At 68.1% G+C, this 111,501-nt stretch carries 102 protein-coding genes and 1 pseudogene (1 of these 103 only partly in view); 44 read left to right on the forward strand and 59 right to left on the reverse strand.

The features are described 5' to 3' along the window. Window positions 1–799: 799 nt before the first annotated feature. Window positions 800–2,113, forward strand: a complete 1,314-nt coding sequence (locus tag AZL_RS27325; RefSeq protein WP_247894521.1) for a replication initiation protein — start codon at window positions 800–802, stop codon at window positions 2,111–2,113. Between the two features lie 33 nt (window positions 2,114–2,146). On the opposite strand, the gene AZL_RS27330 is transcribed toward AZL_RS27325, so the two are convergent. Further along, window positions 2,147–3,097 carry a DMT family transporter gene (locus AZL_RS27330; protein ID WP_148219686.1) on the reverse strand — a complete coding sequence of 317 codons (951 nt, stop codon included), beginning with the start codon at window positions 3,095–3,097 and terminating at the stop codon, window positions 2,147–2,149. 62 nt (window positions 3,098–3,159) lie between these two features. On the opposite strand from AZL_RS27330, the gene AZL_RS27335 reads away from it, so the two are divergent. Beyond that, on the forward strand, window positions 3,160–3,684 hold the full coding sequence (locus AZL_RS27335; RefSeq protein WP_012977638.1) for a MarR family winged helix-turn-helix transcriptional regulator: 525 nt from the start codon (window positions 3,160–3,162) through the stop codon (window positions 3,682–3,684). Window positions 3,685–3,877: 193 nt separating this feature from the next. Here the strand turns inward: AZL_RS27335 and AZL_RS37450 are convergent, their stop codons facing one another. The 4 genes from AZL_RS37450 to AZL_RS27355 form a co-directional block, all read right to left on the reverse strand. Next, window positions 3,878–4,648: a hypothetical protein gene (locus AZL_RS37450; RefSeq protein WP_012977639.1), complete on the reverse strand. Its 771-nt coding sequence runs from the start codon at window positions 4,646–4,648 to the stop codon at window positions 3,878–3,880. A gap of 156 nt (window positions 4,649–4,804) precedes the next feature. Then, a complete protein-coding gene (locus tag AZL_RS27345; protein WP_012977640.1) occupies window positions 4,805–5,230 on the reverse strand; it encodes a DUF350 domain-containing protein in 426 nt (141 codons plus the stop codon). A 25-nt stretch (window positions 5,231–5,255) separates the two neighbouring features. Then, window positions 5,256–7,037 carry a DUF2491 family protein gene (locus tag AZL_RS27350; protein WP_148219688.1) on the reverse strand — a complete coding sequence of 594 codons (1,782 nt, stop codon included), beginning with the start codon at window positions 7,035–7,037 and terminating at the stop codon, window positions 5,256–5,258. A 127-nt stretch (window positions 7,038–7,164) separates the two neighbouring features. Continuing rightward, a complete protein-coding gene (locus AZL_RS27355) occupies window positions 7,165–7,950 on the reverse strand; it encodes a lysophospholipid acyltransferase family protein (protein WP_012977642.1) in 786 nt (261 codons plus the stop codon). Window positions 7,951–8,097: 147 nt separating this feature from the next. Between AZL_RS27355 and ftsE the strand changes: the two genes are divergently transcribed. From ftsE to hemP, 4 genes are all read left to right on the forward strand, one after another. Beyond that, on the forward strand, window positions 8,098–8,838 hold the full coding sequence (gene ftsE, locus AZL_RS27360; protein WP_012977643.1) for a cell division ATP-binding protein FtsE: 741 nt from the start codon (window positions 8,098–8,100) through the stop codon (window positions 8,836–8,838). 4 nt (window positions 8,839–8,842) lie between these two features. Beyond that, window positions 8,843–9,736, forward strand: a complete 894-nt coding sequence (locus tag AZL_RS27365; RefSeq protein ID WP_012977644.1) for a cell division protein FtsX — start codon at window positions 8,843–8,845, stop codon at window positions 9,734–9,736. Between the two features lie 13 nt (window positions 9,737–9,749). Beyond that, window positions 9,750–10,391, forward strand: coding sequence for a YdcF family protein (locus AZL_RS27370; RefSeq protein WP_012977645.1), 642 nt, complete (start codon window positions 9,750–9,752; stop codon window positions 10,389–10,391). A 146-nt stretch (window positions 10,392–10,537) separates the two neighbouring features. Beyond that, window positions 10,538–10,705, forward strand: a complete 168-nt coding sequence (gene hemP / locus AZL_RS34875; protein ID WP_085091948.1) for a hemin uptake protein HemP — start codon at window positions 10,538–10,540, stop codon at window positions 10,703–10,705. Window positions 10,706–10,797: 92 nt separating this feature from the next. Here hemP and AZL_RS27375 read toward each other — a convergent pair whose 3' ends face one another. Then, complete coding sequence (locus tag AZL_RS27375) at window positions 10,798–10,998, reverse strand: heavy-metal-associated domain-containing protein (protein WP_012977646.1); 201 nt, start codon at window positions 10,996–10,998, stop codon at window positions 10,798–10,800. 92 nt (window positions 10,999–11,090) lie between these two features. Continuing rightward, on the reverse strand, window positions 11,091–11,378 hold the full coding sequence (locus AZL_RS35890) for a hypothetical protein (RefSeq protein WP_148219689.1): 288 nt from the start codon (window positions 11,376–11,378) through the stop codon (window positions 11,091–11,093). Window positions 11,379–11,426: 48 nt separating this feature from the next. Here AZL_RS35890 and AZL_RS27380 point away from each other — a divergent pair, with 48 nt between their 5' ends. Genes AZL_RS27380 through AZL_RS27395 form a run of 4 tightly spaced genes read left to right on the forward strand, consistent with a single transcriptional unit; the run spans window position 11,427 to window position 14,943 of the window. After that, the gene (locus tag AZL_RS27380; RefSeq protein WP_012977647.1) at window positions 11,427–12,818 is read left to right on the forward strand and encodes a GntP family permease; all 1,392 of its coding nucleotides are present in this window, start codon (window positions 11,427–11,429) and stop codon (window positions 12,816–12,818) included. Window positions 12,819–12,820: 2 nt separating this feature from the next. Further along, on the forward strand, window positions 12,821–13,477 hold the full coding sequence (locus AZL_RS27385) for a CoA transferase subunit A (RefSeq protein ID WP_012977648.1): 657 nt from the start codon (window positions 12,821–12,823) through the stop codon (window positions 13,475–13,477). A 17-nt stretch (window positions 13,478–13,494) separates the two neighbouring features. After that, the gene (locus AZL_RS27390) at window positions 13,495–14,148 is read left to right on the forward strand and encodes a 3-oxoacid CoA-transferase subunit B (RefSeq protein ID WP_012977649.1); all 654 of its coding nucleotides are present in this window, start codon (window positions 13,495–13,497) and stop codon (window positions 14,146–14,148) included. Between the two features lie 6 nt (window positions 14,149–14,154). Beyond that, window positions 14,155–14,943: a 3-hydroxybutyrate dehydrogenase gene (locus tag AZL_RS27395; protein ID WP_012977650.1), complete on the forward strand. Its 789-nt coding sequence runs from the start codon at window positions 14,155–14,157 to the stop codon at window positions 14,941–14,943. A gap of 58 nt (window positions 14,944–15,001) precedes the next feature. On the opposite strand, the gene AZL_RS34880 is transcribed toward AZL_RS27395, so the two are convergent. From AZL_RS34880 to AZL_RS27420, 5 genes are all read right to left on the reverse strand, one after another. Further along, complete coding sequence (locus tag AZL_RS34880) at window positions 15,002–15,382, reverse strand: ribbon-helix-helix domain-containing protein (protein ID WP_204367243.1); 381 nt, start codon at window positions 15,380–15,382, stop codon at window positions 15,002–15,004. Window positions 15,383–15,489: 107 nt separating this feature from the next. Next, on the reverse strand, window positions 15,490–16,200 hold the full coding sequence (locus AZL_RS27405; RefSeq protein ID WP_012977651.1) for a Crp/Fnr family transcriptional regulator: 711 nt from the start codon (window positions 16,198–16,200) through the stop codon (window positions 15,490–15,492). Window positions 16,201–16,277: 77 nt separating this feature from the next. After that, window positions 16,278–17,030 (reverse strand): TfuA-like protein, encoded by a 753-nt coding sequence (locus AZL_RS27410; RefSeq protein WP_012977652.1) that lies wholly within the window; start codon window positions 17,028–17,030, stop codon window positions 16,278–16,280. Then, window positions 17,027–18,298, reverse strand: a complete 1,272-nt coding sequence (locus AZL_RS27415) for a YcaO-like family protein (protein WP_012977653.1) — start codon at window positions 18,296–18,298, stop codon at window positions 17,027–17,029. The genes AZL_RS27410 and AZL_RS27415 overlap by 4 nt, the downstream gene beginning before the upstream one ends. 108 nt (window positions 18,299–18,406) lie before the next feature. Next, window positions 18,407–18,604: a hypothetical protein gene (locus AZL_RS27420; protein ID WP_042445974.1), complete on the reverse strand. Its 198-nt coding sequence runs from the start codon at window positions 18,602–18,604 to the stop codon at window positions 18,407–18,409. Window positions 18,605–18,773: 169 nt separating this feature from the next. Between AZL_RS27420 and AZL_RS34885 the strand changes: the two genes are divergently transcribed. Next, the gene (locus tag AZL_RS34885) at window positions 18,774–19,076 is read left to right on the forward strand and encodes a ribbon-helix-helix domain-containing protein (protein ID WP_086935492.1); all 303 of its coding nucleotides are present in this window, start codon (window positions 18,774–18,776) and stop codon (window positions 19,074–19,076) included. A gap of 58 nt (window positions 19,077–19,134) precedes the next feature. On the opposite strand, the gene AZL_RS27425 is transcribed toward AZL_RS34885, so the two are convergent. Together AZL_RS27425 and ilvD are read right to left on the reverse strand one after the other, a co-directional pair. Beyond that, window positions 19,135–22,194, reverse strand: coding sequence for an AAA family ATPase (locus AZL_RS27425; RefSeq protein WP_256373244.1), 3,060 nt, complete (start codon window positions 22,192–22,194; stop codon window positions 19,135–19,137). Window positions 22,195–22,444: 250 nt separating this feature from the next. Then, window positions 22,445–24,310 carry a dihydroxy-acid dehydratase gene (gene ilvD / locus AZL_RS27430; protein WP_012977655.1) on the reverse strand — a complete coding sequence of 622 codons (1,866 nt, stop codon included), beginning with the start codon at window positions 24,308–24,310 and terminating at the stop codon, window positions 22,445–22,447. A 224-nt stretch (window positions 24,311–24,534) separates the two neighbouring features. Here ilvD and AZL_RS27435 point away from each other — a divergent pair, with 224 nt between their 5' ends. The 3 genes from AZL_RS27435 to AZL_RS27445 are packed head-to-tail and all read left to right on the forward strand — an operon-like array spanning window position 24,535 to window position 27,773. Next, on the forward strand, window positions 24,535–25,026 hold the full coding sequence (locus AZL_RS27435; protein ID WP_247894522.1) for a MarR family winged helix-turn-helix transcriptional regulator: 492 nt from the start codon (window positions 24,535–24,537) through the stop codon (window positions 25,024–25,026). A gap of 34 nt (window positions 25,027–25,060) precedes the next feature. Beyond that, complete coding sequence (locus AZL_RS27440; protein ID WP_012977657.1) at window positions 25,061–26,185, forward strand: HlyD family secretion protein; 1,125 nt, start codon at window positions 25,061–25,063, stop codon at window positions 26,183–26,185. A gap of 43 nt (window positions 26,186–26,228) precedes the next feature. After that, complete coding sequence (locus AZL_RS27445) at window positions 26,229–27,773, forward strand: DHA2 family efflux MFS transporter permease subunit (RefSeq protein ID WP_012977658.1); 1,545 nt, start codon at window positions 26,229–26,231, stop codon at window positions 27,771–27,773. 2 nt (window positions 27,774–27,775) lie between these two features. Here the strand turns inward: AZL_RS27445 and AZL_RS27450 are convergent, their stop codons facing one another. Then, window positions 27,776–28,120 carry a DUF2934 domain-containing protein gene (locus AZL_RS27450; protein WP_012977659.1) on the reverse strand — a complete coding sequence of 115 codons (345 nt, stop codon included), beginning with the start codon at window positions 28,118–28,120 and terminating at the stop codon, window positions 27,776–27,778. Between the two features lie 178 nt (window positions 28,121–28,298). On the opposite strand from AZL_RS27450, the gene AZL_RS27455 reads away from it, so the two are divergent. Next, on the forward strand, window positions 28,299–29,936 hold the full coding sequence (locus AZL_RS27455; protein WP_012977660.1) for a phospholipid carrier-dependent glycosyltransferase: 1,638 nt from the start codon (window positions 28,299–28,301) through the stop codon (window positions 29,934–29,936). On the opposite strand, the gene AZL_RS27460 is transcribed toward AZL_RS27455, so the two are convergent. After that, window positions 29,933–30,871, reverse strand: coding sequence for a glycosyltransferase family 9 protein (locus tag AZL_RS27460; RefSeq protein ID WP_012977661.1), 939 nt, complete (start codon window positions 30,869–30,871; stop codon window positions 29,933–29,935). The two genes, AZL_RS27455 and AZL_RS27460, sit on opposite strands and share 4 nt — an antisense overlap. Then, window positions 30,868–32,169 (reverse strand): O-antigen ligase family protein, encoded by a 1,302-nt coding sequence (locus AZL_RS27465; RefSeq protein ID WP_148219690.1) that lies wholly within the window; start codon window positions 32,167–32,169, stop codon window positions 30,868–30,870. Before AZL_RS27465 ends, AZL_RS27460 begins: the two co-directional genes overlap by 4 nt. A gap of 425 nt (window positions 32,170–32,594) precedes the next feature. Here AZL_RS27465 and AZL_RS27470 point away from each other — a divergent pair, with 425 nt between their 5' ends. Next, complete coding sequence (locus AZL_RS27470; protein WP_042445977.1) at window positions 32,595–32,816, forward strand: hypothetical protein; 222 nt, start codon at window positions 32,595–32,597, stop codon at window positions 32,814–32,816. Between the two features lie 24 nt (window positions 32,817–32,840). Here the strand turns inward: AZL_RS27470 and AZL_RS27475 are convergent, their stop codons facing one another. The 3 genes from AZL_RS27475 to AZL_RS27485 all read right to left on the reverse strand — a co-directional run bounded on the left by AZL_RS27475 (window position 32,841) and on the right by AZL_RS27485 (window position 34,535). Continuing rightward, complete coding sequence (locus AZL_RS27475; protein ID WP_012977663.1) at window positions 32,841–33,368, reverse strand: GNAT family N-acetyltransferase; 528 nt, start codon at window positions 33,366–33,368, stop codon at window positions 32,841–32,843. 74 nt (window positions 33,369–33,442) lie between these two features. Beyond that, on the reverse strand, window positions 33,443–33,715 hold the full coding sequence (locus AZL_RS27480) for a GNAT family N-acetyltransferase (RefSeq protein WP_012977664.1): 273 nt from the start codon (window positions 33,713–33,715) through the stop codon (window positions 33,443–33,445). A gap of 34 nt (window positions 33,716–33,749) precedes the next feature. Continuing rightward, window positions 33,750–34,535 (reverse strand): RluA family pseudouridine synthase, encoded by a 786-nt coding sequence (locus AZL_RS27485; protein ID WP_371304261.1) that lies wholly within the window; start codon window positions 34,533–34,535, stop codon window positions 33,750–33,752. Between the two features lie 402 nt (window positions 34,536–34,937). Here AZL_RS27485 and galU point away from each other — a divergent pair, with 402 nt between their 5' ends. From galU to pgmG, 3 genes are all read left to right on the forward strand, one after another. Continuing rightward, complete coding sequence (galU, locus tag AZL_RS27490; RefSeq protein ID WP_012977666.1) at window positions 34,938–35,807, forward strand: UTP--glucose-1-phosphate uridylyltransferase GalU; 870 nt, start codon at window positions 34,938–34,940, stop codon at window positions 35,805–35,807. A gap of 138 nt (window positions 35,808–35,945) precedes the next feature. Then, window positions 35,946–37,277, forward strand: a complete 1,332-nt coding sequence (locus AZL_RS27495) for a UDP-glucose dehydrogenase family protein (protein ID WP_012977667.1) — start codon at window positions 35,946–35,948, stop codon at window positions 37,275–37,277. A 39-nt stretch (window positions 37,278–37,316) separates the two neighbouring features. Continuing rightward, entirely contained in the window at window positions 37,317–38,717 is a 1,401-nt protein-coding gene (gene pgmG, locus AZL_RS27500; protein WP_012977668.1) for a phosphoglucomutase/phosphomannomutase PgmG, read from the forward strand. A 30-nt stretch (window positions 38,718–38,747) separates the two neighbouring features. Here the strand turns inward: pgmG and AZL_RS27505 are convergent, their stop codons facing one another. From AZL_RS27505 to AZL_RS27520, 4 genes are all read right to left on the reverse strand, one after another. Next, window positions 38,748–39,875: an ABC transporter permease gene (locus tag AZL_RS27505; RefSeq protein ID WP_012977669.1), complete on the reverse strand. Its 1,128-nt coding sequence runs from the start codon at window positions 39,873–39,875 to the stop codon at window positions 38,748–38,750. Window positions 39,876–39,878: 3 nt separating this feature from the next. Beyond that, a complete protein-coding gene (gene rbbA, locus AZL_RS27510; protein ID WP_012977670.1) occupies window positions 39,879–42,662 on the reverse strand; it encodes a ribosome-associated ATPase/putative transporter RbbA in 2,784 nt (927 codons plus the stop codon). Continuing rightward, a complete protein-coding gene (locus AZL_RS27515; RefSeq protein ID WP_012977671.1) occupies window positions 42,659–43,828 on the reverse strand; it encodes an HlyD family secretion protein in 1,170 nt (389 codons plus the stop codon). The genes rbbA and AZL_RS27515 overlap by 4 nt, the downstream gene beginning before the upstream one ends. Window positions 43,829–44,002: 174 nt before the next feature. Next, window positions 44,003–45,028: a LacI family DNA-binding transcriptional regulator gene (locus AZL_RS27520; protein WP_012977672.1), complete on the reverse strand. Its 1,026-nt coding sequence runs from the start codon at window positions 45,026–45,028 to the stop codon at window positions 44,003–44,005. A gap of 295 nt (window positions 45,029–45,323) precedes the next feature. Here AZL_RS27520 and AZL_RS27525 point away from each other — a divergent pair, with 295 nt between their 5' ends. Genes AZL_RS27525 through AZL_RS27540 form a run of 4 tightly spaced genes read left to right on the forward strand, consistent with a single transcriptional unit; the run spans window position 45,324 to window position 48,906 of the window. Beyond that, a complete protein-coding gene (locus tag AZL_RS27525; RefSeq protein ID WP_012977673.1) occupies window positions 45,324–45,935 on the forward strand; it encodes a gluconokinase in 612 nt (203 codons plus the stop codon). Next, window positions 45,932–46,513 carry a TRAP transporter small permease gene (locus AZL_RS27530; RefSeq protein ID WP_012977674.1) on the forward strand — a complete coding sequence of 194 codons (582 nt, stop codon included), beginning with the start codon at window positions 45,932–45,934 and terminating at the stop codon, window positions 46,511–46,513. Before AZL_RS27525 ends, AZL_RS27530 begins: the two co-directional genes overlap by 4 nt. A gap of 39 nt (window positions 46,514–46,552) precedes the next feature. Beyond that, a complete protein-coding gene (locus AZL_RS27535; protein ID WP_012977675.1) occupies window positions 46,553–47,830 on the forward strand; it encodes a TRAP transporter large permease in 1,278 nt (425 codons plus the stop codon). A gap of 56 nt (window positions 47,831–47,886) precedes the next feature. Then, window positions 47,887–48,906 carry a TRAP transporter substrate-binding protein gene (locus AZL_RS27540; protein ID WP_012977676.1) on the forward strand — a complete coding sequence of 340 codons (1,020 nt, stop codon included), beginning with the start codon at window positions 47,887–47,889 and terminating at the stop codon, window positions 48,904–48,906. 99 nt (window positions 48,907–49,005) lie between these two features. Here AZL_RS27540 and AZL_RS27545 read toward each other — a convergent pair whose 3' ends face one another. Then, entirely contained in the window at window positions 49,006–49,779 is a 774-nt protein-coding gene (locus AZL_RS27545; protein WP_148219691.1) for a hypothetical protein, read from the reverse strand. Between the two features lie 71 nt (window positions 49,780–49,850). Beyond that, window positions 49,851–50,633 carry a hypothetical protein gene (locus AZL_RS27550; protein WP_012977678.1) on the reverse strand — a complete coding sequence of 261 codons (783 nt, stop codon included), beginning with the start codon at window positions 50,631–50,633 and terminating at the stop codon, window positions 49,851–49,853. Between the two features lie 451 nt (window positions 50,634–51,084). On the opposite strand from AZL_RS27550, the gene AZL_RS36760 reads away from it, so the two are divergent. Together AZL_RS36760 and AZL_RS27560 are read left to right on the forward strand one after the other, a co-directional pair. After that, the gene (locus AZL_RS36760; RefSeq protein WP_042445986.1) at window positions 51,085–51,399 is read left to right on the forward strand and encodes a hypothetical protein; all 315 of its coding nucleotides are present in this window, start codon (window positions 51,085–51,087) and stop codon (window positions 51,397–51,399) included. 415 nt (window positions 51,400–51,814) lie between these two features. Beyond that, complete coding sequence (locus AZL_RS27560; RefSeq protein WP_012977680.1) at window positions 51,815–53,899, forward strand: methyl-accepting chemotaxis protein; 2,085 nt, start codon at window positions 51,815–51,817, stop codon at window positions 53,897–53,899. A gap of 36 nt (window positions 53,900–53,935) precedes the next feature. Here AZL_RS27560 and pcaG read toward each other — a convergent pair whose 3' ends face one another. The 8 genes from pcaG to AZL_RS27600 all read right to left on the reverse strand — a co-directional run bounded on the left by pcaG (window position 53,936) and on the right by AZL_RS27600 (window position 61,012). Then, window positions 53,936–54,493, reverse strand: coding sequence for a protocatechuate 3,4-dioxygenase subunit alpha (gene pcaG, locus AZL_RS27565; protein ID WP_012977681.1), 558 nt, complete (start codon window positions 54,491–54,493; stop codon window positions 53,936–53,938). Between the two features lie 5 nt (window positions 54,494–54,498). After that, entirely contained in the window at window positions 54,499–55,221 is a 723-nt protein-coding gene (gene pcaH, locus AZL_RS27570) for a protocatechuate 3,4-dioxygenase subunit beta (protein WP_012977682.1), read from the reverse strand. Between the two features lie 168 nt (window positions 55,222–55,389). Beyond that, window positions 55,390–56,796, reverse strand: coding sequence for a 3-carboxy-cis,cis-muconate cycloisomerase (locus AZL_RS27575; RefSeq protein WP_012977683.1), 1,407 nt, complete (start codon window positions 56,794–56,796; stop codon window positions 55,390–55,392). Between the two features lie 5 nt (window positions 56,797–56,801). Then, a complete protein-coding gene (gene pcaC / locus AZL_RS27580) occupies window positions 56,802–57,215 on the reverse strand; it encodes a 4-carboxymuconolactone decarboxylase (protein ID WP_012977684.1) in 414 nt (137 codons plus the stop codon). A 14-nt stretch (window positions 57,216–57,229) separates the two neighbouring features. Then, on the reverse strand, window positions 57,230–58,027 hold the full coding sequence (gene pcaD / locus AZL_RS27585) for a 3-oxoadipate enol-lactonase (protein WP_012977685.1): 798 nt from the start codon (window positions 58,025–58,027) through the stop codon (window positions 57,230–57,232). 106 nt (window positions 58,028–58,133) lie between these two features. Then, a complete protein-coding gene (gene pcaF / locus AZL_RS27590; RefSeq protein ID WP_012977686.1) occupies window positions 58,134–59,333 on the reverse strand; it encodes a 3-oxoadipyl-CoA thiolase in 1,200 nt (399 codons plus the stop codon). Between the two features lie 6 nt (window positions 59,334–59,339). Then, window positions 59,340–60,152, reverse strand: a complete 813-nt coding sequence (locus AZL_RS27595; RefSeq protein WP_012977687.1) for a CoA-transferase subunit beta — start codon at window positions 60,150–60,152, stop codon at window positions 59,340–59,342. Next, on the reverse strand, window positions 60,152–61,012 hold the full coding sequence (locus AZL_RS27600) for a CoA transferase subunit A (RefSeq protein WP_012977688.1): 861 nt from the start codon (window positions 61,010–61,012) through the stop codon (window positions 60,152–60,154). The genes AZL_RS27595 and AZL_RS27600 overlap by 1 nt, the downstream gene beginning before the upstream one ends. 341 nt (window positions 61,013–61,353) lie before the next feature. Between AZL_RS27600 and AZL_RS27605 the strand changes: the two genes are divergently transcribed. The 5 genes from AZL_RS27605 (at window position 61,354) to AZL_RS27625 (ending at window position 65,977) form a co-directional block, all read left to right on the forward strand. After that, on the forward strand, window positions 61,354–62,538 hold the full coding sequence (locus AZL_RS27605; protein ID WP_012977689.1) for an ABC transporter substrate-binding protein: 1,185 nt from the start codon (window positions 61,354–61,356) through the stop codon (window positions 62,536–62,538). Between the two features lie 86 nt (window positions 62,539–62,624). After that, complete coding sequence (locus AZL_RS27610) at window positions 62,625–63,494, forward strand: branched-chain amino acid ABC transporter permease (RefSeq protein ID WP_012977690.1); 870 nt, start codon at window positions 62,625–62,627, stop codon at window positions 63,492–63,494. After that, window positions 63,491–64,519: a branched-chain amino acid ABC transporter permease gene (locus AZL_RS27615; RefSeq protein ID WP_012977691.1), complete on the forward strand. Its 1,029-nt coding sequence runs from the start codon at window positions 63,491–63,493 to the stop codon at window positions 64,517–64,519. Before AZL_RS27610 ends, AZL_RS27615 begins: the two co-directional genes overlap by 4 nt. Then, window positions 64,516–65,274, forward strand: a complete 759-nt coding sequence (locus AZL_RS27620) for an ABC transporter ATP-binding protein (RefSeq protein WP_012977692.1) — start codon at window positions 64,516–64,518, stop codon at window positions 65,272–65,274. Before AZL_RS27615 ends, AZL_RS27620 begins: the two co-directional genes overlap by 4 nt. Next, window positions 65,261–65,977 (forward strand): ABC transporter ATP-binding protein, encoded by a 717-nt coding sequence (locus AZL_RS27625; RefSeq protein WP_012977693.1) that lies wholly within the window; start codon window positions 65,261–65,263, stop codon window positions 65,975–65,977. The genes AZL_RS27620 and AZL_RS27625 overlap by 14 nt, the downstream gene beginning before the upstream one ends. A gap of 21 nt (window positions 65,978–65,998) precedes the next feature. On the opposite strand, the gene AZL_RS27630 is transcribed toward AZL_RS27625, so the two are convergent. The 7 genes from AZL_RS27630 to AZL_RS27660 form a co-directional block, all read right to left on the reverse strand. Continuing rightward, window positions 65,999–67,045, reverse strand: coding sequence for an amino acid ABC transporter substrate-binding protein (locus tag AZL_RS27630; protein ID WP_247894523.1), 1,047 nt, complete (start codon window positions 67,043–67,045; stop codon window positions 65,999–66,001). A 55-nt stretch (window positions 67,046–67,100) separates the two neighbouring features. After that, entirely contained in the window at window positions 67,101–69,368 is a 2,268-nt protein-coding gene (locus AZL_RS27635; protein ID WP_042445990.1) for a methyl-accepting chemotaxis protein, read from the reverse strand. Between the two features lie 448 nt (window positions 69,369–69,816). Next, window positions 69,817–70,524, reverse strand: coding sequence for a response regulator (locus AZL_RS27640; RefSeq protein ID WP_012977696.1), 708 nt, complete (start codon window positions 70,522–70,524; stop codon window positions 69,817–69,819). A gap of 34 nt (window positions 70,525–70,558) precedes the next feature. After that, window positions 70,559–71,302, reverse strand: a complete 744-nt coding sequence (locus AZL_RS27645) for an amino acid ABC transporter ATP-binding protein (protein ID WP_012977697.1) — start codon at window positions 71,300–71,302, stop codon at window positions 70,559–70,561. Window positions 71,303–71,322: 20 nt separating this feature from the next. Continuing rightward, entirely contained in the window at window positions 71,323–72,540 is a 1,218-nt protein-coding gene (locus AZL_RS27650; protein WP_012977698.1) for an amino acid ABC transporter permease, read from the reverse strand. After that, window positions 72,537–73,694: an amino acid ABC transporter permease gene (locus AZL_RS27655; RefSeq protein ID WP_012977699.1), complete on the reverse strand. Its 1,158-nt coding sequence runs from the start codon at window positions 73,692–73,694 to the stop codon at window positions 72,537–72,539. The genes AZL_RS27650 and AZL_RS27655 overlap by 4 nt, the downstream gene beginning before the upstream one ends. Window positions 73,695–73,762: 68 nt before the next feature. Continuing rightward, a complete protein-coding gene (locus AZL_RS27660) occupies window positions 73,763–74,824 on the reverse strand; it encodes an amino acid ABC transporter substrate-binding protein (RefSeq protein ID WP_012977700.1) in 1,062 nt (353 codons plus the stop codon). Between the two features lie 284 nt (window positions 74,825–75,108). Between AZL_RS27660 and AZL_RS37215 the strand changes: the two are divergent. Both AZL_RS37215 and AZL_RS27670 read left to right on the forward strand, forming a co-directional pair. Beyond that, window positions 75,109–75,516 (forward strand): annotated as a pseudogene (locus AZL_RS37215) (hypothetical protein); the annotation flags it as partial. A 448-nt stretch (window positions 75,517–75,964) separates the two neighbouring features. Then, window positions 75,965–76,321: a Lin0512 family protein gene (locus AZL_RS27670; RefSeq protein ID WP_012977702.1), complete on the forward strand. Its 357-nt coding sequence runs from the start codon at window positions 75,965–75,967 to the stop codon at window positions 76,319–76,321. 32 nt (window positions 76,322–76,353) lie between these two features. Here the strand turns inward: AZL_RS27670 and AZL_RS27675 are convergent, their stop codons facing one another. The 4 genes from AZL_RS27675 to AZL_RS27690 form a co-directional block, all read right to left on the reverse strand. Next, window positions 76,354–78,039, reverse strand: a complete 1,686-nt coding sequence (locus AZL_RS27675; protein ID WP_042445993.1) for a methyl-accepting chemotaxis protein — start codon at window positions 78,037–78,039, stop codon at window positions 76,354–76,356. Between the two features lie 198 nt (window positions 78,040–78,237). Beyond that, complete coding sequence (locus tag AZL_RS27680; protein WP_012977704.1) at window positions 78,238–79,287, reverse strand: AraC-like transcriptional regulator QhpR; 1,050 nt, start codon at window positions 79,285–79,287, stop codon at window positions 78,238–78,240. Between the two features lie 122 nt (window positions 79,288–79,409). Beyond that, window positions 79,410–80,078: a LolA family protein gene (locus AZL_RS27685; RefSeq protein ID WP_012977705.1), complete on the reverse strand. Its 669-nt coding sequence runs from the start codon at window positions 80,076–80,078 to the stop codon at window positions 79,410–79,412. Window positions 80,079–80,210: 132 nt separating this feature from the next. Next, the gene (locus AZL_RS27690; RefSeq protein ID WP_012977706.1) at window positions 80,211–81,485 is read right to left on the reverse strand and encodes a UbiH/UbiF/VisC/COQ6 family ubiquinone biosynthesis hydroxylase; all 1,275 of its coding nucleotides are present in this window, start codon (window positions 81,483–81,485) and stop codon (window positions 80,211–80,213) included. A 422-nt stretch (window positions 81,486–81,907) separates the two neighbouring features. Between AZL_RS27690 and glnK the strand changes: the two genes are divergently transcribed. From glnK to AZL_RS27705, 3 genes are all read left to right on the forward strand, one after another. Beyond that, window positions 81,908–82,246, forward strand: coding sequence for a P-II family nitrogen regulator (gene glnK / locus AZL_RS27695; protein WP_012977707.1), 339 nt, complete (start codon window positions 81,908–81,910; stop codon window positions 82,244–82,246). A 293-nt stretch (window positions 82,247–82,539) separates the two neighbouring features. Continuing rightward, window positions 82,540–83,796, forward strand: coding sequence for an aminotransferase class I/II-fold pyridoxal phosphate-dependent enzyme (locus AZL_RS27700; protein WP_012977708.1), 1,257 nt, complete (start codon window positions 82,540–82,542; stop codon window positions 83,794–83,796). 74 nt (window positions 83,797–83,870) lie between these two features. Continuing rightward, a complete protein-coding gene (locus tag AZL_RS27705) occupies window positions 83,871–86,471 on the forward strand; it encodes a DNA translocase FtsK (RefSeq protein WP_148219694.1) in 2,601 nt (866 codons plus the stop codon). A gap of 302 nt (window positions 86,472–86,773) precedes the next feature. Here AZL_RS27705 and znuB read toward each other — a convergent pair whose 3' ends face one another. Continuing rightward, on the reverse strand, window positions 86,774–87,559 hold the full coding sequence (znuB, locus tag AZL_RS27710; protein ID WP_012977710.1) for a zinc ABC transporter permease subunit ZnuB: 786 nt from the start codon (window positions 87,557–87,559) through the stop codon (window positions 86,774–86,776). Then, window positions 87,552–88,367, reverse strand: a complete 816-nt coding sequence (gene znuC, locus AZL_RS27715; protein ID WP_247894525.1) for a zinc ABC transporter ATP-binding protein ZnuC — start codon at window positions 88,365–88,367, stop codon at window positions 87,552–87,554. The genes znuB and znuC overlap by 8 nt, the downstream gene beginning before the upstream one ends. A gap of 89 nt (window positions 88,368–88,456) precedes the next feature. Between znuC and znuA the strand changes: the two genes are divergently transcribed. Together znuA and dapB are read left to right on the forward strand one after the other, a co-directional pair. Next, a complete protein-coding gene (gene znuA, locus AZL_RS27720) occupies window positions 88,457–89,434 on the forward strand; it encodes a zinc ABC transporter substrate-binding protein ZnuA (RefSeq protein WP_012977712.1) in 978 nt (325 codons plus the stop codon). Between the two features lie 75 nt (window positions 89,435–89,509). Continuing rightward, window positions 89,510–90,307: a 4-hydroxy-tetrahydrodipicolinate reductase gene (gene dapB, locus AZL_RS27725; RefSeq protein WP_012977713.1), complete on the forward strand. Its 798-nt coding sequence runs from the start codon at window positions 89,510–89,512 to the stop codon at window positions 90,305–90,307. A gap of 25 nt (window positions 90,308–90,332) precedes the next feature. Here the strand turns inward: dapB and AZL_RS27730 are convergent, their stop codons facing one another. The 5 genes from AZL_RS27730 to AZL_RS27750 all read right to left on the reverse strand — a co-directional run bounded on the left by AZL_RS27730 (window position 90,333) and on the right by AZL_RS27750 (window position 97,263). Further along, window positions 90,333–91,844, reverse strand: a complete 1,512-nt coding sequence (locus tag AZL_RS27730) for a response regulator (RefSeq protein ID WP_247894526.1) — start codon at window positions 91,842–91,844, stop codon at window positions 90,333–90,335. Window positions 91,845–92,068: 224 nt separating this feature from the next. Then, a complete protein-coding gene (locus tag AZL_RS27735) occupies window positions 92,069–92,695 on the reverse strand; it encodes a LysE family translocator (protein ID WP_012977715.1) in 627 nt (208 codons plus the stop codon). A 75-nt stretch (window positions 92,696–92,770) separates the two neighbouring features. Beyond that, entirely contained in the window at window positions 92,771–94,552 is a 1,782-nt protein-coding gene (locus tag AZL_RS27740; RefSeq protein ID WP_012977716.1) for a glycosyl hydrolase family 17 protein, read from the reverse strand. Between the two features lie 254 nt (window positions 94,553–94,806). Next, window positions 94,807–95,580 carry a ferredoxin--NADP reductase gene (locus AZL_RS27745; RefSeq protein WP_012977717.1) on the reverse strand — a complete coding sequence of 258 codons (774 nt, stop codon included), beginning with the start codon at window positions 95,578–95,580 and terminating at the stop codon, window positions 94,807–94,809. Window positions 95,581–95,820: 240 nt separating this feature from the next. Continuing rightward, complete coding sequence (locus tag AZL_RS27750; RefSeq protein ID WP_042445995.1) at window positions 95,821–97,263, reverse strand: helix-turn-helix domain-containing protein; 1,443 nt, start codon at window positions 97,261–97,263, stop codon at window positions 95,821–95,823. Between the two features lie 302 nt (window positions 97,264–97,565). Between AZL_RS27750 and aceA the strand changes: the two genes are divergently transcribed. The 3 genes from aceA to AZL_RS27765 all read left to right on the forward strand — a co-directional run bounded on the left by aceA (window position 97,566) and on the right by AZL_RS27765 (window position 101,898). Further along, window positions 97,566–98,843 carry an isocitrate lyase gene (aceA, locus tag AZL_RS27755; RefSeq protein ID WP_012977719.1) on the forward strand — a complete coding sequence of 426 codons (1,278 nt, stop codon included), beginning with the start codon at window positions 97,566–97,568 and terminating at the stop codon, window positions 98,841–98,843. Window positions 98,844–99,417: 574 nt separating this feature from the next. Then, window positions 99,418–99,981 carry a DJ-1/PfpI family protein gene (locus AZL_RS27760; RefSeq protein WP_012977720.1) on the forward strand — a complete coding sequence of 188 codons (564 nt, stop codon included), beginning with the start codon at window positions 99,418–99,420 and terminating at the stop codon, window positions 99,979–99,981. A 219-nt stretch (window positions 99,982–100,200) separates the two neighbouring features. Next, window positions 100,201–101,898, forward strand: coding sequence for a methyl-accepting chemotaxis protein (locus AZL_RS27765; RefSeq protein WP_012977721.1), 1,698 nt, complete (start codon window positions 100,201–100,203; stop codon window positions 101,896–101,898). A 17-nt stretch (window positions 101,899–101,915) separates the two neighbouring features. Here the strand turns inward: AZL_RS27765 and AZL_RS27770 are convergent, their stop codons facing one another. Then, on the reverse strand, window positions 101,916–102,818 hold the full coding sequence (locus AZL_RS27770; protein WP_012977722.1) for a prephenate/arogenate dehydrogenase family protein: 903 nt from the start codon (window positions 102,816–102,818) through the stop codon (window positions 101,916–101,918). Window positions 102,819–102,956: 138 nt separating this feature from the next. Further along, the gene (locus tag AZL_RS27775) at window positions 102,957–103,868 is read right to left on the reverse strand and encodes a hydrogen peroxide-inducible genes activator (RefSeq protein ID WP_012977723.1); all 912 of its coding nucleotides are present in this window, start codon (window positions 103,866–103,868) and stop codon (window positions 102,957–102,959) included. 232 nt (window positions 103,869–104,100) lie between these two features. Here AZL_RS27775 and ahpC point away from each other — a divergent pair, with 232 nt between their 5' ends. Both ahpC and ahpF read left to right on the forward strand, forming a co-directional pair. Next, on the forward strand, window positions 104,101–104,664 hold the full coding sequence (ahpC, locus tag AZL_RS27780) for an alkyl hydroperoxide reductase subunit C (protein ID WP_012977724.1): 564 nt from the start codon (window positions 104,101–104,103) through the stop codon (window positions 104,662–104,664). Window positions 104,665–105,065: 401 nt separating this feature from the next. Continuing rightward, entirely contained in the window at window positions 105,066–106,661 is a 1,596-nt protein-coding gene (gene ahpF / locus AZL_RS27785; protein ID WP_012977725.1) for an alkyl hydroperoxide reductase subunit F, read from the forward strand. Window positions 106,662–106,719: 58 nt separating this feature from the next. On the opposite strand, the gene AZL_RS27790 is transcribed toward ahpF, so the two are convergent. Then, complete coding sequence (locus AZL_RS27790; RefSeq protein ID WP_247894527.1) at window positions 106,720–107,190, reverse strand: hypothetical protein; 471 nt, start codon at window positions 107,188–107,190, stop codon at window positions 106,720–106,722. Window positions 107,191–107,270: 80 nt separating this feature from the next. Further along, window positions 107,271–108,176, reverse strand: coding sequence for a LysR family transcriptional regulator (locus AZL_RS27795; RefSeq protein ID WP_012977727.1), 906 nt, complete (start codon window positions 108,174–108,176; stop codon window positions 107,271–107,273). A gap of 110 nt (window positions 108,177–108,286) precedes the next feature. Here AZL_RS27795 and AZL_RS27800 point away from each other — a divergent pair, with 110 nt between their 5' ends. Together AZL_RS27800 and AZL_RS27805 are read left to right on the forward strand one after the other, a co-directional pair. Then, window positions 108,287–108,610 (forward strand): nuclear transport factor 2 family protein, encoded by a 324-nt coding sequence (locus AZL_RS27800; RefSeq protein ID WP_012977728.1) that lies wholly within the window; start codon window positions 108,287–108,289, stop codon window positions 108,608–108,610. Beyond that, window positions 108,607–109,386, forward strand: a complete 780-nt coding sequence (locus AZL_RS27805; RefSeq protein ID WP_012977729.1) for an SDR family oxidoreductase — start codon at window positions 108,607–108,609, stop codon at window positions 109,384–109,386. The genes AZL_RS27800 and AZL_RS27805 overlap by 4 nt, the downstream gene beginning before the upstream one ends. A gap of 20 nt (window positions 109,387–109,406) precedes the next feature. Here AZL_RS27805 and AZL_RS27810 read toward each other — a convergent pair whose 3' ends face one another. The 3 genes from AZL_RS27810 to AZL_RS27820 form a co-directional block, all read right to left on the reverse strand. Next, entirely contained in the window at window positions 109,407–110,408 is a 1,002-nt protein-coding gene (locus AZL_RS27810) for an endonuclease/exonuclease/phosphatase family protein (protein ID WP_012977730.1), read from the reverse strand. Between the two features lie 58 nt (window positions 110,409–110,466). Continuing rightward, entirely contained in the window at window positions 110,467–111,117 is a 651-nt protein-coding gene (locus tag AZL_RS27815) for a chemotaxis protein (RefSeq protein ID WP_012977731.1), read from the reverse strand. A gap of 180 nt (window positions 111,118–111,297) precedes the next feature. Continuing rightward, window positions 111,298–111,501, reverse strand: the 3' end of a protein-coding gene (locus AZL_RS27820) for a D-alanyl-D-alanine carboxypeptidase/D-alanyl-D-alanine-endopeptidase (protein WP_305729358.1). The gene runs 1,239 nt beyond the window's last position; only the last 204 of its 1,443 coding nucleotides appear in the window; the start codon falls outside the window, past its right edge — the gene reads right to left on this strand; it ends in the stop codon at window positions 111,298–111,300.

The following is a 111,501-nucleotide window of genomic DNA, read 5'->3' on the forward strand; positions in this document are numbered from 1 at the left end:
AAACAAAAATATTTTAAATCAATTACTTACCCTGTTCCCCTTTCATATCCTTACTTCCTGGGGGCCGGATCCCGATCCAATGCCGCCGAAAAGCCCGCTCTGCGATCCTTACGGCTTGGGGGCGGGCTTCCTTACCGCTTGGGGGCCTGCAAGCCTTTGTGACTCCTTACATGATCTTGGACATAACCCCGCGGATCCGCTGAATCGCCTGTATCCTTACCGCCTGGGGGCCTTTGGATGTCTGGATCCGGTCTTGTCTGCCCCCAAGAGGTAAGGATGTAGCTTTCCCATAAAGCCCTGGAGAGCGGAGATCACCATTCTCCCCCAGGCAGTAAGGATAGGGGATGGAACGTGATGGCTTTCGTCCGAATCGAGTCGTGCCGATTTGGGGTGTGCAAGGCCGCGTCGAGGGGACTTCGCTTGGGATTCGCACTTTGAAAGTGCTGGCGGATCCGGCACTTCGCCGGTCTTTCCGACTCCCTTTCCCTTTTAAGAGGATTCGTCGGCGTCGAAACCCAGGGGAGTCCGCGAGTCGCAGCGAATCTTCCTTACAGCATGGGGGAAACGGCCTTACCGGGTGGGGGCGAGTCGCACACCCCCCGGGGCGTAAGGGTTCCGCCCCCAGGATGTAAGGATGAAAAGGAATCCGCGGCGCGACCCTTTCCTTACTTGTTTTTCCGGTAAGGATTGATTTAGCCTCCCACGGTTTCGGCGGAGGATGGTGATGGCGGGGACGGGGCGCGGAAAGGCGCGTGGCGCGGTGGCGGAGGAGTCCGTCCCGTTGGACGCGGCTGCGCCCATGGCGTCCGAAGTGACCAAGACCGGATCCGGCCTGGTGGTGTTGGGTCCGGAGGATTTGGCCGGCGGCGCCGTGATCGACGGCGATGGCGCGGCGGCCACCCTGCCGGTCGCGGGCCCGGAAGCGGCGGCCCCGGCCGCAGGCCTGACCGCCCGCGTCGCCAGCGCCACCTTCGAGCGCGACGGCTACAAGCATCTGATCAAGGCGGCGGAGGCGGTCTACAGCTATCCGGCCAATGGCACCCGCCTGTCGCTGCCGGCGCAGAAGATGCTGAACTTCATGATCCATCTCGCCGGCAGCCAGAATTTCGCCAACAAGCTCTACCGGCTGCCCAAGCGGGTGGTGCGCGGCAACCACAAGGGCAACGAGCGCATCTTCGACGCGCTGAAGGAGATCTTCGATTCCAGCCTGGTGGTCATCGGCCCGTTCCGTGGCCGCCGGTCGCGCGCCGAGCTGCGCATCCTCTCCAGCTATGTCCGGCCGGAGGAGGAGGAGGACAGCGACGCCGCCGACATCCATTTCCAGTTCACCGACGCCTTCCTGGAAATCCAGCGCTCGTCCCAGCTCTGGGCCAAGCTGTCCGGCCCGGCGATGGTCAAGGTCACCAGCACCTACGCGCTGAAGCTCTACGAGATCGGCATGCAGCGCTACCAGATGGATTATCCGTCGCTGGAACTGGACATCGACACGCTGCGCAAGCTGATGAATGTGCCGGAGGGCGCCTATAAGGATTTCGGCATCCTGCGCACCCGCACCATCGACCGCGCCATGGCCGAGGTGAACCAGCTCGCCCCCTTCCGCGTCAGCATGCCGGAAGACAAGATGAAGCGGAAAGGCCGCAAGATCGAGGCGGTCACCCTGGATTTCCTCGCCAAGGACGAGGAGGAGGCGGCCGAGACCTATCTGGAGCGCGAACGCCACAGCGCCGGCAGGCGGGCGCGGCGCATCGGCAAGGTCGACACCGTGGCTCCTGCCGACCCGGTGGAGGCCGGCCTCGCCGATCTCGGCCCGCTGCCCGACGCCGACGACGTGACGGCGCTGTGGGCCGCCGTCCTGCACGCCCTGAAGGGCAAGGTTCCCGCCCCGCTGCTGGCCGAACTGGAGCCGGACCGGGTGGAGGAGGCTCCCCAGGGCGGCCGCCGCCTCGTGCTGAAGGCCAAGAACGCCGCCGTCGCCGACACCGCCCGCATGAACCACTGGCCGAGCCTGAAATCAGCCCTGTCCTCGTTGACCGCCGGGATGATCGAGGATGTCGCCTTCGAGGTGGCGGCCCGCAAGGCGAAGGCTGCGAAGGTGGGCTCCCCCGAGGCGTAAGGATCGGGGCCTTCCGCTTCCCATCGGATAGCGTCATGCGCCTTTCCTAACCGTCATCCCCGCGACGCTCGCCAGCACTCCGCCACCGCTGATCGCCGCAAGTCCGATCAGCGACGGAGCGGTCAGCACATCGTCGAACAGCAAGGCGGCAAGCAGAACGCCGAAGCCGGCTCCCCAATAGCCGATCTGGCTGAACGTGACTGATCCGGCAACCTTCTGCAGGCTGAAATTCAGGACATAGGACAGCGCCGAAACCAGGACGAATCCGACAAGCCAAGGCCCGAGGACAGGATCAGTGAAGTGCCACCGGCTGGTGGGACCGAACAGCGGCGCGAGAATCGCCATCACCACGCTCGATGTGAACAGGGTTGCGCAGGCGAAGGCCGGGGCCGAGGCACCTTTCGGCCAGAAGGCCGAACGGATGATGTTGCCGGTCGCCGTACAGGCTGGAATCAGCAAACCGATCAACACCCAGATCGGCTCGGCGAAGTCGATCGCAGCCAGTTGCTGCTGCACAATCGCCATCATGCCGAACAGTCCGATCATGACACCGGCCGATCTCCGGATGGTCATCCGTTCCAGCCCGATTCCGGCGGCGAAGCCCATGGTCAGGATGGGCGACAGCGAATAGACCGTCGCCGTATAGGCGGGGCCGACCCGATCCACGACATGGAAGGACAGAATGGTCGGAAGCGCGACCGACACGATGCCGAGGACCAGATAGAGAAGGGGAGTACGACAGGCCGACGACAAAGACTCTCCTCGCGCCGCCAGCCACCCGGAGAGCAGAAGGCCGGCGCCCAGATTGCCGACGATGCCGAGCTGGAACGGATCGGCTCCGGCGGAGAGCGCCGCCTTGGAAACCATGATCTTCGACGCGAACAGGAAGCCGCACAGGCACAGCAGCGTCAGCGGCACGAAGGCGGGCGTACGTGCCGCTTTGCTCTGGGTTTCCGCCTGCGCCTCGGTCTGGAAATGCGCCATGGCCTTGATCGATCCCTCCACACAGGTATCTTTGCGAGAAGATAATCCGCGGAGTTATCTTTGTGTCAAGACAACTATATCAACCATCGGACGAGCGCGACGGTGTGGACGACCGTCGGGAGCAATGGGCGCGCGAGCTTCCGGACGTGGACACGCGTGGCATGGCGATTCTCGGCCGTGCGCGGCGGCTGGCGCTTCTGGTCCGGCCGCGGATCGATGCCGTTCTTGCGTCGCATGGCCTGGACGCCGGCGAGGCGGATGTTTTGTTCACCCTTCTTCGCGCTGGGCCGCCTTATCGGCTCCGCCCCACGGAACTGTTCAAATCGATGATGGTCTCCTCCGGCGGCATGACCCACCGTCTCAACAAGCTGTCGCAGGCGGGACTGATCGAACGCCGGCCTGCCGAGGAGGATGGCCGGAGCCTTCTGGTTCAACTGAGCGAGGAGGGCCGGCGGAAAGCCGAAGCCGCCTTCCGGGACGATATGGCTTTGGAGGCGGGGTTTCTGGCCGGCTTGTCGGATGCCGAGCAGGAGCAGCTTGCCGCCCTGCTGCGCCGTCTTGAAGGAACACTGGCCATCGACTCCTGATGATTGAGGCCGGTGATCGGGGGGGGCCGCAACGCGCCACCATCCGCAAACCCTGCAATCCTCGGGCTGCCGGTGAGGCGGGGGGAGCGGCCGGGGTGGCGAATGGAACAGCCGCCGGAATCCGTTCCACGCTGTTCCATCCCCCAAGCGGTAAGGATCGGCGGAGTCCTCCCCCGCCGATCCCCTCAAACCCTCAGCCCTGCTTGGCCTTCAGCGCCGCCAGACGGTCGGACAGGCTGGTCGGCGCGGTCTTGCCCGACGCGGCGGCGAGGGCGGCGGCGATGTTCGGGTCTTCCTTCTCGGGGGCCGACGGGCGCAGCAGCTTGGCCTTGGCGTTGGCGGCCTCGGCGGCGGCCAGATCCTTGGCGGCGGTGTCCTGCATCGCCTTCAGCGCGACGGTCAGGCCGCTGGTGGCGCCGGCGAGGCCGGCGGCCTGGCGGGCGGCTTCGGCCTGGCGCTCGGCCATGGCGCGCTGCTGGTCGGCGCGGCCCATGTCGCGCTGGGCGCGGGTCAGGTCGGCGCGGGCGGACTTCAGCTTGGCGCCGGCATCGGCATAGTTCTTTTCCAGCATTTCCAGGAACTCTTGCGCCTCGACCGCGTCGCGGACCTCGCGCTCGATGTCGGGGGCCATCTCCTCCAGCATGGCGACGATGGTCTCCAGGCTCTTTTCCAGCCCGGCCTTGCGGGCGGGATCGGTCTCGGCGTCGATCTGCTGCTGGAGATGCTCGGCGGCGGCCATGCGCTGGGCCGACAGCGCCTTGATCTCGTCGGCCTCGCGCTGCTCGCGGTCATGGATGGCGCGGGCTTCCGCCACCTGCCGGCCCAGCTGGTCGAGATGCTGCTCCATGGTCCGCAGCTCCGCCTCGGTCGCGGACTTCGGATCCCAGCGCACCAGCGTCTCCATGGCGCCCTGAACGGCCTGGTCGGTCTTGACACCCAGAAGGTTGCGGATGAAGGCAAGCATGGCTCATTCCTGTCGAAGAAGGGTTGTTGGAGGCGCCGGCGCGGCAGACCGCGCGAAACGCGTCGCTTGCACAGATGGGGAGGCGGCGATCCGGGAACCAGACCCCCATCCTTACCTCTCGGGGGCGTTTTTTTGGCCGCCCTTATCCCGCCATCTTTATCCGGCCATGGCGGCGGCGTTGATCAGCGCCACCCCCAGCTGGATCCCGACCAGCGTCGCCGCCGACGCGATGTTGCCGGATTCGATCTGGCCGCGCAGGTCGCGGATCAGCAGCGTGGCCACGGCGAAGGCGACCAGTTGCAGGATCACCGCCACCACGCCCCACAGGACGATGTCCAGCACGACGCTGCTGGTCGCCAGCGTCGCCGCCAACGGGATGGCGAGCGCCACGATGGAGCCGCCCAGCGTCAGGCCGCCGGCGGCATTCCCCTCCGCCACCAGCCGGCCCTCGTCGAAGGGGGTGATGCGGGTGTAGACGAAGACGCCGGCCGCCAGCAGCGCCAGCGTGACGGCAAGCTGGACCAGCAGCACCGGCAGGCCGGTGCCGAGCGCGGTCAGGATGGAACCGAAGGTGCTTTCCATGGGGCCGGCACTCTTGTCGTGTGGGTTAGGACAGGGAGAGGGAGGCGGGATTGACGTCGATGCCGGCGGCGATCTCGACCGACGCCCGGCCGGACCGTTCCACCGCCTCCACCAGGATATATTCGGTGGCGGGCGCCGGGGATGCCGCCCCGGTTGAGGCGCCATACAGCATCGACCGGCTGGTCACCGTCTCGGTCCCGCGCAGGGTCTGCCGCGCCTCGCCGAGGGTGAAGGGCTGGATGCGGCTGGCGCCCGGCTGCCAGACGCGGGGATAGAGCTTGCCGTCCTTGGTCTGGAATTCCGGCCAGCCGATCATCCCCTCCGCATCGTCCAGCCAGAATCCCCACTCGCCCTCGTCGGCCGGGGTGACGCTGTCGATGGGCGTGAAATAGCGGCATTCGTCCGGTTGCCCGTCCGGGCCGAGATGGATCTGGAAGAATCCTCCCCCCGGCAGATGCAGGCGGTAGACGGTGGCCGGGCCGGAGGTGACGGTGCCGACCGCCTCGATCGACACCAGCCGGTCGGTGCCGGTGTCCGGCGCCTTGACCTTGGTCGTGCCCTCCGCCAGCAGGAAGGGGGTGGGGTCGACGGTGACCGTCATGCCCAGCCGGAACAGCGACGGGCTGTAGGCCTTGCCGCTGAGCTTCTGGTTCACGTAATTGCCGAGCGTTCCGAACAGGGGCACGTTCGATCCTCCGTTGGAGACAGCGTTGGAAACAGGGGCCTCGGAGACCGGGGTGGATTTGGCGGGAGCGTCCATCCGCCGCCGCGCCCGCCACAGCAGGAACAGTACGGCACCCCCCAGCAGCAGCAGGCCCCACCACCAGAAGCCGTGTCCGGACCTGCGGGGCGCCTGGGATGCCTGGGCGGCGCTGGCGCTGTCCACCGAGCTTGCCGAATCGGCGCGGGCCAGGGTCGCCGGCACGTCGGGCGGCAGCTTGCCGGCCTCGCGCGGGGCGCCGGACTGGGCGGCGACCGACTGGTCGAGCTGATCCAGCTTGGCGCGCAGATCCGCATTGTCGCGGGCCAGCCGGTCGGCCTCCTGCCGCCATTCGCGATAGCCGGGGTCGTCGGCGTTGTTGTGGAAGAAGGCGGCATGGCCCGGCCGGGTCAGCGTGTCGAGCATGAACCACAGGAACAGCCCGTCCCAGATGCCGAAGCGGCGTGGGGCGCTGACGGTGTAGGGCGGCGGGGCCCAGCCATAGCCACCGTAAGGATTGGCGGGCGCCGGCCGGGTGGACGGGGTGCGGTAGGACGATCCGCCCCAGCCCCAGCTCCATCCGGAACCGCCGGTGCCGCTCCCTTGGGAGGAGGTTTGGGAGGATGCGGCCGGCTGGGTCGGGGGCGTGCGGTCGGCCTCCTGCTTGGCGCGGTAGCGGTTCAGCGCGTCGGCCGAGCCCTGCTGGCTGAAAGCCTTGTCACCGGCCGAACTGGGAGCGGAGCCGGATGGCGCGGCGACCGACGGGCTGCCGCTGCTGTCCGTCGAGGGGGTGCGTGATGCGGAGGGGCGGGAGTAGCCGCCACTGCCGCCGCTTCCGCCGCTGACGGAGGGGGTGCGCGACGGCCGTGAATAGCCGCCCGACGACCGGCTGCTGGAACCGGCGCGGGCCTCGGCCTGCTGCGGCGCCAGGGCGACGGCCGCCGCCGTGGCGGCGATGGCGAGCGGAGCGGGAGCGGCAAGGACGGCGCCGACGGGGGCGGCCAATGGCTGCACCGTCATCAGAAGGGCGACGGCGGCGGCGCGCCATCGCGCTGTCCAGCGGTCCTGACACCGTGCGGGCCTGACGGGCTTCGCGGTTTGCGTCATCTTCCTCTCGCGCGTCATCCGGAGCCGGCTCAACCGGCCCTTCCGGCGATTCGTCGCGCGAGCGTAGGCAGATACGCGGCGGCGCTCAAGGGATTAACCTTTGGGCGCCGGATCTTGACAGAGCCGGTTACGACACCATGGACGCCGTCCGGCTGCCCTGCCCCGTTGGTTCGGGTTGCGACGGACGCGGAGTCGCCGGCCCGCCGGCGGCGGTGACGAGACGGTCGCTCGCCGCCTCCAGCCGCTCCTCCAGATCGCGCATCGCCTCGGCGCGCGGACGGCCGGGCATGATCGGCGGCAGGAACTCCACCACCACCGTGCCGGGACGCTTCAGGAAGCTGTGGCGCGGCCAATAGAGGCCGGCGTTCAGCGCCATCGGCACGATGGGAAGGTCCAGGCTTTCATAGAGCACGCCGACGCCGATCCGGTAGGGCCGGTAGGCGCCCGGCGCCACGCGGGTGCCCTGGGGAAAGATCACGATCGGGCGCCCCTCGTCCCGCACCGGGCGGGAGTTGCGGATCAGCGACTTGATCGCCGCCCCTCCGGCGCCGCGGTCGACCGGGATCATCCGCGCCTTGGCGGCGTACCAGCCCCAGATCGGGATCCACATCAGCTCGCGCTTCAGGATGATCGCCGGATCCGTCACCAGCAGGTGGAGCTTCATCGTCTCCCAGGCCGACTGATGCTTGGCGGCCAGCAGGAACGGACCATCCGGCAGATTCTCGCGCCCCCGCACCTCGTAACGGATGCCGACCAGCGTACGCTCCAGCCAGCCGACCGTGCGCAGGTACCAGACCACGACCGCCACCATCCGCGGGCGCGGCAGCAGCAGCATCCACAGCAGGGCGAAACACATCAGCGCGGTCCAGAGATGGAACGCGATGTTGAAGGCGAGGGACCGGATCCAGATCATGGCCGGCAACTTGTCAGGTCTTCGCCGACTTCTCAAGTATTCCGCGCGGGTGGGAGAGGGCGGCCGGGAGATGGGGCGGGGTGGACTCCGCTCCGCGCCGGGTGCATTGTCCCCGGCGCGGAGGGTTGACGACGCTGTGGTGGGACCGTGATTCGTTTCGAGAATGTCGGCTTGCGCTACGGCACCGAGGCGGAGGTGCTGCGCGACATCAGCTTCACCCTGCGGCCGGGATCCTTCCATTTCCTGACCGGCGCCAGCGGGGCGGGCAAATCGTCGCTGCTGAAGCTGATGTATCTGGCCCACCGGCCCTCGCGCGGGCTGGTCACCCTGTTCGGCCGCGACATGGCGCTGGCGACCCGGCGCGACCTGCCGGAGCTGCGCCGCCAGATCGGCGTGGTGTTCCAGGATTTCGCGCTGCTCGACCATCTGTCGGCTCTGGACAATGTGGCGCTGCCGCTGCGCATGGCCGGCACCCGGGAAGCCGACGTCGTCGCCCATTGCAGCGAGATCCTGCGCTGGGTCGGGCTGGGCGGCCATCTGCATGCCAAGCCGTCCACCCTGTCGGGCGGGCAGAAGCAGCGGGTCGCCATCGCGCGGTCGGTGATCAACCGGCCGCGGCTGCTGCTGGCCGACGAGCCGACCGGCAATGTCGATGACGGCATCGGCATGCGGCTGCTCTATCTGTTCGAGGAACTCTACAAGCTGGGAACCACCGTGGTGATCGCCACCCACAACGAGGCGCTGATCCGCCGCTTCGACCATCCGCGCCTGCATCTCGACAATGGCCGGCTGCTGGTTCTGCCCCCGCGCGGCAACCGGGGGCAAGATGGCCGGGGGCAAGATGGCCGGTTACAGGATGCGCGGCCAAACGATCAGCAGTGGGAGTAGCGGCATGGCGTTGCGTCCCGTGCGGCCCCGCTCCGACCTGCCGCTGGCGGTCGATCCCTCCTCGCGCTTTCTCGGCTGGATCACCGCGCTGATGGCATTCCTGGCGGTGCTGGCGCTGGCCGGCGCCATGCTGGTGTCGGACATGGCCCAGCGCTGGGACAGCGGGCTGGCCGGCGGGCTGACCGTGCAGGTGGCGCCGATGCCGGGCGCCCCCGTCGCTCCGCTGGACGAGCGGGCGGAGGCGGCGCTGACCGTCCTGCGCTCCTCCCCCGGTATCCGCTCGGCGACCCTGCTGAGCGGCGGCGAGATCGCCCGCTTGCTGGAGCCGTGGCTGGGGGCCGGCGCCTCCGACCCGTTGTTGCCGATGCCGCGCCTGATCGACGTCGTCGTCGATGGGCCGGTCGATGTCGCGGCCTTGCGTCTGCGCCTGACCTCCGCCGCGCCGGGGGCGACGTTGGACGACCATGCGGTGTGGTTGGCCGATTTGCGCTCCTTCGCCGGGGCGATCCGGTTGACGGCCCTGGGCGTGGTGGTCCTGATCGGAGCGGCGGCGGTGATGACCGTGGTCTTCGCCGTGCGCACCGGTCTCGCCATCCACCGTCCGGTGGTCGAACTGCTGCATCTGATGGGCGCCACCGACCGCTATGTCTCCCGCCAGTTCGAGCGGCATGTGGTGGGGTTGAGCCTGCGCGGCGGTGGGGTCGGGCTGCTGCTGGCCTGCGGCGCGCTGTATGGGCTGCATCGCGCCTCCCAGGGGCTGCGGGCCAGCCTGCTGCCCGACCTGACGCTCGATCCCTGGCAATGGGCGGTCCTGCTGCTGGTGCCGGGAATCCTGGCCCTGCTGGCGCTGGTGACCGCGCGCTGGACGGTGCTCCGTACGCTGGAGTCGATGCCATGACGCAGGCTGCGAGATGAGCGCGATCGACCGCCGCCGCCGCGGCGGGATGATGGCTCGGGCGATCACGCATCTGATGGCCGGGCTGCTGGCGCTGGCGGCCGCCTGGCTGGCCGGGCTGTTCTGGTATGCCGCCGACATTCCGCGCTCGTCCCCCACCGGTGCCGAGGCGGAACGGCTGACCGACGCCATCGTCGTGCTGACCGGGGGCAGGAACCGGCTGAGCACCGGGCTGGAACTGCTGGCCGCCGGACGGGCGAAGAAACTGTTCGTGTCGGGCGTCTATGACGGGGTGGAGGTGCAGGAACTGCTGAAGCTTTCCCGCCATTCGCCCACCGAAATGGAATGCTGCATCACGCTGGGCTATTCCGCCGACAGCACCATTGGCAATGCCTATGAGACGGCGGACTGGATGCATGACCAGGGATTCCACTCGCTGCGGCTGGTGACGGCCAACTACCACATGCGCCGCAGCCTGCTGGAATTGTCGATGGCGATGCCGGATGTGGACCTGCTCCCCCATCCCGTCGTCGCTCCCACCGTCCATCTGGATGATTGGTGGATGTGGCCCGGCACCGCCAACCTGCTGGTCACCGAATACAACAAGCTGCTGGTGGTCGGGCTGCGCTGGATGGTCCGCCGCCTGATCCGGGATTGATCCGGAATCGGTTCGGGCGATCGAGGGCGCACACAAAAGCGAATGAGAATGACTTGCAATTGATGGCGGGCGGGCGTATGGTCCGGTTCAGGGTTCACGCCCGGACATCGCCGACCGCAACGTCCGTCCAGCAAGAAAGACTCGCCATGCACGACAGCGCCGTCTCCGCTCCCGCCTCCTTCATCGCCGCATCCCTGCCGGTGGTCGAATCCGCCCGTCTGATGTCGGGCAGTCGCGAGATCGTGATCCAGCACGCCGGGCAGAGCTATCGCCTGCGCGTGACCCGTGCCAACAAGCTGATCCTCACCAAATAAAAGAGCTTCAAAAGAACCTTCCGGGAAAAACGCCATCGGGAATGGGCGTCGGCCATGCTGGTCCGGCGCCCATTTTCGTTGCGGATCGACAACTATGCCCGGCCTTGCACCTCATAGCCGGCATCCTCGATGGCCTGACGGATGGCGGATTCGTCCGCGCCGCCTTCAATGGCGACCTGGCCGGCCGCCAGATCGACCGAAGCCCGGTCCACGGCGGGCAACGCCTCCACGGCCCTGGTCACCGTTTGGGCGCAGTGGCCGCAGGTCATGCCGGAAACCTTCAGCGTCAGCATGGGCTTTCTCCCTTGGTGGTATGGTCATGAACACCGATGCGGCAGGCTGCGCCTTCGAGCGGTTGGAAGGTCAAGCGGTATCCGCGGTTCCGCTACCGGCGTACCGGCGGAAACAGGCCCCCCTTCACCATTATCTCTGTTTCGAGATGATATCTTGAATAAGAGATATGTGATTGGCCATTTATCTCATTATAGAGAAATTTTTCCCGCCACGGGTTTTGTGTGCGGTGCAAAAAGTCAGCAAGGTCAAAGATTTCGCCTGCGACAACTGGCGACTCCCCATTGGCACGAGCTTTGCTATCTTTGGCGGTGCAGACCTGTAACGGGTCCATCATAAGAGCCGCGTCGGCTGTTTCAGCCGCAAAGCCAACGAACGGCATCCTTGACGTCGACCGTCCGAAAAAATCAATCGAGGGAGCACCGTCCAAATGAGTTTCCTGATCTGCTTGGGGGCGCTCGCGTTCCTGATGCTGGTCGCCTATCGGGGCTTCAGCGTCATCCTTTTCGCTCCGGTGGCGGCGCTGGGGGCCGTGCTGCTGACCGATCCGTCCGCCGTGCCGCCGGTCTTCACCGGCCTGTTCATGGACAAGATGGTCGGCTTCGTGAAGCTGTATTTCCCGGTCTTCCTGCTGGGTGCCGTGTTCGGCAAGGTGATCGAGCTGTCCGGCTTTTCCAAGTCGATCGTCTCGGCCGTGATCAAGCTGGTCGGGCGCGAGCGTGCGGTGACCTCCATCGTGCTGGTCTGCCTGCTGCTGACCTATGGTGGCGTGTCGCTGTTTGTCGTGGTCTTCGCGGTCTATCCCTTCGCGGCCGAGATGTTCCGGCAGGGCGACATCCCCAAGCGCCTGATTCCCGGCGTGGTGGCGCTCGGCGCCTTCACCGTCACCATGGACGCGCTGCCGGGCACGCCGCAGATCCAGAACATCATCCCCACAACCTTCTTCAAGACCGACGCCTATGCCGCTCCCTGGCTGGGCCTGATCGGCTCGGTCTTCATCCTGGTGGTCGGGCTGCTCTATCTGGAATGGCGTGTCCGTTCGGCCATCGCGCGTGGCGAGGGCTATGGCGGCGGCCACAGCAACGAACCGGAGCCGGTCGCCTCGGAGGTCTTGCCGAATCCGATCCTGGCCCTGTCGCCGCTGGTCGCCGTCGGCGTGCTGAACAAGCTGTTCACCATGGCGATCCCCGGCGTGTACGGCGCCACCAACGAGGTGGCGCTGACCCCCGGCGCCAAGCCGCTGGTGACCCAGGTTACCGCCGTCGCCGGGATCTGGGCGGTGGAAGGGGCGTTGCTTTGCGGCATCCTGATCGTGCTGGCCTTCGCCTGGACGCCGGTGTCCCGCCGTTTCGCCGAAGGCACCAAGGCCGCCATCGGCGGCTCGCTGCTGGCCTCGATGAATACGGCGTCGGAATATGGCTTCGGTGCGGTGATCGCGGCGCTGCCGGGCTTCCTGGTCATCCGCGACGCGCTGTCCGCCATCCCCAATCCGCTGGTGAACGAGGCGGTGACCGTCACCGCACTGGCCGGCATCACCGGGTCGGCGTCCGGCGGCATGAGCATCGCGCTGGCGGCGATGGCCGACCAGTTCATCGCCGCCGCCAACGCCGCCGGCATTCCGATGGAGGTGCTGCACCGCGTCGCCTCCATGGCCAGCGGCGGCATGGACACCCTGCCGCACAATGGCGCCGTCATCACCCTGCTGGGCGTCACCGGCTTGACGCACCGGCAATCCTACGGCGACATCTTCGCCGTCACCTGCATCAAGACGCTGGCGGTCTTTTTCGTGATCGCCGTCTACTACCTGACTGGGATCGTCTGATGATGAACAAACTCGTAACCCTCGAAGAGGCCGTCGCGCGCATTCCCGACGGCGCTTCCCTGCTGATCGGCGGCTTCATGGCCGTCGGCGGCCCCAACCGGTTGGTGGACGAACTGATCCGCCAGGGCAAGCGCGACCTCACCCTCATCGCCAACGACACCGCCCGGCCCAACAACGGCCTGGGCAAGCTGGTGGTGGCGAAGCTGGCGCGCCGCGTCGTCACCAGCCACATCGGCCTGAACCCCGAGACGCAGAAGCAGATGATCGCCGGTGACATCGAGGTGGAACTGGTGCCGCAGGGCACGCTGGCCGAGCGCATCCGTGCCGGCGGCGTCGGGCTGGGCGGTGTGCTGACCCCGACCGGCGTCGGCACCACCGTGGAGGAGGGCAAGCGCAAGGTCGAGATCGACGGCGTCTACTATCTGCTGGAGATGCCGATCAAGGCCGACTTCGCCCTGATCGCCGCCAAACAGGCCGACCTGTACGGCAACCTGACCTACGCGCTGACCGCCCGCAACTTCAACCCGCTGATGGCGATGGCCGGCGCGACCGTGATCGCCGAGGCCGAGGACATCCTGCCCGTCGGCTGCATCCCGCCCGACGCGGTGATGACGCCGTCGGTGCTGGTCGACCATATCGTCACCGCCACGCCGCGCTGATCGGGGAGTATCGAGCCATGGATGAAAAGACCCTGATCGCCAAGCGCGTCGCGCTGGAACTGATGGACGGCGACCTCGTCAATCTGGGCATCGGCCTGCCGACCCTGGTCGCCCGCTACGTCCCCGCCGGACGCCATGTGTTCTTCCAGTCGGAGAACGGCATCGTCGGCATGTCCGGCCCGATCACCGGGGCGGAGAACCACGACCTGACCGATGCCGGCGGCTCGCCCATCTCGGCCCTGCCGGGGGCGGCGTCCTTCGACAGCGCCCTGTCCTTCGGGCTGATCCGCGGCGGCCATCTGGACGTCACCGTGCTGGGCGGCCTCCAGGTCGACCGCGAGGGGCGGCTCGCCAATTGGATGGTGCCGGGCAAGATGGTGCCGGGCATGGGCGGGGCGATGGATCTGGTCACCGGCGCCCGCCGCGTGATCGTCGCCATGCAGCACAGCGCCAAGGGCGAGGCGAAGATCGTCGAGCGCTGCACCCTGCCGCTGACCTCGGTCCGCCGGGTCGATCTGGTGGTGACCGACCTCGCCGTCATCGAGCCGACCGATGCCGGCCTCGTCTTGAAGGAAACCGCTCCCGGTGTGACCGTGGAGCAGGTGATCGCCAACACCGGGTGCGAGCTGATCATCGCCCCCGAACTCCGTTCCATGCCGATCGAAGGATAAGAAGGAATGACCACTCTGAAGGGGAACGCGGCGCTCGTCACCGGGTCCACCAGCGGCATCGGTCTCGGGATCGCGCGGCAACTGGCGGGGCAGGGCGCCGACCTGATGCTGAACGGCTTCGGCGATGCCGCCTATATCACGGATCTGTGCCAGTCGCTGTCGGCGGAGTTCGGCGTGCGCGTCGCCCACAACGGCGCCGACATGTCCAAGCCCGAGGAGATCGAGGCGATGGTCGCCGCCACCCAGGCCGCCTATGGCCGGCTCGACGTGCTGGTCAACAATGCCGGCATCCAGCATGTGGCGCCGGTCGATGCCTTTCCGGTGGAGCGCTGGGACGCGGTCATCGCCATCAACCTGTCGGCCGTCTTCCATGGCACGCGTGCCGCCCTGCCGGGGATGAAGGCGCGTGGCTGGGGGCGCATCATCAACATCGCCTCGGTCCATGGGCTGGTGGCCTCGGTCAACAAGTCGGCCTATGTCGCCGCCAAGCATGGCGTGATCGGCCTGACCAAGGTGACGGCGCTGGAACTGGCGGAGACCAGCATCACCTGCAACGCCATCTGCCCGGGTTGGGTTTTGACACCGCTGGTGCAAAAGCAGATCGATGCGCTGGCCGCGTCGCGGGGATTGTCGGTGGAGGAGGCCGGCCGCGAGCTGCTGAGCGAAAAGCAACCGTCCAAGTCCTTCGTCACGCCTGAACAGCTGGGGGAACTGGCGGTATTCCTATGCTCCGACGCGGCCGGCAACATGCGCGGTGCGGCGTTGACCATGGATGGCGGCTGGACCGCCCAGTAAGGAGCGGCATCCTGGTATCAGGGGCGGGCGGAACGGCCTGCCCCGATCTTCGATGTGATCAATTTTCGCTGACGACCGAAGTGGTGTCGAAGGGGGTTGCGATGAAGGGACGGCCCTGACCATGACCGGCACGGGCGTGCCCCCGCTCCGTTGCCGCCTGTCGGAAATACCCGACGACGAACACGCGCAAGGCATTGGCGAGAGATACGGTTGGCTGAGCGGCGCGTCGGGCCTGCTGTTCCATGCGATCACGGACATCATCGCACAGTTCGTCGACCGTCAGGTCTTCGCGCCGGCAAATCTCCTCAAGTCCTTCCCAATAGGACGGCTCCAGTCGGAGACCAATATCCCCTGTGGACAGCTTGAGCGTGCGGGGCGCTAGGGCGGCAATGCCTATGGATTGATCGATGTGAGATTTTCCGTTCCCATCCCTCGACATGCTTATCAGTCCTCGTGCTACCCGTGCGATTGCCTCCGACGCATACACATTATAACGCGACCACAACCGGTTTTGGGAACAAAACTTTAGGCAGGTAAGGATTCCCCCTAGGGAACGCGCTCGGGATCACCAGCCATGTCCTTGAGCAAAGCCAGATCATTGATGACGATAAAACCTTTGGCATATGTCACTACGCCGGTCTTGCGCAGGCTTCCCAGGCATTTGTTGACCATTTCACGGGTTACACCCAGCATGTTGGCGAGCGCTTCCTGTGACAGCGGCAAGGTCAACCGTAGACCGGCCGTGGTCTGCTGGCCGTAGCTGTCGGACAGCAGCAGCAGCCGGCGGGCCAAGCGGCGTGGGACATCGTGGAAGACGGCATCTTCGATGTTTTCCGACACCCAGCGCAGCCGGTCGCACAGCACGATCATCATCCGGGTGCACAGGCGTGGATGGCGTTCCAGAAAGGGGATGAAATCGCTGCGATCGACCCGGTAAAGCTCCACCGGCCGCAGGGCTATGGCGGCGGCGGTGCGTTCCCGGCCATCGATCAGCCCGATCTCGCCCAGGACATCGCCGACTTCCAGAATGTTCAGCAGCATGGTCTTGCCGTCCGCCGACGAGGTGCGGATGGCGATCTGCCCCTTCAGGACCGCGAACAGGCTGTCGCCGGGATCGCCCTTGTCGAAGATGACCTGATCGGCATCGAAGCGGGTGATGCGGCCCAGCGTCAGCATCTCGGCCATCTGACCCGCATCCAGCTCTCCAAGCAGCCGGTTGCGCCTCAGCATTGCCGCAATATCCATCGGCACGCTCATCGGTCCGTCCAGACACAGTTTCGCGCCGGTCCGGCAATCAACGCCACTCCAGCGCGATCAGTCTAGCCGAAACGCCCTTAGATCGCGAGCGGTGCCGCTTCCCGCAGGGCGCGCTCCCAGAGGACGGTGCGCTCGAAATGGAAACGGGCTTCGGGAGCCACGCCATCCTCCGTCCTCTGGCCCAGCCGCCGCGCCATGGTCCGCAGCATCGCCTTGGCGTCCTCCCGCTTCTGGTCGAAACGGCCCTGCGGCAACCAGCCGCGGAAGGCCGACAGTTCGGCCGCCGGCAGCTCGATGTCGCCACCCAGCCGCAGCATCCGGCCATAGCCGCGTTCGCGGTAAGGCAGTTCCTTGGCGATGGATTCCAGCCGCAGGGCCGTCCCGGCGGTCAGCACCCGTTCGGCCACCGCGTCCGACAGGGTGCGGCGGATGTTGACCATGGCCTCCGATAGCGAGGTATAGCCCAGTTCGGCCGGGCCATGGATCACGGCCACCTCATCGTCATCCTCAAGCCGGCCGTCGCGGAAAGCCTCGAAGATGGCGCCGACACCGATCATGCCGAAGGGATACAACTCCGCCGCGCGCAGTGCCCCCATGCTGGAGGCGCCGAACACCGGGATGCCGGCATGGATGGCGTAAAGGATTTCCTTGTGCCAGACCGATGGCACGCTTTCAAAGAAGCCGTCGATGATGCCGATGGCCGCCGGCCTTTCCGCGCACAGCCGCAGCACATCGCCCTGGGCGACCGGCGGCAGGTAGGTGGCATCCAGTTCCAATACCGCGTCTTCGCGCGGCAGGGTGGGGCCAAGGAAGACATAGACGCCGCTCATGCCGCCTTCTCCGTGGATTGGATATCGAGTGCGCGCAGGCCGCGTTCCCCCAGCAGATAGTCCGGGGATTCGTCGGCGCCTTCCAGCCCCGGCACGACCACGCGCACGACAGGAATGCCGAATTCGGGTTTGGTCAGGTCGACCACCACCGCCTCCTCGATACCGACGGCGCGCAGCCTGTCCAACTGGTGGGCGAGATCGCCTTCGATGGTGGCGGCGGCGCTGGTCGGACAATGATGGAAGGAGCGTCGGCCGGCGCCGTCCACGATCATTGCCCTCCAGCGGGCGTGGTGGGCCGGGTCGAGATGCCGCTCATACTCGGCGCGGGGCATGTCGTCGCGGGCGCCGGCGATGAAGGTCAGGCGGCTTTGCGCCGCCTCGGTCAGGGCGCGGGACAGGGCGATCTCGCGCGCCACATGGCACCCCATGCCGGTGGCCGGACGGATCGAATGCTGGGGCAGGTCCTCGCTTTCGACGATGCGGCAGAGGAAGGCGGGCAGTCCGACATCGCTGGTGGTCTCCCACACGCCGACGGCGACACCGACGGCCTCGAAGCGGTCGATCAGGGAACGGCAGACCGGATCGGAGATGCTGTCCAGATCGATCCGGGTCGCCGCCTGGCTTGCCGGGCCCTTCAGACGCCACAATGTGGTGGCGTCACGCTCCACCAACTCGGTGAGGGCATGGCTGATCGCCTCGACCCTATGGTTTCCCGACGCCAGGCCGTTGGAGCCGGCCAGGAAGGCGCCGTGGCCGGGGGCCATCGGTACGGTGAAATTCAGGTGGACCATTTCGAACGGAACCCATTTCGGGCCGCCGCTCAGCAAATCCTGTCCTTCGATCCACAGGATGGGGCGGTTGGGATCGAAGCTGCCGGTCGACAACCGGGGCAGGCGGTCGACATTCACCACCGGATGGGTCCAGCGCAACTCCTCGAAGCTGGCGAACTTCAGCGGCAGGGTGATGCGTTCGGCGTGGTAGCTTTCGATCGACTCCATGACACCCGACGCCTTCGCGGCGGCGAGTGTCACCCCCTTGCCCTGCGACACCGAGATGGAGCGCGAATTCGGCCGTGTCACCATCACCACCGGAATGCCGACGGCATCCAGACCGGTGACATTGGCCACCCGGGTGATTCCCATGATCGGCAGGAACGGGGCGACCCGCGCCAGGGTCTGTTCGGGTGCCATAACCCGGTGGGTGCCGACCGTGTGGGCCTTCACCGCATCCGAAACCGAAGCTTTGACATCGAGCAGATCGAAGGGCATCGCAGTTTACCGGGACGGAGGATGGTCGGGGAGAAGTCCCGGTGGCCGATCGGCACCGCAATGCGGTGCCTTTGGCCATGGTCCGAAGAACAGGGACGCGGGAGCCGATCAGGCGCCCGGGGTAATGATGACGCGAGCAGCTTCATGGTCGGAAGACTGGAAGCCGGCTCGGTCGCCCGAACGGATGTGGGTGCGGGCGGTGGCGATGGCGCTGTCAGCGACTTCTGACACGCCGTGGGCGGTCACGGCATAGAGACGGCCGTCGGCGCCACGGATCATTGATGCCTGGGAGATCGAAACGTTCATGGAGTTTCTCCTTCGAGCGGGTGATGATGACCCGAATCTTCACACTCGAAGGGATATTACGATGTGAAAAATTTCACAGTCTCGGCCTTGGGGCGCGGCGTAGGAAAGGAGCGCTGCGGAGTATCCGCCCCGTTGCCAAATATTTCAGTGATGTGCAGAGGGAAAGCTGATGCTCATTCAGAAGAAAATCTTCAGAGAGAGGTCCGATGCTGTCGACCTAAATTCCTTTATGGTCTGGCCGGAGGTTTCAACGCGCACCATACCGCTTGTGGATGGTCGTACCAAACTGCGATTGGAAGCGGTCATCTGGAGCGGCTTGGATGATATTGCCCGTGAACAGCGCCGTCCTGTGCAGGAATTATGTCGTGACGTGGATGCATCCCGAACCCCAGAAGTGTCACTGACGAGCGCAATCCGTAATTTTGTTCTGGATTACTATCGTTATTCAGGTCACGATAATCCGTTAATTTAATTTATATATAAAATACTAATCAAAATATTGGATTGAAGTTATTTATTGTTTGCATTTTCTATTTTATTACTATCTTGTTTTTGGAAAATCTATTTAGGCTCACAGATAGATTGGCCTCAGCCTCAAGAGTTATAGCTTTTTTGACGTAGCCAATGCGGCCGGTTTTCTTGGCCTCTGCTTGAACTATTGAGGCTTGTTCCTTAGCCTCATCTGTATTTCCTATTTGGAGGCATGCATTTCCCAACCAAAGATGGATTTGGTTCAAGTAAGCTGTGCCTTTTTGTTGCCGAGCGAGAAGAAGTGCTTCTTCGAAAAGCCAAAAGCTTTCCTTGATACTCCCAGTCCGCATCTTTGAAACTGCGGCTGCACCCAATAGAAATGGCTTGTGTAATCTGGAACAGATTGCATCGCAAAGCTCCAAAGCCATATCCAAGTAAGGCAATGCTTTCTCGTGCTCATCCAAAAGAATGTGCGTCCAACCAATGTGTTCGTAAGCGAACAATCTCGAAAAATTATGTGAACTGTTCTCTGCTGCGTCTACGGCGGTCTCCGCGGCCTTGACTGCTTCTTGCGCAAACCCAATTTCGGCGCAGTTCCGAGCCAAATTGGCGCAAACGCCGACTTCGCCGACTACAGCGAGACCAAAGCGTTCACGGGTGTGGCGGCCTGCCAACAAGTCCCATGCTGACTTCAATACCTTCCGACCTTCAGCATACTGTCCCTTCTCTGCCAATATCCCGCCCAATCGAACAAGCAATTGAATTCGCGTGTTGAGGTCGAAGCTTCCATCGTCTGCTTGCAGTCCTTGACGGCTGTGATCGACCGCATCATCGATATTGCCATGAGCCCACTCATTGGCAGCCAGCATTGACGATGCCCTAGCATAGCGCCTTACGTCGGGAATGGACAGGGACAGTTGGCGAGCTTGACCCATCAGGTCGTTGGTGTCGGTGAGACCGCGGGGAAGATTGGCGCGTGCCAGGGCAATGGAGCCGTCGATCCGCCGCAGGCGGTCGCGCGGTGTGTCCGGGCAGCGGTCCAACGCGGCCAGAGCGTTCCGGTAATGCCGGCTCGCATCCTCCAGACGGGAACGCAGTTCCGCCCGCACGCCCGCACGGCGGCCAAACAGATAGGCGGCGGACCAGTTCTCTGCCATGAAGGCATGGTGAGCCAACAGATCCAACCGGTTCGGCAGGTCGTGGTCACGACGGTGGTGCAGCGCTTCCAGCACGCGGGCATGCAGAATCCGACGGTCGGATTTGGTCAGGGTGGCGTAGGCCACCTCCTGGATCAGCGCATGCTTGAAGGAATATTCCAGGTTGGGCAGCAAACGAGTGCGCAGCACGAAGCCGGCGCGCTCCAGATAGGCCAGGGAGTCCGACAGGATCGGCGTCGACAGGCCGGTCAGCGCCTGTAGCAGTCCGACGTCGAAGGTGGTGCCGATCACGGCGGCGTTCATCAGAAGCCGACGCCGTTCCAAGGACATAAGATCCATGCGTTCGGCCAACAGGGCATGCAGCGTGCGTGGCAGCTTGTGGACCACCTGCGGGTCGATCAGCCGGTAGGCGCCCGGTGTCCCTTCGATGGCGTTCGACGCCTCAAGCGTGCGCAGAACCTCCTCAAGATAGAGTGGAACGCCCTGGCAGCGTGTGGCGACCTGCGCCTTCAGTTCGACCAGCGACCAGTCCGGGCCAAGCCAATGCTCCAGGAAACTCTGCACCTGATCCGGTGACAGCATGCCCAGTTCGATGCGCCGACCGCCCGGCTGCCCGCTCCATCCACGTTCCTGCGATTCCGGCCCCAGAGGGGGGGGGCGCCGGGTTGCGAGCAGCAGCAGACGCGGCATTGAGGCCGGCAGGGCTTCCGCCAGCCGGTCCAGCAACCGCACCATCACCGGGCGGGCCCAATGGGCGTCCTCCACCAGCACCAGTAAAGGCCGGCCAACGGCACCACTGGACTCTCCGATCGCCGAGTCGCCCGATGTGGCGGCATTGCTGGTGGTCGAGGTGGCCGGCGCCGCCAATTCCAATGTCGCTCCCACCAAACCTTCGATCCCCAGCGACAGGCGCTGCGCCGCATCCAGGCCGTTCCACAGCGGATCGAGTCCCGGCCGGCCGAACAGGGCGCGCACGGCGTCACCCGCCAGCGCGCCGAACCGGCGGTGTGCGGCATCGCAGACCCAGCCGATGCCTTCCTCATTGGCGCAGCCGGCCACTTGCTCGGCAAGGCTCAGCGCCACCGCCTCCAGGTCGTCGGGGTCGGCCAGCCGGCGGATCGGCATCTGCGGCCATTGCAGCAGCGTCCAGCGCCGGCTGCGCGGGTCGCGCAGGAACTCGCCGACAAGGCGCGACTTGCCGATTCCGGCCTCCCCCTGCAGCAGGAGTTGGGCCGGTGTGCCGGCCTCCACCGAGTCGGCGATGGCGAACAGGGTCGCCACCTCCTCCTTCCGGCCGACATAGGGAGCGTCGGTGGCGGACAGCAGGTCGGTGGCGGTGCGTCGGACGGCGCGCGCGCCGTCGAGCAGGAAGGCCGGCATCGGCTCCACCTCGTCGGACAGGCGCAGGCTTCCCATCGGGCGTACCGCCACGCCGACGGGGATCAGATCCAACGTGTCGCGGCTGAGCTGGGCGGTATCCGAGGCGGCGCGCTGCTGCAGCTTGGCCGCCATATGGACGCATTCGCCAACGGCACGGTAATCGGTCCACAGGCCGTTGGTCATCACATGGGCCACGGCGTCGCCCGAACTGATCCCGATGCGGATGTGGAAGATCGGCCGTCCCTGTTCGTCGCGGGTGGAACTCAGGATGTCTTGCGCGGCGAGACAGGCACGCAACGCGTGATCCTCCTTTGCCCCAGGGGCGCCAAAGGTCGCCAGGAAACCGTCGCCCAGCATCTGGGTCACCGTGCCTTCGAAGCGCGGCACCGCCTCTGTCACGCGGTTCAGAATGGAAAGAAGCAGATCGTCCGCATCCTCCGGATCGCGGCCGGCCACCATGGCTGAGGAACGGACGATGTCGACGAACATCGCCGTCACCACCTTGCGCTCACGCGGCTTGTCGCCTGGCAGTCGCGATGCGTCTTGCCAAGGACGGCCAACGTCCCTTGCTGTGCCCAACATGGTGTCCGCCACGTCCGCCCCCTCTGCGGAATTCGCGTTGACATATTAGAGCATGCATTTCGAATTTTGCGAACATCTGAGCGATACATCGCCCTAAGATTTGCGCTCAGGCGAACATCGGCATATATATGTATGCAATTTGAGCCAAAAAGAAAGCGCCGCGACTTGCGTGGCGCTTTTATTGTTATTTGTGGCAAATGCTGGTTGAGCCTGACTCGGGAGTGTTTCGCGCTTTCCGGCTCAGGGTGGATCAGCGTTGGATGGCGATGTTCTCCAACTGGGATACGTCGCGCACGGCGCCGCGGTCGGCGCTGGTCGTCATGGCGGCATAGGCACGCAGAGCCGGGGAAACCACGCGGTCGCGGGCAACCGGCTTCCAGCCATCGACGCCCTTGGCGTTCATCGCGTCGCGGCGGCGCTGCAACTCCTGGTCATCTATGGCGAGGCGGATGATGCGGTTGGGGATGTCGATCTCGATGCGGTCGCCATTCTCCACCAGGCCGATGGCTCCGCCCTGCGCCGCTTCGGGCGAGACGTGACCGATCGACAGACCGGAGGTGCCGCCGGAGAAGCGCCCGTCGGTGATCAGCGCGCAGGCCTTGCCCAACCCCTTCGACTTCAGGTAGCTGGTCGGGTACAGCATCTCCTGCATGCCGGGGCCGCCGCGCGGGCCCTCATAACGGATGACCACCACCTCGCCGGCCTTGACGACATCGCCCAGGATGCCGGCGACGGCGTCGTCCTGGCTCTCGAACACGCGGGCCGGGCCGGCGAAGACCAGGTTGGAGGCGTCGACGCCCGCCGTCTTCACGATGCAACCGCTCTCCGCGATGTTGCCATACAGGACGGCCAGCCCGCCATCCTGGCTGAAGGCGCTTTCCGTCTTGCGGATGACGCCCTTCTCGCGGTCGAGGTCCAGCTCCGGCCAGCGGCGCTCCTGGCTGAAGGGCACGACGGTCGGGATGCCGCCGGGCGCGGCGCGGTACAGGGTGTGGACAGCCTGATCCTGGGTGCGCATCACGTCCCAACGGTCCAGGGCCTCGCCCAGCGACGGGGCGTGGACGGTCGGGGTGTCGCGGTTCAGCAGGCCGGCGCGGTCGAGTTCGCCCAGGATGCCGAAGATGCCGCCGGCACGGTGCACATCCTCGATATGGACGTCGGACACCGCCGGGGCGACCTTGCAAACATTGGGGACGCGGCGCGACAGCCGGTCGATGTCGGCCATGGTGAAGTCGATGCCGCCTTCCTGCGCCGCGGCCAGAATGTGCAGGACGGTGTTGGTCGAACCGCCCATGGCGATGTCGAGCGTCATCGCGTTCTCGAAGGCCGCCTTGGTGGCGATGCCGCGCGGCAGGGCGGAGGCGTCCTCCTCCTGGTACCAGCGGCGGCAGAGGTCGACGGCGAGGCGGCCGGCGGCCAGGAACAGATCCTTGCGGTCGGCATGGGTGGCCAGGATGGTGCCGTTGCCGGGCAGCGACAGGCCGAGCGCCTCGGTCAGGCAGTTCATCGAGTTGGCGGTGAACATGCCGGAGCAGGAGCCGCAGGTCGGGCAGGAGCCGCGCTCCATCTCCGCCGCCTCCTCGTCGGAGACGGTCGGGTCGGCGGCGGCGACCATGGCGTCGATCAGGTCGACCGCCTTGGTCTTGCCGCGCCACTTGACCTTGCCGGCCTCCATCGGGCCGCCGGAGACGAAGACCGCCGGGATGTTCAGGCGCATCGCGGCCATCAGCATGCCGGGTGTGATCTTGTCGCAATTGGAGATGCAGACGAGCGCGTCGGCGCAATGGGCGTTCGCCATGTACTCCACCGCGTCGGCGATCAATTCGCGCGAGGGCAGGCTGTACAGCATGCCGCCATGTCCCATGGCGATGCCGTCATCCACCGCGATGGTGTTGAACTCCTTGGCGACGCCGCCGGCCTTCTCGATCTCGCGAGCGACCAACTGGCCCAGATCCTTCAGGTGGACGTGGCCGGGAACGAACTGGGTGAAGGAATTGGCGATGGCGATGATCGGTTTGCCGAAATCGCCGTCCTTCATGCCGGTCGCCCGCCACAGGCCGCGCGCGCCCGCCATGTTGCGGCCGTGGGTGGAGGTGCGGGAACGGTAATGCGGCATGGATCGGTCCTCGGCTGGTCGATTCGGGCGAGTTGGCGAAAGGAATGGAACGAAACGGGTGGGAACCTTAGCAATCTCCTGTCGCGCGCGCCAGAGGCGCGATCCTGTCGCGGAGGCCGGAGGCGCGACATTGGCGTTGCCCTGCCATGCATGCCGCGACGATTGTCAATGATAAGCAAGCTTATTAGTTTTGAGAAACTGATAAGCAAGCTTATGATATGCCGATGTCCTCCACAGCCGACAGCCGCTCCGCATCCCCCCATTTCATGAGCCTGGGCGTCGTCCTGGCCGATACGGCGCGCATGATGCGCGTCCGTTTCGACCAGCGTGCCCGCCATCTCGGGCTGACCCGCGCGCAATGGTCGGTGATCGTCACGCTGGCACGGCACGAGGGGATCAAGCAGGCGGCGCTGGCCGACCTGCTGGAGATCGAGCCGATCACCCTCTGCCGACAGATCGACCGGATGGAGGAGGGCGGCTGGATCGAGCGTCATGCCGATCCGACCGACCGCCGCGCCCGGTTGCCGCACCTGACGCCGAAGGCGCATGCGGTTCTGGAGCAGGGCCGGACGCTCGCCGCCGGGATTTATGCGGAGGCGTTGGTCGGCCTGCCGCCCGATGCCGAAGCCAAGCTGATCGAAATGCTGGCGCACATGCGCGCCAACCTGTCCGACCGCCGGGCCGAGCCGGCCGAGAAGATCACCACCAGAGCCTGAGCCATTCCATCTTTCCCTTCGGGACCCGACCGCGATGACCACCGTGACCGACCGCGATACCGAAACCACCCCCGCCGCTCCGCAACCGGTTGCCAAGCCCGTCCGCCGGTCACGCTGGCGCCGCTGGCTGCTGATGGCCGCCCTGCCGCTGGCGGTGGCGGTGGGGGGCGGTTACGAATATGTCGTGGGAGGACGCTACGTCTCGACCGACAACGCCTATGTCCAGCAGGACAAGGTGACGATCAGCCCCGACGTTTCCGGGCGCATCGTCGAAGTGGCGGTGCGGGAGAATCAGGCTGTCCATCGTGGCGACCTTCTGTTCCGCATCGATGACGAGCCCTACAGGCTCGCCTTGCGGCAGGCGGACGCGGCGCTGGCCTCGGCCCGGCTGAAGGTGGAGCAGCTGCGCGCCGATCTGGGCGAGGCTCTGGCCAAGCAGGCGGCGGCCGAGGAGAAGGTCTCCTTCCAGCAGCGCGAGTTCCAGCGCCAGCAGGATCTGCTGAAGACCGGCGTCGCCGCGCGGGCCACCTACGATTCCGTGCGCCATGACCTGATGGCGGCGCAACAGGATCTGAACACCGAGAAGCAGTCGGTGGTCAGCGCCCGCGCGGCGCTGGGCGGCGACCCCGACATTCCCACCGACCGTCATCCGACGGTGCTGGAGGCGCTGGCGAAGAAGGCGTCGGCCCAGCGCGATCTCGACCACACGGTGGTGGCGGCCCCGGCCGACGGCGTGGTCAGCCAGACCGGCCGGCTGCTGGTCGGGCAATATGCCGCGACCGGTTTGTCGATGGTCAGCCTGGTGATGAGCGGGTCGAGCTGGGTCGAGGCCAATTTCAAGGAAACCGATCTGACCCATATGGCGGTCGGCCAGACCGCGACCGTGGTGCTGGACGCCTATTCCGGCCGCACCCTGACCGCCCGTGTCGAGAGCATCGGCGCCGGCACCGGATCGGAATTCTCGGTCCTGCCCGCCCAGAACGCCACCGGCAACTGGGTGAAGGTGGTGCAGCGCGTGCCGGTTCGCCTGCGCATCGAGGCAGCGGACGGCAATGCCGTGCCGCTTCGCACCGGCCTCAGCGCCGACGTGGAGGTCGACACCGGATACAGCCGGCCGTTGCCGGGAGTCATCGGCGACGCGGTCGCGGCGATCCGGTAAAGCCCCCGCCCTCCATCATCCGATACGCATCCGCAGGCACGCCATGGCCGCCAGCCAATCCCCATCCGCTCCGCAAGAGGTGAAGCATCGCGGCATGATCACCGTGTCGATCATGCTCGCCACCGTCATGCAGGTGCTGGACACCACCATCGCCAACGTCGCCCTGCCCAGCATGCAGGGCAGCCTGGGGGCGGCGCAGGACAGCATCACCTGGGTGTTGACCTCCTACATCGTCGCCGCGGCCATCGCGACGCCGGCCACCGGCTGGATGGCCGACCGTTTCGGACGCAAGCGGCTGTTCCTGATTGCCGTGGCCGGCTTCACCGTGGCCTCGGTGCTGTGCGGGCTGGCCGGCAGCCTGACCGAGATGGTGGCCTTCCGGCTGGTGCAGGGCATCTTCGGCGCGGCGCTGGTGCCGCTGTCGCAGTCGGTGCTGCTGGACATCAACCCGAAGGAGCGGCACGGCCAGGCCATGGCGCTGTGGGGCGCCGGCATCATGGTCGGTCCCATCGCCGGGCCGACGCTGGGCGGCTGGCTGACCGACAGCTTCAGTTGGCGCTGGGTCTTCTACATCAACCTGCCGGTCGGGCTGCTGGCCTTCTTCGGCATGCTGATCTTCCTGCACGAGACCAAGGGCCGCCTGCGCGGTTTCGATTTCTTCGGCTTCGCCATGCTGGGGCTGGCGGTCGGCGCCTTTCAGATGCTGCTGGATCGGGGCGAGCAACTGGACTGGTTCGGTGCGACCGAGATCTGGATCGAGACGGCGCTGGCCGCCTGCGCCTTCTGGGTCTTCGCCATCCACATCGCCACGGCGCATGGCAATACGAGGACGGAACCCTTCCTCGACCCGGCCCTGCTGCGCGACCGCAACTTCGTCACCGGGCTGGTCCTGATCTTCGTGATCGGCGTGATCCTGTTGGCGACCATGGCCCTGCTGCCGCCGATGTTGCAGAACCTGCTGGGCTACCCGACGGTCACCACCGGGCTGGTGCTGGCCCCGCGCGGCGTCGGCACGATGATCTCGATGCTGGTGGTCGGGCGGCTGGTGCGCAGGGTGGACGCGCGGCTGCTGATCCTGGCCGGCGTGCTGCTGACCAGCTGGTCGCTTTGGTACATGACCGGCTTCACCATCGTGATGGACCGAGAGCCCATCATCATCAGCGGCGTGGTGCAGGGGCTGGGGCTGGGGCTGGTCTTCGTGCCGCTCAGCACCATCGCCTTCGCCACGCTGGAGCCGCGGCTGCGCACCGACGCCGCCAGCCTGTTCAGCCTGACCCGCAATCTGGGCAGCAGCGTCGGCATCTCGGTGGTGATGACCCTGCTGTCGCAGAACACCCAGGTCAACCACGCCAGCCTCGCCGCGCACCTGACCCCCTTTTCACAGGGAATGACCGAGCAGGTGACCGAAGTGCCGGCGGCGCTTGCGATGCTGAATGCCCAGGTCACCCAACAGGCGGTGATGATCGCCTACATCGACGATTTCAAGCTGATGATGTATGTGGCGCTGCTGGTCGTTCCGATGCTGCTGCTGCTCCGTCGGCCGAAGGCGGGAGCCCCGGCGCCGGAGGAGGCGGCGGTGATGGAGTAGCGTCAGCCGGCTGACGCGCTCTTGCCGCCATCCTTCTTCGGACCGCGCGGCGATTTGACGGTTCCGGCGGCTTTCTTTGCCGGCTGGTCGCGATGGGGTTTGGTGCCGTCCGCCGGACTCCGTGCGACCTCCGACAGGGATTCGGCGGCGGCGCGGGTGCTCTTGTCGGCGGCCTTCCGGCGTGAGCCGGCGACCTTTCCGGTCGGCTCCACCGCGCCGGAGCCACGGATTTCCGCTTCGGCCTGGGTCCAATGGTCGGCGTCGCGGCCTTGCGGGCGGCCCTCCTTTTCCCACAGCTCATGGGCGCGGCGCCGGATGCGCTCCTGGATGTCGTCTGTATCGGCCATCTTCAGTCCCCCAATCCTCCGTGCGGCGGGTCCACCGCTTCCCGAGCGGCAACAGCGCGGATCGCGACTGGTTCCCGGCGGAAGTCGGCGGACGGTTCCCAACCGGCCCATTCCGTGCCACAAGGCGCCGGCCGACCCGACCCGACCCGACCCGACCCGATCAGCGAGCGCACCCATCATGACGCCTGCCCCCTCCGTCGCCCGTCCCTCCCCGCTCGACCGTATCGCGGCGGCACCCTGGTGGCTGCTGTGCGCCGGGCTCGCCGCGGCGATGGCGCTGTCGGTGCTGCTGGTCGGCTTCCGGCTGCCCTACTGGGCGCATGCCGATCAGGATCTGGTGCTGGCTTATCACGGGCTGCTGTTCGGCGACGGTCTGCCGCAGGAATATTTCGACCATCCCGGTTACGGCTATTTCCTGGTGATCGATGTCTGGTTCCGGTTGCTGCATGCGGTCGGGTTGCTGCCGGCCGCCACCCTGTCGACCCTGCCGCCGGGCGGCGACGTCGCGGCGACCGAAGCCGTTTGGCAGTCGCTGATCCAGGCCGGGCGGGCGCTGTCGGTCCTGCTGACCGCGGCCTTCGCCGTCAGCTATGCCACGCTGCTGCGCGGGCTTCTGGGGGACCGGCGGGTGGCGCTGCTGGCGGGCATCCTTCTGGCGTTCGGCGTCGGGCTGACGGCGCAGGGGCGGCAGATGCGCACCGACCTGCTGTCGGCCGGCTTCGTCGTGCTGGGGCTGCTGCTGGTCCTGCGGGCGGTGCGGCCGGCGGAGGGCCGGCCGTGCGGCGGCGCCTCGCTCCTGCAACTGGCGCTGGGCGGGCTGCTGGTCGGGCTGGCCATGGTGACCAAGGTGCAGGCGGTGTTCCTGGCGATGGGGCTGCCGGTGGCGGCGGTCCTGTTCGGGCGGCGGGCGGAGCCGGAGCGGGCGGCCGGTTCCGGCTGGGGGGTCGCCGCGCTGGTCGGCGTGCTGGCGGCGGCGGCGGCGGTGCCGGCCTTCGGGCTGATCCAGGCCGGGCTGGCGGGATGGGGCCGGGCGGTCTACCCCTATACCCCTGTCGGAAGTTGGCCGGGTGGCGGGCTGTCCGGTGGCGGCTATCAGAGCATCGTCGCCGGCTGGGTGCTGGTCGGCATCCTCGTCCATGCGGCGGTGCACCGGGTGCCGCCGGCCCGCGTGGCGTCGTCGGCGGCGGCGGTGCTGCTGGGGCTGGCGGTCGGGCTTCTGGCGCTCGACATCCGCTGGAACGAGCAGAACGCCATCGCCGTGGCCAACTTCGTCGAGCATATGTTCGTCTTCTCCTCCTGGCGCCACGGGGCGGAGTTGCAGGCACAGGGCAGCGTGGTGGGGCAGGGGACTCTGGGCCTGCTGCTGGCGGGCATCGGCCGGACGCTGGCGATCCGCACCATCGTCCTGCACCCCGACAACATCCCGCAGACCATCATCGTCGAGTGGTTCGCCATCGCCGGGGCGGTTGTGTTGTGGCGGCGGGGCGAGCGGCTGGCCGCCGCGCAGGCGCTGTTCCTGCTGCTGGTCGCCTGGGGGCTGGAGGCGCTGTTTTCGCTGCGCGGCTTCCAGCGCGCCTATGCCGCCTACACCGACCCGCTGGCGATCCTGTCGGCCGCCTGGGTGCTGGCGCGGATGCCGGAGCTGCTGGACCGGGCGAAATCGCGGCGCCGGATCCTGGGCGGCGTGGCGCTGGTGGTGGTCGCCGCCCATATCTGGCCGGTCATCGAGACCCGCAAGCCGCCGAGCCCGGTCACCCATTGCGCGTGGATTCCGATCTACATGCCCAAGGCGCCGCCGTTCCCCTTCTGCCGTTAGGCGACTCCCATTTCCCGCGCGCGGTCGAGCGCCGCGACCACGCCGGCGCTGTCGATGTCGTTGAAGTCGGGGCGGTGGTGGATCAGCACGCGCGGGCCGGTGCTGTGGATCGGGTTGGAGGCGTCGGAGAACACCACCACGGTCGGGCAGCCGACGGCGGCGATCAGATGGGTCGGGCCGGTGTCGTTGCCGACCGCGCCCCAGGCCCGGCGGGCCAGCCCGCCCAGCTCCGGCACGCTGGTGCGGTCGGTCAGGTCGACCGCCTGCGGGCAATAGTCGGCGATGCCGCGGGCGAGGTCGCGCTCGATGCCGGTGCCGATCACCGCCGGCACGATGCCGCGCTCCACCAGCGCCGCCGCCACCTCGGCATAGCGGCGGACCGGCCAGCGCTTGTCCGGCCGTCCGGGGGAGGAGCCGGGGACCAGCAGGGCGAAGCGTTCGCCCAAGCCGAATCTGGCGATGTCGGCGTCGAGCCAGGACAGGTCCGGCGTCTCGTCCGGCACGATGCCGAAGGGGGCGAGCTGACGGACATAGCGGTCGCGCACCGGCACCTTGCGCCGCCCCTCATAACGGTCGGGGTGCGAGGCGCCACGGGCGGTGCCCGACCATTCCGGCCAGGGGCCGGGGAACAGCAGCCGGTGATAGATGTCGGTGCGCGTCTGCGCCTGGAGATCATAGACCCGGTCGAAGCGGTGGGCGCGCAAGCCCCGGCGGATCGCCAGATAGGCCGACAGCGAGCGCTCGCGCGGGTCCTCCAGCACCTCGTCGAACAGGCCGCTCATCCGGGCGAGCGGGGCCAGCGAGGGCAGGGTGAGCAGCGCCACCCGGTCGCCGGCATGGTGGCGGCGGATGGCGGCGAAGGCGGTCTGGGCCAGGAAGAAATCGCCGAAGGCGCCCAGCTTGATGACCAGGATGCGGAGCGGGCGCTTGCTCATGGAGTCTTGTCCCCGATGCGGGCCCCGATGCGGGTCGCCAGCCGCAGCATCAGCGCCGCGGAGAGGAAGCCGGCCATCCACCAGGGCTGCCAGATGCCGTAGGCGGTGCTGCCCATCGCCATCGCCGTGGCGAACAGGGCGAGCGCGAAGGGCTGGTCGCGGCGCTCCAGCCGGGCGGTGGCGGCCAGCAGCAGCAGCAGCACCGCCAGCGCCAGCGCCGCCCCCACCGCCCCGGTCTCCAGCCAGACCTGGAGGAAGGCGTTGTGGGGATGCAGCGGCAGCAGGCTGTCGCCGATCGGCGAGAATTCCGACACCACCCCTTCCGGCGGCAGCGAGCGCGAGGCGTCGATGCCCTGGCCGAAGACCGGCGCGCGCAGCGCCCGCTCCGCCGCATGGCCCCAGATCTCGACCCGGTGCTGGGCGGAGCGGAACAGCAGCCGGGAATGGGTGAGGTCGAGCGGGCCGGAGAACAGCAGGCCGGCGGGCAGCACCAGCAGGAAGGCGGCGGTCACCAGGGCGGCGAACGCCCGCCGCGTCCATTTGGCCGACGCGCGGGCGGCGGCCAGCGTGACCAGCCCGGCGGCGATGCCGAGCATGGCCGAGCGGCTGGTCAGCGGCAGGCAGGCCAGCGCATAACCGAGCGGCACCAGCAGGGCCGGCGCCCGGCGCCCGAAGCGGTCCACCGCCAGCGCCGCCGGCCAGACCAGCAAACAGAGCAGCGCCGCCGTCCGCTTCGGCACATTGCCGTTCAGCAGGTTGGGCAGCTGGTCGTCGGGGACGGCGTTCCACCAGCGGTTCAGCGGAAAGTCCAGCGCCGCTTCCGCCGCGAACAGCAGACCCCCGGCCAGCCCGCCGGCCAGGAACAGCCCGGCCAGCCGCCGCGCCGCCGCCGCCGGCAGCCCGGCGACCCAGGCGCCGCCGGCCAGCGCGCCGAGCGCGATGTAGCCGATCTCCAGCACCGTCGCCAGCGCGCGGTCCGACGGACTCCACAGGCTGGAGACCAGGGCCAGCAGCAGGAAGGCCGCCACCATGGCGACCGGCGGCGTCAGCCGCAGGATGCGGCCGATGGCGTGGCGTCGCGCCAGCCCCGCCAGCGACAGCAGCAGAACGAGGATGGCCCAGACCGGCAGCCCGCGCGGGGCCAGCGCCGCCAACGGCCCCAGCGCCAGGGCGAGCGCCCCGGCAAGCCCACACAACGCGGCATCGGTCGCGCCGCCGGCGGAAGCCGGGGCTGGTCCTGAGGCGGAAGGCGGGGAGGCGGGGCGCGACGCGGAGGCGTTCAGGGACTTGACGGGCATGGGGGCGACGCGGATCAGCGGAAACCGGCGGCGACTTAACCGCACTCCCGCCGCGAAAGCAACGGCGCGCCCTGCGGCGGACAGCTATCGGATGGAACATTTGAAACGCGGTGAAACGGAAATCCGGGTGATGTTCCAGTGTTTCATCCCGTGACGGGAGCCGCCCGAAGCACGCCGCCGGACGGGCGCGAGGCCATTGGAGTGGAAGGCATATCCGGCAAGCGGCGTCCGGCGGGGCATGACGGTCCCTTCCTGATCGTTGGCGGGATCATCTTCCTATCATGGATGGGCGCTATCGGGGAGCGGCCGGTGAAAATCGGAGAACCCGCCGGTTCCATGGCTTCCATTGCGTTACGGCGAGACCGGCGGTTACGCTCCGTTTCATAGGGCGGCCGGTTCGGGAAAGCTGAACAGGAGGATGAGCAATGGACATCCCGGACATGGGGCGTACGAAGTTCATTTCGCTGTCCCAATGCGATGAAGCTCTGGCCTACTCATTCGATGCCAAGCGTGCCGCGTTGGGACCTTACGTCGCTGAGCGGTGGGGTTGGAATGACGACCACCAGTTTCGGGAGCACCGTCGTCGCTTTGAGGAAACCGACATTCACTGGTTGATGGAACGAATGCCTGCTCGCAGCGATATATAGGCCGGAATGCTCTTAATGGAAAAATCAGTCTGAGCCATCTTCAGACTTTTGTTCGGGTCCGCGGCTGTTGAACTTCACCATTAGAAGCTCGTCGATATAGGTCCCGTCCAGTTTCAGGGCCCGCGGCTCCGTTCCGAACGGCTCGAAGCCCAGGCGCCGGTAGAAGCCGATGGCCCGGTCGTTCGACGCCGCGACGGAGAGATGGACCTGCTCGACATGCTCCATCGCGTGGGCGAGCAGGGCGGTCATGACGGCATCGGCAAGACCGCTGCCCCGCCGGGTCTCGCGGACATAGACGCCCCACAGCATGCCCTTGTGTCGCGTTTTAATCCGCTTGGGAATCAGCAGCCCGGCCATGGCGTCCAGCCGCCCGTCGACAAAGCCGCCGGTGATGGTGCCGCCCGCGATCCGGTCCGCGAAGTGGGAGAGGGGCAGGGCGCACTCCTCGGCATGGCTCGACCCGAACGCCTCCGGATGCCGGTCCAGGGCTTCGAGGCGGAGCGCGCGGAACGCCTCCGCATCCTCAGGCACCAGCCGTCTGACCACCATCATGCGGACATCCTTTCACAGGAACTCGGTTCCTCAATGCGATGACCCTGCCGGATTGCCGCCCGAGCCCGCCCGCCTCACGTCAACAGGTCGTCATGCCGGTTGCGCCTGATCCACAGCGCGGCGTAGCCGCAGAGCGGGACGATCCTCAGCCCCTCGGCGCGGGCCAGCGCCACCACGCCCTCCATCAGGCGGCCGGCGGCGCCGGTGCCGCGCAGCGCGGGTGGGGCCTCGACATGGGAAATCACCAGGGTCCGGCCGTCGCGGCGATAGTCGGCGAAGACCGTCTGGCCGCCGACCTTCAGTTCGAACCGGTTCATCGCGCGGTTGTCGGTGACCGCCTGTCCCATCCTGTGCGCTCCGTCGATCGTGCTGTTCCGCGCCTTACAGGTGGGGCGTGGCGGACGGGATGGCAGCCCCCTCCCGCTCCCGCCAGCCGCAGGCGGCCAGCGCGTCCCGCATATGCTCCGGCGCCGGGGCGACGGCGCTCACGGCCGCGTGTTCGAAGGCCATGCGGAAGGCGACCGAGCGGGCCAGCAGATGCAGGGCGCCGGGCGGGCGGCGTTCGGGGCCGTAAAAGGGCTCCCCCACCAGCGGGCAGCCGATGGCGGCGCAATGGACGCGGATCTGGTGGGTGCGGCCGGTGCGCGGGCGAAGCTCCAGCCAGCAGCGTCCGTCGGCGGCGGTGCCCAGCACGCGATACTCGGTGACCGCCGGCTGGCCCGCCGGATCGGGCAGGATGGTCCAGGAGGAGCGGCCGGCGCCCGATGGGGATTTCGGCTCGATCCGCTTCAGCAGGGGCAGGTCGATGACGCCGGACCCGGCCTCCGGGACGCCGTCTGCCACCGCCCAATAGGTCTTCTCGACATGGCCGGCGGCGAACATCTGGCCGAAGCGCTTCAGCGCCCAGGGCGTGCGGCCCAGGATCAGGCACCCGGCGGTGTCGCGGTCGAGCCGGTGGGCGAGCTTCGGCGGCTCGCCATCCGCTTCGGCGAGATGGGGCAGGTAAAGCTCCAGATGGTCGGTGATGCGGCCCGCCTTGTGGACGGCCAGACCGGCCGGCTTGTCGATGACGAAGCACAGCTCGTCCCGGTGCAGCACGCGGGCGCGCAACTGGCCGGCGGAGAGGGAAGCGGAGGGGGGCGAGTCGGGGATCATGGCCGGCAGCATGGCGGCCGGCGGGCCGTCCATGCAAGCCCCGGCAACGGGCGTCATACGGACAGTCTGCATGGGGAGCAATGGCGGCTGGTGGGCGGCGGGCGTGCAGCGGCACGGTGTCGCGCCCATGGTTTCTTCCGCTTTTTCAAGCCTCGCCGCCTATGAGAAAGGTTTGGGCCGGCTTTGGACCTAACGGATAAAGATCGGCTTGAATGAGGATATTCGGCCGGTTTTCATTTGATTTCGGCCGCCGGGACTAGCCTTTTGCCCGGTCTCGGAAGGTTTGTTGCGCCATCGCGGCAGGCGTGGCAGAAAGCGCGGGTCCATAGGTCGCGCTTCCGCCGGCTTCGCTTGCGGTCGGGCGGTTCCATGGCACCGATGATTTGACTTCGCCTCAACCACAAGAGACGTCCAATGCGGAAACCCGTGCGCAAGGTGGTGTTCCCGGTCGCCGGTCTCGGCACGCGCTTCCTGCCGGCCACCAAGGCCATCCCGAAAGAGATGCTGCCCCTGGTCGACCGCCCCCTGCTGCAGCACGCCGTCGAAGAGGCGCGCGCCGCCGGCATCGAGGATTTCGTTTTCGTCACCGGCCGTTCCAAGCGCGCCATCGAAGACCATTTCGACGCCGACACCGAACTGAACCGCACCCTTGAGGAGCGCGGCAAGATGGACGCGCTGGAGGAGGTCCGTCACAGCGAGATCGCCCCCGGCCGCTGCTTCTACACCCGCCAGCAGGTTCCGCTCGGCCTCGGCCACGCCGTGTGGTGCGCCCGCGCCCTGATCGGCAACGACCCCTTCGCCATCGTGCTGCCCGACGACTATGTCCAGGGCAAGACCCCCTGCCTGAAGCAGATGGTCGAGGCGTATGAGGAGGTCGGCGGCAACATCGTCGCGGTGGTCGACGTCCCGCGCGAGCGCACCAGCAGCTACGGCATCCTCGATGTCGAGAAGGACGACGGCCGTCTCGCCACCGTCCGCGGCCTGGTCGAGAAGCCCAAGCCGGCCGAGGCGCCGTCGACCCTGTCGATCATCGGCCGCTACATCCTGCAACCGGAAATCTTCGACCATCTGGAAAAGCAGCAGCGCGGCGCCGGCAACGAGATCCAGCTGACCGACGCCATGGCCAAGCTGATCGGCAGCCAGCCCTTCCACGGCCTGCGCTTCGAGGGCACCCGCTATGACTGCGGCGACAAGGTCGGCTTCATCGAGGCGACGCTGGCCCACGCGCTGAACCGGCCGGACATGGCCGACAAGGTGCGCGAGATGCTGCGCAAATATTGCTGACCGACGGGTGGCATTCCCGACGCCGTGCCCGCCCCGTCCCCTGACCCGGACGGCGGCGGGTGTGCGCGTTTGGGCATTCCGCCACTACGGCTTTCCTGCTTTTGAGTTTCCCGTTTTCAAGGACATGAGGGGGACGCGATGCGCATTGCGATGATCGGCACGGGCTATGTCGGCCTGGTCTCCGGCGCCTGCTTTTCCGAATTCGGCGTTCACGTCACCTGCGTCGACAAGGACGCCGGCAAGATCGAGCGGCTGAAGAACGGCGAGATTCCGATCTACGAGCCGGGCCTGGACGATCTCGTCGCCCGCAACGTCGCCGCCGGCCGCCTCTCCTTCACCCTGGATTTGAAGGAGGCGATGCAGGGGGTCGACGCCGTGTTCATCGCGGTCGGCACCCCGTCGCGCCGCGGCGACGGCCATGCCGACCTGTCCTACGTCTATGGCGCCGCCGAGGAGATCGCCCGGAACCTCGACCACTACACGGTGGTGGTGACCAAATCGACCGTTCCGGTCGGCACCGGCCGAGAGGTCGAGGCGATCATCCGCCGCGTGCGGCCCGACGCCGAGTTCGACGTCGCCTCCAACCCGGAATTCCTGCGCGAAGGCTCGGCCATCGGCGACTTCATGCGGCCGGACCGCGTCGTCATCGGCGCCACCTCCGACCGCGCCGGCGAGGTGATGCGCCGGCTCTACCGGCCGCTCTACCTGATCGAGACGCCGATCGTCGTGACCTCGCTGGAGACGGCGGAGCTGACCAAATACGCCGCCAACACCTTCCTGGCCGCCAAGATCACCTTCATCAACGAGATCGCCGACCTGTGCGAGAAGGTCGGCGCCAACGTCCATGACGTCGCCCGCGGCATCGGGCTGGACGGCCGCATCGGCAAGAAGTTCCTGCATCCCGGTCCGGGCTATGGCGGGTCCTGCTTCCCGAAGGACACGCTGGCGCTGGTCCGCACCGCCCAGCAGGTCGGCAGCCCGCTGCGCATCATCGAGACGGTGGTGGACATCAACGACAAGCGCAAGAAGCAGATGGCCGAGCGCATCATCGCCGCCTGCGGCGGGTCGGTGGACGGCAAGACCGTCGCGGTGCTGGGCGTCGCCTTCAAGCCGAACACCGACGACATGCGCGACAGCCCGTCGCTCGACATCGTCCCGGCGTTGCAGGCGGCCGGCGCGCATGTGCGCGCCTTCGACCCGGCGGCGATGCGCGAGGCCGAAAAGCTCCTGCCCGGCGTGGAATGGGCCAGGGACGCCTACGGCACCTTGGAAGGGGCCGATTGCGTCGCTATTCTCACCGAGTGGAACGAATTCCGCGCGCTCGACCTGCGCCGGGTCAAGTCGATGCTGAAGCGGCCGGTGATGATCGACCTGCGCAACATCTACAACCCCGACGACATGGCGAAGGCCGGCTTCACCTACAGCTCCATCGGCCGGCCGACGCCGGCGGGTGGAATGGACCGCGGCTGACGGTCCAAAGACGGCGTCCAACAGAGGACTAACGAGACGATGAGCGAAGCCCATATCTTCCACCCCACGGTGCTGCGCGAGTACGACATCCGCGGCATCGTCGGCAAGACGCTGACCCCCGCCGACGCCCGCGCGGTCGGCCGTTCCTTCGGCACCGTGGTGGTGCGCAAGGGCGGCAAGACGGTCTGCGTCGGCTATGACGGCCGTCTGTCCTCGCCGGAGCTGGAGGAGGCGCTGGTCGAGGGGCTGGTCTCCACCGGCCTGCATGTCCTGCGCATCGGGCTCGGCCCCACGCCGATGCTGTATTTCGCCACCCGCGACCGCGAGGCGGCGGCCGGCATCATGATCACCGGCTCGCACAACCCGCCGGACTACAACGGCATCAAGATGATGCTGGGCAAGGGCCCGGTCTATGGCCAGCAGATCCTGGAACTCGGCACCATGGCGGCCAAGGCCGACTGGGAGCGGGGCGAAGGCTCGTCGGAGAAGATCGACGTCCAGGACGAGTATGTCGCCCGCCTGCTGAAGGATTATGACGGCACCCGCGACCTGAAGATCGCCTGGGACGCCGGCAACGGCGCGTCGGGCGAGATCCTGCGCCGCCTGACCGCCAAGCTGCCGGGCACGCATGTCCTGCTGTTCGACGAGATCGACGGCAATTTCCCCAACCACCATCCCGATCCGACGGTCGAGGCCAATCTGGTCGACCTGAAGAAGGCGGTGGCGGAGCATGGCTGCGACATCGGCATCGGCTTCGACGGCGACGGCGACCGCATCGGCGCCATCGACCACAAGGGCCGCGTGGTGTGGGGCGACCAGCTGGTGGCGCTCTATGCCGCCGACGTGCTGAAGAGCCATCCGGGCGCCACCATCATCGCCGACGTCAAGGCCAGCCAGGCCCTGTTCGACGAGATCGCCAAGCATGGCGGCAACCCGCTGATGTGGAAGACCGGCCACTCGTTGTTGAAGGCCAAGATGGCCGAGACCGGCTCGCCGCTGGCCGGCGAGATGTCGGGCCACATCTTCTTCGCCGACAAATGGTATGGCTTCGACGACGCGCTCTATTGCGGCGTGCGGCTGGTCGGGCTGGTCAGCAAGCTGGACACCACGCTGGCGGACCTGCGCGACGGCCTGCCGGACATGGTCAACACGCCGGAGACCCGCTTCCAGATCGACGAGGAGCGCAAGTTCGCCGTGGTCGAGGAGGTCAAGGGCCGGGTCAAGGCGTCGGGCGCCAAGGTCAACGACATCGACGGCGTCCGCGTGACGACCGACGACGGCTGGTGGCTGCTGCGCGCGTCCAACACCCAGGACGTTCTGGTGGCGCGCGCCGAGTCCTACAGCACGGACGGGCTGGAGCGGCTGAAGGGCGCGCTGATCGAGCAGCTGGTGGCCTCCGGGCTGAGCGCGCCGTCCTTCGAGGGCGGCGGGTCGCACTGAGGCAAAGTGACGGTGAGGGGGCTTTCCCCCTCACCGGAAACTCGCCAGATGGCGCCGGAACCGCGCCAGGCTCCAGGCGAAGAACAGCGCGCCGATCCCGGCGGTGGCGGCGAAGCGCGGCCACACCACGTCGAACCCCGCCCCGCGGAACAGGATCGCCTGGGCGAAGGCGACGAAATGGGTCGAGGGTGACAGCTGCATCGCCAGTTGCAGCCATTGCGGCTCGCTTTCCAGCGGGGTGAAGCCGCCCGACAGCATGTTCATCGGCAGCACGATCAGGATGAACAGCAGGCCCAATTGCGGCATCGAGCGCGCCACCGTGCCGAGGAAGATGCCGAGCGCCGTGGCGAAGAACAGATAGAGCGCCGTCCCCGCCAGGAACAGCGGGACCGAGCCGGCCAGCGGCACCGACAGCAACCCGCGCAGCACCGCGTAAAGCGCCACCAGCGTCAACACCAGGATTACCGCCCCGTTCGCCAGCACCTTGGCGGCCATGATCTCGGCCGGGCGGACCGGCATCACCAGCAGATGTTCGAGCGTGCCGTGCTCGCGCTCGCGGATCAGGGCGGCGCCGGCCAGCAGAACCGCCAGCATGGTGACGTTGCTGACCACCGACATGGTGCCGGTGAACCATTTCGTATCCAGCGCCTCGTTGTAGGCGACGCGGAGCTGGAGCGACACCGGGGCGGCGCTGCCGTCGGCCTCGCGGCGGACGAAGCGGCCGACCTCGTCGTCGACGATGCCCTGGATGGTGCCGGCGCCGATGCCGGCCTGCATCATCGCGGTGGCGTCGATCAGCAGTTGCATCGTCGGGCCGCGTCCCGCCAGCACGTCGGCCTGGAAATCGGGCGGGATGTCGAGGACGAAGGTGTAGCGGGCGGCATCCATCGCCGGGTCGATGTCGGCATGGCCGATCTGGACCGGCGCCTGGAACTCCGGCCCGTGGAAGCTGGAGGCCAGACGCTGCGACAGGGGCGAGCGGTCCTCGTCGACGACGGCGATGGCGGCGTTGCGCAGCTCGTGCGAGATGCCGGTGGCCTGGGAATAGACCGACAGGGTGAAGGAATAGACGACGAAACCCAGCATGAAGACGTCGCGCAGCAGGCTGATCCACTCCTTGCGCGCGAGCGTCAGGCTGTTGCGGAGGAAGCGCCGCATCGCTCAGCGCTCCTGTTTCGGCAGGAAGGCGACGCCCAGCGCCAGGAAAACCGGGATGAAGGCGGCGGTCGCCAGGATGAAGGGCAGAAGCTCCGGCAGGGCGAGACCCTTGGTGAAGGCGCCGACCGACAGTTTCAGGAAATGGGTGGTGGGGAACAGCGTGCCGAGCAGCCACGCCCCGCCTTCCAGGGTGGAGACCGGTTGCAGCATGCCGGAGAATTGGGTGGCCGGCAGCATGGTGAGGATGGCGGTGCCGAACACCGCCGCCGTCTGGGTCGCGGTGAAGACCGAGATCAGCAGGCCCAGCGCCGTGGTCGCCACCACATAGACCAGCCCGCCGAGCAGAAGCCCCAACAGGCTGCCCTTCACCGGCACGCCGAACAGGGTGACCGCCATCACCACCATCAGCAGCAGGTTGAAGCTGGCGAGCCCGATATAGGGCAACTGCTTGCCGAGCAGGAATTCCAGCCGCGTCACCGGGGTGACATAGAGGTTGGTGATGGATCCCAGCTCCTTCTCCCGCACCACGCCGAGTGCCGCGAGGATGGCGGGAATGAAGACCAGCAGCAGGCCGATGGTGCTGGGCACCATGGCGTCCAGGCTGCGGAAGGCCTGGTTGTAGCGATACCGCATCTCCAGGGTGGCGGGCGACGCGGGCAGGGTGACGCCGGACGCGGTGGCGGCATCCTGGATGAAGCGCTGGTGCAGGCCGGCGACATAGCCCTGGATGGTCTCAGCCCGGAAGGGCATGGCGCCGTCGATGCGCACCGCCACCTCGGGAGGTCTGCCACGGCGCAGCTCGCGGCCGAAGCCCTCGGGGATCTCGATGGTCAGCGACGCCTCGCCGCGTTGCAGGCGCAGCGCCAGATCGCGGGCGTCGATGGCCGGCGGGGTGGCGCGGAAGCTGCGCGAGCCGTCGAACTGCTCGATGTAGGCGCGGCTTTCCGGCGAGCGGTCATGGTCGAGCACGGCGAAGGCGAGGTTTTCGACATCCATGGTGATGCCGAAGCCGAACACCAGCATCAGCAGCACCGTGCCGAGCAGGGCGACGGTCAGGCGGACCGGATCGCGGCGGAGTTCGAGCGTCTCGCGCCAGGCATAGGCGAGCAGACGGCGGCGGGAGAGGGGAGAGGAGTGAGGTCCCCTCTCCCCCCCGGGGAGAGGGTTAGGGTGAGGGGGATGCGCTGCGGCACTTTCCCTAGAATCCTCGCTGTGCGTCCCCCTCACCCCGGCCCTCTCCCCGGGGGGGAGAGGGAGATTCTCCGCCTGCTCCATAAATCCGATGAAGGCGTCGTCCAGGCTGTCGGCCCGCTGTTGGCGGCGCAGCTCGTCGGGCGGGCCGGCGGCGATGACGCGGCCGGCGTTCATGAAGGCCACCCGGTCGCAGCGCGCCGCCTCGTTCATGAAATGGGTCGAGACGAAGATCGTCACCCCCTGTTCGCGCGACAGCGCGATCAGGTCGCGCCAGAACTGGTCGCGCGCCACCGGATCGACGCCGGAGGTCGGCTCGTCGAGGATCAGCAGCTCCGGCCCGTGCAGGATGGCGACGGCCAGCGACAGCCGCTGCCGCACGCCCAAGGGCAGCCGGTCGGCCACCGCGTCGATGTAGGGCGACAGGCCGAAACGCTCGACCAGCGCCGCCAGCCGGGAGTCGGCATCGGCGAGGTCGAACAGCCGGGCGTGCAGGTCGAGATTCTGCCGCACCGTCAGCTCGCCATAGAGCGAGAAGGCCTGCGCCATGTAGCCGACGCGGCGGCGGCTCTCCTGGTCCGTCGCATCGATGGGTTTGCCGAACAGCCGCGCCTCCCCCGCCGTGGCGGGCAACAGGCCGGTCAGCATCTTCATCGTGGTGGTCTTGCCGCAGCCGTTGGAGCCGAGGAAACCGAAGATCTCGCCACGGCCGATGCGGAAGCCGATGTCCGACACCGCGGTGAAATCGCCGAAGCGGCGGGTCAGGCCGATGGCCTCGATGGCGGGCCCGGCGCCCTCCGGCTCGGCCGGGCGGGGCGGCACGGTCAGGCGCTGGTGGCCGCGCCGGGCCTCCTCCGGCAGCAGGGCGACGAAGGCGTCTTCGAGGTCGGCGGCGCCGGTCTGCGCCTTCACCGCCGCCGGGGTGTCGTGGGCCAGCAGGCGGCCGGCATTCATCATGACGACCCGGTCGAAGCGCTCCGCCTCGTCCATGTAGGAGGTGGCGACCAGCACGGTCATGCCGGGGCGGCCGGTGCGGATGCGGGCGATCAGGTCCCAGAACTGCCGGCGCGACAGCGGATCGACGCCGGTCGTCGGCTCGTCGAGGATCAGCAGGTCGGGGTCGTGCAGCAGGGCGCAGCACAGGCCGAGCTTCTGCTTCATGCCGCCCGACAGCTTGCCGGCCGGGCGGTCGGGGAAGGGGGCCAGCCCGGTGGAGTCCAGCAGGTCGGCGATGCGGCGCCGGCGCTCGGCGGCGTCGAGGCCGAACAGGCGGCCGAAGAACTGGAGATTCTCGGCGACGCTCAATTCGGCATAGAGGTTGCGGCCGAGGCCCTGCGGCATGTAGGCGATGCGCGGTTGAAGCGCGGCGCGGCCCCGGCGGTCGGCGACGTCGGTGCCGAGCACGCGGATGCTGCCCTGCTGGACCGTCTTGGCGGTGGCGATCAGGCCGAGCAGGGTCGATTTTCCGACGCCGTCCGGGCCGATGATGGCGACGCTGGCGCCGGTGGGGATGTCGAGCGCCGCGTCCTCCAGCGCCACCGTCCCGCCATAGCGGTGCCGCAAGCCGGACAGCGAGACGGCGGGGGCGGGAGTCATGAGTTTTCACCCGCGGGGGTGTCCCCTCTCCCCCCCGGGGAGAGGGTTAGGGTGAGGGGGAGGCGTGGGGTGGATTGGTCGGCGGAGGGTAACCGATTCTCCGCGAAGTCACGCTGTGCCTCCCCCTCACCCCGCCCCTCTCCCCGGGGGGGAGAGGGGGATAGGGAAGGGGGAGGGGCGGCTTCGCGCGTCAACACCGAGTCCAGCCAGTCGGGCCAACCCGCCCCGGCGTCCAGCCTCACATAGGCCATGCCGGTCAGGCCGGTCTTCACCCGCTCGATGTAGCGGCTGACCAGCGCTTCCGGGACGCGGGCCTTGACGCGGAACATCATGCGGTCGCGCTCCGATTTGGTCTCCACCTGCTTGGGCGTGAACTGGGCGCGCGGCGCGACGAAGGTGACGGTGGCGGGAATCGCGGTGTCGGGAACCGCGTCGAGCAGGATGCGGGCCTCGGCGCCGAGCGCGAGCGTTCCGGCGGTGTCGGTCGGCAGGAAGAAGGTCATGTAGACGTTCGACAGGTCGAGCAGCGTCGCCGCCTTGCCGCCGGCCGCCAGCACCTCGCCGGGTTCGGACAGGCGGTAGAGCACGCGCGATTTGCGCGGCGCCTTCAGCACGCCGTCGGCGACCAGATCGGTCAGCCGGTCGACGTCGCCGGCCGCCGCGGCGATGGCCTCGTCGGCGCTGGCGAGGTGGCTCTTGGCGGCGTCCAGCGCGGCGTCGGCGGTGCGCCGGCTGTTGCGGGCCTGATCGACCCGCTGTTCGGCGACATGGCCCTTGCCGAACAGGATCAGCGCCCGTTCCAGTTCCTTGGCGGCGAAATCCGCCTCGCTGGCGCGCTGGGCGACCAGGGCGGTGGCCTCGTCGCGGCCACGGCGGGCCCGGCGCAGCTGGGCCTCGGCGGAGCGGAGCTGGGCTTCCAGGTCGCGGGTGTCGAGCGTGGCGATGACGGCGCCGGCCTCCACCAGATCGCCCTCCTCGACCGGGATGGTCAGGACGCGGGCGGCGTATTTGGTGGCGATGTCGATCTCGTTCGCCTCGATCCGGCCATTGCCGGAGGCGAAGCCGGCGGGCAGGCGGTTGCCCTGCGTCGCCCGCCAGCCATAGGCGGCCCCGGCGCCGAGCAGCGCCAGCAGGGCCACGGCGATGAGAACGCGCTTGACGGTCATGGCCGGGTTCCTTTCGCGTGCGTCGCCGGTGAGGGCGACGACCCGGCCCAGTCTACGCCCCGTCCCCCGGGGCGGCGACGCCGTCCCCGTCCCGTGGCCCGCGCGGCTGCCATGCCCGTCCGTACGCCCCCTGGTTGATCCGCATCATTGGCAGGGCGGAGGGGGTGTGCTCCCTCACGTGCTCTCGCGCGCGATGAAGGTCAGGCCGAGGTCGAGCCGGTGCCGCGGCGGTTCCTTGCCGTCCATCAGGTCGAGCAGCATGGCGGCGGCATGGCGGCCGATGGCGTAGCGCGGGGTGGCGACGGTGGTCAGGGTCGGCGTGGTCCAGGCCGATGCCGGCAAATCGTTGAAGCCGGCGATGGCGAGCTGGTCGGGGACGCGGATGCCCCGGCGCTGGCACTGGAACAGGGCGCCCTGCGCCAGATCGTCGTTGCAGAAGAACACCGCGTCGCAGTCGCTGTTCTCCGCCATCAGCCGGTCGATCATCGCCGCCCCCAGCTGGATGGAGGAGGGATCGGGCAGGCGCCAGACGCGGGTCTCGTCATAGAGCCCGGCCTCCTCCAGCGTGCGGCGGTAGCCGTCGAGGCGCGACAGGGTGCGGGGGTCGAGCTGCACGGCCACGAAGCCGATGCGGCGGTAGCCGCGCGCCAGCAGATGGCTGGTCATCAGCCGGCCGCCCTCCTCCTGCGAACAGCCGACGCTGAGGCTGCCGGGCTCGTCCAGCAGCTCCATCATGTGGACCATCGGGCTGGACAGCGCCGACAGGTAGTTGCGGGTCGCCTGGGTGTGGTCGGTGCCGGTCAGGAGGATGCCCTCGGGCTGGAACTGGAGATAGGTGCGGACCAGCCGCTCCTCCTCCTCCGGCGAATAATGGGTGACGCCGATCAGGGCGCGGTAGCCGCGCGGCAACAGCATGTCGTGGATGCCGGCCAGCGTCTCGACGAAGACCATGTTGGTCATCGACGGGATCAGCACCGCCACCGTCATCGACCGCGCCGAGGCGAGCGCGCTCGCCGCCTGGTTCGGCACATAGCCCATCGACTGGGCGGTGTCGAGGATGCGCTGGCGCAGCTCCGGCGCCACCAGCTCCGGCCGCTTGAAGGCGCGCGACACGGTGATGGCGCTGACGCCCACCCGCTCCGCCACATCCGCCATCGTCGCCCGCCCGGTGCGCGAGGAGCGCGGCTTGCGCGGCTTCACCGCCGCCTTGGCCGCCATGGATGCGGCCCGATCACCGCCACTGGTCGTCACGGAACGCCGTCCTTCCATCCTGTCCGTCCGGCGCGACGGATCATCGCGCCGGCCCACACTTAGAAACCTGTTCGTCCGCAACTCAAACAAAACTCTTTACGGCCGTCAAGGTTAGCGCTAACAGTAGCGCCATCGCATCCCGGCGTCATCCGTGCCGTTGCGGTCCCCCCAGGGCCGAATTGTCGCGTCGGGTTTATCATGATAGCGCTAACATAACCAGTTGGCGCGAGGGAACATACGGCTCATGAACGGTTCCTCCTCAGCGCCGGTCCCCGGCATGCCCCCCGGATCCCCGGCGTCTCCGTCCGCCCCATCGTCTGGCGATGCCGGACCGCCGATCGTCGTGGTGATGGGGGTGGCGGGCTGCGGCAAGTCCAGCGTCGGCCAGACCCTGGCGCTGGCGCTCGGCCTTGGCTTCGTCGAGGGCGACGTCCATCACCCGCCCGCCAACATCGCCAAGATGTCGTCCGGCATCCCGCTGACCGACGCCGACCGCGACGGCTGGCTGGGCACGCTGGCCGGCTTCATCGCCGAGGCCGACCGTGAGGGCCGGGGGCTGGTGGTCGCCTGTTCGGCGCTGAAGCGGCGCTACCGCGACCGGCTGCGCGGCGGGGCCAAGCGGGTGGTCTTCCTGCATCTGCATGGCGACAAGGCGCTGATCGCGTCGCGCATGGGGGCGCGGTCCTCGCATTTCATGCCGATGGCCCTGGTCGACAGCCAGTTCGCCGATCTGGAGATGCCCGGACCCGACGAGGCGGTGTTGTCCTACGAGGTGACGCTGGCGGTCGAATCCATCGTCGCCGATGCCCACGCCCGCCTGACCGGCGGCGACAAGAAATCCGGGGGGACCCCATGACGCGTATCGCCGATCTGCTGGAGCGGATCACCGAATGGATCATGGCGCTGATGCTGGCGGTCATGGTCGGCCTCGTCTTCGGCAACGTCGTCCTGCGCTATGTCTTCAACAGCGGCATCGTCGCGGCGGAGGAGATCGCGCGGCTGATGTTCGTCTGGCTGGTGTTCCTGGGCGCCACCGTGGCGCTGCGCCACCAGCGCCATCTCGGGCTGGAGATCCTGCAAAGCCGCCTGCCGTTCAAGGTCCGGCGCGCCTGCGCGGTCGTCGCCCATCTGCTGATGCTCTACGCCCTTTGGCTGTTCGTCGAGGGCAGCTGGATGCAGCTGCTGATCGGGATGGAGACCTTCTCCACCGTGCTGCGCTTCCCCATGGCCTTCTACGCGGCGGCGGGCTTCTTCCCGGCCATCGCCATGGCGCTGACCGTGCTGACCAACCTGTGGCGGATCGTCACCAGCCAGCTCGGCGCCCGCATCCCCGGCGACCCCGACACGATGCTGGACCATCCCGACGCGCATGGGCCCGCCGTGGCGCCGCCCGCCCCGGCCTCCGGCCCTGGCGCCGCCGTCGCCAAGCACTGAGCCCAGCCCAGACGACCCTTTGCGGACGGAGACGCCGCCATGACCCTCACCATCTTCCTGGGCTCGCTGTTCGGCTTCATGCTGCTCGGCATGCCCATCGCCTTCGCGCTGATGCTGACCGGCGTCGCGCTGATGGTCCATCTGGATTTCTTCGACGCCCAGCTGGTCGCCCAGAACATGCTGAGCGGCGCCGACAACTACCCGCTGATGGCGGTGCCCTTCTTCATCCTGGCCGGCGAGCTGATGAATGCCGGCGGCATCTCGCAGCGCATCATCAACCTGGCGGTCAGCCTGGTCGGCCACATCAAGGGCGGCCTGGGCTTCGTCACCATCGGCGCCTCGGTGATGCTGGCCAGCCTGTCCGGCTCGGCCATCGCCGACACCGCGGCGCTGGCCACCCTGCTGATCCCGATGATGCGCGACCATGGCTATCCGGTGCCGCGCTCGGCCGGTCTGATCGCGTCGGGCGGCATCATCGCCCCGATCATCCCGCCCAGCATGCCCTTCATCATCTTCGGCGTGACCACCAACACCTCGATCAGCTCGCTGTTCATGGCCGGCATCGTGCCGGGCCTGCTGATGGGGCTGGGGCTGATCGGCGCCTGGGTCTTCGTCGTCCGCGACATGACGGTGAAGCTGCAACCGAAGGCGAGCGGGCGCGAGCGGCTGAAGGCGCTGGGCGACGGCGTCTGGGCGCTGGCCCTGCCGGTCATCATCATCGGCGGCCTGCGCGGCGGCATCTTCACCCCGACCGAGGCCGCGGTGGTCGCCGCCGTCTATTCGCTGTTCGTGGCGCTGTTCATCTACCGGCAGGTGACGCTGCCGCAGCTGGTGCCGCTGCTGGTCCAGGCGGCGCGCACCACCAGCACCGTCATGTTCCTGTGCGCCGCCGCCCTGGTGTCGTCCTACATGGTGACGCTGGCCGACCTGCCGCAGCAGATGACGGAGCTGCTGGCCCCGCTGATGGGCCACCCGAAGATGCTGATGCTGGCCATCGCCGTCCTGCTGCTGGCCGTCGGCACGGTGATGGACCTGACCCCGACCATCCTGGTGCTGGGCCCGGTCCTGACCCCGCTGGCGATCAAGGCCGGCATCGACCCGACCTATTTCGGCGTGATGTTCGTGCTGATCGGCACGCTGGGCCTGATCCATCCGCCGGTCTGCACGGTGCTGAACGTGGTGTGCGGCGTCGCCCGCATCTCGCTGGAAAGCGCCACCAAGGGCATCTGGCCCTTCCTTCTGACCTACATCGTGCTGGTCGGGCTGCTGATCGCCGTGCCGGAGATCGTCACCGCCCCGCTGCGCATGGTCCATTGAAGCCCGCCCAAGACCAACCACAACCAAACACCAGACGGTAAAGGGAGATCGACCCCATGTTCCGCAAACTGCTGCTCGCCACCGGCATCGCCGCCGCCCTGCTCGCCCCGATGGCCGCCGCGACGACCGCCGCCGCGCAGGATGTGAAGACCCGCATCATCCGCTTCGGCTACGGCCTGTCGGAAAGCAGCAACCAGGGCCGCGCGGTGAAGTATTTCGCCGAGGAGCTGTCCAAGCGCAGCGGCGGCAAGTTCAAGATGAAGGGCTTCGGCGACGCCAGCCTGGGCAGCGACATCCAGATGCAGAACGCCCTGATCGGCGGCGCGCAGGAGATGATGGTGGGCTCCACCGCCACCCTGGTCGGCATCGTCAAGGATTTCGGCGTCTATGACCTGCCCTTCCTGTTCAACAACGAGACGGAGGCCGACGCCGTCCTCGACGGGCCCTTCGGCGAGACGCTGCTGAAGGCGTTGAGCGACAAGGGGCTGGTCGGTCTGGTCTATTGGGAGAACGGCTTCCGCAACCTGACCAACAGCAAGCGGCCGATCACCAGGATCGAGGACATGGGCGGCATCAAGCTGCGCGTGATGCAGAACCCGGTCTACATCGACATGTTCAACCGCTTCGGCGCCAACGCGGTGCCGCTGGCCTTCTCCGAACTGTTCACCGCGCTGGAGACCGGCACGGTCGACGGCCAGGAGAACCCGGTCACCACCATCCAGTCGTCGAAATTCTACGAGGTCCAGAAGTACCTGACCATTTCCCGCCACGTCTACAGCCCGTGGATCGTGCTGGCGAGCAAGCGCTGGTATGACGGGCTGTCGGCCGACGAGAAGAGGATCCTCAACGAGGCCGCCGCCGCCTCGCGCGCGTTCGAGCGCAAGGACAGCCGCGAGGCCGCTGCCCAGAGTGTGGCCTATCTGAAGGAAAAGGGCATGCAGATCAACGAACTGAGCCCGGCCGAGCTGGACCGCATGCGCGAGATGGTCAAGCCCGCCTTCGACAAGTACGCCGCCGATGGCGGTGCCGACGTGCTGAAGGATCTCCAGAGCGCCATCGCCGCCGCCCGCAAGTAAGCGGCGGGCCGGTAGGGGTCGGCGGGGGTGGGCCGTTGGGAGTGGGGCGTGGATCGGCGGCGGCCGGTCGCGCCCCCCCGCCTTGCCAGAGCGCGGCGCTCAGGCCGTGAGGTCGACGGCCCGCCCGCCGGAGGCCGACTTGGCCGCCGACCCGGCTCTGAGGCCCGCCTTGAGCTGTTCGGAAAGCTGGACCGCCTGCCGGTATTCCGGCGTGTCCTTGAGCTGGCGGGAGGGATCGCCCGTCCGCCGCAGGTTCTCCAGACCGCCCTTGATCAGCTTCGCCAACGGGCTTTCGCTGTCCACGTTCTCGGGCTCCTTGCCCTCCTGACGGGAACGGCCTTCATAGGAGAATTGCAGGCCCGCGCGCTTTTCCGCCCAGAACATGCTGGTCTTTTCCTCGTCGCTCACCCCGTCCATGAAACGGACGCCCTTCAGGAACATGTCCGAGGTAAGCTTGCCCGCCGCCGCTGTCGCCTGGTCAAGACCCATGGCGTCGTTCAACTGCTTGTCCATGACGTTCTGGGCGCCAACCCGTTCGCTTTCATTGAACTGTCCGCCCTCATTGCTGGCGATGGCGTGGAGGGAACGGCGGTCGAGACCGCCGAGGACGCTCTGCCAATCGTTGAAAGAGGTATAGATATCGCCGGTCTTGCCCAGCTTCTGATATCCGGCGTCCAGAGCCGCCCGGGCGTCCTTGGCGACGGTCGCGAAGTCCTTCTTGCCGCCATCTGTCGGCCGTGCGGCGCTGGCGGACGCTGCTCCATCGGCTTTTGTGGTGGATTGGGTCGGGGCGGCAGCCTGGGAAGCTTTTGCCTTCCCCTGGACCAGCGGCGGGAGGGAGGATGCGGAAGGCGTGGCGGCGATGTTCATCATGAAGGGAACTCCCGTCCCGGTGCGGCTGGTCGTTGCATGGCCTTTGTCATGGAGGCTTGTGACGACGGCGCTCACGCCGTGAGGTCGACGGCCCGCCCGCCGGAGGCCGATTTGGCGGCCAATCCTGCCTTGAGCTGTTCGGAAAGCTGGACCGCCTGCCGGTATTCCGGCGTGTCCTTGAGCTGGCGGGAGGGATCGCCCGTCCGCCGCAGGTTCTCCAGACCGCCCTTGATCAGCTTGGCCAACGGGCTTTCGCTGTCCACGTTCTCGGGCTCCTTGCCCTCCTGACGGGAACGGCCTTCATAGGAGAATTGCAGGCCCGCGCGCTTTTCCGCCCAGAACATGCTGGTCTTTTCCTCGTCGCTCACCCCGTCCATGAAACGGACGCCCTTCAGGAACATGTCCGAGGTAAGCTTGCCCGCCGCCGCCGTCGCCTGGTCAAGACCCATGGCGTCGTTCAACTGCTTGTCCATCAAGTTCTCGGCGCCGATCTGTTCGCTTTGGTTGAACTGTCCGCCCTCATTGCTGGCGATGGCATAAAGGGAGCGGCGGTCGAGACCACTGAGCAAGTTCTGCCATTCTTTGGCAGTCGTGCCATTCTGTCCGATGGGATTGCCGTTTTCCCCCGTCTTTCCGAATGATTGATAGGCGGCGTCGAGAGCGGCCCGCGCATCCTTGGCGACGGTCGCGAAGTCCTTCTTGCCGCCATCCGCCGACCGCGCGGTGCTGGTGGATGTCGCTCCTTCGGCTTTCGTCGTGGATTGGGCCGGCGCGGCAGCCTGGGAAGCCTTCGCCTTGCCCTGAGTGAGCGACATAAGTGGAGACGCTGATGGAGTGGCGGCGATGTTCATCATGATTAAGGGCTCCTATCCCGGCGATGTCCCGTCTCGTGCCTGTTCCATGGGCGTTCGGCTGAAATGCCGAGGCATTCAGCCCGCGGGAATAGGGCAATTGTCCGCAATCGCCCTATTCCCCGAGCCACCGACGCTAGTCGGTTAAGGCGCGATTGTGAGTGAGACACTCCAGTTGCCGTCAGAACTGACCGAGGTGATGGTGCCGGTGCATGTGACGCCCGTCGAACTCTTCGTCGTATTGACGGTTGGGTAATTCCAGGGACCGTTCAAGGAACTGCGGGTACGCGACAGCACCCAATTGCAGTATCGCGAGTTATCGGTCCGCGTGTAGCGGATGGAGCAACCATTGGAAGTCGAGTAAGGGCTTTGGATAGATGATAGTCGGCTGGCGCCGGAGCCTATTGCGCTCAACCCCGAGCTCCCTTGGCATCCGGACGGCGACGAAAACGTCGTGTCTGATGAGGTCGTGTTGTTCACCGTGACCGTCACGGCGCTCTGGGCCGCGGCGGCGCTGGTGAAGCCGGCCAAGGCGCCGGCGCAGAGAATGCCGAGAAGCTTCGCGTTCATGATCCTTATGACTCCCCTTGTCAGGCTGGCGATTCGAAATGGAGAATTCCGGCGGTTGACCGCATGGCTCCGCCGTTTCCCTCTGAATTCATGCCGGATCGGGAAAACGATCCGGCTGGCCATCTTCCCTTCCCCGTTGCCGGTAGACAGACGTATTCACCCCTGCCTCCAGCCCTTCATATCGAAACCTTTTCTATGAAAGGGTTCGATGACGAATCTTAATCATTAGGTTTCTAAGTTTTTATTTGTATTCGTCATGGATGACTATGGCGCAGATGCGGGGCGGAATCAAATCGATAGAGGTGCGATTGTTGTGAATTTCCCGTAAAAGGCTGCAATGGACTGAAATCTCTGCGCGATCGGTTCGCGACCGGCCGATTTTTTCCATCTGGCCGGGACGTTGGGCTTGCGAAAGCGAGAAAACCATCCGTTCATTATGGACGGGCGCGCGCATCGGCCGGAGCGGGAGGCTTCAGACGCTGAGATTCCTGATCATTTTTAGGGCCTTATGTCGCAGTCTGGCGAAGTCTTGTAATTTTATCTTCTTTTTCTGGACGGTGCGGCTACCTAGGCGCGATCGTGTCGCGTTGATTGGGCTATGAACAGGAGGGACGATGTTCAAGAAGCTGCCATTGGTCACCAAGCTGGTGCTGGCGATCGGCCTGGTTCTGGTGGTCGGGCTGGGGGCGGGAACGCTCGTGATCTCGTCCAAGAGCGGCGCCGACACCGATGCCCTGTCCTTCAAGGTCGGGGACGAGCTGGGCCGATATCAGGCCGCGACCGTCGAACGCCGGCTGAACGACGCGCTGGACATCAGCCGGCTGATGGGGACCACCCTGCTCAGCCTGAAGCGCAGCGGCGTCATCGACCGCGGCACGCTGAACGACTGGCTGAAAAGCCTGCTGGAGACCAACCCCGGCCTGATCGGCGTGTGGATCGGCATGGAGCCGAACGCGCTGGACGGCAAGGACGCCGCCTTCGCCAACAGCGCCGGCAGCGATGCCAGCGGCCGCTTCATCCCCTATTGGAACCGCGGCGGCGGCAAGGTCCAGCTGGAGGCTCTGGTCGGTTACGACGATCCCGGCCCCGACGGCCTCTATTACCAGCAGGCCAAGCGCACCGGCAGGGAGGTGATCGTCGAACCCTACAGCTATGTCGTCGCCGGCAAATCCATCCTGATGGTGTCGCTGGTGGTGCCGATCGTGGAGAAGGGCAGGTTCATCGGCGTCGCCGGCGTCGACATCGCCACCGACGACATCTGGAACGAACTGAAGACGGCCAGGCCCTTCACGACGGGATCGGTCTTCCTGATCTCCAACGCCGGGGTGTGGGCGGGCTACACCAACCCCGACCATCTCGGCAAGCCGATCCTTCAGACCAACCAGCGTCTGGAAGCGGCGATGCCGGCGATCCGGGAGGGCAAGCCCTATGCCCATTTCTCGATGTCGGCCAGCCTGAACACCGAGGTCAAGCAGCTGTTCCAGCCGGTCGTCGTCGGCAACACCGGCACGCCCTGGTCGGTGCTGATCAATCTGCCGATGAATCAGGTCGAGGTGCCGAAGCGGGAGCTGACGCATTTCATCGCCATCGGCGCCGTGCTGCTGACCGCGGCCCTGCTGCTGGCGCTGTGGCTGTCGACCCGCGTCATCGTCGGCCGGCCGCTCTACCGGATCATCGACACCATCCGGGCGTTGACCGCCGGGCGGCGTGACGTCGAGGTGACCGATCGCGACCGCGCCGACGAGATCGGGGCGATCAACCAGGCGCTCCAACTCTTCAAGGAGAATGCCGGCCGCGTCGCCGAAATGGAGGAGCAGCGCCGCCAGGACGAACGGCGCGCCGCCGAGCGGCGCCGGCGGGAGCTGGCGGAGCTGGCCGACCGCTTCGAGGGCTCCGTCGGCGAGGTGGTCGCCAGCGTGGCCCGTCAGGCCGAGCGGATCCGCGCCGATTCCGAAGGGCTGTCGGCCATCGCCACCCAGACCAACGCGCAGGCCGCGGCGGTCGCCGGCGCCGCCGACGTCGCCAGCGGCAATGTGCAGACGGTCGCCGCGGCGGCGGAGGAGCTGACCCATTCCATCGAGGAGATCAACCAGCGCATCGCCGTCTCGTCGCGCATGGCCAACGACGCGGTGGAGGAGGTCGGCAAGACCAACGGCACCGTCGCCGGTCTGGCCGAGGCGGCGCAGAAGATCGGCGAGGTGGTGACCCTGATCCAGTCGATCGCCGGCCAGACCAATCTGCTGGCGCTGAACGCCACCATCGAGGCGGCGCGGGCGGGCGAGGCCGGCAAGGGCTTCGCCGTCGTCGCATCGGAGGTGAAGGGGCTCGCCAACCAGACCGCCAGGGCGACGGAGGAGATCGCCGCCCAGATCGCCCGGATCCAGACGGTCAGCGGCAGCGCCGTCGGCGCCATCGAGGCCATTGGCCGTACCATCCTCGGCATCAGCGAGACGGTCACAGCCGTCGCGGCGGCGGCGGAGCAGCAGGGGGCGGCGACCCGCGAGATCAGCCGCAACGTCCAGCAGGCTGCCACCGGCACCCGCGAGGTGTCGGCCAACATCGAGGGCGTGACCCGCGCCGCCGGGGAGACCGGCAGCATGGCCGGTCAGGCCCGTTCCGCCGCCGACACGCTGTCACAGCAGTCGGCCCAACTGCGCGGCGAGGTCCAGCGCTTCCTGGCGACGATCCGGGAGGGGTAAGGCTAAGGGGGGCCGTCGGCCGATGGCCCCCCGACCTCAGCAGTCGAAGAACACCGTCTCCCGCTCGCCCTGCAACTGGATGTCGAAGCGGTAGACCACGCCGCCGGGCGTTTCGATGCGTCGGGCGATCAGGGTGTCGCGACGGTCGGCCGGGACGGTCGCCAGCACCGGATCGGCGTCGTTCGCCGCCGTCTCGTCGGAGAAATGCAGGCGGGTGAAGGCGTGGCTCAGCATGCCGCGGGCGAACACCGTCACCGCGATGTGCGGCGCCTGTCCATCGCCGAGGGCGCCGGGCTTCACCGTCTCGAAGAAATAGAGGCCCTCGTCGGTGGTGCCGCAGCGGCCGAAACCGGCGGCGCCCGGCGCATGCGTGCCGTCGGCGCCGGCCTGCCAGATTTCGACCACGCAATCGCGGATCGGCGCGCCCTCGCCGTCGGTGACGACGCCCTCGATGCGGATATGCTCGCCGGGGGTGGCGGAGGTCGCCAGCCGGTTGGTCGCCAGCGGCGGACGGCCATAGAGTTCCGGCGTCCAGGCATAGGCGAAATAGGGACCGACGGTCTGGGACGGGGTCTGTTTCAGCATCTGGCTCATGGCGGTCAGCCCTCCATCGGCGTGGCTTTGCGTCCGCGCAGGACGATGTCGAAGTCATAGCCGAGCGCCCACACCGGCTCGGTCACGTCGATGGAGAAGCGGGAGATCAGCAGCTCGCGCGAGCATTCCGGCACCCCGTTGTAGATGGGGTCGAGCGGCAGCAGCGGATCGCCCGGGAAATACATCTGGGTGACCAGCCGGGTCAGGAAGGACGGCCCGAACAGCGAGAAATGGATGTGGGCCGGGCGCCAGGCGTTGTGGTGGTTGCCCCAGGGATAGGCGCCGGGCTTGATGGTGGTGAAGCGGTAGCGGCCCTCGGCATCGGTGATGCAGCGGCCGGCGCCGAAGAAGTTGGGATCGAGCGGCGCGTCATGCTGGTCCCAGCGGTGGACGTAGCGGCCGCAGGCGTTGGCCTGCCAGATCTCCAGCAGCGTATGCGGCACCGGGCGGCCATTCTCGTCCAGCACGCGGCCGGTGACGATGATGCGCTCGCCGATCGGCTCGCCGTTGACCCGGCCGTTTTTGGTCAGGTCGCTGTCCAGCGGGGCGAGGCTGTCATGGCCGAACACCGGGCCGGTGCGCACCGACAGGCTTTGCTTCATCGGGATCAGCGGCTTGCGCGGCGAGCGCAGCGCCGTCGATTTGTAGTCCGGCGACAGGTAGGGCGGATGCTGTTTCCAGTCGCGGGGGTTGAAATCGCCCTCCGCCTCGCGAACGACCGTGTCCATCTCGGGACGCCTCCTTGGGGGATTATAGGGGAACCGGCCTTGCCTCGTTGGCTGGCTTCTCGTTGGCTGGCTTCTTATCGGATGCCGGCCTGTTGAAGAGATTATGGACCAATGGTCCATTTTTGGAAAACGCGAAGACTGGACCGCGGTGGTTCACTTTGCGGACGATCAGTCCGGCTGACCCTGCGTGTGCCTATGGCCGGCGAGCACGCGGTCGATGAAATGGGCGGCCGAGCCGGTGTAGCGCAGCGGGTCGAACAGGCGGTCGAGCCCGTCGGCGCCCAGTGCCTGGACCACCTCGGCATCCTCGGCCAGGACGTCGCGCAGCGGGCGGGCGGTTGCGACGGCGTGGCGGCTGGCCTCGGCGACGCGCGAATGGGCGGCCATCCGGCCCATGCGGTCGCCCAGCGCCATGGTCACCGCCTCGGCCAGGATCAGGCCGCGGGTCAGGTCCAGATTGGCGCGCATGCGCTCGGCATCCACGGTCAAGCCGGCGACGGTGTCGCGGGCATGGCGGGCGGCGCCGGCGACGAGGCGGCAGAGGTCGGGCAGCGCCTGCCATTCGGCGTGCCAGCCGCCCAGCCCGCGCTCATGCTCCTGCACCTGGGCGGCCAGCAGCCCGCCGACCAGCGCGGGCGCGCGGACGGCGCAGGACAGCAGCACGGCGCAGGACACCGGGTTGCGCTTGTGCGGCATGGTGGAGGAGCCGCCACGGCCGGGACCGCCCGGCTCGAACGCCTCGCCGACCTCCATCTGCATCATCAGCGAGATGTCGCGGCCGAGCCTGCCCAGCGTGCCGGCGAGGATGCCGAGCGCCGTCGCCGGTTCGGTGACGCGGTCGCGGCTGGCGTGCCAGGGCAGGGCGGGCAGCGGCAGGTCGAGGTCGCGGGCCAAGGCCTCCGCCACCGCCGGGCCGGCGTCTCCCAACGCCGCCAGCGTGCCGGCGGCGCCGCCGAATTGCAGGGCGAGGCGGCGGCGGGCGGCGGCGAGGCGCTGGCGGTCGCGGCCGAGCGCGTCGAGCCAGCCGGCGGCCTTCAGCCCGAAGGTGGTGGGCAGGGCGTGTTGCAGCCAGGTGCGGGCCACCATCGGCGTCGCGCGGTGGCGGTCGGCGAGAGCGGCGAGGCCATCGGCGAGCGCCGCCAGATCGGCCTCCAGCCCGTCGAGGAAGCGGCGCAGCTGGAGCATCAGGCCGCTGTCCATCGCGTCCTGGCTGGTGGCGCCCCAATGGACGTAGCGGGAGGACTCCTCGTCGGCGGCCTTCACCGCGCGGGTCAGATGCTTGACCATCGGGATGGCGGTGTTGCCGGCCAGCGCCGCCTCCGCCCCCAGCGCGTCGAGGTCGTAGAGGTCGGCGCGGCAGGCCGCCGCGATGGCCGGGACGGCATGGGCGGGAATGACGCCGACCGCCGCCTCCGCCCGCGCCAGCGCCGCCTCGAACGCCAGCATGCCCTGCAACCGCGCCGCCGGGGAAAAGGCGTCGGCCGCCGCATCGGTGGTGAAGAGCGGGTCGAGCAGCGGGTCGGCGTGGCGGATGGCGGCGTGGTTGGTGGCGTTGGTGGCGTTGGTGGCGGTCATGGCGGTCAGCCCCTGCTCGTGCTCTGCTGCTTGGTGTCCTCCTCGTCCATCTCGGCATAGACGGCGCGGGCCAGCGCTATGGCGTGGTTGGCGGCGGGGATGCCGGCATAGACGGCGGCCTGCATCAGGATTTCCTTCACCTCGTCGCGGGTGACGCCGGTGTTGCGGGTGGCGCGGATGTGCAGCTTCAGCTCGCCGTCCTTGCCCAGCGCCGCCAGCATGGCGATGGTCAGCATGCTGCGCGTGCGGATGTCCAGCCCCGGCCGGGTCCAGATCTGGCCCCAGGCGGTCTTGGTGATGAATTCCTGGAAATCGGCGTCGAAGCCGGTGGCGCGCTCCAGCGAGCGGTCGACATGGGCGTCGCCGAGCACCGAACGGCGCACCGTCATGCCGCGCTCGTAGAGATCCTTGTCGGTCATTTCAGGGGCGGCCATCACAGGGTCCTCAGGAAGCCGTCGATCAGCGCGGCCAGCTCCGCCGGCTTCTCGACGCCGGGGATATGGGCGGCGCCGGGCAGCAGCTCGAAACGGGCGCCGGGGATGCCGGCCGCGAGATCGCGGACGCTGTCGGGGGTGGTCGCCACATCCTCTTCGCCGCAGATCACCAGGGTGGGGGCGGTGATGCCGGCATTGTCGGCGCGCAGGTCGGCGTCGCGGATCGCCATCGAGCAGCCGACATAGCCGTCCTCGGTGGTGCGGGCGACCATGGCGGTGTAGCCGCGGATCTGCTCGGGCCGGCTGTCGCGGAACCCTTGGGTGAACCAGCGGGCCATCACCCCGTCGGCGATGGCGCCCATGCCGCGGGCGCGGATGGCGGCGATGCGGTCGGCCCAGATCGAGGGCGGGCCGATCATGCCGGCGGTGTCGCACAGGATCAGCCCATGCACGCGGTCCGGCGCCTTGACGGCGAGGCGCTGGGCCATCATGCCGCCGATGGACAGGCCGCAGACATGGGCGCGTCCGATGCCGAGCGCGTCGAGCAGGGCGGCGGCGTCGTCGGCCAGCGTGTCCATGCTGTAGCCGGCCTCCTCGGTGACCGGCGTCACCTGGGTCAGGCCATGGCCGCGCATGTCGTAGCGCAGCACGCGGTAGCGCTGGGACAGGTGGGGCACCACGGCGTCCCAGATGTGCAGGCTGGTGCCGATGGAGTTGGCGAACAGCAGCACCGGCGCGCCGGCCGGGCCGGTCAGGTCGTAATGCTGGGTGATGCCGGCGGCTTCGATGAAGGGCATGGGACCCGCCTGTGGTGGTTGTTATGGTCAGCGATCGGCTGACGGCGCCCCCACCTGACCTCCCCCACCCAGTGGGGGAGGTCAGGTGGGGGACTGACATCGACGGTTACACCCGTTCGATCATCACGGCGATGCCCTGGCCGACGCCGATGCACATGGTGCACAGCGCCGTCCGGCCGCCGGACTGTTCGAGCTGGTGGACCGCGGTGGTCGCCAGACGGGCGCCGCTGGCCCCCAGCGGGTGGCCCAGCGCGATGGCGCCGCCGTTCGGGTTCACATGGGCGGCATCGTCGGGCAGGCCAAGCTCGCGCAGAACCGCCAGACCCTGGGCGGCGAACGCCTCGTTCAGCTCGATCAGGTCGATGTCGGCGATGCGGCGGCCCAGCCGCTCCAGCAGCTTGCGGGTGGCCGGGGCCGGGCCGATGCCCATCACGCGCGGCGGAACGCCGGCGGTGGCGCCGCCGACGATGCGGGCGCGCGGGGTCAGGCCGAAGCGCTTCACCGCCGCTTCCGACGCGATCAGCAACGCCGCCGAGCCGTCATTGACGCCGGACGCGTTGCCGGCGGTGATGGTGCCGCCGGGGCGGACGATCGGCTTCAGCGCCGACAGCGCCTCCAGCGTGGTGGCGCGCGGATGCTCGTCGGTGGTCACCACCGTCTCGCCCTTGCGGGTCTTGATGGTGACGGGGACGATCTCGCGCGCCAGGCTGCCGTCGGCGATGGCGCGGGCGGCGCGCTCCTGGCTGCGCAGCGCGAAGGCGTCCTGGTCGGCGCGGGAGATCTTCCAGTCGTCGGCGACATTCTCCGCCGTCTCCGGCATCGAATCGACGCCATAGGCCGCCTTCATCGCCGGGTTGACGAAGCGCCAGCCGATGGTGGTGTCGAAGATCTCGGCGGAGCGCGAGAAGGCGGCGTCGGCCTTGCCCATGACGAAGGGGGCGCGGCTCATGCTCTCGACACCGCCGGCGATCATCAGCTCGGCCTCGCCCGCCTTGATGGCGCGGGCGGCGGTGGCGATGGCGTCGAGGCCGGACCCGCACAGCCGGTTCATCGTCGTGCCGGACACCACGTCGGGCAGGCCCGCCAGCAGCGCCGACATGCGGGCGACGTTGCGGTTGTCCTCGCCGGCCTGGTTGGCGCAGCCATAGATGACGTCGTCCACCGCGGCCCAGTCGACCGAGGGGTTGCGCTGCATCAGGGCGCGGAGCGGCACGGCGCCGAGATCGTCGGCGCGCACCGGCGCCAGGGATCCCGCATAGCGGCCGATCGGGGTGCGGATGGCGTCGCAGATATAGGCTTCGGTCATGATGTCTTACCCCTCTCCGCCGCCGGCCTGCCCATGGGCGGCGGCGGTGCGGGCCTGGAGGTCGCGCAGCGCGGCCAGCGCGCCGGCGTCCGGGATTTCGGTGGTCTTCAGCTCGGGCGAGATCTTCAGATCCCAGCCGGTCGCCGCCTTCACCTGCTCCACCGTCACGCCGGGATGGATGCTGGTCAAGGTCAGTTCCTTGGTCACCGGATCGGGGGTGAGGATGCCGAGGTCGGTGATGACCGCGGTCGGTCCGGCGCCGGGAATGCCGGCCTTGGCCCGCGCGTCACCGCCGTCGAGATATCCCGCCGAGGTGATGAAGGGCAGCTTGCCGACGAAGGCCTTCGGGCTCTGCTTGAGGACGATGAACACCTCCTTGGCCTGGGAGGCGATCTCCGGCGCGCCGCCGGCGCCGGGCAGCCGCACCTTCGGCGCGTCATAGGGGCCGATGACGGTGGTGTTGATGTTGGCGAAGCGGTCGACCTGGGCGGCGCCGAGGAAGCCGACATCGATCCGTCCGCCTTGCAGCCAGTAGCGGAAGATCTCCGGCGTGCCGACCACGGTGTCGGCGGTCAGGGCCAGATCGCCGTCGCCGATCGACAGCGGCAGCACCGTCGGCTTGGCGCCGATCGGGCCGGATTCATAGATCAGCACCACGTCCGGCGCATGGGTCAGCCGGGCGAGGTTGGCGGCGGTCGACGGCAGGCCGATGCCGACGAAGCAGACGGTGCCGTTCTTCAGCAGGCGGCTGGCCGCCACCGTCATGATCTCGGTCGCGGTGAAATCCTGGGATTCGGCGGTGGTCTGGGCGGTGCTCATCACACGGCCTCCTTCATGCTTTCGGCCAGCACGCGGCGGAAGCCGGCGAAATCGTCGGTGTCGAGGACATGGCGCCGCATCCAGGCCTGGAAGGTCTCGCGCGAGCGGGCGATCGGATCCCAGGCCTTGTAGAAGCTGTTGTCGCGCTCGGAATAGCCCTGGGCGTAGGACGGATAGGCGCCGCCGGGAACATGGCAGACGGCGGAGACCGCCCAGGTCGGCAGCACGCAGGCGTTCGTCGGCGCCTCCAGATCGTCGACGATCTCCTCGACCGTGACGATGGAACGCTTGGCGGCCAGCACCGCCTCCTTCTGGACGCCGAGGATGCCCCAGATCAGGACATTGCCGCGGCGGTCGGCCTTCTGGGCGTGGATCACCGTCACGTCGGGGCGGACCGACGGGATGGCGGCCAGCCTCTCGCCGGTGAAGGGGCATTCGACGAAGCGGATGTTGGGATTGACCTTCGGCAGGTCGGATCCGGTATAGCCGCGCAGCAGGGCGAAGGGCAGGTTGGAGGCGCCGGCGACATAGGCGTTCGCCATGCCGGCGTGGCTGTGCTCCTCGGTCTCCAGCCTGTGGGGCCAGCCCTGCTCGACCGCGTCGCGGAAGCGGTGGAGCGAGCCGACGCCGGGATTGCCGCCCCAGGAGAAGATCAGCTTCGTAGCACAGCCCATGCCGATCAGCTGGTCGTAGATCAGGTCCGGCGTCATGCGGACCAGCGTCAGGTCGCGCCGGCCCTGGCGGACGATCTCATGCCCGGCGGCATGGGGAATCAGGTGGGTGAAGCCTTCCAGGGCGACCGTGTCGCCGTCGCGCACAAGGCTCGCCACCGCATCGCGCAGGGGCGTGATGTTAGCCATATGACCTCCCGATTGTGCGAAAGCCGCACGGATGTTCGTCTTTGAATCCATCGTGGCGATGGCGGCCGGCCGCTGTCAAGGGCGAAAATCATTCATATTGAGCGATAATCGCACATATTGCGGCGCAACATGAGCTTTGCGTGACGATTTCAACGGGAAAACCGGTAGAAAATCGGTAATTGCAAGGAGTTAGCGATGTGACGCAATTTGTGCGATTATAGAACTCAATGTCATATATCGAACTTGACGGTTTGGGCATCCCTCAGTACGGTTGGTTTAACAGTCAAGAACCCGGACGAACAGCTCCGGCGCCGACATCATGGTCACATCTGGGAGGGACAATGACGAGGACTCTGCGCAACGCGCTGCTGGGTGCGGCGTTCGGTCTGGCGCTGGCGGCCGGTCCGGCCGGGGCGGCGACCATCAAGGTCGGCGTCATCGCCCCCTTCTCGGGACCGTTCGCGATGTTCGGCAAGACCTTCAAGGACGGCATCGCCCAGTATCAGGCCGAACATGGCCGGACGGTCGGCGCCGACACGGTGGAATTCGTCTATCGCGACCTGGAGCAGACCAACCCGGCCCAGGCCAAGGCGCTGGCGCAGGAGCTGATCGTCAAGGAGCGGGTGTCCTTCCTGGCCGGCTTCGCCTTCACCCCCGACGCCATGGCGGTCGCCCCGCTGATCGACGAGGCGAACATCCCGGCGGTGGTCTTCAACGCCGCCACCTCCGCCATCACCGAGAAATCGCCGCGCTTCGTCCGCACCTCCTTCACCCTGTGGCAGAACACGGTTCCGCTGGCCGAGCATATGGCCAGGCGGGGCATCAAGACGGCGGTGACCGCGGTCAGCGACTATGGTCCCGGCCTGGACGGCGAGGCGGCCTTCAGGGCGACCTTCGAGAAGAATGGCGGCAAGGTGGCCGACACCATCCGCATGCCGTTGAAATCGAACGATTTCGCCCCCTTCATGCAGCGCATCAAGGACACCGGCGCCGAGGCGGTCTATGCCTTCCTGCCCGCCGGCCCGACCACGCTGGCCTTCGCCAAGGCCTTCGCCGACAACGGGCTGAAGGAGAAGGGCGTCAAGCTGTTCGGCCCCGGCGACATCACCCAGGAGCCGGACCTGCCGGCGCTGGGCGACGCGGTGCTGGGCATGACCACCAGCTTCCATTACAGCCGCGCCCACGACTCGGCGGCGAACAAGGCCTTCCTCGCCAAGCACAGGGAGCTGTTCGGCAACGACGACACCGCCACCTTCACCACGGTCGGCGCCTATGACGGCACCCATCTGATCTATCAGATGATCCAGAACAGCGGTGGCAAGATCGACGGCGCCAAGGCGGTGGAGTCGGTCAAGGGGCTGAGCTGGGAAAGCCCGCGCGGGCCGGTGACCATCGACCCGGCCAGCCGCCACATCACCCAGACCATCTATCTGCGAACGGTGGAGAAGGTCGGCGACCGGCTGGAGAATGTCGAGAAGGCGGCGTTCGCGGCGCAGCCGGATTACGGCTACAAGCCGGGCAAGTGAGGGGAATTCCCCCTCACCCTTCCCACGCCTGACGGCGCGGGTCCCCTCCCTCTCCCGGGACGGGAGAGGGGAGACGGAGGGACGGTATGGAAAGCGTCTTCGGGATCGCCGTCGACGGCATCGCCTATGGGATGATCCTCTTCATCATCTCGGTCGGGCTGTCGGTGACGCTGGGGCTGATGCGGGTGGTCAATCTGGCCCATGGCGCCTTCGCCATGGTCGGCGGCTATGTCGCCTCCTACGCCGCCCAGGTCGCCGGCCTGCCCTATGCCGCCGCCCTGGTGGTCGCGGTGGCGCTGACCGTGCTGGCGACCCTGCCGCTGGAGCGGCTGCTCTACCGCCGCATCTACGGGGCGGCCAACGAGCTGTCGCAGGTGCTGCTCACCATCGGGCTGACCTTCGTCATCGTCGCCGGCATCAACTCCCTGTTCGGACCGACGCTGAAGCGCATCCCGCTGCCGGAGCTGCTGACCGGCACGGTGGCGCTGGGACCGAAGGCGATCCCGGCCCACCGCGCCTTCGTCATCGGCGCGGGAGCGGCGACCCTGCTCGGGCTGTGGTGGCTGCTGGAGCGCACCGATTTCGGCATCCGGCTGCGCGCGGCGGTCGATGACCCGGCGATGGCGGCGGCGCTCGGCATCCGCACCGAGCGGCTCTATCTGGCGACCTTCGCGCTCGGCACCGGGCTGGCGGCGCTGGGCGGCGTTCTGGGGGCGGAGCTGCTGCCGCTGGAGCCCTATTACGCCATCCGCTACATCGTGCTGTTCCTGGCGGTTGTGGCGGTCGGCGGGGCCGGCAGCATCTTCGGCTCGGCGGCGGCGGCGCTGGCGCTCGGCATCATCGACAGCGCCGGCAAATACCTGATCCCCAATTTCGGCGAGTTCTTCTTCTACGCCGCCCTGATCCTGATCCTGTTCCGCTGGCCCCACGGCTTCTTCAAAGGGAGGACGGCATGACGAGCGTCGCCGAGCGAGACGGCAAGGGCGGGCCGACGAGCGGAACCGGACCTGTCGTGCCGGCCAGGCGCCGCGACCTCGACTGGATCGGCGTTCCGCTGATCGCGGCGGCCGGGCTGGCCGCCTATTGGCTGCTGCCGGAGGATCTGGCGCTGCTGACCCGCATCGCCGCCTCGGCGCTGTTCGTGCTGTCGCTCGATCTCGTGCTCGGCTATGGCGGCATCGCCACGCTGGGGCAGGCGGCGATGTTCGGCACCGGCGCCTACGCCGCCGGCATCGCCGCGGTCAACTGGATCGACGATCCCTTCGCCCTGCTGGCGGTCGGCGGGCTGGCCGGCGGGCTGATCGCGCTGGCCACCGGGGCGCTCATCCTGCACGCGCGCGGGCTGACCCTGCTGATGCTGACCATCGCGGTCGGGCAGATCGTGCAGGAGGTCGCCAACAAGGCGCGTGACTGGACCGGCGGCAGCGACGGCCTGTCGGGCATCGACCCGGCGCCGGTGTTCGGCCTGTTCCGTTTCGACATGTTCGGCCACACCGCCTATCTGTTCGCGCTGGCGGTGCTGGTCGCCGGGCTGGTGGTGGCGCGGCGGATCGTGCGCTCGCCCTTCGGGCTGGCCTGCCGCGGGGTTGGCGAGGATCCGCTGCGGATCTCCGCCATCGGCGGCTCGCCGAAGGCCTATCTGGTGGCGCTCTATGGCGTGGCCGGGGTGTTCGCCGGGGTGGCCGGCGCCCTGACCGCGGTGACCAGCGGCATCGTCGGGCTGGACAGCGCCGGCTTCTCCTGGTCGGCGGAGGCGCTGGTGATGCTGGTGCTGGGCGGCACCGGGCGGCTCTATGGCGCGGTGATCGGCACGGTGGCCTTCATGGGCGTGCATCATGTCCTGGCCGCCAACGATCCCTATCACTGGATGGCCTTCATCGGCCTGTTCCTGATCGGCATCGTCCTGTTCCTGCCCGGCGGCATCGCCTCGGGGGTGGAGCGGCTGGGCGGTCTGCTGCGGCGGAGGGAGGACCGGGCATGACCAGGCTTCTTGAGGTCGAGGGGTTGACCAAGAATTTCGGCGGCCTCCAGGTGTCGGCCGACATCTCCATGACCCTGAAGGCGGGCGACCGTTGCGCCCTGATCGGGCCGAACGGGGCGGGCAAGACCACCTTCGTCAACCTCGTCACCGGGGTGATCCCGCCCAGCGCCGGCACCATCCGGCTGGACGGGCGCGACGTCACCCGGCTGTCGGCGGCGGAGCGGGTGCGGCTGGGGCTGATCCGCAGCTTCCAGGTGGCGCGGCTGTTCAAGTCGATGACGGTGCGCGAGCATCTGGAGCTGGCCGTGCTCCAGCGCGACCGCCGCACCTTCCGCCTGTTCGCCTCGGTCGCCAAGGTCGCCGGGCTGGCCGACGAGGTGGCGGGATTGCTGGAGACCATGGGGCTGACGCAGGTGGCGCACACGGCGGTCGGCTCGCTGGCCTACGGGCAGCAGCGGCTGCTGGAGATCGCGCTGGCGCTCGCCATGAAGCCGAAGGTGCTGATCCTCGACGAGCCGGCGGCCGGCGTGCCCCATTCGGAAAGCCAGCGCATCCTCGACGCCATCGACCGCCTGCCCAAGGATCTGGCGGTGCTGATGATCGAGCATGACATGGACCTCGTCTTCCGCTTCGCCAGATCGATCATCGTGCTGGCGCAGGGGCGGCTGCTGTGCAGCGGCACCGCCGAGGAGATCGTCGCCGACCCGCGCGTGCGCGAGGTCTATCTGGGGAGCCGCGCCAATGCCCACCACTGAACCGGCCGGACGCCTGGAGGTCGCGGATCTGCGCGCCGGCCATGGCAGGACGCTGATCCTGGACGGTGTGTCGTTCAGCGTTCCGGCGGGCGGGCGGCTGGCCCTGCTCGGCCGCAACGGCGTCGGCAAGACGACGACGCTGGCCACCCTGGTCGGCCAGACCACCCGCCATGGCGGCTCGATCCGGCTCGACGGGGTGGAGCTCGGCGGGCTGAGCAGCTCCAGCCGGGCGGCGGCCGGGCTGGGCTATGTGCCGCAGACCCGCGACATCTTCAAATCGCTGACGGTGGAGGAGAATCTCGTCACCGGGCTGAAGGGGCGCCCGCGTTCGGCGCTGGCCGAGGCCTATGAGCTGTTCCCCCGGCTGGCCGAGCGGCGGCGCAACGGCGGCGGCGAGCTGTCGGGCGGCGAGCAGCAGATGCTGTCGGTCGCCCGCGCCCTGCTGGGCAAGCCGACGGTTCTGCTGCTGGACGAACCGCTGGAGGGGCTGGCGCCGGTGATCTGCGACATGCTGATGGCGGCGCTGTCGAAACTCGACATGACCGTCATCCTGGTGGAGCAGCAGGTGGACCGGGCGCTGGACTTCGCCGACCGCGTGGTCTTCCTCGACCGTGGCCGGGTTGTCCATGCCGGGCCGGCGGCGCAGGCGAAGGCGGATACGGCTCTGCTGGAACGCCACCTCGGCGTGGCGCTGGCGGCGTAGGGGATTATCCCCGGTGCGCCTCTACCGGAAGGGCGGCGAATAGAGCAGGCCGCCCTGGGTCCAGGGCTTGTTCGGGCCGCGATCCATGCCGTAGGGGATGCCGAGGTTGCGCTCGAAGATCTCGCCGTAATTCCCGACCTGGGCCAGGGCCTGCAAGGCCCAGTCGTCGGGCAGGCCGAGCATGCGGGCGGCGTTGCCGGAATGGCCCAGCATGCGGTGCAGTTCGGGATCGTCGGGGACGCGCCCAGCCTGCACGTCCGCCGAGGTGACGCCCCTCGCGTCGGCCAGCACGATGGCGTGGAGAATCCAGCGGGTGACGTCGTACCAGTTGCGGTCGCCGCGCGCGATATAGGGCGTCAGCGGCTCGCGCGAGATCACGTCCGGATAGATGTAAATCCCCATCCCCGCCTTGCGGTAGCCGGCCAGCGAGGTGACCAGAACCGTGCGGTCGGTGGTCAGCAGGTCGCATTCATGGGCGAGGAAGGCCTGCAACGCCTCGTCCAGCGTCTGGAAGGTGCGCATCGTCCAGGGCAGGTCGGACTTGCGGATATGGTCCTCCAGATTGCGGACGGTGGTGGTGGCGGTCTTGACGCAGACGGTGCGCGGTCCCAGCCGGTCGAGCGGGGGCGGCGGCGTGCCGTCGCTGTGGATGGCGAAGCCCTGGCCGTCATGCAGCAGCGGCATCAGGAATTCGATGTCGTTGGACAGGTCGCGGCTGAAGGTCCAGGTCGTGGTGGTCAGCGCCACGTCGACCTCGTGCTTCTCCACCGCCTGGAACTCCTGCGGCTTCTCCGGCAGGCGGACGACGCGGATCGCCTGGGCGTTGCCCAGCGTCGCCGCGGCGAAGACCCGGCAGACATCGACCAGGAACCCGTCGAGATGCCCCTGCGGGTCGGAGAAGGAGATGCCGCTGACCCCGCTGCGCAGGCCGCAGATGAGGAAGCCGCGGCCGTGGATGCGCTCCAGCGTGTCGCCGTCCCCGGCCCAGGCCGGTGAGGTCAGTGCCGGCGAAGGCAGCACCGGCGAGGCCGACACCATCGCCAGCAGCACAAGCAACAGCAGCCGCATCCCGACACCCATCCCCTGGCCAGCCCCATCCGCCGCACCCTTGCCGCGGGCGGGGTCAGGCCGCCTGCCCGGCGCGCAGCGTGCCGAGCAGACTATGCAGCGACGCCGCCTCCTCGGCCAGCGTGTTCGCCGTCTCGGTCAGCGAGGCGGCGATGTCGCCGGTGCGCGCCGCCTGGGCGCTGACGCCGTCGATCAGCGCCGCCACCTCGCCGGTGTTGCCGGCGATCACGCCGACGCGGCGGCGGATGTCGGTCGAGGAGTCGGTCTGGCGGGCCACCGCCTCGCCGATCAGCTCCTGCACCTCGTTGATGCGCTCGACCGAGCCGGAGATGCGGGCGAAGGTGCCGACGGTGTCCTGGATGCTGCCGTTGATGGCGCTGACCGAGCTGGCGATCTGCACGGTGGCGTTGGCGGTCTCCTCCGCCAGCTTCTTCACCTCCGCCGCCACCACGGCGAAGCCGCGGCCCGCCACGCCGGCCGCCGCCGCCTCGATGGTGGCGTTCAGCGCCAGCAGCTTGGTCTGGTGGGCGATGCCGGTGATGACGTCGACGATGCGGCGGATCTGCTCGGTGTTCTCGCCAAGCTGGTCGACCACGCCGCGGGCGGCGGTCAGTTCGCCCAGCGTCGAGCCGACGACCTCCGCCGCCTCGCCCGCCAGGCTGGAGACGCTGCCGATGGTGTCCATCAGCGCCTCGGCGCTGTCGTTGCAGGTGCCGGCGTTGCGGTTGCTCTCGGCGACGAAGCTGCCGGCGCTGACCGTGCTGTCGATGGTGCCGGCCGATTGCTGGCGCAGCGCGTCGGCCAGCTCGCGCAGCTGGCCCGACTGGGTGGCGACGCCCGACGCCACCTGATGCACATCCTCCATCAGCTTGCGGGCGAGCGCGGCCGAGCGCATCTGTTCGGTCACGTCGGTCCAGGACAGGGTCTTGCCCAGCACGTTGCCCTGGTCGTCGAACACGGTGTCGACATGGGCCTCCACCGTGGTCTCTCCCACCGTCAGGGTGCGGCGCGGGATCGGCGGGCGGGCGGGATCGGTACAGTCGGCGGTGAAGTCCGGCCCCTGGGCCAGCAGGTCGGGGCCGGTGGGGTCGATGCCGTGCGCCTCGCAGAAGCCGCGGGCGGCGGGGTTGACGAAGCCGACCTGTCCCGCGCCCGTCGGCCCGTCGGTGCGCAGCAGGGCGGTGGGGACCGGGCTCGAATCGACCATCCGCTTCATCAGCAGCACCTGTTCGACGCTGCCGCGCAGATGGCTAAGCGCCGCCGCCATCACCGCCAGCTCGTCGCGGCCGGTGCGGGGCACCTCGATCGACAGGTCGCCGGCGGCGATCTGCTCCATGGCGCGGGCGAATTTGCGCAGGTTGGCGAAGACGGCGACGCGCAGGAGCAGGGCGGCGGCGACGGCGACGGCGAGAGCGAAGCCGCCGACCATCTTGAGGGCGTCGTTGCGCAGCTTCTCCGTCGCGCCGACGAAGTCGGAAACGTCGCGCGAGATCTCCGCCGTCGCCCAGGGCAGGCCGCCATCGCCGGCGATCGCGACGGTGGTGGCGGAAAGCTGGGCGTGGGCCGACGGTTCGCCGCCCTTGGCCTCGAACAGGACGCCGCCCTTGGCGTCGGTGAAGCGGATGTCGGCATCCAGCACCGCCCCCAGGCTGGACAGGGCGGGCAGCGGATCGGTCACCACCTCCAGGAAGCCCAGGACGCGGAAACCGCCGATCGGGACGATCATGCTGAACAGCGGCCGGCCCTGGCCGTCGCGCCACAGCAGGCTGGCGGGGCGGCGCTTGTCGGCGAGATCGCGCGTCTTCAGCGCCTCGAACAGCGGGGCGACGGCGGCGACGCTGTCCTGCTCGCCGCCGGTGATGGCCACCCGCTTCATGTCGGCGTCATAGACGGCGACCGAGACCAGCCGCACCTCGCGGTCGACCACCACCGGGCGGGTGTTGAAATTCTTCAGGGCCAGCGCCGTCTTGGCCGGGTCCTTCTGGGTCACGCTGTCGACCAGGAAGGCGTCGCGGCTCCATTCGTTGGCATGGCCCTGGAGCCATTCCGTATAGTTCTTGCGGATACGGTCGTTGGCCAGCACCCGCAGGGTCGCGGCGGCGCTGCTGTTGAAGGTGGTCAGGGCGAAATCGGTGTAGCGTTGCGACACCCAGGCCTGGCTGGCGATCAGCGCCGCCACCAGAACGCCGACCACCGAGATCATGGCGCGGCGCAGGGTCCAGAAGCGGTAACGGGTGCCGGCATCGTCAGGGGCGCCGCCGGCTCCGCCCGTTTCCGTGCCGTTCGCTCCGGTTGCGCCCACAATCGCCGCGATTGCCTTCATGCCCAAACCCCCTGCCGCCATAAAACGGTTTCACGGATTGCTACGCGCACATCGTCGCAGGGCCCTTTGAACGATTTAGCGTCTAATTGTGAACAGCTCGTGTCTTTTCTTTCATATTTGAGACAAGCTGAAGGCTTTCCGGTAAAGGATCCGCCGGTCTTGCCGGCGATTTGGCGGTTCGTGACCTGTTTTTGGAGAGTTTTTAAAGACCTTGAGCAACCGCATGTGGCGGTTTGATTTCAAAAGAGGCTGACCACCGGCGCGGATGCATAAAAATCGGGCCACGGGAACCGGCGAAAAATTTTTCGCGATTTCCGTGGCCCAGGTTGCCGAGCGCGTGGCCGCCGCGAGACTGAAGCGACGGGGGAGTTTGCCCGGGGTTGGGTGTGTCGCTCTCTCCTGCCCGGGGTTGGGTGTGTCGCTCTCTCCTGCCCGGGAGAGGGCGCGTTCATCCGTCCTGTGTCACATCTCCGGCGAACAGGTAGCCGGTGCCATGGACGGTCACCAGCAGCCGGGGGTCGGCGGGGTCGGTCTCGATCAGGCGGCGCAGGCGGCGGACCAGGCTGTCGATCGTGCGGTCGGTGGCGTCGGTCTTGCGCCGGGTCGTCGCCGTCAGCAGATAGTCGCGGTTCATCACCCGGCCCGGATTGCAGACGAAGGTCGACAGCAGTTCGAACTCCGCCCCCGTGAGGCGCACCGGCCGCCCTTGCGGGTCGGTCAGGCGCATGCGGTCCAGCCACAGGGTCCAGCCGGAAAAGCAGCGGCGGCGGTCGTCGCGCTGGTCGCCCGGCGCCTTCAGCCGGCGCAGCAGGTTGCGCACCCGTGCCAGGATCTCGCGCGGTTCGAAGGGCTTGGCGATATAATCGTCGGCCCCCATTTCCAGCCCGATGATGCGGTCCAGCTTCTCCGCCCGGCTGCTGACCAGGATGATGCCGATCTCCGACGCCGCGCGCAGTTCGCGGGTCAGGGTCAGCCCGTCCTGGCGCGGCAGCCGGATGTCGAGCAGCACCAGATCGACCGTGGCCGCCGCCAGCAGGTCCTTCAGCTCCTCGGCGCTGCGGGCCAGCAGGATGTCGAAGCCCTCATCCGTCAGGTAGGACTTCAGCGTCTCGCGCGTCACCGCGTCGTCGTCGGTGATGGCAATGGTCGCCGGCATGGCCCTCTTATCCGCTTCCTGCCGCCTTGCCGCCTCAATGTTCCAGGATCTGGCCCAGGAACTGGCGGGTGCGTTCGCTTTTCGGGTTCTCGAAGAATTCGGCCGGCGACCCGCTCTCGATGATCGAGCCCTCGGCCATGAAGACAATAGAGTCGGCGACCTGCCGGGCGAAGCCCATTTCGTGGGTGACGCAGACCATGGTCATGCCCTCGCCGGCCAGCTCGGTCATGACATCCAGCACCTCCTTGACCATTTCGGGGTCGAGTGCCGAGGTCGGCTCGTCGAACAGCATGATCTCCGGCCGCATGCACAGCGCGCGGGCGATGGCGACGCGCTGCTGCTGGCCGCCGGACAGCTGGCCGGGGAATTTGTGGGCTTGGTCGGGGATGCGCACCCGTTTCAGATACATCATGGCGATCTCCTCGATCTCGGACTTCGCCATGCCGCGCACCCAGATCGGGGCCAGCGTCAGGTTCTGCAACACGGTTAGGTGCGGGAACAGGTTGAAGTTCTGGAACACCATGCCGACCTTGCGGCGGATCTTCTCCACCGCCTTCACGTCGTCGGTCAGCTCGATGCCGTCGACGATGATGTGGCCGGTCTGGTGCGCCTCGAGCCGGTTGATGCAGCGGATCATCGTCGACTTGCCCGAGCCGGACGGGCCGCAGACGACGACCTTCTCGCCCTTGCCGATGCTGATGCTGACGTCGCGCAGCGCGTGGTAGCTGGCGTACCACTTGCCGACCTTGCGGAGTTCGATGATGGCGTTCGCGGTCATGGGGCGTTCTCCGGAGCCGGTCAGCGGCGGGTGTAGCGGTTGGCCAGACGCTCCAGCCACTGGCTGTAGCGCGACATGCTGAAGCAGAAGATCCAGAACATCAGCCCGGCGAAGACATAGACCTCGGCGAAATAGGGGCGCCATTCGGGGTCGGTCGTCGCCACGGTGGCGGCGGTCAGCAGGTCGTAGAGGCCGACGATGGTGACCAGCGAGGTGTCCTTGAAGGCGCTGATGAACTGGTTGACGATCGGTGGGATGACGATGCGCAACGCCTGGGGCAGGACGATCAGCATCGTCTTCTGCCAGTATGACAGGCCGAGCGCGTCGGCGGCCTCGTACTGGCCCTTGGGGATCGCCTGCAAGCCGCCGCGCACGGCCTCGGCCAGATAGGCGGCGGTGAAGAGCGTCATCCCGGCCAGCGCCCGCAGCAGCTTGTCGACCGTGACGCCTTCCGGCAGGAACAGCGGGAACATCACCGACGCCATGAACAGCACGCTGACCAGCGGCACGCCGCGCATCGTCTCGATGAAGCCGACGCAGAAGGTGCGGATGGCGGGCAGCGCGGACTGGCGGCCGAGCGCCAGCAGGATCGACAGCGGGAAGGCGAGCGCGATGGAGAAGACCGACAGCATCAGCGTGATCGGCAGCCCGCCCCAGCGGTCGTTGGGCACATAGCCGAGGCCGGCGACGCCGCCCCACATCAGCACGCCCATGCCGACCAGCGTCAGCGCCCAGGCGCCGGCCAGCCAGGGCCGCCAGAAGGCGCGCACGCCGCTGGCGCCCAGCATCGCCACGAACAGGGCGCAGGCCAGGAAGGGGCGCCACTGCTCGTCATAGGGGTAGGTGCCGAAGAAGATCAGCCGGTGCTTGACCACGATCACCGACCAGCAGGCGCCGGCCGCCTCGCGGCAGGCCTCCGAGCCGCCGGACCAGCTGGCGTTCAGCAGCAGCCAGTTCGCCATCGGCGGCACCACCAGCCACAGGAGCGCGAGGCAGGCGAGGCTGAGCGCCGTGTTCAGCGGCGTGTTGAACAGGTTGTTGCGTGTCCAGCTGATGGGCGCCCAGCCGAAGGGCTTCAGCGCCGTCATGCCGTTGGCCTGCGGCGGTGTGGAGGCCTGGCTCGGCTCCTCCTCGTAGGAGGCGGCCCAATGGGCGGGAGGAACGGGAGCGGTGGGGATGGGGCCGCTGGGATTGGGGGCCGGATCGGCCGGGGAGTGCTTGATCATCGGGTCCCTCATCGCGTCACCAGGGCCACACGGCGGTTGTACCAGTTCATGAAGCCGGAGATCGCGAGGCTGATGACGAGATAGACCAGCATCATCATCGCCACCGCCTCCACCACCTGCCCGGTCTGGTTGGCCGAGGTGTTGGAGACGCTGACCAGATCGGGGTAGCCGATGGCGACGGCCAGCGAGCTGTTCTTGGCCAGGTTCAGATATTGGCTGGTCAGCGGCGGCACGATGACGCGCAGCGCCTGCGGCAGGATGATCAGGCGCAGGATCCTGCCCGGCGACAGGCCGAGCGCCAGCCCGGCCTCGGTCTGGCCATGCGGCACGGCGAGGATGCCGGAGCGCACGATCTCGGCGATGAAGCCGGCGGTGTAGACCGACAGGCCGATCAGCAGTGCTGTGAATTCCGGGGTGACCGAGCCACCGCCCTCGAAATTGAAGCCGGCCAGGGCCGGAACATCGAAGGCGAGCGGCGCGCCGGTGGCGATGAACGCCGCGGCCGGCGGCAGCAGCACCGCGGCGATGGCGATCGGCAGGGTGGGGAAGGGCCTGCCGGTGGCCTCGCGGTGGCGGCGGCCGTGGCGGACGACGGCGAAGGCGGCGGCGATGCCGGCCAGCAGCGCCAGCAGGACCCAGCCATGGCCGGCATGCTCGACCAGCACCGGGAACTTCATGCCGCGGTTGCTGAGGAAGATGCCGGGCAGGATCTCCAGCGCCTCGCGCGGGCTGGGCAGCCGGTTCATGACGGTGTACCAGACCACCAGCTGGAGCAGCAGCGGCACGTTGCGCACCGTCTCGACATAGAGGGTGGCGAAGCGGTTCACCATCCAGTTCGACGACAGCCGCCCGACGCCGATCAGCACGCCCAGCACGGTGGCCAGCGCGACGCCGGCGGCCGACACCGCCAGCGTGTTCAAGAGGCCGACGGCCAGCGCCTTCAGATAGGTGTCCGACGCGGAATAGGACAGCAGGCTCTCGCCGATCTCGAAGCCGGCCTCGCGATGCAGGAAGCCGAAGCCGGTGGCGACGCCGCGGGTGGCGAGGTTGGTCAGCGTGTTGGAGACGAGATACCAGGCGACGGCGAGGGCGCAGGCCAGGAACAGAGCCTGATACAGCCACCCCCGCACGCGCGCGGAGTTCAGCGCCTGGACCGGGTTTGTCATGGTGTTGCTCCGTGCGGGGGGGGAAATGCCCTCTCTTCCCCCGGAGGAGGAAGAGAGGGCGGGCGCCCTTACTTCATCGGCGGGGCGTACATCAGGCCGCCTTCGGTGTAGAGGGCGTTCTGGCCGCGCGGCATCTTCAGCTTGGAGCCGGCGCCGACATTGCGCTCGTAGCTCTGGGCGTAGTTGCCGACCTGCTTGATGATGTTGAACGCCCAGTTCTCCTCGACGCCCAGCGCCTTGCCGTTGCCGGCGGTGACGCCGAGCAGGCGCTTCACATCCGGGTCGGGAGAGGTCAGGGCGGCGTCCACCGTCTCCGACGTCAGGCCCTTCTCCTCGGCCTGGACCATGGCGTAGAAGGCCCAGGTCACCAGATTGGTCCATTCCTCGTCGCCCTGGCGGATGGCCGGCGACAGCGGCTCCTTGGAGATCAGCTCGGGCAGGATGACGTAGTCGGCCGGGTTCGGCACCTCGGCGGCGCGGATGGCGGCCAGCTGCGAGGCGTCGGAGGTCAGGGCGTCGCAGCGGCCGGCGAAGAAGGCCTTGTTCAGCTCCTCGTTCTTCTCGATGACGACCGGCTTGAAGGTCATCTTGTTGGCGCGGAAGTAATCCGACACGTTCTGTTCAGTGGTGGTGCCGGGCAGGACGCAGACGGTGGCGCCGTTCAGCTGCTTGGCGCTCTTCAGCCCCAGCTTGGCCGAGACCATGAAGCCCTGGCCGTCATAATAGTTGGTCGGCGCGAAGTTCAGGCCGTTGGCGGTGTCGCGGGTCAGGGTGCGGGTGGTGTTGCGGGCGAGGATGTCGATCTCGCCGGACTGCAAGGCCGGCAGGCGCTGCTGCGCCGACAGCGGGGTGTACTTCACCTTCTCGGCATCGCCGAAGACGGCGGCGGCGACGGCGCGGCACATGTCGACGTCCAGGCCCGACCACTTGCCCTTGTCGTCCGGGGCGGAGAAGCCGTAGAGGCCCAGATTGACGCCGCACTGGACATAACCCTTCTGCTTCACGCCGTCGAAAGTGGCGCCGGCCTCGGCCGTGCCCGACAGGGCGCCGGACAGGGCGAAAGCGGAGACGGACAGGGTGGCCGCGATGGCGAGGGCGCGCAGGCCGGACTTCGAGGGGCCGGATGTCATGGTGCGGGACTTCACGGGGCGGGACTCCTTCAGCCTTGTTCGTTTTGAGGGCACTGGGCCAGGGGCGTCGGGGTTGGGAGGCGCCGGCCGCTTGCGTGGCCCTACAATTGCTCTGTCGATTGAACAAAGTGCCCGCCCGGCATGAACGGTTGTGGTGAAGATGTGAACAGCTTTGGACAAATCCGCCGGACGCCGGTAATGGCTTTTCCATCGCCTTGGGCCGAACTATCTGTGATCCTGCCGGTTGCGGCGGGGACCGGTCGGCGATAGCGGGAGGGTGTCTTATGGCGACGCTGAAGGAGTTCGAGGAGGCGCTGAAGGCGGCGGGCAATACCGCCGCGCTGGAGATCCTGGACTCCCTGAGGGCGAGGGATCGCGCGCAACGCTCGGTCCGCCCGGCCCGGCGCCTGACCGGGCGCAAGATGACGCCGGAACTGGCCGGCGAAATCCTGCATCTGCACGAGACCACCAACATGACCCAGCAGGAGATCGCCTTCCAGCTGGGCGTCAACCAGGGGCGGGTGAACGAGGTCATCAAGCGCCGCAAATGGCTGACCGACGATCCCGACGCCCCGGAGGCCCAGGACCGCGACAAGGCCAAGCAGCGCGCCAAGGAGGGCGTCGGCGTCGCCCCGCGCCGGCCGTCGCGGAGGAAGGCGGCGCAGGCGGAGCCGGCCCCCGCCGATGCGCAGCCGGAGGAGCCGGCCACCGAGGGAGGCGCGCAAGCCGCAGTCCCCGATGCCCCGATCCCCGACTCTCCGGTTGCCGCCGCGCCGGTCTCCGATTTCGTGGCCGTCGCGCAAGCCGAGCCGCAGCAGGCGCCGGAGCCCGCCGCCGAACCGCCGCTGACCATGCCGCTGGAGGGGCTGGCCGTCGAGACCGTGCCGGCTGGGCAGCTGGAACCGACCGGTGACAAGGCGAAGGACAAGCCGCAGGCGAAGGCTCCGCCCCGCAAGCGGGGCAAGGCGGCGGACGCACCGGCGCAGCTGCTGTTCAAGGATCTGCTGTAGAGCTCCGCCACAGGCCGCCGTCCGGGGCCGGGCTTTCCGCCCGCCGGAATCCTCCCCGCCCCCGCTGGTCCCTGGCCCGCCGCCGCGCCATCATGACCCGCTACCGACACCCGAAGGGAAACCCGGCGCGATGAAGCAAGTGATGTTCGTGGAACTCGGCATGGGGGTGGATCTGCATGGTCAGGACGTGACCAAGGCCGCCGTCCGCGCCGTGCGCAACGCGATCGAGCGCAACTCCATGCCGGGCATGCGCGCCCTGGTGGACGGCGACACCGGCAGGATGCAGGTGCGCGTCCACCTTGCGGTGCCAGCCGACGCCGACCGCCTCGACCATGAGGCGGTGAAGGCCGTCTTCCCCTATGGCGCCGTCAGCATCCAGGTCACCAGCGGCGGCATGCTGGCGCCGAGCGGCATCTTCCTGGCCGACAAGAACGACCGCAACGAGCAGATCTACGTCGTCAACGCCGCGGTCGAGGTCGGCATCTGACACCGGCCAGCGGGACCGGCCAGCGGGACCGGTCAGCCGGCGCGGATGCCGCCGATGAAGCGGTCCATCTGGCGGGTCAGCTCGTCGGACTGCATCAGCAGGTCGGAGGCCGCCTCCTCGACCTGGGCGGCGCCGTTGCCGGTGTCGCCGGCCATCTTCTGAAGACCCTGGACGCGGTTGACGACCTCCTGCGCGCCGCTGGCCGCCTGCTGGACGTTGCGGGCGATCTCGCGGGTGGCCGCCCCCTGCTCCTCGACCGCCGAGGCGATGGTGGTGGCGGTCTCGTTGATGCCGCTGATGGTGCCGCTGATGTCCTCGATGGCGGACACCACCGCGCGCGTCGCCGACTGGATGGTGCCGATCTGGGCGCTGATCTCCTCCGTCGCCTTGGCCGTCTGCCCGGCCAGGCTCTTGACCTCGCCGGCGACGACGGCGAAGCCCTTTCCGGCCTCGCCGGCGCGGGCGGCCTCGATGGTGGCGTTCAATGCCAACAGGTTGGTCTGGCTGGCGATGGCGTTGATCAGGTTGACCACGTCGCCGATCCTGGCGGCGGCGGTGGTCAGGCCGGCGACGATCTCCGAGGTGCGGCGGGTGTCGTCGACCGCCTTCTGGCTCATGCCGGTGGAACGGCTGACCTCGGCGCTGATCGCCTGGATCGAGGAGGCGAGCTGCTCCGCCGCCGCCGCGACGATCTGGACACCGCCGCCGGCATCCGACGCGGCGCGCAGGGTATGGTCGGACTGGTCGGTCGCGTTGCTGGCGATGTTGGAGAGCAGCGATGAGGTCGAGCGCAGCTGCGAGGCCTGGACGTTCACGCTGTCGACGATGGTCTTGATCTCGGACTCGAAGCTGTTGGCCAGATCCAGCATGCCGCGGCGCCGTTCGGCGGCGGCCTGTTCGGCGGCCTGCTCGTTCTCGCGCCGCAGGGTCTCCATGGCGATGCCATTGTCCTTGAACACCTGTACCGCCTGGGCCATGGCGCCGATCTCGTCCCGGCGGTCGGCGCCGGCGATGCTCACCGAATGGTTGCCGTCGGCCAGCAGGCGCATGGCGGCGCCCAGCGCGGCGATCGGCCGGGTGATCGCCTTGCCCAGCAGGATCGACGCCGCCAGCATCAGGGCGATCACCCCGGCGATGACGATCAGCGAATGCTGCAACTTGTTCCAGAAGGCCAGATCAACGTCATCGACATAGACGCCGGACGCGATGACCCAGTTCCACGGCGTGAAGGGCGCGTCGTAGGAGATCTTCTCGAACACCTCGCTGCCGCCGCCGGGCTTGGTGAAGCGGTAGGTGGTATAACCGCCGCCGGCCTGCGCGTTGGCGATCTGGTGACGCAGGAAGGCGAAGCCGTCCACATCCTTCTCGTCCAGCCGCATCTGGCCTTCCAGCTCCTTGCGCGTGCCGTGGACTTCGGTGGTGCCATTCGTGTTGTATACGAAGAAATAATCGCCCTTGCCGAAGCGCATGGCGCGGATCGTGTTCTTTGTCCGCGCCTTCGCCTCGTCCATGGACATGGCGCCGCGGGTGGCTTCCTGATTGTAGTGGTTCGCAATACTGACCGCCGTTTCGACGATGTTGCGGATCGCCTGTTTGCGGTCTTCCGTCATCACGCTCTTGAGCTGGGCAGTGTTGTAGAGAACAATCGCGACGGCGCCGCAAAGCGCAAGCACCACGAGCGCCATTATCTTCTTTGTGATGCTTAGGTTGTTGAGCATCTGAAAAATCCCTTCCACGACAATCCCATTGGCGCCGTGTCCTATGAATTCAGCGCCCGCCTATATCCCTTTTGGCATAATTGAAAGAGTGTTCAAGGAAAATCGCGTGGCGCGATGCAGGCCGCATAAGCGTCAAATCAAGCGAGTGGCATGGAAATTCCACATACCGGAAAGCGAAGGCCGAAATCCGGGAAATGATTACGCGCCGCGCATCCGCAGCGGCGACAGGCCGAACCAGCGGCGGAACGCCCGGCTGAAAGCGCTGACCTCCGAATAGCCCAGCAGCGCGCCGATGTCGGCGATGGGGACATGGCGCTGGCGGATATAGACCGCGGCCAGATCGCGCCGCACCCCCTCCACCAGATCGGAGAAGCTGAGCCCCTCGTCGGCCAGCCGGCGTTGCAGGGTCCAGCGGGCGATGCCCAGCCGGTCGGCGATGTCTTCGACGAAGGGCGGGCCTTCCGGCAACCGCGCCCGCACCTCCGCCTTGACGCGGTCGAGCAGGGGCGGCGTGCCGGTGTCGTGGGCGATGTCGATCAGCGTGCCGCACAGCGCGGTCAGCCGCGCCATGTCGCCGCCGGGCATGCGGCGGTCCAGGTGGCGGTCGCGCAGCAGGATGGCGTTGGTGCGCTGGCCGAAATGGGCGGGGGCGTCGAACAGCGCCTCGTGCTGGCGCCAGCCCTCGGGCTTGGGATGTTCGAAATGCACCTCCTCCGGCATCCAGGTCGGGCCGAGGCAGGCGCGCACCACATTGGCGAACATGCCCATGGTGAGTTCGGCATCCTGCCGCCGTTCGACGATGCGGCCGTCGAGGATGCGGTATTCCAGCCGCAACAGCTCGCCGTCACGGACGAAACGGGTTTCCGTCGCCTGCTGGTGGAAGGGGAACAGCCGGGCGAGATGGTCGAGCGCCGATCCCAGCGTCGGCGCCGCCAGCGCGATGGACCCGATCAGACCCAGCATCTCCGGCTGGAACTGGCGTCCGAACATCAGGCCGAAATTGTCGTTGCCGGTCTCCGCCGCCGCCACCTCCATCATCGCCACATAGGCGCGGAGGTCGAGCGCCACCGTGGGCTGGCCCAGCGCCCGCTCCTCCACACCGACGCGGTGGAACACCTGATCGGGGCAGCCGCCCTGCGCGGCGATGAAGCCGGATACCCCGGACGCCGCCGCGGCCAGGATGTTGTGTTGCACAGAGTTTGGGCGCTGGTCGCCGGTTTGCCCAATCGTTGGTCGGTGCGGCCTCATGACACAGCCCCTCGCAGCCGTTTTGCCGCAACGCAGCAAACATCGTGCCGGAAATCAGGCTGCCAGAGACCATTCGCCCTGGAAATTATACGATAGGTCTACGAATGGAGGGCGCCGGCCGTTCAGTTGTTGCGGCCGAAATCCGATCCGCGCGCCGGCTCCTTGAAATAGAACATGTCGCGGTCGAAGGTGACGTCGGTGCGCGGGTTCAGCAGGGCGACCTCGGTGGTCAGGCCCTGGGCGTCCAGCACGCGCCATTTGCGCAGCTGGAACGGACGGTCCTCGAACACCAGGGTCAGGGTGCCCTTGCCGGGATCCTTGGTCTCCAGCAGGCTGACCTCGATCACGCCGGGCGACTGGAACACCTCGGTGACGGTGACGTCGCCAGACAGCCTGATGTCGCTGCGCAGGATGAAGTCGGCGAGCGTCGAGCCGATGGGGGCGCTCGATTGCTGGCGCATCTCGCCGTCCCAATAGAAGACGAAGCTGCCGTCGGCGACGATGAAATCCTTCAGCGGCCGGTCATATTCCAGCCGCATCCGGCCGGGCCGCCAGAGCGAGAAGGTGCCGGTCGCCTGCCGGCCGTTCGGCGCCACCTGGAGGAACTTGGATTGCAGGGTGGTGATGCCGTTCAGATAGGCCTCCACCTTGGCGACGACGGCCTGGTCCTGCGCCGACAGCGAGACGGGGGTGGCCGGGGCGGCGATGGCGGACGGGGCGAACGCGGCCGGCAGCAGCAGAAGGGCGGCGGCCAGCAGGGCGGCGGAAAGGCGGCGAGGCACGGTGGTCATCCTTGGTCGTCTTGGCCCGAATGGCTTGAGCGGGCGATGAGGCGGACATAAGGCGTCCGCCCCCCGCTGCCAAGGATCACCGGTGCCGGGGCGAAGCGATTGCCTCGAAGGGGGACATCCGGAGCGGCCCGATCAGAGAGGCTGCCCGCGGATCATCCGCGGCAGGTCGCCGACCACGCCCATGGCGTGCTTCATGAGGAAGCGCTTGACCGGCGGCAGCCGGTTGATCACCGCCATGCCCAGGTGGCGCGCCAGCTTGACCGGCGGGATGCTGTTGGAGAACAGATGGACCAGACCGTCGCACACCGCCGCCAGCAGCACGGTGTCGAAGCGGCGCCAGCGCTGGAAGCGGGCCAGCGCCTCCGGCCCGCCGACGTCGAGGCCGAGGCGGTGGGCGTCCACCACCACCTCCGCCAGGGCCGCGACGTCGCGCATGCCCAGATTAAGCCCCTGGCCGGCGATCGGATGGATGGCGTGCGCCGCCTCGCCGACCAGGGCCAGCCGGTCGGCGATGAAGCGGTCGGCCAGCAGCACCGACAGCGGCCACGCCTCCCGCTTGGTCAGCAGCGTGATCTCGCCGAGATAGCCGCCGGAGCGCCGCTGCAACTCATCGATGAACTGGTCGTCGGGCAGCTTCAGATAGCTGTCGACCAGCGCGGCCTTCTCGCTCCACACGATGGAACAGCGGTTGTCGGTCATCGGCAGGACGGCGAAGGGGCCGTTGGGCAGGAAATGCTCGACCGCGACGCCCTTGTGCGGTTCCGTGTGGCGGATGGTGCAGATGATGGCGCTCTGGTCGTAGGACCAGCGCCGCACCCTGATGCCGGCGCTGTCGCGCGCCATCGACCGCCGCCCGTCGGCGCCGACCAGCAGCCGGCCGCGCACGGTGCGCCCATCGGCGAGCCGGACCGCGACGCCGGAGCGGTCGCGCTCCACCGTCACCGCCTTGGCCGGCGCCAGATGGACCAGTCCCGGCAGCTCGGCCGCGCGGGCGAACAGGGCGCGGCGGATGTCCTTGTTGTCGAGGATCCAGCCGAAGGGCAGGTGCTTGCCCTCCATCGCCAGCTCGGTGTGGTCGTAATGGATGAACAGCGGCGAGAACTGGTCGGCGATGCGGATGTCCAGCATCGGCCCGGCCTGATCGGCCATGTGGTGCCAGACGCCCGCCGCCTCCAGCACCATCTTGGAGGCGTAGGAGATCGCCGTGGTGCGGATGTCGAACTCGCGGTCGCCCATGCGTTCGGGGCTGTCCTGGTCGATGCAGACCACCGGCACGCCGGCGCTGGCCAGCGCCGCCGCCATGGTCAGCCCGGCCAGACCGCCGCCCAGCACCACGACCTCGGTGGTGATGTCGCCGCCCTGCGGGGGGACGGTCGCTTTGCCCGATTCGGTGCCCGGTACGGCCATGATGCTCGCTGTCCTCTCGCCTTAGGCTGCATGTGCGCCGATCGCCGGCCGGGTCGGGGTCCTGCCCCTCCGCCTTGCCGGCGCCGTCGCGCGTTCAGACAATTGTCGCACGGGCGCGTCCTGTCCAGTGTCCTGTCCGGCATCCGCCCCCTGGTCATCGGTTGCCCGGCCGCCGGGCGGGCTGCCTATGATCGTATTTTAGGCGGATGCCGTTCTTTTAGGCGCCCAATCAACGGGCATAGTCTCATCATCGCAGCATATTTCAACCGGCACGATTCTTGTAACCGTTGATTTTTGCGGCTGACGCGAACAGGCTTGGGCCATCGGCGGGAGGACGGGACGGCTGTCGGGCCGGACTGGAACCGCAACGGGGCGGCCAAGATCTTGCACGCGGCCGGAACAACGCTTTAAGGGGAAGCCACATGAAACTGGTTATGGCCATCATCAAGCCGTTCAAGCTCGACGAAGTGCGCGAGGCGCTGACGTCGCTCGGGATCCAGGGCCTGACCGTCAGCGAGGTCAAGGGCTTCGGCCGGCAGAAGGGCCAGACGGAAATCTACCGCGGCGCCGAATATTCCGTGAGCTTCCTGCCCAAGGTGAAGGTCGAGGTCGCGGTGTCCGACGACCAGTATGAACAGGTGGTCGAGGCGATCCAGAAGGCCGCCAACACCGGCCGCATCGGCGACGGCAAGATCTTCGTGCTGGAGATCGCCCAGGCCGTGCGCATCCGCACCGGCGAGACCAACGCCGAAGCGCTGTAAGGGCGGTACCGTTTCCGATCGGGTCCGCTCCACCGGGCGGGAACGGACCCGGCGGGCGCGCCTCGCGCGCCTGTCTCCCGCCCGCATCTTTTCGCGCCTTCGCCTTTTCGTGCCGGCCGTTCAGCTTCCGCCGGCCGGCCTCCGCCGTGACCGTTCGGCAACCCGTCCACTGTCGCGGGCTCTGGGCGCTTGTGCCCCTTGGGCGGCGCCGATAGGATCGGCCTTCCACAAGACATGGCCGCCGTTCCCGGCCGGGGCGCGGCATCCGGGGTGCGAAGAGGGTTTGCGTCGTCATGGTCTCTGCCGATTTCAGCGTCAACAGCGGTGCCGTCTTCACCGAGGCCATCGGCAACGACCGGCTCGACCTGCTGACCGACTATCCCTTCACCCGGCTGGCCAATCTGCTGGCGCCGATCACCCCGCGCGCCAACGTCTCCCCCATCCTGCTGACGGTGGGCGAGCCGCAGCATGCCCCGCCCGTCCTGCTGGAGGAGACGCTGCGCGCGTCGGCGTCGGGCTGGAACAAATATCCGCCGGTCGGCGGCACGCCGGAGTTCCGCGCCGCCGCCGGCGACTGGCTGACCCGCCGCTACGGCCTGCCGGCCGGTCTGCTGCATGCCGACAGCTCCGTCCTGCCGCTGTCCGGCACGCGCGAGGCGCTGTTCATGCTGGCCCTGCTGGCGGTGCCGGCGCGCAAGGCCGGGCGTCAGCCGGCGGTGCTGATGCCGAACCCCTTCTACGCGCCCTATGAAGGGGCGGCGGTGATGGCGGGGGCCGAGCCGGTGTTCCTGTCGGCCACGCGCGAAACCGGTTTCCTGCCCGACCTCGACGCCCTGGCGCCGGAGCTGCTGGAGCGCACGGCGCTGTTCTACCTCTGCACCCCGGCCAACCCGCAGGGGGCGGCGGCCAGCCCGGCCTATCTCGCCAAGGCGATCGGGCTGGCGCGGCGGTATGGTTTCGTGCTGGCGGTCGACGAATGCTATGCCGAGATCTGGCTGGACGCGCCGCCGGCCGGCGCGCTCCAGGTTGCCGCCGGCCTGCCGCATGACGACGGCAAGCCCTGGGCCAACCTGCTGGTCTTCCACTCCCTGTCCAAGCGGTCGAGCGCCGCCGGCCTGCGCTCCGGCTTCGTCGCCGGCGACCCGGCGCTGATCGGGCGCTTCTCCCGCCTGCGCAGCTATGGCTGCGCCGGCATGCCGTTGCCGATCCAGGCGGCCAGCACCGCGCTGTGGCGCGACGAGGCGCATGTCGAGGAGAACCGGGCCGCCTACCGCGCCAAGTTCGCGGCGGCCGAGGCGGAGCTGGGCGGGCGCTACGGCTACTACCGGCCCGCCGGCGGCTTCTTCCTGTGGCTGGAGGTCGGCGATGGCGAGGAGGCGGCCAAGCGGCTGTGGGCGGAGGGAGCGGTCCGCGTGCTGCCCGGCGCCTATCTGTCGCGCGGCAATCCCGGCGAGCCGAACCCCGGCGACGCCTTCATCCGCGTGGCCCTGGTGCAGGACGCCGACACCGTCGCCCAGGCCTGCGCCGCCATCGTCCGCATTCTCGGCTGACCGGCTCCGGCCGGTCCCAAGTTCCGGTTTTCCAAGTTCCGGTTTCAGATTCTACAGCACGAGGTTTCCATCCCATGGCCCGACCCGCCGGCCCCCCCTCCGCGCGACCCCGGCCCAGCCTGGGACGGACCGCCCCCGGCCCGCGCAAGGGGGGCCCCCGCGACACCGCCAATGAAGCGGGCAAGGACCGCATCCGGCCGGGCCGCGGCCGGCAGGAGAAGCCGCCCTTCTTCTCCCCGGCGATGCGCGCCTTCGTCGTCGCCCGCGCCCGCGAGGCGATGGGATTCGCGCTGGGGCTGTTCGGCCTGCTGCTGATGGTGCTGCTCGGCAGCTACGACCCGCATGACGCCTCGCTGAACTCGATTCCCGCCACCCCGGGGGGGGCGCGCAACCTGTTCGGCACGCCCGGCGCCTATGCCGCCGATCTGCTGATCCAGTCGCTGGGCTGGTCCGCCTTCGTCATCGCCCTGGTGCCGATGTTCTGGGGCTGGCGGCTGGGGGCGCAGCGCAAACTGGGCAACCCGCTGTTCCGCACCGTGCTGGCGCTGTGGGGCGTGTTCCTGGTGTCGATGGCGCTGGCCGGGCTGACCGACGCCTCCACCGATCCGCTGGCTCCGCTGCCCGGCGGCAGCATCGGCCAAGTGCTGCTGCGCGGCGTCGGCAACCTGTTCGGGGCCGAACCGATGGTGGCGACCGCCGCCGCGGTCGGCGGCGGGCTGGTGCTGTTCCTGGCCGCCGGCCTGTCCATCGGCGAATGGATCGCCAGCTTCCGCGCGCTCGGCCGCGGCATGGTGAACGGTGTCCATCTTGTCCGCCGCGGTTTCGGCAGCGGCGTCGATGCCCTGCGCCGCCATGGCCGCAACGCCGCGCAGGCGGCCTCGGTCGCGGTGGACGAGTCGCTGCGCGGCGGCGATCCGTCGAAACGCAACCGCCCGCGCTTCGACGAGGCCGTACAGGTGACCCCGCTTCCCCCGGCCGGCCTCGACGCCGGTCCGGTTCCCCTGTCCGCCGTGCCGGCTGCGGCCGCACCGGCCGCGGCCGACAGGCCGGTGCGCGCCGTCCCCATCGTCGCTCCGCCCAAATCCGCGGCGGCGGAGCGCGAGGCCGCGAAGACCGGCCCGCGCCAGACCCGCCTGCCACTGGGCGAGGGGGAGGGGCCGGCGGGCTATGAACTGCCGCCGCTCGACCTGCTTCAGATGCCGCCCACCGGCATCCGCGGCGAACAGCTGGACGAGGCGGCGCTCCAGCGCAACGCCGGCCAGCTGGAGGGTGTGCTGGGGGATTTCGGCGTGCGCGGGGAGATCCAGAAGGTCCATCCCGGCCCGGTCGTCACCCTGTACGAGCTGGAGCCGGCCCCCGGCACCAAATCCTCGCGCGTCATCGGTCTCGCCGACGACATCGCCCGCTCGATGAGCGCGGTGTCGGTCCGCGTCGCCGTGGTGCCCGGCCGCAACGTCATCGGCGTCGAGCTGCCCAACGCCAAGCGCGAGACCGTGCTGCTGCGCGAGCTGATGGCGGCGGAAGGCTTCGACAAGCATGGCGGCAAGCTGGCGCTGGCGCTGGGCAAGGACATCGGCGGCCAGCCGGTGGTCGCCGACCTCGCCCGCTTCCCCCATCTGCTGGTCGCCGGCACCACCGGGTCGGGCAAGTCGGTAGCGATCAACACGATGATCCTGTCGTTGCTCTACCGGCTGCCGCCGGAGCGCTGCCGCTTCATCATGATCGACCCCAAGATGCTGGAGCTGTCGGTCTATGAGGGCATTCCCCATCTGCTGACGCCGGTGGTCACCGACCCGAAAAAGGCGGTGGTCGCGCTGAAATGGACGGTGCGGGAGATGGAGGACCGCTACCGCAACATGTCCAAGCTGGGCGTGCGCAACATCGAAGGCTACAACGCCCGCCTGCGCGAGGCGCGTGAGGGCGGCGAGTCTCTGACCCGCCGCGTCCAGACCGGCTTCGACCCCGATACCGGCAAGCCGCTGTTCGAGGAGCAGCCGCTCGACCTGACCGAGCTGCCCTACATCGTCGTCATCGTCGACGAGATGGCCGACCTGATGCTGGTCGCCGGCAAGGACATCGAGGCGGCGATCCAGCGTCTGGCGCAGATGGCGCGCGCCGCCGGCATCCATCTGATCATGGCGACCCAGCGCCCGTCGGTCGACGTCATCACCGGCACCATCAAGGCCAACTTCCCGACCCGCATCAGCTTCCAGGTCACCAGCAAGATCGACAGCCGCACCATCCTGGGCGAGCAGGGCGCCGAGCAGCTGCTGGGCCAGGGCGACATGCTCTATATGGCCGGCGGCGGCCGCATCACCCGTGTCCATGGCCCCTTCGTCTCCGACCACGAGGTCGAGCAGATCGTCAGGTTCCTCAAGGCGCAGGGCGAGCCCAACTATGTCGACGCCATCCTGGAGGATGAGGAGGGCGAGGAGTCCTTCGAGGACGGCGGCCTGCCCGGCACCGGCGGCGGCTCCGGCGACGACCTCTACGACAAGGCGGTCGCGGTGGTCTGCCGCGAGCGCAAGGCCTCGACCAGCTTCATCCAGCGCCAGCTTCGCATCGGCTACAACTCCGCCGCCCGGCTGATCGAGCGGATGGAGACCGAGGGGGTGGTCAGCAAGCCCAACCACTCCGGCAAGCGCGAAGTTCTGGCGCGCAACATTGATGAATGAGTGTTTTCGGGTGCCCCGTTGACAGCGATGGGGTGCCGCACCAATATCGGGGGTAGGCGGGCCGGGGACGCCAATTCCCCGGTCCGCCCGCCCGATCTTAGTGCATCAGAAGGTCAAGCAGCCGCTTGACGATCTCCAGCACCAGGATCAGGAGAGTGAGGATCTTCTCCATCCTCCTACCCTCCCTTGGTACGGCGGCGATGGCGGCCCGTCCGCCATCGCGTCCGCCGAGGGACTATGGCCCAGGCGGGCGCACCCGGAAACGGGAATTCCATGCGGTCGTATTCTTTTGTTGATTGCAATCAACGCCGCAGCGGCACCAGCGATCCCAGCAGGAACAGGGCGGCCGCGGCCACCACCACGCTCGGCCCGCCCGGCAGATCCCAGGTCAGCGAAGCCAGGATCCCGGCGATGACCGCCAGGATGCCGAGGACCGAGGCCAGCGCCGCCATGCCTTCCGGTGTGCGGGCGAAGCGGCGGGCGGCGGCTGCCGGGATGATCAGCAGCGAGGTGATCAGCAGGATGCCGACGATCTTCATGGCGATGGCGATCACCAGCGCGATCAGCAGCATGAAGGCCAGCCGCAGGGCATCGACCGGCATGCCTTCCACCCGCGCCAGATCCTCGTCGACCGTCACCGCCAGCAGCCGGCGCCACAGCAGCGCCAACCCGGTCAGCGCCACGGCGCCGCCGCCATAGATCGCCATCAGGTCGCCGTCGGTCACCGACAGGATGTCGCCGAACAGATAGGCCATCAGATCGACGCGCAGCGTCTCCAGGAAGGCCAGCGCCACCAGACCCAGCGACAGCGAGCCATGCGACAGGATGCCGAGCAGCGTGTCGGCCGCGAGATTGCGCCGCCGTTGCAGCGCCACCAGCGCCAGCGCCAGCGCCACGCAGACCACCATCACGCCGACCATCGGATTGACGCCTAGCAGGAAGCCCAGCGTCACCCCCAGCAGGGCGGAATGGGACAGCGTGTCGCCGAAATAGGCCATGCGCCGCCACACCACGAAGGATCCCAGCGGCCCGGCCAGCAGGGCGATGCCGCCGCCGGCCAGCAGGGCGCGGGTCACGAACTCATCCATGGCAGCAATCCCCGTCATGGTCGTGCACGACCTTGCCGTCTTCGGCATGGGCGTGGTCGTGGTGATGGACATAGACGGCGAGGTCGCGGGCATGGCCGCCGAACAGGGCGTGATATTCCGGATGGCGGCTGACATCCTCCGGCCGGCCGGAACAGCAGACATGGCCGTTCAGGCAGATCACCCGGTCGGTGCGCGCCATCACCGTGTGCAGATCGTGGCTGACCAGCAGCACGCCGCAGCCGCGCCGCTGCCGGACCTCGGCGATGCGGTTGAACAGCTCGGCCTGGCCATGGACATCGACCGCCTGGTCGGGCTCGTCCAGCACCAGCAGGTCGGGGTCGCCCAGCAGGGCGCGGGCCAGCAGCACCCGCTGCATCTCGCCGCCGGAAATCGTCTGCACCGCGGACTCGGCCAGCCGCGTCACCCCGGCCTCCTCCAGCGCCGCCGTCACCCGGTCGGCGGTCACCGGCCGCCACAGCGCCAGGAAGCGGCGGACGGTCAGCGGCAGGGTCTGGTCCACCGCCAGCCGTTGCGGCATGTAGCCGACGCGCAGGTTCGGGCGCCGCAGCACCCGTCCGCCATCGGGCGCCACCAGCCCCAGCACGGCGCGCACCAACGTCGTCTTGCCGGCGCCGTTCGGGCCGATCAGCGTCACCACCTCCCCCGGCTGGACGGCGATGCTGACGCGGTCCAGCACGGTGCGGCCGCCGAAACGGACGGTCAGATCCTCGGTCCAGGCGAGCGGGCCGCTGAACAGGGCGGATGGATCCTGGCTTGGCTGGAGGCGGCTTGGCTGGGGTGTTGACATGTTACGTTATAACGTGACACCAAAGTGGAACCGGTTCCCCTATGCGCTGAAACCGGAAGCCTGTCCAGCACGTCAAGAGGATCCCTCCCATGCGCCTTACCGCGCTGTCCACCATGATGACCGCCGCCCTTCTCACCACGGCCGCCGCCTTGCCGGCCCATGCCGAGGCGCCGAAGGTGGTGGTGTCGATCAAGCCGATCCATTCCCTGGTCGCGTCTGTCATGCATGGGGTGGGAGAGCCGGTCCTGCTGGTGCGCGGTGGCGCCTCGCCGCACAGCTATACGATGAAGCCGTCGGACGCGAAGGCGCTGTCGGCCGCCGATCTGGTGGTCTGGGTCGGGCCGGAACTGGAAGGCTTCCTGGAAAAGCCGCTGAAGGCCAACGCGTCCAAGGCGACGCGGTTGACCCTGATGGACCAGAAGGGCCTGACCCTGCTGCAAACCCGCGAGGGCGGCGCCTGGGAGCCGCATGACCATGGGCATGAGGGGCATGACCACAAGGATCATGACCACAAGGATCATGATCATAAGGACCATGACGACGATCACGACGAGCTGAACAGCCACATCTGGCTCGACCCCGCCAATGCCCGCGCCATCGTCACCGCGACGGCGGAGGCGCTGGCCGCGAAGGATCCGGCCGATGCCGAGGCCTACCGCACCAACGCCGACCGTACGCTTCAGATGATCGACGCGCTGGACGCCGAGCTGAAGGCGACGCTGGCGCCGCTGAAGGACAAGCCCTTCGTCGTCTTCCACGACGCCTACCAGTATTTCGAGGCGCGCTATGACCTGTCGGCGGTCGGTTCCATCACCGTCAGCCCGGACCGCCGCCCCTCGGCCAAGCGGCTGTCGGCCATCCGCGCCAAGATCGCCGGGCTGAACGCCGCCTGCGTCTTCGCCGAACCGCAGTTCGAGCCGACGCTGGTCCGCACGGTGGTGGAAGGCACCAAGGCGAAGACCGGCGTGCTCGATCCCGAGGGCGCCGACCTGCCGGAGGGCGAGGCGCTCTATCCCACCCTGATGCGCAACCTCGCCGCATCGCTGCGCGGCTGCCTTGGCGCTTAAGCCACGGCCGGGCCTGTGCTAAACCGCTGGGAGGGCGGGGAAAGCCGGCCGCGGGAGCTGAAAGGGATGGGTGTCATGAAGATCGGTGTCGTCGGGTGCGCGGGGCGCATGGGCCAGATGCTGCTGCGCGAGATCGCGGCGACCGCGGGCTGCACGGTGGCCGGCGGGACCGAGCGGGTGGGGGGCCCGGCTCTGGGCAGGGATCTGGGCGTCCTGGCCGGGATCGACCCGCTGGGCGTGACCGCCATCGACGACCCGGTCGCCCTGTTCGCCGAGGCCGACGCGGTGATCGACTTCACCAGCCCCGACGCGACGGAGCGTCATGCGGCGCTGGCGGCCCAGTCGGAAACCGTGCTGGTCATCGGCACCACCGGCCTGAACCCGTCGCAACAGGCGGCCATCGCCACCGCGGCCACCCACACAGCCATCGTCCAATCGCCCAACATGTCGCTGGGCGTCAATCTGCTGCTGGCGCTGGTGGAGCAGGTGGCGCACGCGCTGGGCGACGATTTCGACATCGACATCCTGGAGATGCACCACCGCCGCAAGGTGGACGCGCCGTCGGGCACGGCACTCGGCCTCGGCCATGCCGCGGCGGCCGGGCGCGGGGTGGCGCTGGAGGATGTCTGGCGGAAGGTGCGCGACGGCCACACCGGCGCCCGGCCACAGGGCGAGATCGGCTTCGCCACGCTGCGCGGCGGCGACGTGATCGGCGACCACACCGTGATGTTCGCCGGTGACGGCGAGCGGATCGAACTGACCCACAAGGCGTCCGGCCGTCAGATCTATGCCAAGGGAGCGGTCCGCGCCGCCCTGTGGGCGCAGGACAAGACGCCGGGCCTCTACAGCATGCGCAACGTGCTGGGCCTCTGAACGGACGGGGCAGGCGGGGCGGGGCTTACACCCCCGTCCCGTCGCGCTCCAGCACCGCCAGGAAGGCCTCGATCACGCGCGGGTCGAAATGCCCGCCCGCTTCGGCGCGCAGCAGGTCCAACACCTCGGCGATGTCCCACGCCTTCTTGTAGGGACGGCGGTGCAGCAGCGCGTCGAACACATCGGCGACGGCGACGATGCGGCCGGCCAGCGGAATGGCGTCGCCGGCCAGCCCGCGCGGATAGCCGCTGCCGTCGAACTTCTCGTGGTGGCTTTCGGCGATCTCCGCCCCCATCGACAGATAACCGCGGCGGTCGCCGTCGCAGGCGTCGCGCAGGATGCTGCCGCCGATGGCGGCATGCTCGCGCATCACCGTCATTTCCGCGTCGTCCAGCCGGCCGGGCTTGCGCAGGATCGAGTCGGGGATGCCGACCTTGCCGACATCGTGCAGCACGCTGGCCAGCCCGATGGTGTCACAGAACCACTCGTCCAACTGGTCGGGGAAATTGTTGCGGGCGTGGAGTTCACGGGCGATCGCGGTGGCCCAGCGGCCCAGCCGCCTGACATGGTCGCCGGTGACCTCGTCCTTGTATTCGGCCAGCTTGCCCAGCGCATGGACGGTCGCGACCTGCGCCTGGTTCAGCCGTTCATAGAGCCGCAGATTGTCGAGCCCGGCCGCCGCCTTGGTGCAGAGAAGCTCCAGCAGCGGCCGGTCGCCATCGGTGAAGGGGCCGCCGATCAGGCAGAGCGCCAGCGGCGCGGCATCGCGGCTGTGCAGCACCGCCACGCCATGCCCCGTCCCGCTCCGCAGGTTCCAGCGCGCCCGGCCGTCGGCGAGCGCCGCCATGACGTCATCCGCCAGGTCCGCCGGCAACTCATCGAGCGCTACCCCGGCCGCCGCCAGGATCGCCGGAGCGCCGTCCCCGCCGATTCCGCACAGCAGGGCGGACCGGGCGTCGGTCGCCAGCGCCGCCGCCCGTGCGACCAGCCCGGCCAGGAACTGCGGGCGCGACCGCAGCCCGGCGAGATGGACGGCGGCCTCCAGCACCCGTTCCAGCCCCTGCCGGCTGCGCTCGATGGTGGCGATGTGCTGGTAGGACCGCAATGCGGCGACGGCGGCGGTGTAGAGTTTCTGCGCCGTCAGCTCGCTCTTGGCCTTGTAGTCGTTGATGTCGTAGCTGTCGATCACCTCCCGTTCGGGCGCCTGTCCCGGCTGGCCGGTGCGCAGGATGATGCGGATGTGGCGGTTGCCCATCTCCTCGCGGATATGGCGGACCAGCTTCAATCCGGCATCATCGGTCTCCATCACCACATCCAGCAGGATGGCGGCAATGCCGGGATGTTCGGCCAGCAGGATACGGGCCTGCCGCGCGGTATAGGCCGACAGGAAGCGGACCGGCCGTTCCTCGAAAATCATTTCGCCCAGCACGACGCGGGTGATGGCGTGGACCTCGTGATCGTCATCGACGATCAGGACCAGCCAGGGCGGGTTGCGCCGTCCTTCGGCCGCGCTCTCGGCCTCCGCGGCGAATTCCAACAGATCTCCAGGGGAAGGCCGCCGACCTTCTCCCGCCATTCCGTCCCTGCTGCTGCCGTCGGACATCACCGCCCCCGCGGACCGATTTGCCTCCGCCGGCCTCCCGCAAGGTACCGGCGCGTGCATCCCCCCGATGTGCCGACAATTTTCGAAGAGGTTATAATGATTTGTCAATGAAGCCGCCGCCATGCGCACACTTCTTGCGGGCTGGCCGCCCGACCGTGTCAGGCGGTGCGCTTCCAGGCGACGGTCAGAAGCCCGGCCCCCATCAGCAGCGACCCGCCGACCCGATTGACCGCCCGCTGCACCGAGGGGGTGCGCACCGCGCGCCGCGCCGCCGAGGCGAGCAGGGCATAGCCGGCGGCGTTCAGCGTCGCCAGCACCAGGAAGGTCGCCTCCATCACCACCATCTGTTCGGCCAGCGGCCGGGCGGCGTCGAGGAACTGCGGCAGGAAGGCGACGAAGAAGACGATGCTCTTGGGATTCAGCGCGGTGACGGCATAGGTGTGCAGCATCATGCGCCAGGGCCGCACCGCCGATTCGTCGGCCACGGCGTCGGTTCCCTTGACCGGCGCCCGCCACAGCTTGATGCCGAGATAGACCAGATAGGCGGCCCCCGCCCATTTCAGCAGGGTGAACAGCGCCGCCGAGGTCGACAGCAGCACCCCCAGCCCGAGCATCGAGGCGGTCATCGCCGTGAAGTCACCCAGCGCCACGCCGGCCACCGTCGCTATCGCCGATTTCCGCCCATGGCCCAGCGCATAGGAGACCACGATCAGCACCGTCGGCCCGGGGATCATCAGCATGATGGTGGCGGCGGCGGCGAAGGCGAGCCAAAGATCTGGGGACATCGAACGGATCTCCGGTGGGGCGATGATCCGTTCATCAATCCACAGCGTGGCGGCGCGCGCAACGTCCGCCTGCGATCAAATCCGCCGCGGCGGCCGCCGCGCGCCGCACAGTGTTTTCAGGAAGGGCAGCGCCAGCAGGATCTGCAAGCCGGCCCAGCCCAGCGCCTCCCAGTTCGGCCGGGTCCAATCGACCTCGTGCAGCGCCTCCAGGACGGGTAGCTGGCCGTAGATCAGCGATTCGAGCGGCACGAAGCCCTCCGCCACCACGGTCAGCAGCGCCGCCAGCAGCAGGCCGAAGCCGAGAGCCGACTCGACCGGCAGGCGGCGGACCGCGCCGCACAGCCCGCGCGGCCCGCCATCGGCGACGGGAACCGCCGGCCGGAACAGGCCGGCGATGCCGAGCGCGTCGCCGATCGCCGTCCCCGCCGGACGGCGGGCGGCGCGGATCAGCCCCAGCGCCGGCAGCGCCACCGCCTGGATCAGCAGATAGGGGTTGGGGAAGTCGCGGTAGCGGCCGTCGCCGATGATCAGCAGCGACCAGACCAGCGCCATCCCGCCCAGCGCCACCGCGCTCCAGCGCCCGACCCATTCGGTGCGGGTCAGGGCCGGGCGGGCATGGCGCAGCCCGGTCAGCGGCTCGCTCGCCAGACCGCCGCTCGCCAGCGCGCGGTGGGCGGTCAGCAGCACCGTCAGCACCAGCGCCGCGGTCAGCGTCAGCATCACCGCGGCCAGGGTGACGTCCTGCCAGTAACGCTTGCCATGCTCCGCCAGGAAGGCGGCGCGGACGAAGAGGGTGGACAGCGTCTGGGCCAGCAGGATCAGCGCGACCCAGCCGGTGCCCGGCAGATGGCGGCGCGGTAGCGCCAGCCCGCCGAGCAGCGCCAGCGCCAACCCGCTCGACGCCGCGAACAGCCAGGGCCAGGCGACATTGCCGACCACTGGCCCGGCCAGCGAGAATTTCGGCTTGCGGTCGGCGTTGTAGAGGCCCCAATGGCCGCCGACGGTGCCCTCCAGCTTGGCCTTCCATTCCTGGTCGAAGGCCTCGATCACGTTGTAGTCGAAGCCCTCCTGCTCGGCCATGCGGACGAAGGCGTTGACGAACTTCGCCTTGTTGACCAGCCCCGGCACGGCGGCACCGCGCGAGCGGCCCGCGGTCGGCCAGCCGGTCTCGCCGACCAGGATCGGCTTGCCGGGAAAGCGGTGGGCGATGGTCCGGTAGCTTTGGCGGATGCGCTCGGTGGCGCCCTCGACGCCGGCCGGCACATCCTCCCAATAGGGCAGCAGATGGATGGTCAGGTAATCGACGTGATCCGCGATCTGCGGGTATTTCAGCCACCATTCCCAGACGTCGGCATAGGACACCGGCTGTTTCACCGCCGCCTTGACGCGGTCGATGTAGCCGGCGACCTGCTCCGGCGTCAGCTCGCGCCGCAACAGCACCTCGTTGCCGACGATGACGCGGGTGATCACGTCGGGATAGCGGTTCGCCAGCGCGATCAACGAGGCGATCTCCGCCTCGTTCTTCTCGGTCTTCGACGACAGCCAGGCCCCCATGGTGACCTGAAGGCCATGCTTGCGCGCCAGTTCCGGCACCACCTGCAAGCCTTCCAGCGAGGTGTAGGTGCGGATGCCGGCCACCTGCGGCGCCAGCGCCGCGAGGTCCTCCTCGATCTGGGCGGTGGAGGGCAGGACGCCGGTCAGCGGGCTCTGCCCGTCGCGGAAGGGGGCGAAGGACACGCTGCGCAGCTTGCCGCCCGGCGGCGGGTCGAGCGGCACCGGCAGGTTCGGCAGGGACCAGACGGCGAGATTGGCGAGGCCGGCGACGAGCAGCGCGGCGAGGATCAGGATCAGGCGCATGGGCGGGATGTCTACACCAAAGGCTTGACGGTTTGAACGGCGACCGACTCACCAACAGGCCGGACGGCGATTTTATTCACGAGGCTCCGGACAGAAAATGGGCGCGTCCCCGGGGGAGACGCGCCCGTCAGTCGGTCAAGGATTGAGTGACGTGCCATCGTCACGGATTGGTGAACGGGTGGAAGGGGGCGTTTATTCCGGCGGGGGAGCGAATTTGTTGGGGAGGGGGCATTCGTAAGCGGCCCCCCCGGCACTCACCGCTCGACGAACGCCTTCTCGATGACGAAGCCGCCCGGCTCGCCGTTGGTGCCCATGACGAAACCGCGCCTCTCCATCATCGCCGTGGTCTCGGCCAGCATCGCCGGGCTGCCGCAGATCATCACCCGGTCCTTCTCGGCGTCCAGTTCCGGCAGGCCGAGATCTTCGTACAGCTTGCCGGTCTCCATCAGCGTGGTCAGGCGGCCCTGGTTGCGGAAGGGCTCGCGCGTCACCGTCGGGTAATAGAGCAGCTTCTCCTTCACCTGCTCGCCGAAGAACTCGTTCTCCGGCAGGCTGTGATGGATCAGGTCGTCATAGGCCAGCTCCGCCACCGTGCGGGTGCCGTGGGTCAGGATCACCCGGTCGAACTTCTCGTACATCTCCGGGTCCTTGATGATGCTGAGGAACGGCGCCAGGCCGGTGCCGGTGCTCAGCAGATACAGGTTGCGCCCGGGGAGCAGGTTGTCGGTGATCAGCGTGCCGGTCGCCTTGCGGTTGACCAGCAGCGTGTCGCCTTCCTTCAGATGCTGGAGCCGCGAGGTCAGCGGGCCGTCCTGCACCTTGATGCTGAAGAACTCCAGCGTCTCCTCGTAATGCGCGCTGACCAGGCTGTAGGCGCGCAGCAGGGGCCGGCCTTCGACCTCCAACCCGATCATGGTGAACTGCCCCGGCAGGAAGCGGAAGGACGGATCGCGCGTGGTGGTGAAGCTGAACAGCGTGTCGGTCCAGTGGTGAACGGTCAGCACGCGCTCTTTGATCAAGTTGCTCATCTGGGGCGTTCCAAAACCTGTCGAGGCCAAGCTCTGTTGGCAATGTTCAAACCAATGTCCGGGACGCTGCGTTCAGGTGGCCGGTGCGCGGGGGCGCGGGCGGGGCTGCCGCGACGCAACGCGCCGGACCCTATCAACAAACCCGGCCGAAGGCCACGGATTTATACCAGCCGGACGGCGGGCTTTCCGGCAAACAACACAGTCCGTGCCGTACAACATTGATCCCGGTCAAGCGGCGGCCTATTCGGCGCTGGGCGGCGCGAACAGGTAGGGGGAGAGGCCACGCAGATTCTCGTCGACGATAAGCCGATGATTCAACGGCGGAAACGACCGCTGCGAGCAGTCCAGCCGCGGGCACAGCCGGCAGTTCACCCCGATCGGCGTGGCGGCGTCGGTGTTGGTCAGGTCGAACCCATCCGCATAGGTGACCTGAGCCGCATGCTGGACGTCGCAGCCGAGCGCGACGGCGAACTGCTGCGGCGGGCTGCGGTGGCCGCCGCCGGCCTTCACCACGGTGCGGGCGATGGAGAAATAGGCGGTGCCGTCCGGCATCTCCGCCATCTGGCTGTGGATCTTGCCCGGCGTGCGGAACGCCTCGTAGACGATCCAGCGCGGGCAGCCGCCGCCGAAGCGGGCGAAATGGAAGCCGGCGCCGGAGAAGCGCTTCGACACGTTGCCGGCGCTGTCCACCCGCATGAAGAAGAAGGGCACGCCCTTGGCGCCCGAGCGGTGCAGGGTGGTCAGCCGGTGGCAGACCTGCTCGAAGGAGGCGTCGAAGCGCCGCCGCAGGATCTCGATGTCGTAGCGCAGCTGGGTCGCCGCCTCGTGGAAGCGGGCGTAGGGCATCAGCACCGCCGCCGCGAAGTAATTGGCCAGCCCGATGCGGGTCAGCCGCCGCGCCTCGTCGTCGGACAGGTTGGCGGCGTCGACGATGCCGTTCAGCAGGTCGCGATGGCGCAGCAGCGCGATCTGGCAGGCCAACTGGAAGGTGCGGCCCGACGGCGCCAGCATCTCCGACAGCAGGATGCGCCGGCTGTGGCGGTCGAAGCGGCGCACGGCGTAGCCCATCACCTCCGACGGCAGCAGGCGGACGCGGACGCTGTGCTGGGTGCTCAGCCAATCGACCAGCCCGCGATAGAGGTCGCCGCGCTCCAGCTTGCCGTCCTGCCACAGGCTCTCCGCCGCCGCCTCCAGCTCGGGGAAGTGGTTGGAATGGGTCTGGAACAGGTCGCGCACCTCGTCCTGGGGGAAGCCGGTGGCCTGCACCAGATGCAGCTTCTCGTGGTCCGCCACCCGCTCCGCCAGCGCCTGGAGATCGTCGCGGGCGCCGCGGAAGCCGCGATAGAGCGCCACCACCGCCTGGCCCAGCGTCGGCGCCACCGCCGCCAGTTCGCGGAAATCCTGGTTCTTGATGTCGGAGCCATCGAACAGAGGGTCGGCGAACACCTCGCGCAATCCCGCCACCAGCCGGCTTTCCTCATCCTCGGCGAAGGCCTGGAGATCGACGCCGAACCGCTGGCCCAGCTTCAGCAGCAGCGGCACGGTGACCGGGCGCTGGTTGTGCTCGATCAGGTTCAGATAGCTGGGGGAGATGCCGAGCTGGTCGGCCATCTGCGCCTGGGTCAGCCCCTGGTCGCGGCGCAGGCGGCGGACCTTCGGACCCAGCATCGCCTTCTTGTCCATGCTCGCCACCGCACCTCTCCGCTTTACAAGATTTACCGATTTACAGCCTTGTGAAGACAGCAGTTTACAAACGGACCTTTTTACAAACAAGGGCTTATTGCAACGCACTCGGGCCGGGTTTAACTGTTGATCCACGGCCGCGCTGTAAAGCGCAAGCGGCCCCGAAGACACCGGACGGCAGAGCCAAGGCGGGAGGAAACGCCACTGTCCGCAACCGGATGCCGGGACCGACAAAAGGCCCGCCCCGAGACCCCAGTTCCGCCCCGATCGCCGGGCGCGCCGGACAACAAGGAACCTGACCCATGTCGCTCGATGAAAAGACCAAGACCGCCATCCACGCCGCCCGCTACGAGGGCATCCGCCGCGACTACACCATGGACGACGTCAAGCGTCTGAGCGGCTCGGTCAAGATCGAGTACACGCTGGCCGAGCTGGGCGCGCGCCGCCTGTGGGAGCTGCTGAACACCGAGCCCTACATCAACACGCTGGGCGCGCTGACCGGCAACCAGGCGATGCAGGCGGTCAAGGCCGGCCTGAAGGCGATCTACCTGTCGGGCTGGCAGGTCGCCGGCGACGCCAACACGGCCGGCCAGATGTATCCGGACCAGAGCCTGTATCCGGTGAACTCGGTCCCGGCGGTTGTCGAGCGCATCAACAACACCTTCAAGCGCGCCGACGAGATCCAGACCTCCGAGGGCAAGGGCGACACCTATTGGTTCGCGCCGATCATCGCCGACGCCGAGGCCGGCTTCGGCGGCCCGCTGAACGCCTTCGAGCTGATGAAGGCGATGATCAAGGCCGGTGCCGCCGGCGTGCACTGGGAAGACCAGCTGGCGTCGGAGAAGAAGTGCGGCCATCTCGGCGGCAAGGTGCTGATCCCGACGCAGCAGCACATCCGCACGCTGAACGCCGCCCGTCTGGCCGCCGACACCTGCGGCACCTCGACCCTGGTGATCGCCCGCACCGACGCGGAGTCGGCGCAGCTCATCACCTCGGACATCGACGAGCGTGACCATCCCTTCATCGATTTCGACAGCGGCCGCACCACCGAAGGCTTCTTCCGCCTGAAGAAGGGCATGGGTGTGGATCACTGCATCGCCCGCGGCCTGTCCTACGCGCCCTATTCGGACCTGATGTGGTGGGAAACCTCCAAGCCGAACCTGGACGAGGCGCGCCGCTTCGCCGAGGCCGTGCACAAGCAGTTCCCCGGCAAGATGCTGGCCTACAACTGCTCGCCCTCCTTCAACTGGAAGGCCAACCTGGACGACGCCACCATCGCCAAGTACCAGCGCGAGCTGGGCGCCATGGGTTACAAGTTCCAGTTCGTCACCCTGGCCGGCTTCCACAGCCTGAACTATTCGGCCTTCACGCTCGCCAAGGGCTACGCCGAGCGCGGCATGGCCGCCTATTCCGAATTGCAGCAGGCCGAGTTCGCGGCCGAGAAGGACGGCTACACCGCCACCAAGCACCAGCGCGAAGTTGGCACCGGCTACTTCGACGCGGTCGCCACGGCGATCTCCGGCGGCACCTCCTCGACCACCGCGTACAAGGACTCCACCGAGGCTGACCAGTTCCATTGATCGCGGGTTCCGATCATTGGGACTGGTCCGTGATCCAGTGTGCGAGCTGGATCTTTTCGAACGGCTGATGCTTTGACTTGCCGACGGCCGGGGGCCTTCCCCCCGGCCGCTTTTTTGCGTGTGGGCGGGGCATTGGCGATAAGCCTTCGGTGTAGCCAAGCCCCCATGGTATGGCAGCCTTGCGCCACATCAACCGGTGGTACGGTCCGGACGGCCTGAAAGTCTTGAGCGGGGCTGGAAAAACGCCGCCGAATCGCCTGTATGGCCGCGATTCCGCCAAGACGTGGGCTTGGGTGCGGCGCGGAATCCCTTGTTGACTTGGGATCATATCGGGACCAATTAAGTCCGCATGCTGAAAACAAACCGATCCGGGACGTGAAGGTCCCACACGCCGGCACCCCGACCTCGGGCCACCGGCGGGCGGAACTGGCCGCCGCGCAACCGCTTGCGCGGCGATGACCGTTTGCCGACCGCCTCCCCGCTCCGGCGGGGCCCCGACGGGGTCTCCCCTGGTCGACATGCCATCGGAGAGCTTCCGGCGTTCTTTGGTGAAACGATGAAAGGACAAGACAGTATGGATCAATCGCTCGCAGGAAAGTCCATCGCCATCCTCGTCTCCAACGGCTTCGAAGAAGCGGAGATGACCGAGCCGCAACGCGCCCTGATCAAGACCGGCGCCACCCTGCGCACCATCTCCACCGAGACGGGTCTGGTCAACGGCTGGCACGGCAAGTCCTGGGGCCATTACTTCCCGGTGGACAAGCATCTGAGCGAGGCGCTCGGCGCCGACTTCGACATGCTGGTGCTGCCGGGCGGTGAGCGCAGCGTGGCCAAGTTGCAGCAGTCGGCCCACACCCGCCGCATCGTCGGTCATTTCCTCGATGCCGGCAAGCCGATCGCCGCCATCGACCAGGGCATCCAGCTGCTCGCCATCCCCGGCAAGCTGCGCGGCCGCCTGCTGGCCGCTCCGGAAGCCTACCGCGCCGACCTGACCGCCGCCGGCGGCCGGATCAGCGACGAGGCGCTGGTCGTCGACGACATCACGGTCTCGGCGCTGGGCCAGGACCAGCTGAACGAGTTCGTCGAAGCCGTGGTGAAGCTGTTCACCGAGCTGGGATCCGTTCGCGCGGCCGCCTGATCTCCATCCTCAGCCGGTCCCGAAACGGCCGCCGCACCAACAGGGTGCGGCGGCCGTTTCGTTTTGGCGGCTGTTTCGTCCCGCCAGTCCGATACCCGAGCAATCCACTCGCCTTCCGCGTTGATAATTTTAAACATTCAGATTATTATCATTGAGGACACGATGATTCCATCGGGCGGGACCTTGTCTTGCTGATGACTTGGCGGGGATGCGGGCAGAATGGCTAAAATCCGTGCATTTGGACGACTTACCATCCGCGCCAAGATCATCGTCGCGGTGCTCGGAACAGTTGTCATGGCCGGCGCCTTCGGTCTTTTCACGCTGAGTCGGCTTGAAATACTAAACAATGCCGCCGAGACGATGCGCGGCCGTTCGCTTCCCGCGACGCAGCTCGCCGGTCAATTGACCTCGGCCGCGCAGAGCCACCGCATCGCCGAGGCCGCCTATGCGCTCGCGACCAACGAGATGCAGGTGAACCAGGCGGAAAAGGGCTGGACCGAGGCGGTGGCCGAGGTGGCCGCCCGCCGGCAGGCCGCCGGAACCCGCTTTGGCGGAGGCGAGGGCGCGGCGAGGCTGGCGGCGTTCGACGAGGCCTGGACCGCCTACACCGCCGCGGCCGAGCGGGTGCGCGCCCAGGCGCGCGACGGCAACGCCCAGTCCGCCGTCAGCGTCTTCAAGCGCCCGAGCGCCGTCGCCTTCGCCCGCGTGCAGGAGGCGCTCGGCGCCCTGGTCGAGGGCACGATGGCCGACGCCGGCGCCGTCGCCGACCAGGGGGCGGCGGTCTACGGCAGCGCCCATGGCATGGTGCTGGGCGGGGTGACGCTGTGCACCCTGCTGGCGCTCGGCTTCGGCGCCGTGCTGGTGCGCGGCATCTCCCGCCCGATCCTGGACGTCGCCGGCGCCCTGGAGCGGCTGGCCGCCCGCGATTTCAGCGCCAGCTTCGAGGAGGGGCGCCGCGACGAGATCGGCCGGATGGCGACCGCCGCCCGCGTCTTCCGGGATACCATGCTCGACGCCGAACGCCTCCAGCAGGAGCAGGAGCGTCTGAAGGCCGCCGCCGCCGAGGAGCGCCGCCGCGAGCTGCGGACGCTCGCCGACGGCTTCGAGGCGACGGTGAAGCGGCTGGTCGAGGCGCTGGCGGCCTCCACCGCCGAGATGGCCGCCGCGTCCGGCGCGATGGCGGAGGGGGCGGCGGAGACGGCGCGCCATTCCGACGCGGTGTCGTCGGCCGCCGGCCGCGCCTCGGCCAATGTCGACAGCGTCGCCGCCGCGACGGCGGAACTGTCGGCCAGCTTCGCCGGCATCTCGCGGCTGGTCGCCGATTCCGCCGGCATCGCCGCCGACGCCACCCGCGACGCCGAACGCGGCACCGCGGTGATGGGCAGCCTCGCCGAGGCGGCGGACGAGATCGGCAAGGTGGTGGACATGATCGCCGGCATCGCCGGCCAGACCAATCTGCTGGCGCTGAACGCCACCATCGAGGCGGCGCGGGCGGGCGAGGCCGGCAAGGGCTTCGCGGTGGTGGCGAGCGAGGTCAAGCAGCTCGCCGGCCAGACGGCGAAGGCCACCGCCGAGATCCAGGCGCGCATCGCCGAGATCCAGAACGCCTCGGACACCGCGGTCGACACCATCGGCGCCGTCACCCGCACCATCGCCCGCCTGAACGAGATCGCGTCCGAGGTCGCCGCCGCGGTCGAGCAGCAGTCCGCCGCCGTGGGGGAGATCGCCGCCAACATCCAGGACGCCGCCGACGGCACCCGCAGCGTGTCCGACAACATCGCCGCCGTCACCGCCGCCGCCGCGTCGGCCGAACAGGCGAGCGGGGTGATGGTGCGTTCGGTCGACACGGTGACGGACGACGCCGGCCGGATGCGGCAGGAGGTGGATGGCTTTCTGGGGGCGCTGCGGGCGTCGTAGAGGCCGCTCGCCCCTTCTTATGCCTGCTTGGCGTCGATGATGCCCCGGCGCACGGCGCGGGTCTTGGTGAAATGGTCCTGGAGATGCTCGCCCTCGCCCCAGCGGATCGAGCGTTGCAGCGCCGTCAGATCCTCGGTGAAGCGCTGGAGGATCTCCAGCACCGCCTCGCGGTTGTTCAGGAAGATGTCGCGCCACATCACCGGATCGCTGGCGGCGATGCGGGTGAAGTCGCGGAAACCGCCGGCCGAGAATTTGATCACCTCGGACTTGGTGTCCTCCTCCAGGTCCGACGCGGTGCCGACGATGGTGTAGGCGATCAGGTGCGGCAGATGCGAGGTGATGGCCAGCACGCGGTCATGGTGGTTGGCCTCCATGATCTCCACGGTGGAGCCGACGCGGCGCCACAGCTCCGTCACCCGCTCCAGCGCCCCGTCGTCGGCGCCGGGCGGCGGGGTCAGGATGCACCAGCGGCCCTGGAACAGGGTGGCGAAGCCGGCCTCCGGCCCTGAATGCTCGGTGCCCGCCACCGGATGGCCGGGGATCAGATGGACGCCTTCGGCAAGGTGCGGCCCGACGTCGCGCAGGACCGCCTGCTTGACCGAACCGACATCGGTGACGATGGTGCCGGGGCGCAGCAGCGGCCCGATGGCCTCGCCCACGCTGGCGAAGCTGCCGACCGGGGTCGCCAGCACCACCAGATCCGCCCCGGCCAGGGCGGCGGCCAGATCGGTGGTGGCCTCCGCCACGATGCCCAGCTCCAGCGCCTTGGTGCAGGCATCCCCGCTGCGGTCGGCGCAGACGACCCGCCGCGCGATCCCATATTCCGTCAGCGCCCGCGCCAGGGAGGAGCCGATCAGGCCGATGCCGACGATGGCGACGCGGTCGAACAGGGGGGCGGTGTCGTTGGTGGCGGAGGGCATGACGCGGGGTGTCCCGGAAAGCGGGTTGGACGGCGGGGTGGCGGTGGCCATGGCGGAAAACCGTCCCGTTTAAACCACCTCGCGTCCGCCGGACCAAGCGATAGTTTGAGCGGAAGCGACGGTTCGGGCCGGGGCTGTTCAGCCCTCCTTCGCCGTCATCTCCGCCCTGAGCGCTTCGGCCAGGCGCTGGAAGGTCTCCTTCCGGCCGGAGGTGCGGCGCCAGGCGAGCGCGATGCGCCGGCCCGGACGGTCGGCGCCCAGCGGCCGCACCGCCAGATCCAGCCCGCGCAGGATGCCCGAATCGACCGCCATCTGCGGCAGCAGCGTCACCCCCAGCCCGTTCGCCACCATCTGCACCAGCGTGTGCAGGCTGGTGCCCTGGAAGGCGGTGTTGTGCGGCGTGCTGTCCAGCGCGCAGGCGGCCATGGCGTGGTCGCGCAGGCAATGGCCGTCCTCCAGCAGCAGCAGATCCTCCGGCGGCACCGTCACCGGCTGCGCCGGGTCGCCGCCGCCCAGCCGGTGGCCGGTGGGGCAGACGAAGGAGAAGCGGTCCTCGGCGATGTCCTCCGTCTCCAGGTCGCCCATCGGGTAGGGCAGGGCCAGCAGCGCGGCGTCGAGCTTGCCGGCGCTCAGCTGCTCCAGCAGCCGCGCCGTCTGGTCCTCGCGCAGATAGAGACGCAGGCGGGGAAAGGTCTCGCGCAGGGCCGGCATCACGCGGGGGATCAGGAAGGGGCCGATGGTCGGGATCACCCCCAGATGCAGCGCCCCCGACATCGGGTCGGCGGCCGAGCGGGTGATGTCGACCAGCTCCTCCGCCCCTTTCAGCAGTTGGCGCGCCCGCTCCGCGATCTCGCGGCCGAGCGGGGTCGGCAGCACCGAGCGGCGCGTGCGCTCCACCAGCGTGGCGCCCAGCAGATCCTCCAGCTCCTGCAAACCGGCGCTCAGCGTCGACTGGCTGACGAGGCAGGCCTCCGCCGCCTGGCCGAAATGGCAGCGGTCGACGACGGCGACGAGATAGCGGAGCTGGCGCAGGGTGGGGAGTGGTTTCATGTCCGGTTATGTAATCGGATTTATCGATCAGTTCAATTGGTATTTTCTACTTCTCTTGATCACAGATTTCCCGTATTCCTCCACGGGTCAACGGGACACGGACCAACGCCTTGCCCCAGCCGCCTGATACGGCCCCCTTGTTCGACCCGGTGCGCCGCACTAAGTCGGGCATGTCACGGCCCCGGCCGGGGGTTGAGGCGCCCCAATCATCGCACCCTATCGGAGAACACAAATGTCCTTGATCAACAGCGAGATTAAGCCCTTCAAGGCGACCGCGTACAAGAACGGCAAGTTCATCGACGTGACCGACGCCGACCTGAAGGGCAAGTGGTCGGTCGTGTTCTTCTACCCGGCCGACTTCACCTTCGTCTGCCCGACGGAGCTGGAGGATCTGGCCGACAACTACGCCGAGTTCCAGAAGCTGGGCGTCGAGATCTACAGCGTCTCGACCGACACCCACTTCTGCCACAAGGCCTGGCACGACACCTCGCCGGCCATCGGCAAGATCGGCTACACCATGATCGGTGACCCGACGCTCGCCATCAGCCGCAACTTCGAGGTCCTGATCGAGGAAGTCGGCCTCGCCGACCGCGGCACCTTCGTCGTCGATCCGGACGGCAAGATCCAGATCGTCGAGATCACCGCCGGCGGCGTCGGCCGCGACGCCAAGGAACTGCTGCGCAAGATCAAGGCCGTCCAGTATGTCGCCGCCCATCCGGGCGAGGTCTGCCCGGCCAAGTGGCAGGAAGGCGAGAAGACCCTCGCCCCGTCGCTCGACCTCGTCGGCAAGATCTAAGGCTTTCCCCTGAAGGGAAACCCGAGGATCGGGGGCCGGCTCCGGCCGGTCCCCACCCCGCTCCGGCGGGTATGCAAGTCCCCCTTGGACAGGCCGGCGGGCCGCAAGGATCTTTTTCACGGGCCGGCTTTCAAAGCCTCCCCGTCACGAGCTTCCGTCACCGGTTTCCCCATCCCCGCGAAGGCGGGCACCCAGGCGCGCGCTCTTTGTCGCAGTTCTTTCAAAGCCTGGATCCCCGCCTGCGCGGGGAGGACGATGACGGTTCAAACTCTTCGCTGTTTCAAAACCAGACCGCCCGCCCGACCGGCTCTATTGACTCGGGCCACCATTTTTCCGCCCGGACCGCCGCGACTATGACGCGGGCGATCCGCCCCGGACACGAGACGTTGGGAACGAAAGCCATGCTGGACGCCACTCTGAAGACGCAGTTGAAGGCCTATCTGGAGCGCATCACCCACCCCATCGCCCTGGTCGCCTCGCTGGACGGCGGCGCCAAGTCGCAGGAGATGCTGGGTCTGCTGGAGGACATCGCCGGGCTGTCCGACAAGATCGCGCTGGACCTGAACGGCCATGACGCCCGCAAGCCCTCCTTCGCGATCAACCGCGTCGGCACCGATTACGGCGTGACCTTCGCCGGCCTGCCGATGGGGCACGAGTTCAACTCGCTGGTTCTGGCCCTGCTCCAGGTCGGCGGCCACCCGTCGAAGGAATCCGAGGAGCTGCTGGAGCAGATCCGCAACCTGGACGGCGATTTCCGCTTCGAGACCTATTTCTCGCTGACCTGCCAGAACTGCCCGGACGTCGTCCAGGCGCTGAACCTGATGAGCGCGCTGAACCCGCGGATCAAGCATGTCGCCATCGACGGCGCGCTGTTCCAGCAGGAGGTCGAACAGCGTCAGGTGATGGCGGTTCCCACCGTCTTCCTGAATGGCGAGCCCTTCGCCCAGGGCCGGATGGACGTGGCGCAGATCGTCGCCAAGCTCGACACCGGCGCCGTCGCCCGCGCCGCCGAGAAGATCAAGGCCAAGGCCCCCTTCGAGGTGCTGGTGATCGGCGGCGGCCCGGCCGGCGCCGCCGCCGCCATCTACGCCGCCCGCAAGGGCATCCGCACCGGCGTGGCGGCGGAGCGCTTCGGCGGACAGGTGCTCGACACCATGGCGATCGAGAACTTCATCTCGGTCTCGCACACCGAGGGGCCGAAGCTGGCGGCGGCGCTGGAACAGCACGTCAAGGACTATGAGGTCGACGTGATGAACCTGCAAACCGCCACCGCGCTGGTGCCGGCGTCGCGGGAAGGCGGCCTGATCGAGGTGAAGCTGGCCAGCGGCGCCTCGCTGAGGTCGCGCACCGTGGTGCTGTCGACCGGTGCCCGCTGGCGCTCGATGAATGTCCCGGGCGAGGCGGAATACCGCAACAAGGGGGTCGCCTACTGCCCGCACTGCGACGGCCCGCTGTTCAAGGGCAAGCGCGTGGCGGTGATCGGCGGCGGCAATTCCGGCGTCGAGGCGGCGATCGATCTGGCCGGCATCGTCTCGCACGTCACGCTGATCGAGTTCGACAGCCAGCTGCGCGCCGACGCCGTGCTCCAGCGCAAGCTGCACAGCCTGCCGAACGTCACCGTGCTGGTTTCGGCCCAGACCACCGAGGTGCATGGCGATGGCGGCAAGGTCGTCGGCCTGTCCTACAAGGACCGCGTCGGCGGCGAGGTGAAGCGGCTGGAACTGGAAGGCATCTTCGTGCAGATCGGTCTGGTGCCGAACACCGAATGGCTGAAGGGCACGCTGGCGCTGACCCCGCGCGGCGAGATCGAGGTGGACAACCGCGGCCAGACCTCGCTGCCCGGCGTCTTCGCCGCCGGCGACGCGACGACGGTGCCGTTCAAGCAGATCATCATCGCCATGGGCGAGGGCGCCAAGGCGTCGCTGGCCGCCTTCGACCATCTGATCCGCACCGTCCCGGCCGAGGAGGCCGCTCCCGCCACCATCGCGGCGGAGTGAGTGGGCTGAGATGAAAAAAGCCGGCGGCTCCGTGAGGGGCCGCCGGCTTTTTTCGCGATCATCCCTGTCCCTTCACCGCGGCCTTTTCCTTGTCCACCGCATCCAAAATCCGCTGCAACGCCTCGGTGCTCAGGGCCGACTCCATGGTCAGGCCGTCGCCGAACTTGCGCAGCGCGCCGATGACGCGGCGGCGGGCTACGAAATCATCGTCGCCCGGCTCGAACGGCTCGACCACCGGACCCTTGTAGTAGCCGCCGCGGAAGCCCCACTGGCGCCGCCCGTCGGCGCGCCATTCGCTGCCGTCGGACAGCACCATGCAGCGCCCCCCTTCGGTGTAGCGTTCCACCGTGGCGATGGATTGCGGAATGGACTGGCCGCTGCGGATGGTCACGCGGTCGCCGACGCGGAAGCTGGCGGCAGTGAACATGCTGTCTCCCAAATGGCACCTGTTGAATGGCGCTCGTTGAAGCGCCGCAAAATTCCCGAAGCCGCTGTTTTCCACCAGTTGCGCCGGCAAATCCAGCGCCATGTCCGGCGTTCTCCTCCTCGTCTTGGGGGGAAATGGGAGCCGCCAACCGCCGTCCGGCCCATCGATCCGATCGCGAAGGATCACGGAACCGGCTTCGCGCCGAGTTCACGGGCGAGGCCGATGAACGCCCTGAGGGCGGCCGAAGGGTTGCGCCGTCCGGGATAGTAGAGGCAGAGCCCGGCCCGCGCCGGCGTCCAGTCATCGAGCACGCGAACGAGACGACCCGCCTCGATGTCGGTACGCACGTTCTGTTCCATGAAGAAACCGAGCCCAATAGCTTCCAGGACAGCGATCCGTGCAAGGCTGGCCTCGTCCAGGGTGATCGGTCCGCGCACATCGATCTGTGTCGCTTGTCCGTCCTTCTCGAATTGCCACCGATAAAGCGCTCCGTTCGGCAGGCGGACCCGAATGCACGGGTGATTGAGGAGGTCGGGCGGGACGCGGGGCCTTTCATGCCTCTCGAAATAGGCCGGCGAACCGACGACGGCGTATCGCTGCGGTCGGCCCAGGGAAATCGCGATCATGTCGCTGGGCACGAGGTCGGCCACCCGGACACCAAGATCGAATCCTTCGGCGACGATGTCCACCAGCCGCCCTTCGGTGACGAGATCGACATGCACCCGCGGATTCCGGCGGAGGAACTCAAGCACCAGCGGCGAGATGATTTCGCGCGCCGCCATGGCGAACGCGTTGATGCGAAGCGTGCCCGACGGGGTTGTCTGCTGCGACCGCACGGCTTCCAGGGCGCCGTGGACATCCCGCAATGCCGGGCCGACCTGATCGACGAACACCCGCCCGGCATCGGTGAGCGAGACGCTCCGTGTCGTCCGGTTGAACAGGCGGACGCCAAGGCCGGCCTCGAGCTTGCCGATGGCGTTGCTGAGCGCGGTCGTGGACATGTCCAGATCGAGCGCCGCGGCGCGAAACGAGCCCCGGCGCGCGATCGCGAGGACGGCGTCGAGATCGTTCAACTCAGTCCGATGCATTGTCCCGATAATCGCAATTCCACATCCCGATTTATCCCGATTATCGGAACGAGTGTCCACACTCATATTGGCGAGGACGGAGATACCCACCGATCAGGAGGACTTGCGCCATGATCCTGCCTTCACCGATCCAGGCCTATATCGACGCCGATCAGCAGGGCGACGGCCCGGCTCCGGTCGCCGCCTTCGCGCCCGACGCCATCGTCAAGGACGAGGGGCGGTTCCATGTCGGTCGTGAAGCGATCGATGCGTGGTGGCACGCGGCGAAGGCCAGGTACCAGCATAGGATCGAGCCGCTCGGGATGACGGGAGCCGGCGGCCTTACCGAAATTCTCGCCAAGGTGACCGGGCGGTTCCCCGGCAGTCCCGTCACGATGGTTTTCGCGTTCCGGGTCGAACAGGGGCGGATCGCCCGGCTGGAGATCAATCCATGACCGCGTTCCTCAGTCTTGCAGGCAAGCGGGCGCTCGTGACCTCCGGCACGCGCGGAGCCGGCGCGGCCACCGTCGCCCTGTTTCGTGACCTCGGCGCCCGCGTTCTGACCGCTGCCCGATCCTGGCCGGACACGCTCCCCGAGGAGATGTTCGTCAGCGCCGACCTCACGACTCCGGAGGGCTGCGCCACGCTCGCCGCCGCGGTTCGGGAGCGGCTGGGCGGGGTTGACGTCATCGTCCATATGCTGGGCGGGTCATCCGCCCCGGCGGGCGGCTTCGCGGCGCTGAGCGACGCGGAATGGACCAGGGAGCTTGATCTCAATCTGATGCCCGCCGTCAGGGTCGACCGCGCACTGGTGCCGGCGATGGTGGCCCAGGGCCGTGGTGTGGTCATCCATGTGACCTCCATACAGAGCCGGTTGCCGCTGCCGGGGGCAACGACGGCCTATGCCGCCGCGAAGGCCGCGCTCTCGACCTACAGCAAGAGCCTTTCGAAGGAAGTCTCGCCCAAGGGTGTGCGCGTGGTGCGCGTTTCTCCCGGCTGGATCGAGACCGAGGCGGCGGTGCGGCTGGCCGAGCGGCTCGCGGAGGAGGCCGGCACCGACTATGAAGGCGGCAAGCGGATCATCATGGATTCGCTCGGCGGCATTCCGATCGGCGGCCCATCGAAACCGGAAGACATCGCCAACCTGATCGCCTTCCTCGTGTCCGACCGGGCCCGGACCATAACCGGAACGGAATATGTCATCGACGGCGGCACCGTTCCCACCGCGTGAGCCGCGTGCGGGGGCGTCCATCAGCCACCTCGACAAACCTCTTGCCGAGGCTGAAGGCTGAAACCGGCCACCACCGGCGCGTGATAGCTGACCGGCGACGGCCCGTCGGCGTGGTCGACCTCGTCGGTCAGATCCTCGTTGTGGATGGCGACCTGCCGCAGCCCTTCGGCCAGCCGGGGGGAGGCCAGCAGATGATCCAGCAGCACCGGCGTCCCGCCATGGAGAACGGTGTAGCGCCGTTCCTCCGGGATCGCCTGCTCCAGCGGTTCCAGCACGCGGTTCGCCAGCGCCGGATTGCCGGTGAAATCGGGGGCGGCGCGGATGATGCGGACGGCGGTCTGCTCCAGGTCGGCGTTGCAGTCGCCGGCCACCAGGATCAGCGCCTCGGGATCGGCGTCGAACAGCCGGTCCACCGCCATCCGCGTCTCCAGCGCCTGTCCCGCCCGCTTGATCGAGGCGAGGTAGAAGCCCTCCGCCCAGCCCGCCGCCGTCTTCCAGCTTTGGGCGCCTGCCTTCTGCCCCGGCACCGGGGCGGCGATCGGCGCGCGCAGATGCAGGTTGAAGACATGCAGGACACGGCCGTCCGGCATCTCCAGCTCGGCATGCAGCACCGGCCGGTCCCAGCCGACCTCGGTCTCCGTGTCCGGCGCCGGGTCGGCGGTGGCGAGGCGCACGCGGACCGGCGGCACCAGATGATGGCGCAGCAGCCGCGCCGCCCGGATCGGCCAGCGGCTGACGATCACCGGGTTGTGACGGTCGGCCGGCGACGGGGCATCGCCCGCAGTGACGTGATAGCCGGCGTAGCGCGTGCCGTCGAGCAGGCGGGCCAGCGCCCGCAGGATCCGCGGCGCGCTCTTCACCGGGTGCTGGGCATCGATCTCCTGGAGGCAGAGGATGTCGGCCTCCAGCCGTTCGAGCTGCGGGCGCAGGGTGGCGATCCGCTCCTCGAAAGGCGGGTCGTCGGCGTCGTCGTCCAGAGTCTCCAGATTGAAGGTGGCGATCCGGAACAGCGTGTCGGCCATGGAGCGCTCCGCAGGAGGATCTCGGGGGGCGGGCGGAACGCCGCGCTGGTCGAGCTTATCAGAACAGCTCGACGTCGCCTTCGATCCGCGACTTGCGCAGATGTTCGACATAGGACGATTCGTTGCGGGTGATGTCGTGCAGCGCCTCGTCGCCGATCAATCGGCGCTGGCTGCGCCCGCTGGTGGGGAAGAAGCGCACGGCGCGCGGACTGGCGCCGCCGACGTCCCAACTGACGGTGGGTATGCCTTCCGTCGCCAGATATCTGATCACGAACTCGACATTGCGCTGGCCGATATTGGCGGTGCGCAGCGTCGTCAGGTTGACGTTGGCGCCGCCGAACACCTTGGCGCGCAGCCGGTCGCGCCGGCCGGTGACGGTCAGCAGCCGGTTGATCAGATGCTCCATCGCGGTGGCGCCGTAGCGCGAGGCCAGCGACAGCGTGTCGGTCCCGGCATCCGGCAGCAGGAAATGATTCATGCCGCCGATTTCCGCCACCGGGTCATAGAGGCAGGCGGCGACGCAGGAACCCAGCGTGGTGGTGATGACGACGTTCGGATCGTCGGTGACGACGCAGCCGCCGACGACGATGTTCACGATCTCCGCCCCCAGCCGCCGATCATGATAGCGGTTGGCGGCGACGTCCTGACGTTCCAGCCGGCGGCGCAGGACGTTGCGCGCGGTCGATGCGCTGGAACTGTCTCTCATCATTCGGGTCCGGGGCTCTCGCTGTCGGATTGGGTCGGGTCGGCTGGATATGGTTCGGCTCGACCGGCGGTCAACCGGTTCCGCGGTTGCATTCCGAGCAACCCCCGGCCGCGCCGCCCGTCGCATCAAACTTTAACTGTATTTACTCATAAACGCCACACTCGGTCCTATGACCTATGTCAGTCAATAGGTGAGACTCCATTTTTCCAGAATCCCGCTCTGCCGTTTGCGGGCGTCGGCGGCCCAGCCGCGGGCCTGGGGCGGGGTGGCGGTCACCCGGCGGTCGAGCGCCGCATCCATCGCCGCCCGGCGCGCGGGATCGGTGATGAACAGCGCGAAGCCCAGCCGCTGGCCGCTGGCCGCCGTCAGCAGCCCGGCCAACCCCTT

This window comes from Azospirillum sp. B510, from assembly GCF_000010725.1.
In the GTDB taxonomy this organism is placed as follows: domain Bacteria; phylum Pseudomonadota; class Alphaproteobacteria; order Azospirillales; family Azospirillaceae; genus Azospirillum; species Azospirillum lipoferum_B.

Excerpts from the sequence above, each read along its gene's own strand:
- AZL_RS27325 (WP_247894521.1), top strand. The coding sequence starts at position 800 with ATGGCGTCCGAAGTGACCAAGACCGGATCCGGCCTGGTGGTGTTGGGT.
- AZL_RS27330 (WP_148219686.1), bottom strand. The coding sequence starts at position 3,097 with ATGGCGCATTTCCAGACCGAGGCGCAGGCGGAAACCCAGAGCAAAGCG.
- AZL_RS37450 (WP_012977639.1), bottom strand. The coding sequence starts at position 4,648 with ATGCTTGCCTTCATCCGCAACCTTCTGGGTGTCAAGACCGACCAGGCC.
- AZL_RS27345 (WP_012977640.1), bottom strand. The coding sequence starts at position 5,230 with ATGGAAAGCACCTTCGGTTCCATCCTGACCGCGCTCGGCACCGGCCTG.
- AZL_RS27350 (WP_148219688.1), bottom strand. The coding sequence starts at position 7,037 with ATGACGCAAACCGCGAAGCCCGTCAGGCCCGCACGGTGTCAGGACCGC.
- AZL_RS27355 (WP_012977642.1), bottom strand. The coding sequence starts at position 7,950 with ATGATCTGGATCCGGTCCCTCGCCTTCAACATCGCGTTCCATCTCTGG.
- AZL_RS27365 (WP_012977644.1), top strand. The coding sequence starts at position 8,843 with ATGGCGTTGCGTCCCGTGCGGCCCCGCTCCGACCTGCCGCTGGCGGTC.
- AZL_RS27370 (WP_012977645.1), top strand. The coding sequence starts at position 9,750 with ATGAGCGCGATCGACCGCCGCCGCCGCGGCGGGATGATGGCTCGGGCG.
- hemP (WP_085091948.1), top strand. The coding sequence starts at position 10,538 with ATGCACGACAGCGCCGTCTCCGCTCCCGCCTCCTTCATCGCCGCATCC.
- AZL_RS27375 (WP_012977646.1), bottom strand. The coding sequence starts at position 10,998 with ATGCTGACGCTGAAGGTTTCCGGCATGACCTGCGGCCACTGCGCCCAA.
- AZL_RS35890 (WP_148219689.1), bottom strand. The coding sequence starts at position 11,378 with ATGCCGTTCGTTGGCTTTGCGGCTGAAACAGCCGACGCGGCTCTTATG.
- AZL_RS27380 (WP_012977647.1), top strand. The coding sequence starts at position 11,427 with ATGAGTTTCCTGATCTGCTTGGGGGCGCTCGCGTTCCTGATGCTGGTC.
- AZL_RS27385 (WP_012977648.1), top strand. The coding sequence starts at position 12,821 with ATGAACAAACTCGTAACCCTCGAAGAGGCCGTCGCGCGCATTCCCGAC.
- AZL_RS27390 (WP_012977649.1), top strand. The coding sequence starts at position 13,495 with ATGGATGAAAAGACCCTGATCGCCAAGCGCGTCGCGCTGGAACTGATG.
- AZL_RS27395 (WP_012977650.1), top strand. The coding sequence starts at position 14,155 with ATGACCACTCTGAAGGGGAACGCGGCGCTCGTCACCGGGTCCACCAGC.
- AZL_RS34880 (WP_204367243.1), bottom strand. The coding sequence starts at position 15,382 with ATGTCGAGGGATGGGAACGGAAAATCTCACATCGATCAATCCATAGGC.
- AZL_RS27405 (WP_012977651.1), bottom strand. The coding sequence starts at position 16,200 with ATGAGCGTGCCGATGGATATTGCGGCAATGCTGAGGCGCAACCGGCTG.
- AZL_RS27410 (WP_012977652.1), bottom strand. The coding sequence starts at position 17,030 with ATGAGCGGCGTCTATGTCTTCCTTGGCCCCACCCTGCCGCGCGAAGAC.
- AZL_RS27415 (WP_012977653.1), bottom strand. The coding sequence starts at position 18,298 with ATGCCCTTCGATCTGCTCGATGTCAAAGCTTCGGTTTCGGATGCGGTG.
- AZL_RS27420 (WP_042445974.1), bottom strand. The coding sequence starts at position 18,604 with ATGAACGTTTCGATCTCCCAGGCATCAATGATCCGTGGCGCCGACGGC.
- AZL_RS34885 (WP_086935492.1), top strand. The coding sequence starts at position 18,774 with ATGCTCATTCAGAAGAAAATCTTCAGAGAGAGGTCCGATGCTGTCGAC.
- AZL_RS27425 (WP_256373244.1), bottom strand. The coding sequence starts at position 22,194 with ATGTTGGGCACAGCAAGGGACGTTGGCCGTCCTTGGCAAGACGCATCG.
- ilvD (WP_012977655.1), bottom strand. The coding sequence starts at position 24,310 with ATGCCGCATTACCGTTCCCGCACCTCCACCCACGGCCGCAACATGGCG.
- AZL_RS27435 (WP_247894522.1), top strand. The coding sequence starts at position 24,535 with ATGTCCTCCACAGCCGACAGCCGCTCCGCATCCCCCCATTTCATGAGC.
- AZL_RS27440 (WP_012977657.1), top strand. The coding sequence starts at position 25,061 with ATGACCACCGTGACCGACCGCGATACCGAAACCACCCCCGCCGCTCCG.
- AZL_RS27445 (WP_012977658.1), top strand. The coding sequence starts at position 26,229 with ATGGCCGCCAGCCAATCCCCATCCGCTCCGCAAGAGGTGAAGCATCGC.
- AZL_RS27450 (WP_012977659.1), bottom strand. The coding sequence starts at position 28,120 with ATGGCCGATACAGACGACATCCAGGAGCGCATCCGGCGCCGCGCCCAT.
- AZL_RS27455 (WP_012977660.1), top strand. The coding sequence starts at position 28,299 with ATGACGCCTGCCCCCTCCGTCGCCCGTCCCTCCCCGCTCGACCGTATC.
- AZL_RS27460 (WP_012977661.1), bottom strand. The coding sequence starts at position 30,871 with ATGAGCAAGCGCCCGCTCCGCATCCTGGTCATCAAGCTGGGCGCCTTC.
- AZL_RS27465 (WP_148219690.1), bottom strand. The coding sequence starts at position 32,169 with ATGCCCGTCAAGTCCCTGAACGCCTCCGCGTCGCGCCCCGCCTCCCCG.
- AZL_RS27470 (WP_042445977.1), top strand. The coding sequence starts at position 32,595 with ATGGACATCCCGGACATGGGGCGTACGAAGTTCATTTCGCTGTCCCAA.
- AZL_RS27475 (WP_012977663.1), bottom strand. The coding sequence starts at position 33,368 with ATGATGGTGGTCAGACGGCTGGTGCCTGAGGATGCGGAGGCGTTCCGC.
- AZL_RS27480 (WP_012977664.1), bottom strand. The coding sequence starts at position 33,715 with ATGGGACAGGCGGTCACCGACAACCGCGCGATGAACCGGTTCGAACTG.
- AZL_RS27485 (WP_371304261.1), bottom strand. The coding sequence starts at position 34,535 with ATGCTGCCGGCCATGATCCCCGACTCGCCCCCCTCCGCTTCCCTCTCC.
- galU (WP_012977666.1), top strand. The coding sequence starts at position 34,938 with ATGCGGAAACCCGTGCGCAAGGTGGTGTTCCCGGTCGCCGGTCTCGGC.
- AZL_RS27495 (WP_012977667.1), top strand. The coding sequence starts at position 35,946 with ATGCGCATTGCGATGATCGGCACGGGCTATGTCGGCCTGGTCTCCGGC.
- pgmG (WP_012977668.1), top strand. The coding sequence starts at position 37,317 with ATGAGCGAAGCCCATATCTTCCACCCCACGGTGCTGCGCGAGTACGAC.
- AZL_RS27505 (WP_012977669.1), bottom strand. The coding sequence starts at position 39,875 with ATGCGGCGCTTCCTCCGCAACAGCCTGACGCTCGCGCGCAAGGAGTGG.
- rbbA (WP_012977670.1), bottom strand. The coding sequence starts at position 42,662 with ATGACTCCCGCCCCCGCCGTCTCGCTGTCCGGCTTGCGGCACCGCTAT.
- AZL_RS27515 (WP_012977671.1), bottom strand. The coding sequence starts at position 43,828 with ATGACCGTCAAGCGCGTTCTCATCGCCGTGGCCCTGCTGGCGCTGCTC.
- AZL_RS27525 (WP_012977673.1), top strand. The coding sequence starts at position 45,324 with ATGAACGGTTCCTCCTCAGCGCCGGTCCCCGGCATGCCCCCCGGATCC.
- AZL_RS27530 (WP_012977674.1), top strand. The coding sequence starts at position 45,932 with ATGACGCGTATCGCCGATCTGCTGGAGCGGATCACCGAATGGATCATG.
- AZL_RS27535 (WP_012977675.1), top strand. The coding sequence starts at position 46,553 with ATGACCCTCACCATCTTCCTGGGCTCGCTGTTCGGCTTCATGCTGCTC.
- AZL_RS27540 (WP_012977676.1), top strand. The coding sequence starts at position 47,887 with ATGTTCCGCAAACTGCTGCTCGCCACCGGCATCGCCGCCGCCCTGCTC.
- AZL_RS27545 (WP_148219691.1), bottom strand. The coding sequence starts at position 49,779 with ATGATGAACATCGCCGCCACGCCTTCCGCATCCTCCCTCCCGCCGCTG.
- AZL_RS27550 (WP_012977678.1), bottom strand. The coding sequence starts at position 50,633 with ATGATGAACATCGCCGCCACTCCATCAGCGTCTCCACTTATGTCGCTC.
- AZL_RS27560 (WP_012977680.1), top strand. The coding sequence starts at position 51,815 with ATGTTCAAGAAGCTGCCATTGGTCACCAAGCTGGTGCTGGCGATCGGC.
- pcaG (WP_012977681.1), bottom strand. The coding sequence starts at position 54,493 with ATGAGCCAGATGCTGAAACAGACCCCGTCCCAGACCGTCGGTCCCTAT.
- pcaH (WP_012977682.1), bottom strand. The coding sequence starts at position 55,221 with ATGGACACGGTCGTTCGCGAGGCGGAGGGCGATTTCAACCCCCGCGAC.
- AZL_RS27575 (WP_012977683.1), bottom strand. The coding sequence starts at position 56,796 with ATGACCGCCACCAACGCCACCAACGCCACCAACCACGCCGCCATCCGC.
- pcaC (WP_012977684.1), bottom strand. The coding sequence starts at position 57,215 with ATGACCGACAAGGATCTCTACGAGCGCGGCATGACGGTGCGCCGTTCG.
- pcaD (WP_012977685.1), bottom strand. The coding sequence starts at position 58,027 with ATGCCCTTCATCGAAGCCGCCGGCATCACCCAGCATTACGACCTGACC.
- pcaF (WP_012977686.1), bottom strand. The coding sequence starts at position 59,333 with ATGACCGAAGCCTATATCTGCGACGCCATCCGCACCCCGATCGGCCGC.
- AZL_RS27595 (WP_012977687.1), bottom strand. The coding sequence starts at position 60,152 with ATGAGCACCGCCCAGACCACCGCCGAATCCCAGGATTTCACCGCGACC.
- AZL_RS27600 (WP_012977688.1), bottom strand. The coding sequence starts at position 61,012 with ATGGCTAACATCACGCCCCTGCGCGATGCGGTGGCGAGCCTTGTGCGC.
- AZL_RS27605 (WP_012977689.1), top strand. The coding sequence starts at position 61,354 with ATGACGAGGACTCTGCGCAACGCGCTGCTGGGTGCGGCGTTCGGTCTG.
- AZL_RS27610 (WP_012977690.1), top strand. The coding sequence starts at position 62,625 with ATGGAAAGCGTCTTCGGGATCGCCGTCGACGGCATCGCCTATGGGATG.
- AZL_RS27615 (WP_012977691.1), top strand. The coding sequence starts at position 63,491 with ATGACGAGCGTCGCCGAGCGAGACGGCAAGGGCGGGCCGACGAGCGGA.
- AZL_RS27620 (WP_012977692.1), top strand. The coding sequence starts at position 64,516 with ATGACCAGGCTTCTTGAGGTCGAGGGGTTGACCAAGAATTTCGGCGGC.
- AZL_RS27625 (WP_012977693.1), top strand. The coding sequence starts at position 65,261 with ATGCCCACCACTGAACCGGCCGGACGCCTGGAGGTCGCGGATCTGCGC.
- AZL_RS27630 (WP_247894523.1), bottom strand. The coding sequence starts at position 67,045 with ATGCGGCTGCTGTTGCTTGTGCTGCTGGCGATGGTGTCGGCCTCGCCG.
- AZL_RS27635 (WP_042445990.1), bottom strand. The coding sequence starts at position 69,368 with ATGAAGGCAATCGCGGCGATTGTGGGCGCAACCGGAGCGAACGGCACG.
- AZL_RS27640 (WP_012977696.1), bottom strand. The coding sequence starts at position 70,524 with ATGCCGGCGACCATTGCCATCACCGACGACGACGCGGTGACGCGCGAG.
- AZL_RS27645 (WP_012977697.1), bottom strand. The coding sequence starts at position 71,302 with ATGACCGCGAACGCCATCATCGAACTCCGCAAGGTCGGCAAGTGGTAC.
- AZL_RS27650 (WP_012977698.1), bottom strand. The coding sequence starts at position 72,540 with ATGAGGGACCCGATGATCAAGCACTCCCCGGCCGATCCGGCCCCCAAT.
- AZL_RS27655 (WP_012977699.1), bottom strand. The coding sequence starts at position 73,694 with ATGACAAACCCGGTCCAGGCGCTGAACTCCGCGCGCGTGCGGGGGTGG.
- AZL_RS27660 (WP_012977700.1), bottom strand. The coding sequence starts at position 74,824 with ATGACATCCGGCCCCTCGAAGTCCGGCCTGCGCGCCCTCGCCATCGCG.
- AZL_RS27670 (WP_012977702.1), top strand. The coding sequence starts at position 75,965 with ATGAAGCAAGTGATGTTCGTGGAACTCGGCATGGGGGTGGATCTGCAT.
- AZL_RS27675 (WP_042445993.1), bottom strand. The coding sequence starts at position 78,039 with ATGCTCAACAACCTAAGCATCACAAAGAAGATAATGGCGCTCGTGGTG.
- AZL_RS27680 (WP_012977704.1), bottom strand. The coding sequence starts at position 79,287 with ATGAGGCCGCACCGACCAACGATTGGGCAAACCGGCGACCAGCGCCCA.
- AZL_RS27685 (WP_012977705.1), bottom strand. The coding sequence starts at position 80,078 with ATGACCACCGTGCCTCGCCGCCTTTCCGCCGCCCTGCTGGCCGCCGCC.
- AZL_RS27690 (WP_012977706.1), bottom strand. The coding sequence starts at position 81,485 with ATGGCCGTACCGGGCACCGAATCGGGCAAAGCGACCGTCCCCCCGCAG.
- glnK (WP_012977707.1), top strand. The coding sequence starts at position 81,908 with ATGAAACTGGTTATGGCCATCATCAAGCCGTTCAAGCTCGACGAAGTG.
- AZL_RS27700 (WP_012977708.1), top strand. The coding sequence starts at position 82,540 with ATGGTCTCTGCCGATTTCAGCGTCAACAGCGGTGCCGTCTTCACCGAG.
- AZL_RS27705 (WP_148219694.1), top strand. The coding sequence starts at position 83,871 with ATGGCCCGACCCGCCGGCCCCCCCTCCGCGCGACCCCGGCCCAGCCTG.
- znuB (WP_012977710.1), bottom strand. The coding sequence starts at position 87,559 with ATGGATGAGTTCGTGACCCGCGCCCTGCTGGCCGGCGGCGGCATCGCC.
- znuC (WP_247894525.1), bottom strand. The coding sequence starts at position 88,367 with ATGTCAACACCCCAGCCAAGCCGCCTCCAGCCAAGCCAGGATCCATCC.
- znuA (WP_012977712.1), top strand. The coding sequence starts at position 88,457 with ATGCGCCTTACCGCGCTGTCCACCATGATGACCGCCGCCCTTCTCACC.
- dapB (WP_012977713.1), top strand. The coding sequence starts at position 89,510 with ATGAAGATCGGTGTCGTCGGGTGCGCGGGGCGCATGGGCCAGATGCTG.
- AZL_RS27735 (WP_012977715.1), bottom strand. The coding sequence starts at position 92,695 with ATGTCCCCAGATCTTTGGCTCGCCTTCGCCGCCGCCGCCACCATCATG.
- AZL_RS27740 (WP_012977716.1), bottom strand. The coding sequence starts at position 94,552 with ATGCGCCTGATCCTGATCCTCGCCGCGCTGCTCGTCGCCGGCCTCGCC.
- AZL_RS27745 (WP_012977717.1), bottom strand. The coding sequence starts at position 95,580 with ATGAGCAACTTGATCAAAGAGCGCGTGCTGACCGTTCACCACTGGACC.
- AZL_RS27750 (WP_042445995.1), bottom strand. The coding sequence starts at position 97,263 with ATGGACAAGAAGGCGATGCTGGGTCCGAAGGTCCGCCGCCTGCGCCGC.
- aceA (WP_012977719.1), top strand. The coding sequence starts at position 97,566 with ATGTCGCTCGATGAAAAGACCAAGACCGCCATCCACGCCGCCCGCTAC.
- AZL_RS27760 (WP_012977720.1), top strand. The coding sequence starts at position 99,418 with ATGGATCAATCGCTCGCAGGAAAGTCCATCGCCATCCTCGTCTCCAAC.
- AZL_RS27765 (WP_012977721.1), top strand. The coding sequence starts at position 100,201 with ATGGCTAAAATCCGTGCATTTGGACGACTTACCATCCGCGCCAAGATC.
- AZL_RS27770 (WP_012977722.1), bottom strand. The coding sequence starts at position 102,818 with ATGCCCTCCGCCACCAACGACACCGCCCCCCTGTTCGACCGCGTCGCC.
- AZL_RS27775 (WP_012977723.1), bottom strand. The coding sequence starts at position 103,868 with ATGAAACCACTCCCCACCCTGCGCCAGCTCCGCTATCTCGTCGCCGTC.
- ahpC (WP_012977724.1), top strand. The coding sequence starts at position 104,101 with ATGTCCTTGATCAACAGCGAGATTAAGCCCTTCAAGGCGACCGCGTAC.
- ahpF (WP_012977725.1), top strand. The coding sequence starts at position 105,066 with ATGCTGGACGCCACTCTGAAGACGCAGTTGAAGGCCTATCTGGAGCGC.
- AZL_RS27790 (WP_247894527.1), bottom strand. The coding sequence starts at position 107,190 with ATGGCGCTGGATTTGCCGGCGCAACTGGTGGAAAACAGCGGCTTCGGG.
- AZL_RS27795 (WP_012977727.1), bottom strand. The coding sequence starts at position 108,176 with ATGCATCGGACTGAGTTGAACGATCTCGACGCCGTCCTCGCGATCGCG.
- AZL_RS27800 (WP_012977728.1), top strand. The coding sequence starts at position 108,287 with ATGATCCTGCCTTCACCGATCCAGGCCTATATCGACGCCGATCAGCAG.
- AZL_RS27805 (WP_012977729.1), top strand. The coding sequence starts at position 108,607 with ATGACCGCGTTCCTCAGTCTTGCAGGCAAGCGGGCGCTCGTGACCTCC.
- AZL_RS27810 (WP_012977730.1), bottom strand. The coding sequence starts at position 110,408 with ATGGCCGACACGCTGTTCCGGATCGCCACCTTCAATCTGGAGACTCTG.
- AZL_RS27815 (WP_012977731.1), bottom strand. The coding sequence starts at position 111,117 with ATGATGAGAGACAGTTCCAGCGCATCGACCGCGCGCAACGTCCTGCGC.